At 71.5% G+C, this 86,063-nt stretch carries 73 protein-coding genes and 3 pseudogenes (1 of these 76 running past the window's edge); 40 read left to right on the top strand and 36 right to left on the bottom strand.

Annotated features, from left to right (window positions below; all coding sequences use genetic code 11):
* The 5 genes and pseudogenes from IO36_RS10025 to tkt form a co-directional block, all read right to left on the bottom strand.
* Positions 1-807: pseudogene (locus IO36_RS10025) on the bottom strand (glucose-6-phosphate isomerase); the annotation flags it as partial.
* Entirely contained in the window at positions 800-1,732 is a 933-nt protein-coding gene (opcA, locus tag IO36_RS10020; RefSeq protein ID WP_037618242.1) for a glucose-6-phosphate dehydrogenase assembly protein OpcA, read from the bottom strand. The gene opcA and the pseudogene IO36_RS10025, both read right to left, overlap by 8 nt.
* Entirely contained in the window at positions 1,729-3,495 is a 1,767-nt protein-coding gene (gene zwf, locus IO36_RS10015) for a glucose-6-phosphate dehydrogenase (protein WP_245173182.1), read from the bottom strand. Before zwf ends, opcA begins: the two co-directional genes overlap by 4 nt.
* Positions 3,492-4,661, bottom strand: a complete 1,170-nt coding sequence (gene tal, locus IO36_RS10010; RefSeq protein ID WP_037618240.1) for a transaldolase — start codon at positions 4,659-4,661, stop codon at positions 3,492-3,494. Before tal ends, zwf begins: the two co-directional genes overlap by 4 nt.
* Before the next feature lie 19 nt (positions 4,662-4,680).
* The gene (gene tkt, locus IO36_RS10005; protein WP_037618238.1) at positions 4,681-6,756 is read right to left on the bottom strand and encodes a transketolase; all 2,076 of its coding nucleotides are present in this window, start codon (positions 6,754-6,756) and stop codon (positions 4,681-4,683) included.
* Between the two features lie 146 nt (positions 6,757-6,902).
* Here tkt and IO36_RS10000 point away from each other — a divergent pair, with 146 nt between their 5' ends.
* Positions 6,903-7,811 (top strand): helix-turn-helix domain-containing protein, encoded by a 909-nt coding sequence (locus IO36_RS10000; protein WP_037618236.1) that lies wholly within the window; start codon positions 6,903-6,905, stop codon positions 7,809-7,811.
* Positions 7,812-7,882: 71 nt separating this feature from the next.
* Here the strand turns inward: IO36_RS10000 and IO36_RS09995 are convergent, their stop codons facing one another.
* Both IO36_RS09995 and IO36_RS09990 read right to left on the bottom strand, forming a co-directional pair.
* Positions 7,883-9,292 carry a glycoside hydrolase family 16 protein gene (locus IO36_RS09995; RefSeq protein ID WP_037618233.1) on the bottom strand — a complete coding sequence of 470 codons (1,410 nt, stop codon included), beginning with the start codon at positions 9,290-9,292 and terminating at the stop codon, positions 7,883-7,885.
* Between the two features lie 240 nt (positions 9,293-9,532).
* On the bottom strand, positions 9,533-10,828 hold the full coding sequence (locus IO36_RS09990) for a L,D-transpeptidase (protein WP_425535514.1): 1,296 nt from the start codon (positions 10,826-10,828) through the stop codon (positions 9,533-9,535).
* Between the two features lie 341 nt (positions 10,829-11,169).
* On the opposite strand from IO36_RS09990, the gene IO36_RS09985 reads away from it, so the two are divergent.
* Positions 11,170-14,079 (top strand): FAD/NAD(P)-binding protein, encoded by a 2,910-nt coding sequence (locus IO36_RS09985; protein WP_245173181.1) that lies wholly within the window; start codon positions 11,170-11,172, stop codon positions 14,077-14,079.
* Between the two features lie 272 nt (positions 14,080-14,351).
* On the opposite strand, the gene IO36_RS09980 is transcribed toward IO36_RS09985, so the two are convergent.
* Positions 14,352-15,131 (bottom strand): IclR family transcriptional regulator, encoded by a 780-nt coding sequence (locus tag IO36_RS09980; protein WP_037618230.1) that lies wholly within the window; start codon positions 15,129-15,131, stop codon positions 14,352-14,354.
* 254 nt (positions 15,132-15,385) lie between these two features.
* Between IO36_RS09980 and IO36_RS09975 the strand changes: the two genes are divergently transcribed.
* The 4 genes from IO36_RS09975 (at position 15,386) to IO36_RS09960 (ending at position 22,005) form a co-directional block, all read left to right on the top strand.
* Complete coding sequence (locus IO36_RS09975) at positions 15,386-16,723, top strand: 6-phospho-beta-glucosidase (RefSeq protein WP_037618228.1); 1,338 nt, start codon at positions 15,386-15,388, stop codon at positions 16,721-16,723.
* Positions 16,724-16,920: 197 nt separating this feature from the next.
* Positions 16,921-17,862, top strand: a complete 942-nt coding sequence (locus IO36_RS09970) for an ABC transporter ATP-binding protein (protein WP_037618225.1) — start codon at positions 16,921-16,923, stop codon at positions 17,860-17,862.
* Entirely contained in the window at positions 17,859-19,244 is a 1,386-nt protein-coding gene (locus tag IO36_RS09965) for an ABC transporter permease (protein ID WP_037618223.1), read from the top strand. The genes IO36_RS09970 and IO36_RS09965 overlap by 4 nt, the downstream gene beginning before the upstream one ends.
* A 4-nt stretch (positions 19,245-19,248) precedes the next feature.
* Positions 19,249-22,005 carry a bifunctional YncE family protein/alkaline phosphatase family protein gene (locus tag IO36_RS09960; protein WP_037618220.1) on the top strand — a complete coding sequence of 919 codons (2,757 nt, stop codon included), beginning with the start codon at positions 19,249-19,251 and terminating at the stop codon, positions 22,003-22,005.
* 130 nt (positions 22,006-22,135) lie between these two features.
* On the opposite strand, the gene IO36_RS09955 is transcribed toward IO36_RS09960, so the two are convergent.
* Positions 22,136-23,821, bottom strand: coding sequence for a carbohydrate binding domain-containing protein (locus IO36_RS09955; RefSeq protein WP_245173180.1), 1,686 nt, complete (start codon positions 23,819-23,821; stop codon positions 22,136-22,138).
* A 423-nt stretch (positions 23,822-24,244) separates the two neighbouring features.
* On the opposite strand from IO36_RS09955, the gene IO36_RS09950 reads away from it, so the two are divergent.
* Positions 24,245-24,802 carry a hypothetical protein gene (locus IO36_RS09950; protein ID WP_158997276.1) on the top strand — a complete coding sequence of 186 codons (558 nt, stop codon included), beginning with the start codon at positions 24,245-24,247 and terminating at the stop codon, positions 24,800-24,802.
* Positions 24,799-27,747 carry a M48 family metalloprotease gene (locus IO36_RS09945; RefSeq protein WP_037618213.1) on the top strand — a complete coding sequence of 983 codons (2,949 nt, stop codon included), beginning with the start codon at positions 24,799-24,801 and terminating at the stop codon, positions 27,745-27,747. The genes IO36_RS09950 and IO36_RS09945 overlap by 4 nt, the downstream gene beginning before the upstream one ends.
* A 74-nt stretch (positions 27,748-27,821) precedes the next feature.
* On the opposite strand, the gene IO36_RS09940 is transcribed toward IO36_RS09945, so the two are convergent.
* The gene (locus IO36_RS09940) at positions 27,822-29,009 is read right to left on the bottom strand and encodes an ATP-grasp domain-containing protein (protein WP_037618212.1); all 1,188 of its coding nucleotides are present in this window, start codon (positions 29,007-29,009) and stop codon (positions 27,822-27,824) included.
* 250 nt (positions 29,010-29,259) lie between these two features.
* On the opposite strand from IO36_RS09940, the gene IO36_RS09935 reads away from it, so the two are divergent.
* Positions 29,260-30,168, top strand: a complete 909-nt coding sequence (locus IO36_RS09935; RefSeq protein ID WP_037618210.1) for a metallophosphoesterase family protein — start codon at positions 29,260-29,262, stop codon at positions 30,166-30,168.
* Positions 30,116-30,826: a 4'-phosphopantetheinyl transferase family protein gene (locus tag IO36_RS09930; protein WP_037618208.1), complete on the top strand. Its 711-nt coding sequence runs from the start codon at positions 30,116-30,118 to the stop codon at positions 30,824-30,826. Before IO36_RS09935 ends, IO36_RS09930 begins: the two co-directional genes overlap by 53 nt.
* A gap of 169 nt (positions 30,827-30,995) precedes the next feature.
* Here the strand turns inward: IO36_RS09930 and IO36_RS09925 are convergent, their stop codons facing one another.
* Positions 30,996-31,232: a hypothetical protein gene (locus IO36_RS09925; RefSeq protein WP_037618206.1), complete on the bottom strand. Its 237-nt coding sequence runs from the start codon at positions 31,230-31,232 to the stop codon at positions 30,996-30,998.
* A gap of 253 nt (positions 31,233-31,485) precedes the next feature.
* On the opposite strand from IO36_RS09925, the gene IO36_RS09920 reads away from it, so the two are divergent.
* Positions 31,486-32,526 (top strand): alpha/beta fold hydrolase, encoded by a 1,041-nt coding sequence (locus tag IO36_RS09920; protein ID WP_078943085.1) that lies wholly within the window; start codon positions 31,486-31,488, stop codon positions 32,524-32,526.
* Between the two features lie 28 nt (positions 32,527-32,554).
* Here the strand turns inward: IO36_RS09920 and IO36_RS09915 are convergent, their stop codons facing one another.
* Genes IO36_RS09915 through IO36_RS09905 form a run of 3 tightly spaced genes read right to left on the bottom strand, consistent with a single transcriptional unit; the run spans position 32,555 to position 35,017 of the window.
* Positions 32,555-33,784: an MAB_1171c family putative transporter gene (locus IO36_RS09915; RefSeq protein ID WP_037618202.1), complete on the bottom strand. Its 1,230-nt coding sequence runs from the start codon at positions 33,782-33,784 to the stop codon at positions 32,555-32,557.
* A gap of 13 nt (positions 33,785-33,797) precedes the next feature.
* Positions 33,798-34,328 carry a hypothetical protein gene (locus IO36_RS09910; RefSeq protein ID WP_037618200.1) on the bottom strand — a complete coding sequence of 177 codons (531 nt, stop codon included), beginning with the start codon at positions 34,326-34,328 and terminating at the stop codon, positions 33,798-33,800.
* Positions 34,329-34,360: 32 nt separating this feature from the next.
* The gene (locus tag IO36_RS09905; RefSeq protein ID WP_037618192.1) at positions 34,361-35,017 is read right to left on the bottom strand and encodes a helix-turn-helix domain-containing protein; all 657 of its coding nucleotides are present in this window, start codon (positions 35,015-35,017) and stop codon (positions 34,361-34,363) included.
* Positions 35,018-35,286: 269 nt separating this feature from the next.
* Between IO36_RS09905 and IO36_RS09900 the strand changes: the two genes are divergently transcribed.
* Positions 35,287-35,946 (top strand): MmyB family transcriptional regulator, encoded by a 660-nt coding sequence (locus IO36_RS09900; protein ID WP_037618190.1) that lies wholly within the window; start codon positions 35,287-35,289, stop codon positions 35,944-35,946.
* 43 nt (positions 35,947-35,989) lie between these two features.
* Here IO36_RS09900 and IO36_RS09895 read toward each other — a convergent pair whose 3' ends face one another.
* Together IO36_RS09895 and IO36_RS09890 are read right to left on the bottom strand one after the other, a co-directional pair.
* Complete coding sequence (locus IO36_RS09895; protein WP_037618188.1) at positions 35,990-36,769, bottom strand: cache domain-containing protein; 780 nt, start codon at positions 36,767-36,769, stop codon at positions 35,990-35,992.
* Complete coding sequence (locus tag IO36_RS09890; protein ID WP_037618633.1) at positions 36,726-37,544, bottom strand: FadR/GntR family transcriptional regulator; 819 nt, start codon at positions 37,542-37,544, stop codon at positions 36,726-36,728. The genes IO36_RS09895 and IO36_RS09890 overlap by 44 nt, the downstream gene beginning before the upstream one ends.
* A 121-nt stretch (positions 37,545-37,665) precedes the next feature.
* Here IO36_RS09890 and IO36_RS09885 point away from each other — a divergent pair, with 121 nt between their 5' ends.
* From IO36_RS09885 to IO36_RS09870, 4 genes are read left to right on the top strand one after another with little or no spacing between them, the layout of a single operon-like run.
* The gene (locus tag IO36_RS09885; protein ID WP_037618186.1) at positions 37,666-38,796 is read left to right on the top strand and encodes an ABC transporter ATP-binding protein; all 1,131 of its coding nucleotides are present in this window, start codon (positions 37,666-37,668) and stop codon (positions 38,794-38,796) included.
* A 26-nt stretch (positions 38,797-38,822) separates the two neighbouring features.
* Positions 38,823-40,031: an ABC transporter substrate-binding protein gene (locus tag IO36_RS09880; RefSeq protein WP_209441166.1), complete on the top strand. Its 1,209-nt coding sequence runs from the start codon at positions 38,823-38,825 to the stop codon at positions 40,029-40,031.
* A gap of 7 nt (positions 40,032-40,038) precedes the next feature.
* On the top strand, positions 40,039-40,929 hold the full coding sequence (locus IO36_RS09875) for an ABC transporter permease (RefSeq protein ID WP_037618184.1): 891 nt from the start codon (positions 40,039-40,041) through the stop codon (positions 40,927-40,929).
* A gap of 10 nt (positions 40,930-40,939) precedes the next feature.
* Positions 40,940-41,755, top strand: coding sequence for an ABC transporter permease (locus tag IO36_RS09870; RefSeq protein ID WP_037618182.1), 816 nt, complete (start codon positions 40,940-40,942; stop codon positions 41,753-41,755).
* Between the two features lie 132 nt (positions 41,756-41,887).
* On the opposite strand, the gene IO36_RS09865 is transcribed toward IO36_RS09870, so the two are convergent.
* The 4 genes from IO36_RS09865 to IO36_RS09850 all read right to left on the bottom strand — a co-directional run bounded on the left by IO36_RS09865 (position 41,888) and on the right by IO36_RS09850 (position 45,378).
* The gene (locus IO36_RS09865; protein ID WP_037618180.1) at positions 41,888-42,670 is read right to left on the bottom strand and encodes an ABC transporter permease; all 783 of its coding nucleotides are present in this window, start codon (positions 42,668-42,670) and stop codon (positions 41,888-41,890) included.
* A complete protein-coding gene (locus IO36_RS09860) occupies positions 42,667-43,671 on the bottom strand; it encodes an ATP-binding cassette domain-containing protein (protein WP_051900216.1) in 1,005 nt (334 codons plus the stop codon). Before IO36_RS09860 ends, IO36_RS09865 begins: the two co-directional genes overlap by 4 nt.
* Positions 43,672-43,884: 213 nt before the next feature.
* Positions 43,885-44,727 carry a DUF4097 family beta strand repeat-containing protein gene (locus IO36_RS09855; RefSeq protein ID WP_037618177.1) on the bottom strand — a complete coding sequence of 281 codons (843 nt, stop codon included), beginning with the start codon at positions 44,725-44,727 and terminating at the stop codon, positions 43,885-43,887.
* A 132-nt stretch (positions 44,728-44,859) separates the two neighbouring features.
* Complete coding sequence (locus IO36_RS09850; RefSeq protein ID WP_037618176.1) at positions 44,860-45,378, bottom strand: toxin-antitoxin system HicB family antitoxin; 519 nt, start codon at positions 45,376-45,378, stop codon at positions 44,860-44,862.
* Positions 45,379-45,907: 529 nt separating this feature from the next.
* On the opposite strand from IO36_RS09850, the gene IO36_RS09845 reads away from it, so the two are divergent.
* From IO36_RS09845 to IO36_RS09795, 11 genes are all read left to right on the top strand, one after another.
* On the top strand, positions 45,908-47,059 hold the full coding sequence (locus tag IO36_RS09845; RefSeq protein WP_037618174.1) for an NAD(P)/FAD-dependent oxidoreductase: 1,152 nt from the start codon (positions 45,908-45,910) through the stop codon (positions 47,057-47,059).
* Positions 47,056-47,355, top strand: coding sequence for a (2Fe-2S)-binding protein (locus IO36_RS09840; protein WP_037618171.1), 300 nt, complete (start codon positions 47,056-47,058; stop codon positions 47,353-47,355). Before IO36_RS09845 ends, IO36_RS09840 begins: the two co-directional genes overlap by 4 nt.
* Entirely contained in the window at positions 47,348-48,823 is a 1,476-nt protein-coding gene (locus IO36_RS09835) for an NAD(P)/FAD-dependent oxidoreductase (RefSeq protein WP_051900215.1), read from the top strand. The genes IO36_RS09840 and IO36_RS09835 overlap by 8 nt, the downstream gene beginning before the upstream one ends.
* A gap of 78 nt (positions 48,824-48,901) precedes the next feature.
* The gene (locus tag IO36_RS09830) at positions 48,902-49,804 is read left to right on the top strand and encodes a dihydrodipicolinate synthase family protein (RefSeq protein ID WP_037618170.1); all 903 of its coding nucleotides are present in this window, start codon (positions 48,902-48,904) and stop codon (positions 49,802-49,804) included.
* 407 nt (positions 49,805-50,211) lie between these two features.
* Entirely contained in the window at positions 50,212-51,165 is a 954-nt protein-coding gene (locus IO36_RS09825; RefSeq protein WP_051900213.1) for a proline racemase family protein, read from the top strand.
* A gap of 119 nt (positions 51,166-51,284) precedes the next feature.
* On the top strand, positions 51,285-51,974 hold the full coding sequence (locus IO36_RS09820) for a GntR family transcriptional regulator (protein WP_037618168.1): 690 nt from the start codon (positions 51,285-51,287) through the stop codon (positions 51,972-51,974).
* 220 nt (positions 51,975-52,194) lie between these two features.
* A complete protein-coding gene (locus tag IO36_RS09815; protein WP_078943084.1) occupies positions 52,195-53,193 on the top strand; it encodes a LacI family DNA-binding transcriptional regulator in 999 nt (332 codons plus the stop codon).
* Positions 53,194-53,643: 450 nt separating this feature from the next.
* Positions 53,644-54,996, top strand: coding sequence for an ABC transporter substrate-binding protein (locus IO36_RS09810; protein WP_037618163.1), 1,353 nt, complete (start codon positions 53,644-53,646; stop codon positions 54,994-54,996).
* 8 nt (positions 54,997-55,004) lie between these two features.
* A complete protein-coding gene (locus tag IO36_RS09805; protein WP_037618160.1) occupies positions 55,005-55,976 on the top strand; it encodes a carbohydrate ABC transporter permease in 972 nt (323 codons plus the stop codon).
* A complete protein-coding gene (locus IO36_RS09800; RefSeq protein ID WP_037618158.1) occupies positions 55,973-56,848 on the top strand; it encodes a carbohydrate ABC transporter permease in 876 nt (291 codons plus the stop codon). The genes IO36_RS09805 and IO36_RS09800 overlap by 4 nt, the downstream gene beginning before the upstream one ends.
* A 39-nt stretch (positions 56,849-56,887) precedes the next feature.
* Entirely contained in the window at positions 56,888-58,489 is a 1,602-nt protein-coding gene (locus tag IO36_RS09795; RefSeq protein WP_037618155.1) for a glycoside hydrolase family 13 protein, read from the top strand.
* A gap of 34 nt (positions 58,490-58,523) precedes the next feature.
* On the opposite strand, the gene IO36_RS09790 is transcribed toward IO36_RS09795, so the two are convergent.
* Genes IO36_RS09790 through IO36_RS09775 form a run of 4 tightly spaced genes read right to left on the bottom strand, consistent with a single transcriptional unit; the run spans position 58,524 to position 61,946 of the window.
* Positions 58,524-59,333 carry an ABC transporter ATP-binding protein gene (locus IO36_RS09790; RefSeq protein WP_051900211.1) on the bottom strand — a complete coding sequence of 270 codons (810 nt, stop codon included), beginning with the start codon at positions 59,331-59,333 and terminating at the stop codon, positions 58,524-58,526.
* Between the two features lie 20 nt (positions 59,334-59,353).
* A complete protein-coding gene (locus IO36_RS09785; protein WP_051900209.1) occupies positions 59,354-60,172 on the bottom strand; it encodes an ABC transporter permease in 819 nt (272 codons plus the stop codon).
* A complete protein-coding gene (locus IO36_RS09780; protein ID WP_245173179.1) occupies positions 60,169-60,978 on the bottom strand; it encodes an ABC transporter permease in 810 nt (269 codons plus the stop codon). The genes IO36_RS09785 and IO36_RS09780 overlap by 4 nt, the downstream gene beginning before the upstream one ends.
* The gene (locus tag IO36_RS09775; protein WP_037618146.1) at positions 60,975-61,946 is read right to left on the bottom strand and encodes an ABC transporter substrate-binding protein; all 972 of its coding nucleotides are present in this window, start codon (positions 61,944-61,946) and stop codon (positions 60,975-60,977) included. Before IO36_RS09775 ends, IO36_RS09780 begins: the two co-directional genes overlap by 4 nt.
* A 185-nt stretch (positions 61,947-62,131) precedes the next feature.
* Here IO36_RS09775 and IO36_RS09770 point away from each other — a divergent pair, with 185 nt between their 5' ends.
* Positions 62,132-62,947, top strand: a complete 816-nt coding sequence (locus IO36_RS09770) for an IclR family transcriptional regulator domain-containing protein (RefSeq protein WP_037618143.1) — start codon at positions 62,132-62,134, stop codon at positions 62,945-62,947.
* Between the two features lie 73 nt (positions 62,948-63,020).
* Here IO36_RS09770 and IO36_RS09765 read toward each other — a convergent pair whose 3' ends face one another.
* The 4 genes from IO36_RS09765 to IO36_RS09755 form a co-directional block, all read right to left on the bottom strand.
* Positions 63,021-64,085 carry an aromatic ring-hydroxylating oxygenase subunit alpha gene (locus tag IO36_RS09765; protein WP_037618140.1) on the bottom strand — a complete coding sequence of 355 codons (1,065 nt, stop codon included), beginning with the start codon at positions 64,083-64,085 and terminating at the stop codon, positions 63,021-63,023.
* A gap of 448 nt (positions 64,086-64,533) precedes the next feature.
* Complete coding sequence (locus IO36_RS46765) at positions 64,534-65,859, bottom strand: hypothetical protein (protein WP_063764838.1); 1,326 nt, start codon at positions 65,857-65,859, stop codon at positions 64,534-64,536.
* Between the two features lie 163 nt (positions 65,860-66,022).
* Complete coding sequence (locus IO36_RS47345) at positions 66,023-66,193, bottom strand: hypothetical protein (protein ID WP_167347387.1); 171 nt, start codon at positions 66,191-66,193, stop codon at positions 66,023-66,025.
* 512 nt (positions 66,194-66,705) lie between these two features.
* Positions 66,706-67,416: a DUF5994 family protein gene (locus IO36_RS09755; RefSeq protein ID WP_037618627.1), complete on the bottom strand. Its 711-nt coding sequence runs from the start codon at positions 67,414-67,416 to the stop codon at positions 66,706-66,708.
* 292 nt (positions 67,417-67,708) lie between these two features.
* Between IO36_RS09755 and IO36_RS48020 the strand changes: the two are divergent.
* The 4 genes and pseudogenes from IO36_RS48020 to IO36_RS09740 all read left to right on the top strand — a co-directional run.
* Positions 67,709-67,965, top strand: a pseudogene (locus tag IO36_RS48020) (acyl-CoA desaturase); the annotation flags it as partial.
* Positions 67,966-67,998: 33 nt separating this feature from the next.
* Positions 67,999-68,448: a DUF5994 family protein gene (locus IO36_RS09750; RefSeq protein WP_037618136.1), complete on the top strand. Its 450-nt coding sequence runs from the start codon at positions 67,999-68,001 to the stop codon at positions 68,446-68,448.
* A gap of 591 nt (positions 68,449-69,039) precedes the next feature.
* Positions 69,040-69,234, top strand: a complete 195-nt coding sequence (locus IO36_RS48015) for a hypothetical protein (RefSeq protein WP_245173196.1) — start codon at positions 69,040-69,042, stop codon at positions 69,232-69,234.
* Between the two features lie 411 nt (positions 69,235-69,645).
* Positions 69,646-70,647, top strand: coding sequence for a slipin family protein (locus tag IO36_RS09740; RefSeq protein ID WP_078943082.1), 1,002 nt, complete (start codon positions 69,646-69,648; stop codon positions 70,645-70,647).
* A gap of 162 nt (positions 70,648-70,809) precedes the next feature.
* Here the strand turns inward: IO36_RS09740 and IO36_RS09735 are convergent, their stop codons facing one another.
* The 3 genes from IO36_RS09735 to IO36_RS09720 all read right to left on the bottom strand — a co-directional run bounded on the left by IO36_RS09735 (position 70,810) and on the right by IO36_RS09720 (position 73,313).
* Positions 70,810-71,535, bottom strand: coding sequence for a GAF and ANTAR domain-containing protein (locus IO36_RS09735; RefSeq protein ID WP_037618133.1), 726 nt, complete (start codon positions 71,533-71,535; stop codon positions 70,810-70,812).
* A gap of 31 nt (positions 71,536-71,566) precedes the next feature.
* A complete protein-coding gene (locus IO36_RS09730; protein WP_245173178.1) occupies positions 71,567-72,331 on the bottom strand; it encodes a GAF and ANTAR domain-containing protein in 765 nt (254 codons plus the stop codon).
* Between the two features lie 769 nt (positions 72,332-73,100).
* Positions 73,101-73,313, bottom strand: a complete 213-nt coding sequence (locus IO36_RS09720) for a hypothetical protein (RefSeq protein ID WP_037618129.1) — start codon at positions 73,311-73,313, stop codon at positions 73,101-73,103.
* A 389-nt stretch (positions 73,314-73,702) separates the two neighbouring features.
* Here IO36_RS09720 and IO36_RS09715 point away from each other — a divergent pair, with 389 nt between their 5' ends.
* From IO36_RS09715 to IO36_RS09700, 4 genes and pseudogenes are all read left to right on the top strand, one after another.
* Positions 73,703-73,981, top strand: a complete 279-nt coding sequence (locus tag IO36_RS09715; protein WP_037618128.1) for a hypothetical protein — start codon at positions 73,703-73,705, stop codon at positions 73,979-73,981.
* A 225-nt stretch (positions 73,982-74,206) separates the two neighbouring features.
* Positions 74,207-74,371: pseudogene (locus IO36_RS09710) on the top strand (MerR family transcriptional regulator); the annotation flags it as partial.
* A gap of 35 nt (positions 74,372-74,406) precedes the next feature.
* Positions 74,407-75,204 (top strand): PAQR family membrane homeostasis protein TrhA, encoded by a 798-nt coding sequence (gene trhA / locus IO36_RS09705; RefSeq protein WP_425535513.1) that lies wholly within the window; start codon positions 74,407-74,409, stop codon positions 75,202-75,204.
* A 263-nt stretch (positions 75,205-75,467) separates the two neighbouring features.
* The gene (locus IO36_RS09700; RefSeq protein ID WP_037618126.1) at positions 75,468-76,706 is read left to right on the top strand and encodes a PP2C family protein-serine/threonine phosphatase; all 1,239 of its coding nucleotides are present in this window, start codon (positions 75,468-75,470) and stop codon (positions 76,704-76,706) included.
* Between the two features lie 326 nt (positions 76,707-77,032).
* Here the strand turns inward: IO36_RS09700 and IO36_RS47670 are convergent, their stop codons facing one another.
* The gene (locus IO36_RS47670; protein WP_245173177.1) at positions 77,033-77,527 is read right to left on the bottom strand and encodes a hypothetical protein; all 495 of its coding nucleotides are present in this window, start codon (positions 77,525-77,527) and stop codon (positions 77,033-77,035) included.
* Positions 77,528-77,658: 131 nt separating this feature from the next.
* Complete coding sequence (locus IO36_RS09690; protein WP_037618125.1) at positions 77,659-78,081, bottom strand: STAS domain-containing protein; 423 nt, start codon at positions 78,079-78,081, stop codon at positions 77,659-77,661.
* 919 nt (positions 78,082-79,000) lie between these two features.
* Between IO36_RS09690 and IO36_RS09685 the strand changes: the two genes are divergently transcribed.
* The 3 genes from IO36_RS09685 (at position 79,001) to IO36_RS09675 (ending at position 82,602) form a co-directional block, all read left to right on the top strand.
* A complete protein-coding gene (locus IO36_RS09685) occupies positions 79,001-79,465 on the top strand; it encodes a DUF3592 domain-containing protein (protein ID WP_051900200.1) in 465 nt (154 codons plus the stop codon).
* 193 nt (positions 79,466-79,658) lie between these two features.
* The gene (locus IO36_RS09680) at positions 79,659-81,710 is read left to right on the top strand and encodes a phosphocholine-specific phospholipase C (RefSeq protein WP_037618123.1); all 2,052 of its coding nucleotides are present in this window, start codon (positions 79,659-79,661) and stop codon (positions 81,708-81,710) included.
* Positions 81,711-81,762: 52 nt separating this feature from the next.
* Positions 81,763-82,602: an LURP-one-related family protein gene (locus tag IO36_RS09675; RefSeq protein WP_037618121.1), complete on the top strand. Its 840-nt coding sequence runs from the start codon at positions 81,763-81,765 to the stop codon at positions 82,600-82,602.
* A gap of 62 nt (positions 82,603-82,664) precedes the next feature.
* Here IO36_RS09675 and IO36_RS09670 read toward each other — a convergent pair whose 3' ends face one another.
* Entirely contained in the window at positions 82,665-83,699 is a 1,035-nt protein-coding gene (locus IO36_RS09670) for a DMT family protein (RefSeq protein WP_037618119.1), read from the bottom strand.
* Positions 83,696-84,628 (bottom strand): phosphatase PAP2 family protein, encoded by a 933-nt coding sequence (locus IO36_RS09665; RefSeq protein WP_078943081.1) that lies wholly within the window; start codon positions 84,626-84,628, stop codon positions 83,696-83,698. The genes IO36_RS09670 and IO36_RS09665 overlap by 4 nt, the downstream gene beginning before the upstream one ends.
* 248 nt (positions 84,629-84,876) lie before the next feature.
* On the opposite strand from IO36_RS09665, the gene IO36_RS09660 reads away from it, so the two are divergent.
* Complete coding sequence (locus tag IO36_RS09660) at positions 84,877-85,494, top strand: TetR/AcrR family transcriptional regulator (protein WP_037618117.1); 618 nt, start codon at positions 84,877-84,879, stop codon at positions 85,492-85,494.
* 384 nt (positions 85,495-85,878) lie between these two features.
* On the opposite strand, the gene IO36_RS09650 is transcribed toward IO36_RS09660, so the two are convergent.
* Positions 85,879-86,063 carry the 3' portion of a DUF2510 domain-containing protein gene (locus IO36_RS09650; protein WP_037618113.1) on the bottom strand. 850 nt of this gene lie beyond the right edge of the window, so the window shows 185 of its 1,035 coding nt (coding positions 851-1,035); its start codon lies off the right edge, out of view; its stop codon occupies positions 85,879-85,881.

Raw genomic sequence — 86,063 nt, 5'->3', positions numbered from 1 at the left:
GACCCAGTCCCAGAACTCGAACATGTTCGCCGTGTCGATACCGAAGTCCGCGACCTTCTCCGCGTTCGTCGACAGCGCCACGAAGTGCTTCGCGACCGCCTTCTCCTCACCGAGTCCGGCGAGCAGCCAGGACCGCGCGGAGGTGGCGTTGGTGATGGTCTCGATGGTGGTGAAGGTCTTGGAGGCGACGATGAACAGCGTCTCGGCCGGGTCCAGGTCGCGGACGGCCTCGTGCAGGTCGGCGCCGTCCACGTTGGAGACGAACCGCACGGTCAGCGAGCGGTCGGTGAAGGAGCGCAGCACCTCGTACGCCATCGCCGGGCCGAGGTCCGAGCCGCCGATACCGATGTTGACGATGTTCCTGATGCGCTTGCCGGTGTGCCCGGTCCACTCACCCGAACGCACCCGGCCCGCGAAGTCCGTCATCTTGTCCAGGACCGCGTGCACGGCCGGCACGACGTTCTCCCCGTCGACCTCGACGACCGCGTCCCGCGGCGCCCGCAGCGCGGTGTGCAGCACCGCCCGGTCCTCGGTCGTGTTGATCCTCTCGCCCCGGAACATCGCGTCCCGCAGCCCGAACACATCCGTCGCCACGGCGAGTTCCTGGAGCAGGGCCAGGGTCTCGTCGGTGATCAGGTGCTTGGAGTAGTCGATCCGCAGGTCGCCGACCTGGACGACGTAGCGTTCGGCGCGCGCGGGATCGGTGGCGAACAGGTCGCGCAGCCGCGGGTGGAGCAGCACGGTGGCGCGGTGGTCCTCCAGCGCCACCCACTCCGGACGCCGCACGGGCTTGGGGTACTCAGACACGGGGGGTCTCCTTGGGGGCCTCGCCGCGCAGGGCGACGGCGTACATCTCGTCCGCGTCGAGGCGGCGCAGTTCCTCGGCGATCAGCTGGGAGGTGGAGCGCACCTTCAGGGCGAGGGTGCGGGAGGGCTGACCGGGCAGCGACAGCGTGGCCAGCGGGCCTTCGGGGCGGTCGATGACGATCTCGCCGTTCTCGGTGCCGAGCCGGACGGCGGTGACCACGGGACCGGCGGTGACGACCCGTTCGGTCCTGACCCGGAGGCGGGCCTCCAGCCAGCGGGCGAGCAGTTCGGCGCTCGGGTTCTGGGCCTCGCTCTCGACGGTCGCCGAGATCACCTTCGTACGGGCCTGGTCGAGCGCGGCGGCCAGCATGGAGCGCCAGGGCGTGAGCCGGGTCCAGGCCAGGTCGGTGTCGCCCGGGGCGTAGGAGGCGGCGCGGGCGTCCAGCGCGACGAGCGGTTCCTCGACGGCGTACATGTCGGTGATCCGGCGCTGGGCGAGGGCGCCCAGCGGGTCCTTGACCGGGTTCGCGGGCGCGTCCACCGGCCACCAGACGACGACGGGGGCGTCGGGCAGCAGCAGCGGCAGGACCACCGAGTCGGCGTGGTCGGACACCTCGCCGTACGTCCGCAGGACGACCGTCTCACCGGTGCCCGCGTCGGAGCCGACGCGCACCTCGGCGTCCAGGCGCGAGTTGGTGCGGTCGCGCGGGGTGCGGGCGACGCGCTTGATGACGACCAGGGTCCGCGAGGGGTGCTCGCGGGAGGCCTCCTCGGCCGCCTTGATCGAGTCGTACGCGTTCTCCTCGTCGGTGACGATGACCATCGTCAGGACCATGCCCACGGCGGGGGTGCCGATGGCCCGGCGCCCCCGTACGAGCGCCTTGTTGATCTTGCTTGCCGTGGTGTCGGTCAGGTCGATCTTCATGGCCTGCGCCAGCTCCGTCCGTCTCGTGCGAGCATCTCGTCGGCTTCCTCGGGACCCCAGCTGCCCGAGGGGTACTGCGCGGGCGTGCCGTGGCTCTCCCAGTACCCCTCGATCGGGTCGAGGATCTTCCAGGACTCTTCCACCTCCTGGTGGCGGGGGAAGAGATTGGCGTCGCCGAGCAGGACATCCAGGATCAGCCGTTCGTACGCCTCCGGGCTGGACTCGGTGAACGACTCGCCGTACGCGAAGTCCATGGTGACGTCCCGGATCTCCATGGAGGTACCCGGCACCTTGGATCCGAAGCGCACGGTCATGCCCTCGTCGGGCTGGACGCGGATGACGATCGCGTTGGCGCCGAGCTCCTCGGTGGCCGTGGAGTCGAACGGGGAGTGCGGGGCGCGCTGGAAGACGACCGCGATCTCGGTGACACGGCGGCCCAGACGCTTGCCGGTGCGCAGGTAGAACGGGACACCGGCCCAACGGCGGTTGTCCACCTGGAGCTTGACGGCCGCGTAGGTGTCGGTCGTCGAGCCCGGGTCGATGCCGTCCTCCTGGAGGTAGCCGCGCACCCGCTCGCCGCCCTGCCAGCTCTCGGCGTACTGGCCGCGCACGGTGTGCTCGCCCAGGTTCTCCGGCAGCTTGACGGCCCTGAGGACCTTGAGCTTCTCGGCGAGCAGGGACTCGGCGTCGAAGGCCGCCGGTTCCTCCATGGCGGTGAGCGCCATCAGCTGGAGCAGATGGTTCTGGATGACGTCCCGGGCGGAGCCGATGCCGTCGTAGTAGCCGGCCCGCCCGCCGATGCCGATGTCCTCGGCCATCGTGATCTGGACGTGGTCGACGTACGACCGGTTCCAGACGGGTTCGTACATCTGGTTGGCGAAGCGGAGCGCCAGGATGTTCTGGACGGTCTCCTTGCCGAGGTAGTGGTCGATCCGGAACACCTGGTCCGGGTCGAACACGTCGTGGACGATCCGGTTCAGCTCGCGGGCGCTCGCCAGGTCGTGGCCGAACGGCTTCTCGATGACCGCGCGCCGCCAGGACCCCTCGGGGGCGGTCGCCAGCCCGTGCTTCTTGAGCTGCCGCACCACCTTGGGGAAGAACTTCGGCGGTACCGAGAGGTAGAACGCGTAGTTGCCGCTGGTGCCCCTGGAGGCGTCCAGCTCGTCGACGGCGGAGCGCAGTTGCTTGAACGCGGTGTCGTCGTCGAAGTCGCCGGGGATGAACCGCATGCCCTCGGCGAGCTGCTGCCAGACCTCCTCGCGGAACTCGGTCCGCGCGTGCTCGCGCACCGAGTCGTGCACCACCTGCGCGAAGTCCTGGTCCTCCCACTCGCGGCGGGCGAACCCGAGCAGCGAGAAGCCCGGCGGCAGCAGACCCCGGTTGGCGAGGTCGTACACGGCCGGCATCAGCTTCTTGCGGGACAGGTCGCCGGTGACGCCGAAGATGACGAGCCCGGAGGGGCCCGCGATCCGGGGGAGCCGGCGGTCGCGCGGGTCGCGCAACGGGTTGTCCCAGTCGGCCGCGACGCCGAGCGCCTCGGCCAGAGCCTTCGACGCCGCGTCGCCGAGCGCCTCGGCCGCCTCCCCGGCGAGGCCGCCGGACGCAGGGGCCGCGGGGGATCCGGGTTCCCCGGCCGGGGCACCGGACGTCAGACCGTCCGGTTCCACGGCCGGGTCACCGGATCCCTGCGGCGCGGCGGCCGCGTCCTGCGCGGCACCGCCGGAAAGGGGCTCACCGTCGGATCGCGCCTCACCCTTGCTCATTCCCCGTCAACTCCCTTGCCGCGGAGGGAGGCCGTCACCGCTTCGAGCAGGTCCTCCCAGGCCGCCTCGAACTTCGCGACGCCCTCGTCCTCCAGCTGTCCCACGACCTCGTCGTAGGAGATCCCGAGCGCCTCGACCGCGGCCAGGTCGGCGCGGGCCAGGTCGTAGCGGCCGGTGACCGTGTCGCCCTGGATGTCGCCGTGGTCGGCGGTGGCGTTCAGCGTGCCCTCGGGCATGGTGTTGACCGTGCCCGGCGCCACCAGCTCGTCGACGTACAGGGTGTCCTTGTACGCGGGGTCCTTGACGCCGGTGGAGGCCCACAGCGGGCGCTGCTTCTGCGCGCCGTCGGCGGCGAGCGACGTCCAGCGGGCGTCGCCGTCCGCCGTGCCGTCGGCGGTGCCGAACACGCCCTCGTACGCCTCGTAGGCGAGCCGGGCGTTGGCGAGCGCCGCCCTGCCCTTGAGCGCGAGGGCCTCGTCCGAGCCGTCCTTCGTGAGCCGCTTGTCGATCTCGCTGTCGACGCGGGAGACGAAGAAGGAGGCGACGGAGTGGATGCCGGCCAGGTCGACGCCCGCCTCCCGGGCCCGCTCCAGGCCGGCGAGGTAGGCGTCCACGACCTCGCGGTAGCGCTCCAGCGAGAAGATCAGCGTGACGTTGACGCTGATGCCGAGGCCGATGACCTCGGTGATCGCCGGGAGACCGGCCTTCGTCGCCGGGATCTTGATCATGACGTTCGGGCGGTCGACCAGCCAGGCGAGCTGGCGGGCCTCGGCGACGGTCGCGGCCGTGTCGTGCGCGAGGCGGGGGTCCACCTCGATGGAGACCCGGCCGTCCTGGCCGCCGGTCGCGTCGAAGACGGGCCGCAGGACGTCGGCGGCGGCGCGCACGTCCGCGGTCGTCATCATGCGGACGGCCTCGTCGACCGTCACCCCGCGCACGGCGAGGTCGGCCAGCTGCTGCTCGTATCCCTCGCCGGAACCGATGGCGGCCTGGAAGATGGACGGGTTGGTGGTCACGCCCACCACGTTCCGCGTGGCGACGAGTTCGGCCAGGTTGCCGGACTCGATCCGCTTGCGGGAGAGGTCGTCGAGCCAGATGGAGACGCCTTCGCCGGAGAGGCGCTCAAGGGGTACCGCGGTCGCGGTTGCTTCGGTCACAGTGATCATCTTCCTTCGTGCGAACGGATCAACCGCGCAGGGCGGCGATGGATTCCCGCGCGGCGGCGGCGACGTTCTCGGCGGTGAAGCCGAACTCGGCGAACAGCGTCCCGGCGTCGGCCGAGGCGCCGAAGTGCTCCAGCGAGACGATCCGTCCCGCGTCACCGACGTACCGGTACCAGGTCAGGGCGATACCGGCCTCGACCGCCACGCGGGCCTTCACGGACGGCGGCAGGACGGCGGCCCGGTACTCGGGGGACTGCTCCTCGAACCACTCGACGGACGGCATCGACACCACGCGGGTGCCGACCCCCTCGGCCTCCAGCAGTTCGCGCGCCGCGACGGCGAGCTGCACCTCGGAGCCGGTCGCGATCAGGACGACGTCCGGAGTTCCGGTGGAGGCGTCGCGCAGGACGTAACCGCCGCGCGCCGCGTCGGGGTTGGCCTCGTACGTCGGTACGCCCTGACGGGTGAGGGCCAGTCCGTGCGGGGCCGGGTTCGTGGTGTGGCGCCTGAGGATCTCGGCCCAGGCGACGGCCGTCTCGTTGGCGTCGGCCGGACGGACGACGTTCAGACCGGGGATGGCGCGCAGCGAGGCGAGGTGCTCGACCGGCTGGTGGGTCGGGCCGTCCTCGCCGAGGCCGATCGAGTCGTGCGTCCACACGTACGTCACCGGGAGCTGCATCAGCGCGGAGAGGCGGACGGCGTTGCGCATGTAGTCGGAGAACACCAGGAAGGTGCCGCCGTAGACGCGGGTGTTGCCGTGCAGCGCGATGCCGTTCATCTCCGCGGCCATGGAGTGCTCGCGGATGCCGAAGTGGATCGTGCGGCCGTACGGGTCGGCCTCGGGCAGCGGATTGTCCGCCGGCAGGAAGGAGCTGGCCGCGTCGATCGTGGTGTTGTTCGAGCCGGCGAGGTCGGCGGAGCCGCCCCACAGCTCGGGCAGCACGGGACCGAGCGACTTCAGGACGCTGCCGGAGGCGGCACGGGTGGCGACCGCCTTGCCCTCCTCGAACACCGGCAGCGCGCTCTCCCAGCCCTCGGGGAGCCGGCCGGCGACGATCCGGTCGAACAGCCGCGCGTTCTCGGGCCGCTCGGTGCGCCAGACGCCGATGCGCTTGTCCCAGTCCGCGTGCGCCTCGGCGCCCCGGTCCAGGGCCCGGCGGGCGTGGGCCAGCACCTCGTCGTCGACCTGGAAGGTGCGCTCCGGGTCGAAGCCCAGGATCCGCTTGGTGGCGGCGATCTCCTCGTCGCCGAGCGCCGAGCCGTGCGAGGCCTCGGTGTTCCGCGCGTTCGGCGCGGGCCAGGCGATGACCGTGCGCATCGCGATGATGGAGGGGCGGGCCGTCTCGGCCTGCGCCGACTTGAGCGCCGTGTACAGGGCGTGCACGTCGATGTCGCCGTCGGCCGAGGGCTCGATGCGCTGCACGTGCCAGCCGTACGACTCGTAGCGCCCCAGCACGTCCTCGGAGAAGGCGGTCGCGGTGTCGCCCTCGATGGAGATGTGGTTGTCGTCGTAGACGAAGACGAGGTTACCGAGCTTCTGGTGGCCGGCGAGCGAGGAGGCCTCCGCCGAGATGCCCTCCTCCAGGTCGCCGTCGGAGACGATCGCCCAGATGGTGTGGTCGAAGGGGGAGGTGCCCTCGGGGGCCTCCGGGTCGAACAGACCGCGCTCGTAGCGGGCGGCCATCGCCATGCCCACCGCGTTGGCGGCTCCCTGGCCGAGCGGACCGGTCGTGGTCTCCACGCCCGCGGTGTGCCCGTACTCGGGGTGGCCCGGAGTCTTGGACCCTTGGGTGCGGAACGCCTTCAGATCGTCGAGGCCGAGTTCATAACCTGACAGGAAGAGCTGGGTGTACAGGGTCAGCGAGGTGTGGCCGGGAGAGAGGACGAAGCGGTCCCGGCCGGTCCACTCCGGGTCGGCGGGGTCGTGCCGCATCACCTTCTGAAAGAGCGTGTACGCCGCCGGGGCCAGGCTCATCGCGGTTCCGGGGTGACCGTTGCCGACCTTCTGCACGGCGTCGGCGGCCAGAAGCCGGGCGGTGTCGACGGCGCGGCGGTCGAGCTCGGTCCAGGTGAATCCATCGGAGCTCTGCGTACTCATCTTCAAGAAGTCCTTACGAGACGTGCTTCGGCTGGGTCTTTGCGTTCAAACCTAAAAGTCAGACTTTTGCTGGGGAAGGTGCCCGTGTGTCAGCCTTCGGTGAAAGTGGGACACATGGAGCCGTGGCGAGGCGACGCGAGAAGGACATGAACGACAGAACCACCCAAGGCGGCCCCGGCCGGCAGGGCGACGAGGACGGGATCCGGACCTTTCCCTTCCCGGCCGATCTGAGCCTGTCCGGCGTGGGCATGCAGGTCGGCGCGATGGGGACCGGGCGCACCTGGCACGCGGACGCACCGCTCGAACGGGTGCACCGCATCGACTTCCACGTCGTGATGCTCTTCCACGAAGGCCCCGTCAGGCACATGGTCGACTTCGCCGAGTACGAGGCGGACGCGGGCGACGTCCTGTGGATCCGGCCCGGCCAGGTGCACCGCTTCTCCAGCGACGACCCCTACCGCGGAACCGTCCTGACGATGCAGCCCGGATTCCTGCCCCGCGCGACCGTCGAGGCCACCGGCCTCTACCGCTACGACCTGCCCCCGCTGCTGCGGCCCGACGCCGCCCGGCTGGCCGCCCTCGAACACGCGCTGACCCAGCTGGAACGCGAGTACGTGGACACGACCACGCTGCCGCTCAGCCTGCACACGGCGGTGCTGCGGCACTCCCTCACCGCGTTCCTGCTGCGCCTGGCCCATCTCGCGGCCAGCTCCGCCGACGCGGCCCGAGGGCACACGGACACCACGTTCACCCGTTTCCGGGACGCGGTCGAGCGGGACTTCGCCGTCAACCACAGCGTCAGCGCCTACGCCGACACCCTCGGCTACTCGCGCCGCACCCTGGTGCGGGCGGTGCGGGCCGCGACCGGCGAGACGCCCAAGGGGTTCATCGCCAAGCGCGTCGTCCTGGAGGCGAAACGGCTCCTCGCCCACACGGACCTGCCGATCGGGCGGGTCGGCGCCGCCGTCGGCTTCCCGGACTCGGCCAACTTCTCGAAGTTCTTCCACCAGCACACGGGCTCCACCCCGGTGGCCTTCCGGGCCGAACTGCGCTGAGCGGGGCGGACCTCGTGGGTCCGCCCCGCCCGGTGGAGCCTGCCGCCGACGACCGCGCGCCGGCCGATGTCTCAGTGACCGAAGTCGAACCAGTTGACGTTCACGAAGTCGGCCGGCTGGCCGCTGGTGAAGGTCAGATACACATCATGGGTCCCGGTCACGGAGCTCATGTTCGCGGGCACGGTCCTCCAGGACTGCCAGCCGCCGGTGTTGGCGAGGGCGAAGCTGGCGACCGGTGTGCTCGTCCGGCTGTCGAGGCGCACCTCGACCAGACCGCTGACCCCGCCGGCCGCGCCGCTCGCGACCCGGCCGTAGAACTGGGTGGCCGCCGAGGAGCCGAAGTTGACGCCCTTGTACACGGCGTAGTCGCCGTTCGCGATCGTGCCGATGTCCTGGCCGCCGCCGGTGTCCGTGGTGGTCTCGGTGACGACACCGCTCTGGCTGTCGTAGGACTCGGCCTGGATGGCGCTGTAGGCGTCACGGTTGCCGGTGGGCGGGGGAGTGGTGCCGCCGCCACCGTCGCCGCTGCCCGCCGCCGAGAGCACCTGGACGTAGTCGACGACCATCGGGTGGCCCGGCTCCGTACCGCTGTCGGGGCCGCCGCCGAAGGCGCCGGGGAAGCCGCCGCCCATCGCCACGTTCAGGATCATGAAGTAGCCGTGGTTGGTGGCGTTCGCCCAGGTCGTCGCGTCGACCTGGTTCGCCTTCACCGTGTGGAAGTTGACGCCGTCGAGGTAGAAGCGGATCTCCTCGGGGCTCGTCGAGCGGTCCCACTCCATCGCGTAGGTGTGGAAGCCCGCCTGGCAGGTCGTCCCGGTACAGGGCGTGTTGTTGCCGATGCCGCTGGTCTCGTTGCACGGGCCGCCCGGGTTGGTGCCGCAGTGCATCGTGGCCCACTCGGTGTTGAGGCCCTGGACGTTCTCCATGATGTCCAGCTCGCCGACGCCCGGCCAGTTCTGGTAGTTGCCGCGGTACGGAGCGCCCAGCGCCCAGAAGGCGGGCCAGTAGCCCTTGGCGGCGGCGCCGGTCACGTTCGGCATCTGGATCCGCGCCTCCATGCGCAGCTTGCCGCCGGCCGGGGGCTCGAAGTCGGTGCGCTTGGTCTCGATGCGGCCCGAGGTCCAGTTGCCCGAGGCGTCACGGCGCGGGGTGATCAGCAGGTTGCCGTTGCCGTCCAGGGCCACGTTGCTGGTGGAGGAGGTCATCGTCTCGACCTCGCCGGTACCGAAGTTGGCCGGCCCGCCCGGGTAGCTGGTGCCCGTCGTGTACTGCCAGTTGGTGGTGTTCACGCCGCTTCCGGCGGCTCCGCTGAAGTCGTCGGCGAAGACCTGTGACCAGCCGGTGGGGGGCGTGGGCGCGGACGCGCTGGCGGGGAGGGTCGCCGCGGTCGCGGCGGCGGCCGCCAGACTCAGCGTGCCGAGCACGGCGACGCAGACGCGCCGGACGGAGCCGCGTCTGGGTGTGCCGGAACTTTCACTCATGGATGCCTCTTCGCGTACGGAGTGGGGGTGCGCGGGTGGGGTGTGAGAGCGCTCCCACGGACATTTGAGAGCGCTCTCAACAGTGGTGCGCGGCCAATGTGCTCTCTGTCACTCCGGTCGTCAAGAGGTGAAGCCGAGAAAGTCCTTTCGCTGTAAGGGAGTTCACGCCGTGAAGGAAGCGAGAAGTCCCGATGAGCGTGCTGCGGCGGGCAGTTGAAGTTCGTTCGCCGTGCACGGCCCTCAAAGGGCGCTGCCGGCCTTCCAGTCGGCCCACGACAGGTTCCAGCCGTTGAGTCCGTTCGACGCTTCGACGGTCCGCTCGCCCGAGTTCTCGACGACCACGACGTCTCCGAGCGTCGAGCTCTCGTAGAACCGGTAGCCGGGCACGGAGCCGTCGTCCGCGCCCTTCGCGTCGCGCAGGCCGACACAGCCGTGGCTGGTGTTGCTGCTTCCGAACACCGAGGGCGAGGCCCAGTAGTTGCCGTGGATGAAGGTGCCCGAGGTGGTCAGACGCTGCGCGTGCGGCACGTCCGCGATGTCGTACTCGTCGCCGAGCCCGACCGTCGAGGACTCCATCCGGGTCTCCTTGAACCGCTCGCTGATCACCATGATCCCGGACCAGGTGGTGTGGGCCGGGGCGCCGCCGCTGACCGGGTAGGTGGCGAGGGTGGTCCCGTCCCGCTCGACCGTCATGGTCTTCTTCGCGAGATCGACGGTGCTCACCTGGCGGCGGCCGATGTGGAACGTGACGTCCTTGGACTGGACGCCGTAGACGCCGTTCCCGCCCTCGACGTCCTTGAGCCGCAGGCTCAGCGTGATCTTCGTGCCGGCCGCCCAGTACTCGGCGGGACGGAAGTCGAGCCGGGAGTTCCCGAACCAGTGGCCGACGACGTCGACCGCCGGCTCCGCCGTCACCGTGATGGCCTTTTCCACCGCGGCCCGGTCGGTCACGGGGTGGGTGAAGTTGATCGAGACCGGCATGCCGACACCGGAGGTCGAATTCGCCTCGGGCGTGAAATAGCCGGCGAACGTCGCACCCGGCGACTTCGTGACGAACACCGCGGTGTGCTCCGCGGCGCCCGCCGCTTTCGCGGTGACCGTGTATTTGGTGCCCGAGTGGGGATTCCCGGACGAGGTCCAGCGCGTACGGTCCTCGTCGAAGGATCCGGCCAGCGTCGAGCCGTCGTTGCCGGACACCTCGACCGCCGACAGCGTGCCGTCGGTCACGGAGACCACGACCGGGGCGGTGAAGTCGGCCCGCTTGGTGCCGTCGGCGGGGGAGACCGTCACCTTCGGCGTCCTCACCTGCGCCTTCGTCTTCGCCCCGGGCGCGGCGGACCCCGTCGCCGCGGCGCCCTTCCCGTCGGCGGCGTCCGCGGAGTCACCGCATCCGCTCAGCGCGAGGGCCGGCACGGCGGCCCCGAAGGCGGTGAGGACCCCCCGCCGTGACCAGGCCCGACGCCCGGCCCGGCGCCGTTCCCCGCCCGGCTCCGCCGCCGTCGGTCCGGGCCGGTTCGCTATCTCAGGGACGCCCACGGAACGCCTTTCCTCGGTTCTTTCGTTCACCATCGCTCGGGGTGCATCCTGCGGGACTTCCCTGGGTTGATTCTTTGAATACGGCCGCACCAGCCTGAGATTCCGGTGAAGACCTCCGCGCGGACGGCCGGAATCCACGGTTGCCCGGGCGCCCGGAATTGTGGAGAGAGTATGAATCGTCTGTCCGAGCCCTGAGTTCGTCCGTGAGATCCACGAGAACTCGACGAGAACCCGCTTCCGGGAGTCCCATCCGGCCCCCGGTCGCGGCAACGAAGGAGTCGCGGGAACGAAGGAGCCCTCCCGCTCGCCGGAACCCGAGCCCACCCCCGCCGGAGGCATCCGTGAATCCAGTTCGTGAACGGCACACCGTGGCCATCGTCGGCGCGGGCGCCGCCGGGGCGCTGACCGCCGTGCAGCTCTGCGAGACGGCCGTCCGCCGCCGCGTCCCGCTCGCCCTCGTCCTGATCGACCCCGCCCCCGAGGCCGGGCGCGGCACCGCGTACGCCACCACGGACCCCCGGCACCGCCTGAACGTGCCCGCCGCCGGCATGAGTTGCTATCCCGACGACCCCGGCCACTTCACCCGCTGGCTCTGCCGGCACGGCGAACCCACCGTCCGGGGAGACGACTTCGCCACCCGCTACCGCTACGGCGCCTATCTCGCCGACACCCTGGCCCGGGCGATCGTCCGGGCTCACGGCACGGTCGCCGTCCAGCGGCTGCGGACCAGGGCCGAGGCCTGCCGTCCCGCGGCGGCCGGTCGGCTGGAGCTCCGCCTCGCCGACGGGAGCGGTCTCCTGGCCGACAGCGTGGTCCTCGCCACCGGACCGGCGGCCACGACGGGAGCCTGGGCACCGCCCCGGCTCCGTACGTCTTCCCGGTTCATCGGTTCGCCCTGGGCGCCGGGCGCTCTCGACGGACCGCTCGGGCGATCGCTCGACGGACGGCTCGACGGACCGGTTGGCGGACCGGTTGGCGGACCGTTCGACGCACCGGCCGGTCGCGGTGCGGGCGGGTACGGACCGGCCGGTCGTGGTTCGGGCGGCAACGGACCGGTCGGTCGTGGCGCGGGCGGTCCCCGTGTGGGCGGCCACGGTGCAGGCGGTCCTGGTGCGGGCGGTCACGGACAGGTCGGCCGTGATGCGGGCGGTCACGGGGTGGGTGACGACGTCCTCCTGGTGGGTACGGGCCTCACCGCGGTCGACCTCGCGCTCACCCTCGACCGACCCGGACGCACCGTGCACGCCCTCTCCCGCACCGGTCTGCTGCCGCAGCCGCACGCCCTGGTCGCCGCTCCCGCGATGGCCGCACCCGAAGGGCTCGACGCACCGACCCTGTCCGCCCTGCGCAGGGCCGTGTACCGCCACATCGGGCGGGCCGTGCGCGCCCACGGGGACTGGCGTCCCGCGCTCGACAGCCTCCGCCCGCACACCGCCCGTCTCTGGCACAGCCTCACCCCCGAGGAGCGCGCCGTCTTCCTGCGCGAGGCCGGCGCGCTGTGGAACACCCACCGCCACCGGACGGCTCCGGCCACCGCCGAGTCGCTGGACCGCGTCCGCACGGCCCGGCGTCTGCGCGTGCACACCGGGACCGTCACCGACGCCGTCCCGCGGTCCGACGACTCGCTTCTGCTCACACTCTCCGACGGGTCCCGCATCGGGGCGAGTTGGGTCATCGACTGCACCGGACCGGGCCCGCGTCCCCAAGACCCCCTGTGGCGCTCGCTGTTCGAGACGGGCGCGGCCGTGCCCGGTCCCCTCGGCCTCGGCGTCGCGACCCGCGACGGCCGGCTCCTCGACGCCCAAGGCCGCACCGGGCTCGCGCTGTTCACCCTCGGCGCCCCGCGCCGCGGTGAACTGTGGGAGACCACCGCCGTCCCCGAGATCCGCGTCCAGGCCGCCGAGTTGGCCGAGGGGCTGCTGGCGCCCCTGGCTCCCTCCCGGCGCCCGGCCCGCCGCCGTCCCCTCGACGCGCACGGGCTCCCGCTGTCCACCCACGCCGAGGCGGCCGCCGCCCACCGCACCGGGCTCGAACGGGTCCTCAAGGTCAGGGCCGGTGCCGAGGACGCCTTCGCGCGCGCCGTCGCCCTCGACCCCGGTTTCGCGCTCGGGCACGCGGCCCTCGCCCTGCTCGGCCACGAGTGCGGCGCCGACGTCGACGTACCGCGGGCCCTGGCCGACGCCCGGCGCTGCGCCCGGGAACGGGCCGACGAACGCGAGCGCTCCTTCGTCGAGGTGGTGACCCGGCGCGTACGCGGCGAGGGCTCGGACGGCGGGGCCGGCGCGCTGCTCGGACATCTGGCCGCGTACCCCGCCGACGCGCTGGCGCTCGCCGCGGCCGTGCCCACCATCGCCTTCTCCGGCGTCGGCGGCCTCGATCCGGCCTGCGCGCTCGACCTGGTCGAACGAGCCGCGCCCGCCTACGGCGGCCACTGGTTCCCGGACTCGCTCCTCGCGTTCCTGCGCCAGGACCAGGGCCGTCACGACGAGGCCGCCGAGCTGGCCGGGCGCGCGCTGGCCGCCGAGCCCGCCTCCGGACACGCCGCGCACGCCCTCGCCCACGTCCACTACGAGTCCGGGGACCACGCCAGGGGCCGCGACTGGCTGGACGCCTGGGTGTCGGGACACGGACGGGGCGCCGTCCACCGCGCCCACTTCTCCTGGCACGTCGCCCTGCACGAACTGGCCCTGGACGATCCGGCCGCCGTCCGCCGGCGCTGGTTCGCACAGCTCGCGCCCGGACGGGTGAGCGGCGTGCGCGCGCTGGTCGACTCGGGGTCGCTGCTGTGGCGGGCCCGGCTCAGCGACAGCTGGCGGGGGCCGGTGCCCGCGGCGGACGTGCTCGACAGCGTCGCCCGGGAGATCGTGGAGCGGCCCGCGACCGCCTTCACCGCGCTGCACGCCGCCGTCGCGCTGACCGCCGCCGGCGATCTCGCGGCCCTGCGCAGGCTGCGCGACCACGCGGCGGGTGCGGACCCGGTGCAGCGCGAGGTCGTCGTGCCCCTGTGCGAGGCGCTGGCCGCCCTCCTCGAGGAGCGTTTCCAGGACGCAGCGCGCGGTCTGGACGCGCTGCTGCCGGTCCTCGGCCGGGTCGGCGGCAGCGCGGCCCAGCGCGAGGTCGTCGAGGAGACCCTGCTGTACGCCCTGGTCGCGGCGGGCCGTTGCGAGGCGGCCCGCCGCCTCCTGGACACCCGCCTCGACCGCGGCCACGCCCCCCGGGACCGCCGCCTGCTGGCGGCCCTGCCCGGCTGAGCGACCCGACCGGGGCGGCCCAGGCCCGGGACCCGGGTCCACCGCGGGCGACGGCGTCGGCCGAGGGCGCTGGGGGGTTCCCAGCGGCAGACGCACCGCGGGGTTCGACGCAGGTGCCCCGGCGAGGTGGTGGGCGGCGTGCCTGGGTGCTGGGGTCCCCGGTGCCGCCCGCACGCACGGGACGATTCGAAGCGGGTGCCCAGCCGGGCGTCGGACGCGGGCACAGGCACCGGAGATGCGCGGCGCCGCGCCCACCGCAGCGTTCCACGCGCCTACCCCGCCCGGTCCGTAGGCGGTGGGCGCCAGCCCAGGGCTCTGGAGATTCCCCGGGCCGCCACCCGCACCGCCGGGATCAGCGCCGGTACCCGGGCCCCGGCCCACGGCACCACGAGCGACACCGCCGCGACCACCGAGCCGTCCGCGGCCCGCACCGGGGCGGCGACCGACAGGGCGTCCTCGGTCACCTGACGGCTGCTCACCGCCACGCCCGTGCGCCGTACTTCGGCGAGTGTCCGGCGCAGCAGGGCCGGGTCGGTGATCGTGTACGGCGTGAACGCGGCCAACGGGCCGTCGCAGCAGGCGTCCTGGACGCCGGGCGCCGCGTGCGCGAGCAGCGCGAGGCCCACCCCCGTGGCGTGCAGGGGCCAGCGGGCGCCCACCTGGATGCGTACGCCGACCGCCGAACGTCCCGAGATCCACTCGGTGTAGACGACCTCGGCGCCGTCGCGGACCGCCAACTGCACGTTCTCGTGCGTCGCTTCGTACAGGTCCTCCAGGAACGGCAGGGCGGCCTGGCGCAGGGCGAGGCCGCGCGGGGCGAGCGCCGCAAGCTCCCACAGCCGCAGTCCCACGTGATAGACGCCCCCGGGGTCCCGTTCCAGCGCGCCCCACGCGGTGAGCGCGGCCACCAGCCGGTGGGCGGTGCTGAGGCTGAGCCCGGCCCGGCGCGCGATGTCCGTCAGGGACAGCGCCGGGTGTTCGTGGTCGAAGGCGGCGAGCACGGCGAGGAGACGGCCGGAGGCGGACCCGGCGGCGCTCTCTCGACCTGTCATGACCGGTTCCCCGCGGCCGGGCCCCGGGCGGGGCGGTTCGGGCGTGGGGAGCCACCCTGCCGCACGGGCCCGAGGACCACAATCACCCGCGCCCCCCGGAGGGTTCCCGGCGGGGCTCCTTCGTGGTGGTGCCGGACCGGCCCGGCGCACGATGGCACGCTGCATCCTGGAAGACAGGGGCGACCAGGCGGTCCCGGCGTGCTCCCGCGCCGCGCGGCCCGCGCCCCCGCACCAACGGCGAAGGTGGTACGTGCGTGAGGCTGACCATTCTGGGCGGCGGCGGTTTCCGTGTCCCGCTCGTGTACGGGGCGCTCCTCGGGGATCGGGCCGAGGGCCGGGTGACCCGGGTCGTGCTGCACGACCTGGACGCGGACCGGCTCTCGGCCGTGGCCCGGGTCCTCGCCGAACAGGCCGCGGGGGACCCCGGCGCACCGGAGGTGACCGTCACCACCGACCTCGACGAGGCCCTGCGCGGCGCCGACTTCGTCTTCTCCGCGATCCGCGTCGGGGGCCTGGAGGGCCGCGCGGCGGACGAGCGGGTCGCCCTGGCCGAGGACGTCCTCGGCCAGGAGACGGTCGGCGCCGGCGGCATCGCGTACGGTCTGCGCACCGTGCCCGTCGCCGTGGACATCGCCCGGCGGGTCGCCCGGCTCGCCCCGGACGCCTGGGTCATCAACTTCACCAACCCCGCCGGACTGGTCACCGAGGCCATGTCCCGCCACCTCGGCGACCGGGTCATCGGCATCTGCGACTCCCCGGTCGGTCTCGGCCGCCGCATCGCCAGGGTCCTCGGCGCGGACCCGCGCGAGGCGTGGATCGACTACGTCGGGCTGAACCACCTGGGCTGGGTGCGCGGCCTGAAGGTCGCCGGACGCGACGAACTCCCGCGGCTGCTCGCCGATCCCGCGCTGCTCGGCTCCTTCGAGGAGGGCCGGCTCTTCGGCCCCGACTGGCTCCGCTCCCTGGGCGCCGTCCCCAACGAGTACCTGCACTACTACTACTTCAACCGCGAGACCGTACGCGCCTACCAGCGGGCCGAGAAGACGCGCGGTGCCTTCCTCCTCGACCAACAGGCCGGTTTCTACGAGGAGATGAAGCGCCCGGACGCGCCGGCGCTGGCGGCCTGGGAGCGCACCCGGGCCGAGCGCGAGGCCACCTACATGGCGGAGAACCGGGACGCCGCCGGTGCCGGGGACCGCGAGGAGGACGACCTCGCCGGCGGCTACGAGAAGGTCGCGCTCGCCCTGATGCGCGCCATCGCCCGCGACGAACGCACCACCCTGATCCTCAACGTCCGCAACCGGGGCACGCTCGCCGCCCTCGACGCCGACGCGGTCATCGAGGTGCCGTGTCTGGTGGACGCCAACGGCGCGCACCCCGTCGCCGTCGACCCGCTGCCGGGCCACGCCACCGGTCTCGTGTGCTCGGTCAAGGCGGTGGAGCGCGAGGTGCTTCGCGCCGCCGAGTCCGGCTCCCGCGCGACGGCGGTGAAGGCCTTCGCCCTGCACCCGCTGGTCGACTCGGTCACGGTGGCGCGCGCCCTCGTCGACGGCTACACGGCCGTGCACCCGGGCCTTCGCTATCTGACCTGACGCCCGGTCGGATGGGACCCGGCGCGCATGGCCGCTGCCCGGGTCCCTCCCGGTGCCGCCCGCTTTGCGCCCCGGACTTGCCGACGCCTTGACGATCCGTTCCCTGCGTGTTCAACCGGCCGTCCGTGCCCGCGTTGTGTACCGTCCCTAAGGTCCCTGAGTGCTTCGAGTGCCCAGTGCTTCGAAGAAAGGGACTCATGGACAGACCTCTCGCCGTCCGGGCTCGCGGGATCACGAAGTGCTTCGGGGACGTCGTGGCACTCGACGGCGTCGATCTGGAGGTGGCACGGGGCCGGATCCACGGCCTCGTCGGTCCGAACGGCGCCGGCAAGACGACCCTGCTCGGTCTGCTGCTGGGCCTGGCCGTCGCCGACGAGGGCCGCCTGGACATCCTCGGCGTCCCGATCGGCCGGGCCCTCACCGCCCCGGCCGGAGTGGCCGGTTTCGTCGACGGACCCGGCCTCTACCCCTCCCTGACCGCCCGGCAGAACCTCGCCGCCCTGGCGGCGCTCGGCGGCCGCAGCGCCCGCGAGGCCGGCGTCGACGACGTGCTCCACGAGGTCGGGCTCACCGACGTCGCCGACGACCCGGCCCGCGGCTACTCCCTCGGCATGCGCCAGCGCCTCGGTCTCGCCGCCGCCCTGCTCACCGAACCCCGGCTGCTCGTCCTCGACGAGCCGTCCAACGGCCTCGACCCCGCGGGCAAACGCCAGGTGCACGGCGTTCTCGGCCGGCTCGCCGCGAACGGCACGGCCGTCGTCCTCTCCAGCCACCGCATGGACGACCTCCAGGCCCTGTGCTCCGAGGTCACCGTCCTCGCGACCGGACGGGTCGCCTTCTCCGGCCCGCCGCCCAAGCTGGCCGCCGAGAACGGCGAACTCGACTACCGGCTGATCACCTCCGACCCGGAGGCCGCCCGCGCGCTGGCCCTCGGCACGGCCGGGGTCCGGGTCGTCGACGGGGCCGCGCCACGGCACGACGACGCCGCGCTCGTCGTACGGGCGCACGTGCCCGCCGTCGACGAACTCGTCGTGCGGCTGGTCGGCGCGGGCGTCGCCCTGCGTGAACTCGCCCCCGTCGTGTCCCCCCTCGAAGCCGCGTTCCTCGCCCTCACCGAGCAGAAGGAGACCGGCGGATGACCGCGACGACGGCCGAGGACACCGGTCTCGAGGAATCCGGGCCGGACGAGGAAACCGCCGCGGCCCCCGTCGTCCCGGTCACCCGTGTCTACCGCTTCGAGCTGGTCAAGCTCGTCTCGCAATGGCGGATCCGCCTGCTGGTCCTCGCCTGCTGGACCGCGCCGGGACTGTTCGTCGCCGCGGTCGGGCAGCAGAGCACGCTTCCCGTCGACACCCTCTTTGGACGCTGGATGCACGCCACCGGGTGGGCGGGACCGCTGGTCGTGCTCAGCTTCGCGGGCACCTGGGCGCTCCCGTTGCTGACCTCGGTCGTCGCCGGTGACGTGTTCGCCTCCGAGGACCGGCTCGGCACCTGGCGCCATCTGCTCGTCGCCGTCCGCTCGCCGCGCCGCGTGTTCGCCGCCAAGGCACTGGCCGGGCTCACCGTCCTGCTGCTGCTCGTGGCCGGACTCGTCGCCTCCAGTACCGCGGGCGGGGTCCTCGCGATCGGCGACCAGCCCCTCGTCGGCCTGGACGGTCACTCGCTGACCCCGGCGGAGGCGGCCGGCGGGGTGCTGCTCGCCTGGGTCTGCGTCCTCGCCCCGACCCTGGCCCTGGCGGCCGTGGGACTGCTCGGTTCCGTCACGCTCGGACGCTCCCCGATGGGTCTGCTGCTGCCGGCGATCGTCGCGCTCGGGATGCAGCTCGCGCAGATGATGCCGGTGCCCGTGGCCGTGCGGCTCGCCCTGCCCGGGTACGCCTTCATCGCCTGGAACGGGCTGTTCACCAGCCCCGTGCAGCTCGGCCCGCTCCTCATCGGCATCGCGGCCGGCCTGCTGTGGGCGCTGACCGCGACCGTCTCGGCCTATCTGCTGTTCATGCGGCGGGACTTCACCGACACCGCCCACGACGGGCCGGGCCGCGGCGCGGTCACCGCGGGCGTCCTGCCGCTCGTCGCCCTCGCCGCCGCGACGGCCGTGGCCGTCGGCGCCACCACCGGGGCCACCGGCTCCGGGATCGAACAGGACAAGGTGCAGCGCGCGGCCGCGACGGCGTTCGCCCACCTCTACCGGCTCCAGACCCGCCAGCTGGGCCGCCCCGCCGTCACGGAGGCGCAGTTGAGGGTCACCGCGGACTGCGACAAGGGCAGCGTCAGGGTCGCGGCCGAGGGGCCGGGCAACGACTGGCGCTGTGTCGTCTCCTGGCACCTCCCGGGCGTGGACGCCGTGGGGACGGCCGTCTACCAGCTCGACATCGGCCCGGACGGCCGATTCATGGCCGACGGCGACGGACCGAAGGAGGTGAACGGCTACTTCCTGGTCCGCACCCCGGCCGGGGACGCACCGAACCCGCTGTGGCAGTTCGACGGAGACGTCGACCTGCTCGCCACCTCGAAGGGATGACTCCATGCAGGTAACGCGTCGCCGACGGAACGCCGGCCAGGGCCGGTCGAGTCCTCTCGGCAGACACGCCGGACGACGGATACCTCTGCTGACGGCGGGCACCGCCGTGCTCGCCCTCGTCGCCACCGGGGCCGCGTTCGCCGGGACCGGCCAGTTCGGCAGCGACCAGGTCGGCCAGGTCACCGACCGCGGCCAGGTCGTCTCCAGCGACCAGTACATCGCCCCGTACGGCGACCGGCTCGTCCTCCAGAACGGCAAGATCATGTCGTCCTCGGTCAGCCCCGACGGCACCCACGTCGCGGCCTCGGTCACCGACGGCGGCAGCGCCCTCGCGATCGTCGACCTCAAGAGCTGGAAGGTGCAGCAGCTCGTCGGCAGCTCCGCGTCCTCCGTCCCGCGCATCGGCGGCAACAGCGTGGGCCAGGAAGGCCCTACGTACTCGCCCGACGGCTCACAGCTCTGGCTCGGCCAGACCGACGGCTACACCCGCTTCACCGTGACCGCCGACGGCAGTGTCACCGACCCGGTGTCCGTCCCGATCGCCGCCGACGGCACCAAGCACGCGCTCGTGGGCGCCGCGGTGTTCTCGCCCGACGGCTCCACCGTCTACTCCGCGGTCAACGGGCAGAACCGGGTGGTCGCCATCGACGCCGCCACCGGGACCGTCCGGCAGAGCTGGAACGTGGGCAACGCCCCGCGCGACCTGGCCGAGGCGGGCGGCAGACTCTACGTCAGCAACGAGGGCGGACGCCCGGCGCGGCCCGGCGACACCACCATCAACTCGTACGACACCCAGGTCCCGGCCGACCCCGTCACGGCCGCCACGACCACCGGCACCGTCAGTGTCATCGACCCGTCGGACCCGTCGGCCGCCGTCACGAGCATCCCCGTCGGACTGCATCCGACCGCCCTGTACGCCAAGGGCAGGGCGCTGTTCGTCACCAACACCGCCACCAACGACGTGTCGGTGATCGACACCACCCGGAACAAGGTCGTCCAGACCATCGCGACCCAGCCGTGGCCGGAGGCGTCGGTGGGCTACGAGCCCGACGCGGTGACGCTCACCGACGACGGCCGGCTGCTGGTCACGCTCGGCCGCGCCAACGCGGTGGCCGTGTACCGCTACCGGTCCCCGCAGGACCCGGTCCGCTACGTCGGACTGCTCCCGACGGACTACTTTCCCGCGGAGATCGCCACCGTCGGCGACGAGGTCGTCGTCTCCAACACCCGTGGTGTCGACGCCCGCCGGATCACCACCGCCGCCGGGCACGCCACCCACGACACGACGTCCAGCGTTCAGCGGTTCACGCTGCCCGACGACAGCGTCATCCGGGCCGAGACGGCCAAGGTCTTCCGGCAGAACGGCTGGACCGCCGGGTCGGTGGCGCGGGCCAAGGGGAAGAGCCACGCGAAGCCGGTGCCCGTCCCGGTGCGCCTCGGCGACCCGTCGACGATCAAGCACGTCTTCCTGATCGTCAAGGAGAACCGCACCTACGACCAGGTCTTCGGCGACGTCCCCGAGGGCAACGGCGACCCGTCGCTGGCCCAGTTCGGCGAGAACGTCACCCCCAACCAGCATGCCCTGGCCAGGCAGTTCGGGCTGTACGACAACACGTACGACATCGGCACCAACTCGGCCGAGGGGCACAACTGGCTGATGCAGGCGGACGATCCGGAGTACACCGAGTCCTCCGCCGGTGAGTACGGCCGCAGTTACGACACCGAGGACGACGCCCTCGGCCACCAGCGGACCGGCTTCCTGTGGACCGGAGCGCAGGCGGCGGGCAACTCCGCCCGGGACTACGGGGAGTTCCAGCAGTTCCTCACCAAACCGGCCGACGCCAGCTGGCAGAACCTGTACTGCGACGCCAGGAACATGAGGTCGACGGGACAGGACACCGCGTACACGCTGAACTCCTCCTCGCCGATCCCCTCGCTCAACGACGTCTCGGTGCACGGCTTCGCGAAGTTCGACACCAGCGTCCCGGACATCTACCGGGAGGAGATCTGGAAGCGCGACTTCGAGAAGAACGGTCCCGCGAACCTGAACATGTTCTGGCTCTCCAGCGACCACACCGGCGGTCCGGCGAACGCGGCCGCGCAGGTGGCGGACAACGACCTCGCGACCGGCAGGATCGTCGACGAGATCTCGCACAGCACGTACTGGAAGGACTCGGCGGTCTTCGTCGTCGAGGACGACTCCCAGGCCGGTCTCGACCACGTCGACGGCCACCGGGCCCCGATCCAGATCATCAGCCCCTGGGCCCGCCACGGCCTCGTCGACAGCCACTACTACTCGCAGATCACGCTGATCCGCACCATCGAGCAGATCCTCGGCATGCACCCCATGAACCAGAAGGACAGCGCGGCCACGCCCATGCGCGCCGCGTTCACCGGGAAGCCGGACCTCACCCCGTTCACGGCACTGCCCAACCGGACCTCGCTGACCGACGGCCTCAAGACCGCCCCCTCCTGCGGCCTGGACACCCCGGCGCCGCAGGACCCGGCGGCCGCGCCGGTGCCGTCGGCGAAGGTGCCGGCGGACAAGAAGGCCCTCGCGGCGAAGTGGGACACCTGGAGGACGCACCAGCGGCTGACCGGGCCGAACGCCGTTCCCGACTTCGCCAACCCCGCGCAGATGAACCACTTCACCTGGTACCAGACGCACGGGTGGACCAAGCCGTACCCCGGTGAGCACACGGTCTACGCGCCCGAGGACGTGCCCGGTGCCTATCTGCCGGGGTCGGAGTCCGACGGCTGACGCCCCTCTGGGCCGCCGGCACCCGGCGCCCCAGGGCCGTCGGGTGTCGGCGGGCGGCCCACGAGCACGACGCGACGGGCCGCCCGGGAGTCTCCGGGCGGCCCGTCGCGTTCTCCGATCCCGCCGTTCGTCAGCCCGTGAAGCCGGCCGTGATCGACGTGAACTGCCAGGTGCTCTGGCTGATGCCGGAGCAGTTGCTCACCACGCCGCCCCCGGGGCAGGAGCGGTCGCGGTTGACCGACCAGTAGGCGAGCCGGGCGATGTGATGGGAGTTGGCCCAGTCACGGATCGAGGTCCAGATCGCCGGGGTGGTGTTCTCCTGCTGGTCGGACAGTCCGTTCATGCCGGAGATGCCGATGTGGGAGTAGGCCGTGGCGTCGTCCCAGCCGAACGTGGACTTCAGCTTGGTCTTCAGTCCCTCGGTGGCGTTGACGGTGTTGCCGTACATGTCGGAGCCGCCGCCGAAGTCGAACGGCATGATGGTGAAGACGTCGATGTTGGCGTTCAGGGACTGAGCCTGCTCGATGAGCCGGTTGCCGTAGTAGGTCGGGCCCGTCGTCGAGGTGCCGAAGGTGACGATCGTCTTGAGGCCGGGGTTGTTGGCCTTGACGGTCTTCAGCGCGGTCAGGATCTTGGCCTGGACGGCCTCGTTCTCGAACTCGTCGGTGTTCTCGATGTCCATGTCGATCGCCTTGAGGCCGTAGGCGTCGATCACCTTCTGCAGCGCACCGGCGAGCGCGCTCGCCGAGGAGCAGTTGGCGCCGAGCTTGCTGCCCTGCCAGCCGCCGAACGACGGGACGATGTCACCGCCCGCGGACCTGATCTGGTTGATGGCCGTCTGGTCGACGCCGCCGGTCAGCGCCCTGCTGCCGTCCCAGGCCGGGGTGCAGCCGCCGGAGTCGAGCACGAACGCCATCGTGAACCACTTGATCCCGGTCGCGCTCATCACCGTGGTCGGGTTCGGGGGGTCGCCCCAGCCCTCGTACAGATAGGGAGCGGCCTGCTTGAAGCCGGTGCCGCCCCCGCCGCCCGCGTCCGTGGTGACGCTCACGGCGTTGGAGGCCGCCGAGCGGTTCCCGGCCGCGTCCCGCGCCTTGACCGTGAACGAGTACGCGGTGCTCGAGGACAGTCCGCTGACCGTGGCACTCGTGCCGGACACGCTGAGCACGTTGTTCGAGCCGCTGTAGATGTCGTACGCGGTGACGCCGACGTTGTCGCTCGACGCGCTCCACGAAAGGGACACGCTGGAGGACGTCTTGCCGGTGGACTTCAGGTTCGTGGGCGCGGTCGGCGCCTGGGTGTCGCCGCCCCCGCCCCCGCCGCCGGGACCGTCGAGGCTGATGTCGTCGGCGTAGTAGGTGCCCTGCGCGTACCAGCCGTGGACGTAGATCTTGGCGCTGGTCTGCGAGGCGCCGGTCGTGAAGGACACGGTGAGCTGGCTGTACGCCGACGGGGACGTCGTCCAGGTCGAGGCACCGCCGTCCACGCCGAGGTAGACGTAACTGCCGCGCACCCAGCCGGAGAGGCTGTACGTGGTGTTCGGCTGGACCGAGACGGTCTGGGTGCACTGCGCGTTGTCACTCGAACTCGCCGCCCCCGCAAGGGCTTTGGAGCCTCCGTGCACGGGGCTGGAGACGATCGAGCCCAGGTTGCCGGAACAGGACCAGGGGGAGAGGCCCCCGGTCTCGAAGCCGGGATTGGTGAGGATGTTGGCCGCCTGGGCCGTGCCCGGCAGGGCGACCGCGCCGGCGAGGGCCAGCGCGGCCGTGCCCAGCAGGGCGAGGAGACGATGTCTTGAACGTCTGAGCATGGTCATGCGCACGCGATCTCCCTGGAGATATGGGGGTGTTCGGGAGTGCTGAGAGGTGCGCAACCAAGTTGGTATGGACCAATCCCGCTGTCAAGACACTGCGCGGGAATTGGTCCAGACCGGTAAAGGGGCCACGGCTCGTGGGGTGCCCGCCGGAGCGTCTCTGTCCACCTTCGCCGCCCTGGCCCGCACCGCTCTCGACCTCGCCCCGGCTGCGGACGTCTGGCGGCTCGGCGCCCGACGATGCGCGCCGGCCCTGCCCTGATCCCGCGGTCGCATACATCACCCCGGTGCACAGGATTACCGATTTACCGATATTCATGGCTCTTTGTCGCACCGCATTTAGCGTCGAGCACCGTAGGAGACCTTCGGGCTGCCCGTGTCAGGAACGTCTGCGAGGTCTCACGGTGACTCTGGTCAGGGGGTGGCGTGAAGGCGTCGCGTCATGTGTACGACACGGCAACGGCGGACGTGGCGGAAGCCGCACGGGGAATGCTGGACCGGGCCGCGGCCGTGGCACCGGAACAGGTCGCCGCCGAACGCCGGGCGTTCGACATGCTGTGCATGGCCTACTTCACTGATCCGGAGCGGGCGCTCGCGCCCGGCACCGGGCCGGGCGGGGACGGGCCGCTGGGGTTCGGCATGCCGGGCGCCCAGGAATTGCTGACGCCCGTGTTGCTGGCCGCGGCGACCGCCGTGGGGGCGTATCTGGGCGACAAGGCGGTCGGCGCCTCACGGGGTCTGGTCCGTAGGATGTTCGCCCGCTCGCCCGCCGCCCCCTCCGCCGACGAGGAGGCGGCAACGCGCGCCGCCGGCCCGGCGGGCGAACCGGCCGAGGCGGTGCGGCTCGACCCCGAACAGTGGCGCGAGGTACGGCGGATCGTGCTGCACACCCTGATGCGCCATGGCGGCATGCCACGGGACCGAGCGGAGCTCATGGCCTCGGCGGTGGTGGGCGACGGGCTGGCCGAAGAGACTCCGCGGTGACCGCAGGCACCGGAACCGCCACCGGCATCGATCCCGGCCCGCCCCCGCCCGCTCCCGACGACGTGACCGGGCCGTCGCTGCGGGCCAGGACCGACCTGCGGTTCGCCGTCCTGGTCGCCGCGGTGCTGGCGTCCAGTGTGGTGGCGTTCAGTGTGGTGTGGGCCGCGCTGCCGTCCGCCGAACGTCTGTCGCAGCGTCAGGTCAGCCCCTGCCTCGCCCGCATCGATCCGGCGACCGCCTGGATCACGGATGCGCTCGACCGTGCGAACACGCGGACGGCGATGGCCAACGCCTGCGAACGGCCGTACATCCGGCACGAGATCGGATGGATCGCGGCCGGGATCGCGGCGGAGGTGGCCGTGGCCCTCCTTCTGTACGCACTCCATCCCTGGTGGCCACGGACCGGTCGGCGACCGGCCGGGCGTCTCCGGCTGCCGCGGTGGTCCGGGAAGGTCCGGCTGAGCGGGGACGAGAACGCCGACGTACTGAAGGAACTGGACGCGCTGGCCGACAGGGCCGGACTCTCCCGCTCTCCGCTCTGGCTGGTCGACCCCTACGCCACCACGGCGGGGGGCCGGGCGTACGGCCTGCCGGGGCGCCCCCGGGTCTGTCTCGACGTGGGGCTGCTGATCCGCTACGACCTGGACCTTGCCGGCTTCCGCGCCGTCGTCAGGCATGAACTGGCCCACCATCACCATCGCGACGTCGGGCGCACCTATCTGACCATCGCGCTCTGGCGGTCGTTCGTCGCGACGGCACTCGCGCCCTGCGTGCTGCTGTCGCTGTATCCCGGGGAGAAACCGGCGTACCGGATGGTCGCGTTGGCGGTGCTCAGTGCGACCGCCTACCTCGCCAGGAACACGATCCTGCGCACGCGCGAACTGCACGCCGACGCGCTCGCGCACACCTGGGACGCCGACCGGAGCGCCCTCCCCCGGGTGGTCTCCGGCCTGCCGTGGCCGCCCGTGCGCACGGCGTGGCGGTGGCTGCCGGCCGCGTGGCTGCGCCGGGTGGCGCGGATCGGAACCCATCCCAGTCCCGAGCGCAGGCTGGAGGCGATGACCGACCCCGCGCAACGGCTGCGCACCGGGGTGTGGGAGACGGCCGGCCTCGGCCTCCTCGCCGGGCTGGCCCTCGACAACCTCTCCTTGCTGACGGGGAACGCCACGGAGCGCTTCGCCACCGTCGGACTGACACTACTGGCGCTGCCCTACGGCGTCGTCCTGGCCGTGGCGCTGGCCTCCGCACCGAACGCGTCGAACCCGTCGCGTCGGTCGAACGCGGCACGCGATGTCCTCCTCCTGCCTGCTGCGCTGACTGCCGGTGTGGTGGGCAGCCGGGCGTTTTCACTGGTGGCGGCCGATGTGACGGTGATGGCACCGACCCTCGGACAATATGCCGTGTTCGGGATCGTCAACCTGGCGCTTCTGGTCCAACTCGCGCTGTGGGTACGGTCGGTGCGGCGTCGGCGGACGCCGACGGGACCCGGCGCGGCACGAGGGCCGCGCACCGGCACGCTCGTCGTCACCGCCGCGGTCGTCTGGGGACCGCTCCTGGCCCTGTGGCACGCCCGTGCGTGGGACCCGTCCACACTCACCACGAGCCCCCTGCACGCCGTGCCGGCCGTCGGTCGGACGATCGGCTGGTACGCCGCTCTCACCGGCCGGCTCGCCGACGCTGCCTTTTACCTACCGCTGGCTTTCGCCCGCGCCACTCCCCTCCTTCCGACCGGGCTCGTCCTCGTCTGGGCGGTCCCCCTGATGTCGGCGGGCCGACGGCGTGGGTTCCTCGCTCCGTCCCAGGGCGTCGGACGGGCCCTGGCGGTCGGCGCGGCCGCAGGTCTCGCGGCGGTCGTGGCCGGAATCGCCCTGCCCTACGCCGCGCGGGGTGCGCTGCCACCGGAGGTCCGCAGGGCCTCCGGGCCGTCGGCCGTCTCCGAGGCCCTGTCCTTCCCCGTCGTGCACGCGCAGACGTACCTCGCGGTTGCCGCCCTGTTCCAGGCGGCCGCGGCCGCGGGGACCGTCCTCGTCTGCCGCAGGCAGCGCCCCGTGCTGGTACCGCTGGCCGTGACCGTCACCGCGGTCCTCGGCACTCTGGGCTTCTACGTCAGCCGGGGAACGTCCCGGTGCGTCGCCGTCACCGACCTCGCTGCGGGCGTCTGCGGCCCCCGGGCGTTTCTGCCCGACGCCGACACGGCCGTCCATCTGCACGAGGTCGTCGCCTGGGGAGTGGTCGCGGCGGTGCCCGCCGGGCTGCTCGGCGCAGCGGTGGCGGCGCTGTCCGGATCGCGTCGACGACGGCCGGGCAGTATGGCGGAGACCGCTCACGTGGACACTCCCCGGCGCCGCTCCGTGCTCCTGGCACCGGCGCTGGGGCTGCCGGCCGTGCTTCTCCTCGCGGGCGCGGCAGCGGGAATCCCGGACGACTACCCCGTCTGGCGGGCCACCCCCGTGGCGGCCTCGCCCCCGCCGCTGAACGGCCGGGGCGCCTCGGCTTCGTCCGACCGGAAGAACGACCCCTGCCTGCTCGGAACCTGGCGCGTATCCGCGGCGAGGCAACGCCTGCGTGTCGAGGGGAGCCCGCTGTGGCTGACGGGCGGGGGCGGCACGTGGACGTTCCGGCCCGACGGCACCCTGGTCGTCGACCATGGTGAGAACTTCTCGGAGGCGGCGACGCTCAACGGCCGCCCGGTGGTTCTTCACGCGACCGGCAGCGTCAGCGTCCACTTCCTCACCGCCGACGGCGTGATCGGCTACTACGGCGAGACCGTGCGCAGGCCTGGTGAACTCACCGTCCGCCTGGGCGGCACCTACCTCGTCCGCCAGGAACTCACGGCGGGCTTCACCCCCGATCACTACACCTGCACGGAAAGGGCCGTACGCCTGTCGCCCCCGTCGTCGGCGACCGGCTCGTCGTACGAAATGACCCTCACCCGGCTGCCCTAGGGTGCGTCGTCAAATGATCTCGGCCGGCTGAGGTACTCACGGGCCGTGGTCGGTGGCCCGTTCGACGACAGGTTCTAGGCCGGGGCGATCGCCGCGGTGGCGGGCGCGCCGGCCTGGGCCGGCACGGACGCGGCGGCGGCGTCGGTGGGCGCGGACTGCGCGGACCCGTGCTCCGTGGCCTGCGCGGGCAGCGCGGGCAGGATGGGCACCCCCGGCTCGGTGCGCTGCGCCGGGAGCGTCACCGCGCGCACCGGACGCGGTCCCGCGACCACCGTGTAGTCCGGTCCGAGGAACGGCGGAACCACCTCGCCGGTCTCCTCGCCGAGCGCCAACCGCACAGCCGCCCAAGGGGCGTTGACGCCGCACTGGGCGATCTGGTGCAGCCCGCCCGCCGGACGCGTGTTCACGTCCATCAGCACCGGCTCGTCGCCGTACATACGGAACTGGATGTTGGACAGGTACTGCAGACCGAACGCCTCGGCGAGCAGCCGGGCGGGAGCGATCCACTTCTCGTCGAGGGTGAATCCGCGCCGCCGCCCGTTCTTGGTGCGGCCGATGGCCATGCGCACCCGGCCGTCGGGCCCGGTGAGGCAGTCCACCGACACCTCCGGCTGTCCGAGGTGCGGCATGACCAGCCAGTCGACGGGCTCCGCCGCCGTGCGCAGCGCCTCCACCACCAGATCCAGCGGCACGTACGCGCTCGGGAAGCCGTTCAGGTGCATCAGGGAGAAGGGCGCCCGGGTGATCACCCGGAAGCCCACACCGCCCGCGCCCGCCGCCGGCTTGAAGCAGGCACGCTGTCCCGCGGCCTCCAACTCCTCGACGGCGACCAGCAGTTCCTCGACCGTGCGCACCCGGTACCACGGCGGAACCGGGATGCCCACGGCCTCCACGGCCTGGTAGGCGACCGCCTTGTCGTGGAAGACGGCGACCGCCTCGGCCGGCGGCGCCAGCAGCGCCGTCCCGAGCGCCGCGAACTCGGCGCGCTGCGCCACGATCGCGTCCTGGTGCAGGACCGGCACGAACACGTCGACGGAACGGCGTGCGCACAGGTCGAGCGCGTACTCGACGTACCCGCGCGGCGACAGGCCCTCGGGCTCCATCTCGGCGGTGTCGGCGGCCGCCAGCACAGGGGAGTCGGCGTCGCCGTGGGTGGCGTGGATCTCGACCGCGCGGTGCTGCGGGTTGTTCCGCAGCTGATCCATGAAGAACACGTTCTCCGCGTACGTGCGGTTGAGCCAGACGCGTACGCGGGAGCCCATGCAAGCCACCATTCACGGTTCGCGGGCACGGCGGAGCGGGCCGGGCCCGGCCAGGGGTAGGGGAGGTACACCGAGCCGTCGCACGCCAGAGCAGATTCGAGCGGTGGTGTCGGGGCGATCATAAGGCTCGCGGGACCCCGATGCTGCTACGGGGATGTTACGGATTCACGTCCCGTCCGCCGAGGCGCGCTTGTACGGCGGCGGGGGCGTGTGTTGTTGTGTCGGTACCGGCTTTCTACGGGGGTGGCGTGTGCGGCCGACAGACAGCGGTGCCGGAAACCTGCTGGCCATCAGCGACCTGCACATCGGTTACGCCGAGAACCGCGCCCTGGTCGAGAACATGCGCCCCGAGACGGACCGGGACTGGCTCCTGGTCGCCGGGGACGTCTCCGAGACCGTCGACGACGTCCGGTGGGCCCTCGAGACGCTCCGCGACCGCTTCGAGAAGGTCGTCTGGGTGCCGGGCAACCACGAACTGTGGACCCATCCCAAGGACCCGGTCCAGCTGCGCGGTGTCGCCCGCTACGAGCATCTGGTCTCCCTGTGCCGGGAGTTGGGCGTCCTGACGCCCGAGGACCCCTACCCCGTGTGGGAGGGTCCGGGCGGCCCCGCCGTGATCGCGCCGCTCTTCCTGCTCTACGACTACACCTTCCTGCCGCAGGGCTGTGCCACCAAGGAGGAGGGGCTGGCCTACGCCCACGGCACCGGCATCGTGTGCACGGACGAGCACCTGCTGCACCCCGATCCGTATCCGAGCCGCGAGGCCTGGTGCCGGGCCCGGGTGGCCGAGACCGAGCGCAGACTCGCCGAGGTTCCCGAGGGCCTGCCGGTCATCCCGGTGAACCACTACCCGCTGGACCGCCACCCGATGGACGTCCTGTGGCACCCCGAGTTCGCCATGTGGTGCGGCACCGCGGCGACCGCCGACTGGCACCGCAGGTTCCGCGTCGAGACGATGGTCTACGGGCATCTGCACATCCCCCGGACCACCTGGCACGAGGGTGTCCGGTTCGAGGAGGTGTCGGTGGGCTATCCGCGAGAATGGCGCAAGCGTCCGGGACCGCCGGGCACATTGCGCCGCATCCTGCCGATGGAGGTCGAAGCCGGTGATGGAGGAGCTGCTTCCGGAGTCGGTGGTGGCCGTGGAGAGCCACGGTGACGACGGGGCCGGGGACGCGAGTCTGTACCCCGAGGAACTGGCGGTCCTCAGCCGCGCCGTGGGCAAGCGGCGCCGCGAGTTCGCCTCCGTGCGCGTCTGCGCCCGACAAGCCATGGACAAGCTGGGGGTGACCCCGGGACCGGTACTGCCGGGCGAACGCGGAGCCCCGCGGTGGCCCGCCGGTGTCATCGGCAGCATGACGCACTGCGAGGGCTACGCCGCCGCCGCGCTCGCCCGCGCCGGAGAACTCGCCTCCCTCGGCATCGACGCCGAACCCCATCTGAGGCTCCCCGACGACGTCCTGGAGGCCGTCGCCCTGCCCGGTGAGTCGGCCCGTCTGGAGCTCCTCGGCGCCCGGATGCCGGCCGTGCACTGGGACCGGCTGCTGTTCAGCGCCAAGGAGTCGGTCTACAAGGCGTGGTTCCCGCTGACCGGCAAGTGGCTCGACTTCTCCGAGGCGGACATCGACATCACCCTCGATCCCGTCCCCTCGGGCGGGGCTCCCACCGGCGGCCTGCACGCCCGGCTCCTGGTCCCGGGGCCCGTGGTGGACGGCGTCACCGTTCAGAGCTTCACGGGCCGCTGGACCGTCCGGCACGAGCTGCTCGCCACGGCGATCACGGTGGACCGGCACCCGGCCGCGCAGCCCGCGGCCTGACCGGGCGGGAGCCGCGTGCACCGTCCCGGCGACGGTGCACGAGCGCCGTCCCGGCGAGGTGGCAGGAGCGCCGTCCCGGCGAGGTGGCGGAACGTCGTCCCGGCGAGGGCGGCACGAGCGCCCTCCCGGCGGTCGTGGTGAAGTCGCGGGCGTCGCCCCGCGGCTTCGCTCACGGCCGGTCCGGCTCCGGGCACCAGGAGTGCAGCAGTTCGAAGAACGCGTCCTCGTTGCCCGTGAGACCCGCCGCCTTCAGGGCCCGCTCCGTCTCGGCGATGACGGCCGGCGGGACCACGGGTGGTCGGCCCCCGTCCGGGGGACCGTCGAACGCCGCTCGTACGGTCTGGAGGAGGCGGAGGTAGGCCTGCACGGCGGCGCGTTCACGGTCGGTCAGTACGGCGGTCGGCATCGGAGCGCTCTTTCCGGTCGGCTGGTCGTGACACTGGTCCTGACCCCAGCTTGCCGCCCGCCACTGACAATCCGGTTTCGGGCCACGGAGGTTCGCCCGCTTAGCGGAGGCGAAACCTCACGGAAACCCCAGGTGGAACAAGGGCCCTAGGCTGGAAGGGAGAGCCGGGGCCGCCTGTCGGACGGCCCCGCGGCCGCCCTCACGGCGGCTCGGGAGCCGTCTTCGCGGCGGCCTGGGAACGGGAGGTCGGCCCGTGGTCGACGCACAGCCTCGCCAGCGGCGCACCCCGCGGCTGCGTTCGGTGGGAGACGGAGAACTGCGCCTGCGCCACCGTGTCGTGCACGGGTACCGGCGCGCCTACCGCATGGCGGGGGAGGGCCCCGCGCTCGTCCTGATCCACGGTATCGGGGACTCCTCCGCGACCTGGGCGGAGCTGATCCCGGACCTCGCCCGCACCCATACGGTGATCGCGCCCGACCTGCTGGGCCACGGCGACTCGGACAAGCCCCGCGCCGACTACTCGGTGGCCGCGTACGCCAACGGAGTGCGCGACCTGCTGGCCACGCTCGACATCGAGTCCGCCACCCTGGTCGGGCACTCGCTGGGCGGGGGAGTGGCGATGCAGTTCGCCTACCAGTTCCCCGAACGGACCGAGCGGCTGATCCTGGTCAGCGCGGGCGGGGTCGGCGGCGAGGTCACCCCCGCGCTGCGGGCCGTGTCGCTGCCGGGCGCCCACCTGCTGCTGTCCGCGCTGCGCCTGCCGGGGATGAGCCTCCACGTGGGCCTGTTCCTGCGGCTGATGCGTCTGGTCGACGCCGATCTGGCGCGGGACGCGCCGGAGTTGCTGAACCTCGTGGACGCACTGCCCGACGCGACCTCGCGCAGCGCGTTCATCCGCACCCTGCGGGGGGTCGTCGACTGGCGCGGCCAGGCGGTCACCATGCTCGACCGCTGCTATCTCACCGAGGGCATGCCCACCATGCTGCTCTGGGGCGACCGGGACGGCGTGGTGCCGGTGCGGCACGCCCACGGCGCTCACGAGGCGATGCCGGGCAGTCGGCTGGAGATCTTCGAGGGGGCGGGTCACTTCCCCTTCCACAGCGATCCGGCGCGTTTCCTCGCCCTGGTGCAGGAGTTCACCTCCACCACCGGTGCGGCCGACTGGAGCCGGGAGACCTGGCGGCAGCTGCTGCGGGCCGGTCGTCCGGGCACGGCGGCGGGCCGGCCGGACACCGTCCACAGCCGCGCGGTCGAGCGGGAACTGCGCGAGGCGAGCGAGCGGAGCGCGACCTGAGGCATCCCGCACGGGGCCGCCGCCGGGGTCAGCGCGCGCGTTCCCGGGCGCCGTGGCCCGGTCCGGCCGGTGAACGGCCGACCCGGGCCGCCGCCACGACGGGCGAACGGCGCAGCGCGATGGACATGCGCACCAGGTCGCGCTGCCCGTCGGTGTACGCGAAGCCCGATCCGGCCGTGGCCGGTGCGCCGGCCGTCTCCGCCGAGTCGATGACCCGGCCCTCCGGGTCGGCGGCCCTGGCCCGGACGGCGACCGTCACCATCGCGGCGTCGGCCTCGGCGCTGGCCTCGGCGGCGGAGGAACCCGCGGCCACGGCGGCCCCGTACGCGCGTGAGCGCACCTCGGAGTCGAAGTAGGGGTAGAGGCTCAGCATGCCGTCGTGGATGTCCGACTCCCGCTGGGTGACCTGGAGTTCGGCGGGCGACCACCAGGACATCCGCACCGCGCGGTCCTCCGGCACGGACACCGGCTTCAGTTCGCGCCAGAGCGGTCCCAGCCGGCGATAGGTCGACCAGGTGTTCCAGCTGTCCTCGACGCGCCGCCAGGCGAGCGGGAGGCAGAAGCCGACGGCGGTGATCTGGGCCCCGGCCGAGGCGAGCAGCGGGGCCACGTTGGTGCTGAGCCCGTCCAGGTCCGTATGGTTCCAGCGAGCCACCACGGCGGTGAACTTGGCCGCGGAGTAAGGGATGTTGCAGAGCGACCCGAAGGCGATGATCACCAGTCCGGCCCGCAGCCGCCCGCGCACCTGGACCGCCCAGCGCCAGCACATGACGTTCATCGCGACACCGGCGACGGTGAGCGACCCGAGGTACAGGACGATCATCTCGCGGATGAAGGGGGTGTTCGCGTAGTACGTGTCGAGGTCGCGCAGCCGTTCCTCGGAGGCGTCCCCGAGGCAGAACAGGACGATCAGCGCCACGCCGACCACGGTGTATCCGAGGGTCCAGCGCCGGGAGAGCCGCCGGGTCACCTCGGGCGGTCCGCCGCGCCAGTTGATGATCAGCACCAGACACGAGGCGCTGTAGGCGCTCAGCAGGCAGTAGACGAGCGGGGCCGAGACGTTGGGTATCCCGGTGAGGTCGTTGACCGCGGCGATGGTCGGCGGGGCCGCGAAGAGGAACACCAGCCCGGCGAGTGCGAGGAGGACCCCGACGGAACGCAGCAGCGGGTCGCGCCAGCCGCGCAGCAGCGAGGGGCCCTTGAACGCGATGGCCGCGCCCATGGCGACGGCCGGGATGTAGTAGCTGGATCCGTCCATGGCCGCGGGACCTTCAGCCCCGCGGCCCGCGACAGCCCAGGGAGGCCTCGATGCGGCCGGCCAGACCGTGCCGCTGCACCGGGCCGCGCAGGGAGGAACCGGCCAGCCAGGTACGGCATTTGCTGGCGAGCAGCAGACCGAAGCTCTCGGCCTCCTGCTCGTCGGCGAGGTCGAAGCGGGTGCGCGCCGCCACTTTCAGGACGGTGGCCTGGAGGTCCGCCCCGTCGCCGAGTAAGCGTGCCGCGACGGCCGTGCCGTCGACGTGATGGCTGCAGTGCCCGGCCTTCATGTGCCACAGTTCGTGACCGAGAATCACCAACTGGTGGTCGGGCGCGGTGCGTTCCTCGATGACGACCAGGTCCTGTTCGGCCATGTCGAGCCACAGACCGCTGGCGGTTCCGGGCGGGAAGGCGGCCGTACGGAACTGGACGGGACGGCCACGGCGCCTGCTCATCGCGCCGCACAGCGCGGTGTAGAGGTCGTCGGGTGCCGCAGGTGCCGGGAGCGAGAGCTCCGAGACCAGTTCGCCGCACAGGCGGCGCATTTCCCTTCCGATGCCCACTGATCTCCCCCGGCTCACGACTCGGGCCGTTTGACGCTCTCCAGGAGCATGTCCAGCCATTCCGCGACCTTGTCCCGGTGCTGGTCGGTGGGCAACTGCGCGGCCCGCCAGGCGATCCCGCGGACCCCGTGGTCGAGGAGCAGCCGGTCGAGCGGATCGTGGGCGGCCGAGGCGGCGGCGCGCTCGCGGTCGGCGAGCCGCTGCAGGAGTTCCTGCTCGGACCGCTGGAGGGCCCCGACGAGCGCCTCGGAGTCCTCGGCCGTGAGGAATCCGGCGTGCACCCGGAAGAAGCGCTGGATGGCGTCGCAGTGCTCCATGGTGGGGCGCCGGTCGCCGTTGATCAGGGCGCCCGCCTGCTGGCGGGACATGCCGGCGCCGTCCGCGATCTCCTGCTGCGTGTAGCGGCGTCCGTTGGGCTTGAGCCGGGTGCGGCGCAGCAGGTCCAGGCGTTGCAGGAAGCGTGCCTGCAGGTCGGGTTCACCCGCGGGGCGGCCGCTCAGCAGGGCCTTCACCACCGGTTCGGGGACACCGGACTCGGTCGACAGCCGCCGGACGTCGAAGACCTCGGCGTTCGGCACGCCGAGCCGGTCGGCGAGTGCGGTGACCCTGGCCACGACGGCCTGCAGCAGAACCGTCGCCGTGGCGCACGGAACCTCGTAGCCATCCGTCACCGACAGATCTCCTACGTCTCTCTCAGGTGGCTCTCACGAAGTTCGGGAACCATGTGGACACGAGGGTCAGGAACCATCCCGGCGGCAAGACCGGGGACCAACCGGAGCGTAACCCGTCGCTCGAACTCACATCCAGGTCTCGCCACAACTGTGGCGAGAATCAGCCGTCAACGGCCGCCAAATGCCACGATAGTTGACACGCCAGTCCTCGGGGCAGCAGGATCGGGGCGCCGCGTGAAGGCCGCAGAGGCAAGAGGGGTGACCTCCCGATGGCGTACCAGGCAGGAAGGCAGCGGTCCCAGCCGCGACCTGTCCCCGACAGTCCCGAAGCACAGGCGTACCTCCGGGACTACGCCATGCTGCTCGAGGCCGTCCCCTTCCCCTCCGTGGTGTTCGACCACCGCTGGGACGTCGTCCTGTCCAACGCCGCGTTCGAGACACTTTTCGACGGCGTCGGCACGCACCCGACCGCCATGCCCGGCGACAACTTCCTGCGGTTCGTCCTGTTCCACCCGGACGCCGGTTCGGTCCTCGGTGAGCACGAGTCGCGCTGGTGCCTGCCGATGCTCGCGCACTTCGCCGCGGCGGTGGAGCGCAACGGCCAGGACCGCGGACTCCAGGCGATCCGCCGGGACATCGCCCAGGACCCGATCATGGACGCCGCCTACCGGCACGGTCTGCCGCTCTGGATCGAGGCGGTCGGACCGAGCGGGGTGGAACACGACGGTGCCGTGCGCCCGTTGCTCCACCCCGATCCCAGCTGGGGCCGCACGGACTGCCGGATCGTGGACGAGACCCCCAAGTCCTTGAAGGACATGGGCTATTCACGGATGACACTGGTGCTGCGCGAGGCGGCCCGGACGACGCCGGGCGGACCGCACCGGGCACGCAGGACGCGCAACGGAGCGGCGGAGCTTCGCGCCGTGTGACGCGCGTCGACCCGGGCCGTCCGCACCCCGGGAAGCGGGCCGTTCAGCCCGCCGGCGTCACCAGGACGAGGGGTACGCCGTCGCAGGGGACGAGCCGCATGGCGCCGTGGACGGTGCTCCGGGCCGCGGCCAGCACACCCGCGAAGTCCGGTCCCCTGGTGAGTGATCCGGCCAGATGCGCGGGGTCGGCCGACGCGGCCACCCGGCCCCGGGCGTTCACCAGGTACGAGGCTCCGGGCAGCCGTTGCAGCAGCGGCACGACCGCGCCCTCGAAGTGCCGCAGATACACGTCCGCAGCGGCCACGCCCACGAACCGGCCGTCCATCTGGACCGGTGCCGACAGCGTCAGGCTGTACTCGTCCGAGCAGAGGTAGTCGACGTAGGGACCGGCGACCGCGCGCTGCCCGGTGTCCCGGGGGAGGGCGAACCAGTCCCAGTGCGTGTAGTCCGAGTACGCGGAGTGCTCCGGATCGAGGTCGAGCAGCAGCGGCCGTACACCGCCGTCGGAGCCCTGCTGCCACCATTCCAGCCACGCCGGTACGTCACCGAGCAGGCCGGGCGCGGCCACGAACCCGGCGCCCGAGACCAACTCCTGCCGGGTGAGCCGCAGATGGAGCCCCGGGCGCAGCGCCGCCAGGTCCACGCTCGCGGGGCGGCGGCCCTCGGCCGCGACGCGGGTGAGCAGCGCGGCGGTCTCGGCCCGGGTCTCCGCGACCGCCTCGAACACGGCCTCCAGCGTCCGGCGGACCTGAGCGGCGACGGCCGCCTCGGCGGAGACGTCAAGCGTCGCCGTCGCGCCGGCGGGTCCGGGGCTCCTGCGCATGGGTGCCCTCCAGAGGACGCGGACCTGACGCGGCACGCGGCATCGACAGGCGCAGGGTGATGAGCCGCGCCGTCGAGTCCAGTACGCACCGCTCGGCCAGTGCCCTGGCCGAATCGTGGGCCCCATCTTGCACGGCCGAGATTACGGAGCGGTGACGGTCTGCGACTTCTTCACGATATTCGTCGTCCCCGAGCACCAGGCACATCAGCGCCCCCACCTCGGTCTGGAGCACGACCTGTTCGCGCGTCAGCCGGGCGGACTGCGCCGCCGCGGCGAGTTCGACGTGGAAGCGGCCGTAGACGCGGCTGCGGGCGGGGGCGTCCTCTGCGGCGGACAGGTCGTCGAGGCTGCGCCGCAGCGCCTTGAGGTCGTCCGGTTCGGTCCGCTGGGCCGCGAGCCGGGCCGCCGCTCCGGACAGGGCCGCCCAGTGGTCGCCCAGGTCCCGCAGCTCCTCGGTGCTCCAGCCGGCCAGCCGGGCCAACAGCCGCTCCTCGCCCGGCACTTCGGGCAGGGACACGAAGCTGCCGCCGCCGCGCCCGCGGCGCGTGGTGACCAGCCCCTGCTGCCTGAGGGCCATGAGGGCCTCGCGCAGGGTGACCGTGGACACGCCGAGCTGTCCGGCCAGCTCCATCTCGCCCGGCAGCTGCTCGCCGTCGGCGAGCAGCCCGAGCTCGATGGCGTCCCCGATCCGGTGCACGACCGTCTCGACGCGGGCGCGGTTGTCCACGGGAGTGAAGACGGCTCTGCGGACGCCGTCGCCCCGGTGTTGCTTCACGGTCACCACCTTGTGCGTTGACTCAACCTTTACTCTAAAGGGGTCTTGAGGTTTGAACTATGGCTTCATATCTTTCCGGTCAGTGTTGCAACGCACCCCGCACCAGAAAGGTTCCCCGCCCATGGAGGCAAAGGCGATCCGGCTCCAGGGCCTGCGCAAGGCGTTCGGAGAGACGACCGCCGTGGCCGGAGCCGATCTGGAGATAGCCGACGGCGAGTTCTTCTCGATGCTCGGCCCGTCCGGCTCGGGCAAGACGACCGTGCTGCGGATGATCGCCGGATTCGAGAGCCCGACCGAGGGCCGGATCGAACTGGCCGGCCAGGAGGTCACCGGTCTCGCCCCCTTCGAACGGGACGTGCACACGGTCTTCCAGGACTACGCCCTGTTCCCGCACATGACCGTCGAGGAGAACGTCGCCTACGGTCTCAAGGTCCGCAAGGTGCCCAAGGCGGAGCGGCTGGTCCGGGCCCGCAAGGCGCTCGCCGACGTACGCCTCGAGGGGTTCGGCCGGCGTCGTCCGGCCCAGCTCTCCGGCGGCCAGCGCCAGCGCGTCGCCCTCGCCCGGGCCCTCGTCGGCCGCCCCCGCGTCCTGCTGCTCGACGAGCCCCTCGGCGCCCTCGACCTCAAGCTGCGCGAGCAGATGCAGGTCGAACTCAAGGCGATCCAGCGCGAGGTCGGCATCACCTTCGTGTTCGTGACCCACGACCAGGAGGAGGCCCTGACGATGAGCGACCGCGTCGCCGTCTTCAACCAGGGCCGCATCGAACAGGTCGGCACGCCGGCCGAGATCTACGAACGTCCCGCCACCGCCTTCGTCGCGGGCTTCGTCGGCACGTCCAACCTGCTCGACGGGCCCTCGGCGCAGCAGGTCGTCGGCGCCCCGGGCACGTACAGCATCCGGCCCGAGAAGATCCGCGTGCTCCAGGAGTCCGCGCGACCGACCGAGCCCGCAGCCACCGAGCCCGCCGACGCCGGGGCCGCCGATGCCGGGTCGACCGAGGACGACGAGGCGACCGCCAGGGCGACCGACTCCGCCGAGCCAGAGTTCTCCACCGCCGCCGGCACCGTCGCCGAGGTCGTCTATCTCGGCGACGCCACCCGCTTCCTGGTGGACCTCGACGCCGGCGGCCGCCTCACCGCGCTCCAGCAGAACCTGGAGACCTCCTCCGAGGACGTCGCCGCCCTGCGCGGCACCCGGGTCCGGCTCCGGTGGCACCGCCGCCACGCCGTCCGGGTCCCCGACCCCCGCTGACCTCCCCGCTCAGTCCCCCGTCACGTATGGAGTACGCCGTGCGCCTCACCCCAACCCTCAAGGCCGCCGCCGCCGTCGCGGTGCTCCTCGCGGCCACCGCCTGCGGATCGTCCGACACGGGCTCCTCCGCGTCCACCGGCCTCAACCCGCCCGACCTCAAGGCGCAGTCCAAGCTCGGCAAGACCGAGGGGCAGGTCAACCTGATCGCCTGGGCCGGCTATGTCGAGGACGGCTCCAACGATCCGAAGGTCGACTGGGTCTCCGACTTCGAGAAGCAGACCGGCTGCCAGGTCAACTCCAAGGTCGCCGCCAGCTCGGACGAGATGGTCAAGCTGATGAAGACCGGCCAGTACGACGCGGTCTCGGCCTCCGGGGACGCCTCCCTGCGCCTCATCGCCTCCGGTGACGCGGCCCCGGTCAACACCGCCCTCGTACCCAACTACAAGAACGTCTTCAGCGGTCTGAAGAAGGGCGCCTGGAACTCCGTCGACGGGCAGATGTACGGCATCCCGCACGGCCGGGGCGCCAACCTCCTGATGTACAACACCGAGAAGGTCAGCCCCGCCCCGACGTCCTGGTCCGCGGTCTTCGACGACGCCTCCGCCCACAAGGGCCACGTCACCGCGTACGACTCGCCCATCTACATCGCCGACGCGGCGCTCTACCTGAAGTCCGCCCGGCCCGAGCTGAAGATCAAGGACCCCTACGCCCTCGACCAGAAGCAGTTCGACGCCGCCGTCGCGCTGCTGAAGAAGCAGAGCGCGAACGTGGGCGAGTACTGGAGCGACTACCTCAAGGAGATCTCCGCCTTCAAGAGCGGCGACTCCGTGGTCGGCACCACCTGGCAGGTCATCGCCAACCTCACCGCCGACGAGGGAGCCAAGGTCAAGGCCTTCGTTCCCGAGGAGGGTTCCACCGGCTGGTCCGACACCTGGATGATCTCCGCCAAGGCCAAGCACCCCAACTGTGCCTACAAGTGGATGGACTGGATCATCTCGCCGAAGGTCAACGCCCAGGTGGCCGAGTACTTCGGTGAGGCGCCCGCCAACTCCGAGGCCTGCGCGTACACGAGCGACAAGTCCTTCTGCGACACCTTCCACGCCACCGACGAGAGCTACTGGAAGAACGTCGCCTTCTGGAACACGCCGATCGAGCAGTGCCTCGACGGCCGCACCGACGTCAAGTGCGTCCCGTACGCGAAGTGGGTCCAGGCCTGGACCGAGATCAAGGGCTGACCGGACGATGACCTCCCTCCCGCAGGCCGTCGGACGCTCTCCCGTCCGGCGGCTCGCGGGGACACTGCACCGGCGCCCCCGGCTGCGGCTGTCCCTGCTGCTGACCGCACCCCTGCTCTGGCTGGCGGTCCTCTATCTCGGCTCGCTGGCCGTGCTGTTCGTGTCGGCGTTCTGGACGACGAACTCCTTCACCTCCGAGGTGGTGAAGGTCTGGTCGACCGACAACTTCCACCAGCTGCTGACCACGCCCGTCTACCGGCAGGTGATCCTGCGCAGCGTCGGCGTCGCCCTCGCGGTCACCCTCCTGTGCGCGGTGATCGCCTTCCCCGTCGCGTTCTACACCGCCCGCATCGCCCGGCCCGAGCGCCGGCCGCTGCTCGTCGTCGCCATCCTCACGCCCCTGTGGGCGAGTTACCTCGTCAAGGTGTACGCCTGGCGGCTGATCCTCTCCCAAGGCGGCCTGGCCGACTGGGCGTTGAAGCCCCTCGGGCTGAGCGGACCCGGCTATGGACTGGTGGCTGCCATCATCGCGCTGACCTACCTCTGGCTGCCGTACATGATCCTGCCGATCCACACCGCACTGGAGCAGCTGCCCGCCAACCTGCTGGACGCCTCGGCGGACCTGGGGGCCCGCGCGGGCCGTACCTTCCGCTCGGTGGTGCTGCCCATGGTGCTGCCGTCCGTGGCCGCCGGCTCGGTCTTCACCTTCTCGCTCAGCCTCGGCGACTACATCACCGTGCAGATCGTCGGCGGCAAGACCCAGCTCATCGGCAACGTCGTCTACTCCAACATCGAACTGAACCTGCCCATGGCCGCCGCGCTCGGCACGGTCCCCGTCGTGGTCATCGTGGTGTACCTCCTCGCGATGCGCCGCACGGGCGCCCTGAGCAGTCTCTGAGGAGCCCGCTGTGCAACTCTCCCGTCCCGCGCGCATCGCGCTGCGCGCCGCCGCCGGGCTCGGCTTCGCGTTCATCTACGTGCCGCTGGCGCTCGTCCTGGTCAACTCCTTCAACCGGGACCGCAGCGCGAGCTGGCCGCCGTCCGGGCTCACCCTGCACTGGTGGTCCGCCGCCTGGGAGAACGAGGGGGCCCGCGCGGCGCTGTGGGTGTCGGTCAAGGCCGGACTCGGCGCCACGGCGATCGCGCTCGTGCTCGGCACGCTGATCGCCTTCGCCGTCGCCCGGCACCGGTTCTTCGGCCGGGACACGGTCTCCTTCGTGGTCGTCCTGCCCATCGCGCTGCCCGGAATCGTGACGGGCATCGCGCTCAACTCGGCCTTCAGCACGGTGCTCGAACCGCTCGGGGTCGGCCTCGGCATGTTCACCGTGATCGTCGGCCACGCGACCTTCTGCATCGTCGTCGTCTTCAACAACGTGGTGGCGCGACTGCGCCGGACGTCGGGGACGTACGAGGAGGCGGCGATGGACCTGGGCGCGGACACCTTCCGGGCCTTCGTCGACGTCACCTTCCCGCTGGTGCGCTCGGCCCTGCTGGCCGGCGGGCTGCTCGCGTTCGCGCTGTCCTTCGACGAGATCGTCGTGACGACGTTCACCGCCGGCCCCGGCATCGAGACCCTGCCGATCTGGATCTTCGACAACATGACCCGGCCCCGGCAGGCCCCGGTCGTGAACGTGGTGGCCGCCGTGCTCGTGCTGCTCTCGGTGATCCCGATCTACGCGGCGCAGAGGCTGTCAGCGGACACGGCCACGTCGAGCCGGATCTGACGTCCCCGAACCGCCCCGAGGGGGTGCTCGGCCTACGCCCATGAGGGGCGGCCGGAGTCCGTGACGCACGGACTCCAGCCGCCCCTGGGGCAGTTGACCGAACCGAACCGAAGGCGGACGGGCGGCCCCCGGTCAGCGCTTCGTCGTACTGTTGAACAGCGACCGTGACCACAGGTAGCCGCCCAGGCTGATGCCGGCGCACCAGGCGAGCGAGATCCAGCCGTTGTCGCCGATCGCGGAGCCGGAGAGCAGACCGCGCAGCGTCTCGGTCATCGGGGTGAACGGCTGGTTCTCGGCGAACCAGCGGAGCCCCGGGGACATCGAGCCGGCCGGCACGAACGCGGAGCCGAGAAACGGCAGGAACTGCACCAGCAGCGGCTTGTTGCTCGCGGACTCGACGGTCTTGGAGATCAGGCCCAGTGCCGCCGAGAGCCAGGTGACCGCGAACGCGATGGCCGTGAGGAGCCCGGCGGCGGCGAGCCATTCGAGCGGCGTCGCATCCGACCGGAAGCCGAGGGCGAGCGCGAAGGCGACGACCAGGACCATGCTCACCATCGTCTGGACGACGCTGCCGACGACATGGCCCGTCATGAACGAGGAGCGGGTGATGTTCATCGTCCGGAAGCGGTTGACGATGCCCTGCGTCATGTCCGAGCAGACCGCGATCGAGGTGGACATCGCCCCGGCCGCCACCCCCATGACGATGACGCCGGGCGTCAGATACTCCAGGTAGGCGTCCCGGCCGCCGCCCATCCCCGCGCCGATGGAGTCCCCGAAGGCGTACACGAACAGCAGCAGCATCAGGATGGGCATCATCGCGGCGCCGAGCGACACGCTCGGATAGCGGAGCGCGTGCCGGAGGTTGCGCCGCAGCATCGTCATCGAGTCGTGCACGGCGTACGTGAGGGTGCTCATCGCTGGTTCTCCTTGGTCCGGGAAGTGTCGTGGTCGCCGGTCGCGGTGGCGCCGTCGCCGGTCAGGGTGAGGAAGACGTCGTCGAGGTCGGGGGTGTGCACGGAGAGGTCGGCGGCGCGGATGCCGGCGGTGTCGAGCCGGTCCAGCAGGCCGCGCAGCGCGTCGAGGCCGGCATCGCTTGCCACCCGCAGGGCCAGGTCCTCCTCGTCGCGGGTCGCGCCGGGGAAGACGGCGATCGCCCGCTCGTAGTCGGCGGCCTCGGTGAACCGCAGGCGGACGTGGCCGCCGGGGATCTGCGCCTTGAGCTGCTCCGCCGTGCCCTCGGCCACGATCCGGCCCTTGTCGAGCACGGCGATGCTGTCGGCCAGCTGGTCGGCCTCTTCGAGGTACTGGGTGGTGAGGAACACGGTGGTGCCGCCCGCGACCAGGGACCGCACCGTGTCCCACATGGTCCGGCGGCTGCGCGGGTCGAGCCCGGTCGTCGGCTCGTCCAGGAAGATCACCTCGGGGTCGCCGACGAGCGTCATGGCGAGGTCCAGCCGACGCCGCATCCCGCCGGAGAAGGTCGCGGCCCGCTTGCCGGCGACATCGGCGATGTCGAACCGCCGGAGCAACTCCTGCGTACGGAGCCGCCCTTCACGCTTGCCGAGCCGCAGCAGGTCGGCCATCAGGATCAGGTTCTCCTCGGCCGTGAGCAGATCGTCGAGGGCGGAGAACTGCCCGGTGACCCCGATCGCGGCGCGCACCCCGTCGGGCGAGGAGGCGATGTCGTGCCCCGCGACCTGGGCGTGCCCGCCGTCGGCGGCGACGAGCGTGGACAGGATCTGCACGGTGGTGGTCTTGCCGGCCCCGTTCGGCCCGAGCAGTGCGAAGACGGAGCCGGCCGGGATGCGCAGATCGATGCCGTCGAGCACGGTCTTGTCGCCGTACGCCTTGCGCAGACCGACGGCGGAGACGGCGACGGGGACCTGCGGACCGTCACCCTTCCTGGGCGTGGGCATGACAGATGAAGACATGGGCTCTCCCGTTCGGAGGCTGGGTGATGGAGGTGCTGGAAGAAGGGGGGAGGGGGCGGCGGCTCGGGGAGGAAGGAACGGCTGCGCGGAGAAGGAGGAGGGGGCCGGTGACGAAGTGGCGTCGGCGTCGTCGGCGACGGCGGCCGGGAGGGGCCTGGACGAGCTGGCGTCGGAGTCGTGCCCTCGTCGGCGGGAAGGTCAGGACTTGGCGCGGACGATGTCGATGTTGCCCCAGTTGGTGCGAGCCCGGACCGAGACGGTGCCCTCGGCCCGCTCCGGCGCCTCGGACTCGGTGAGCAGGTTGCGCACCTGTCCGCGGTTGGAGCTGACGTCGAGCCAGGCGGCGACGCCCGAGCGGACGCCGACCTCGATGGAGCCGTTGGACGTCTCCAACAGGATCTGTCCGCCGACGACTTCACCGACGCGGACGTGTCCGTTGGTCGTGGTGCCGGTGACCGAGGACTCGGCCCGCGTGATGTCGATGCCCCCGTTCGTGCTGCTCGTCCGTGTCTCGCCGGTGACCGTGCCCACGGTCGTGGTGCCGTGCGCGTTCTTCAGGACGGCGGGGCCGTCGATGGTGCCGACGCGCACGTTGCCGGTGCTGCTGGTGATCTCGGCCGGGCCCTCGACCCGGTCCACGGTGACGAGGCCGTGCGACACGGTCAGGGTCAGCGGGCCGGTGGTGTCGAGGCGGACGTCCCCGGCCGAGGTCTTCACGCGGACCTCGCCGAGCCGTCCTTCGCCGAACATCTGGGCCCAGGAGCCCGACATGTCGACCTGGGAGCCGATAGGCAGGCCGACCGTCACGTCGACGAGACCGCTGGGGCCGACGAGGGGCCGGTGCTTGGTCCTGATCGTCAGGACGCCGCCCGCGTACACGACCTCGGTCTGCTCGGCGGCGCGCACGTCCTTGTCCCGCTTCGGGTCGCGCGGCAGTACCTCGACGACCGTGTCGGCGCGGTCCCCGGCGGTGAGACGGATGGAACCGGCGGCCACCTCGGCCGTGACCGAGATGGGCTGGGGAGTGTCGAAAGAAGGCATGGCTGTCCCGTCCTCTTGAGTCTGTGAACCGTCCCCGCAGGTGGGGACGGTGTGGGTGAAGTGGTGCGGGTGCGGGTGCGGGTGCGGAAGATGCGGTGCCGGTGATGAGGTGTTGATGCGATGCCGGTGCCGCTAGCGCACCCAGCCCGTGAAGCTCTGTCCGACCGTGCGGGTCCTGCCAGTCGGGCGAGGCCGCGCTCCGCCGTCGACCGCGGCCGACACGGCCCGCACCAGCCACGCGTTGACCGACAGTCCCTCCTGGTTCGCGGCCTCTTCGGCACGAGCCTTGAGGTGGGCCGGCAGACGCAGGTTGACGCGCGCGGTGCCACCCTCGTCGCCGTCGGCGGGCGGCTGCGCCCTGACCGGTTCGACAGGTGCCTCCACAGCTTCCGTGGTGCCTGCGTAGGAGGGAGGCGGTGTCACGACGAAATCGGGGTCCAGTCCCCGCAGCCGTACGTCGACCGAGCCGGGGGCGAGCTCGCGGGTGATCTCGTCCATCGCGGCGGAGAGCACGTTGAGCATGGTCAGACGAGTCGCCGACTCCAGCGGAGCGGTGAGCCGCTCGGCCAGCTGCCGGGCTTCGTCCCCGCCGGCTTCGGCGGCCACCGCGAGTTCGTGGCGCAGGCTGTCGACATACGGAGTGAGGTCCATGACGACATCGTGGCACCACAGTGGTGCCATGTGCAAGCCTGAATGGCACCGCTTGGTGGCGTACGCGCGCCGGAATGGCCCTGGCCTGTGGAAATGGGCGGCTGGATTTCTGGCGCAGGATGGCCCCATGAGCGGCACGGCACTCTGAACGGGTGTCTGATGGCGCCGGATGGCACCACGTGGCACCGGGTGATGCCATTAGGTGCCACGTGATGCCACGTGATGCCATGTGGTGCCGCGGGCGGGCGTAATGGGTGCCCGGGGTGCGCACCTGCAGCCGAAGGCCCGCAGCCTGCCTCGGATGCGCGGGAGTCTCGCCCCTGACGGTCGACTCCCCACCGACCGACTCCCGACCGGCACCTGCCTCCCGGCAGCCCCCGACAGGCACCCGCCTCCCGACTGGGACCCGCTTCCCGACGGCCCCGACCGGAACCCGCCTCCTGACGGCCCTCGACCGACACCACCAGCCCGCCGCAAATCCCGGCCCCAACTCATGTGCAGGCACAGCGGTATGTGACATAGTACTGATGTGAGTCAGCCTGTTACCTGCGATGTCGTGGTCGTCGGAGCCGGAATGGTGGGCGCGGCCTGCGCCCTGTACGCGGCTCGCGAGGGCTTCGACGTCACCGTGGTGGACCGGGGCCCGGTGGCCGGAGGGACGACCGGCGCGGGCGAGGGGAATCTGCTCGTCTCCGACAAGGCGCCAGGACCAGAACTCGACCTCGCCCTGCTCTCCGGGCGCCTGTGGGCCGACCTCGCCGAGGAGTACGCGCAGGCGGTCGAGTACGAGGCCAAGGGCGGAGTCGTCGTGGCGTCCACCCCCGAGGGCCTGAGCGCGCTGGAGACGTTCGCGGAGGGCCAGCGGGCGGCCGGCGTACTGGCGGAACCGGTCGCCGCCGACCGACTGCACAATCTGGAGCCGTACTTGGCGCCTGGACTGGCGGGCGCCGTCCGCTACCCGCAGGACACCCAGGTGATGCCGGCCCTCGCCGCCGCGCACCTCCTGCGGGCGTCGGGCGCGCGGCTGCTGACCGGGCACACCGTGACCGAGGTGCTACGCGGGAAGGACGGCTCGGTGCGCGGGGTGCGCACCGACCGGGGCGAGCTGCACGCGCCCGCCGTCGTGAACGCGGCCGGAACCTGGGGCGGCGCGGTGGCCTCGCTCGCCGGCGTCACCCTTCCGGTGCTGCCCCGCAGGGGGTTCGTCCTGGTCACCGAGCCCCTGCCGCGCCGGGTGCGGCACAAGGTGTACGCGGCGGACTATGTGGCCGACGTCGCGAGCGACTCGGCGGCTCTCCAGACGTCGCCGGTGGTGGAGGGGACCGCCGCCGGTCCCGTACTGATCGGCGCGAGCCGGGAACGGGTCGGCTTCGACCGGTCCTTCTCCCTGCCCGTGGTCCGGGAGCTGGCAGCCGGAGCCACCCGGCTCTTCCCGTTCCTCGCGCGGGTACGCGCCCTGCGGACCTACCTCGGCTTCCGGCCCTACCTGCCCGACCATCTGCCCGCGATCGGCCCCGACCCCCGGGCGCCCGGTCTCTTCCACGCCTGCGGGCACGAGGGAGCCGGTATCGGACTGTCCACCGGCACAGGGCGGTTGATCGCCCAGGTCCTGGCGGGCGGGAGACCGGGCCTCGACCTCACGCCGTTCCGGCCCGACCGCTTCTCCGAGGAGGCCGTGTGAACCCCCTGGACCTCGTACGGGCCGAACCCGGCCCCGCCTTCACCGTCACCCTCGACGGCCGGACGATCGATGTGCTGCCCGGCCGGACCGTCGCCGCCGCGCTGTGGGCCGAGGGCGTGACCTCGTGGCGCACCACCCGCGGGACCGGGCGCCCCCGCGGGGTCTTCTGCGGCATCGGCGTCTGCTTCGACTGCCTCGTCACGGTCAACGACCGCCCGAACCAGCGGGCCTGCCTGGTCAGGCTCGCCCCCGGCGACGCGATCCGCACGCAGGAGGGCACCGGTCACGATGACTGACGGACCCCACCGGCTCGCGGTGATCGGCGCGGGGCCGGCCGGTCTCGCCGCCTGTCTGGCCGCGGCGGCGCGCGGTGTCCAAGTGACGCTGATCGACGCGGCCCCGGAGGCGGGCGGACAGTTCTACCGCCGCCCCGCGAGCGGCCTCGGCGCCAGGCGCCCCTCGGCCCTGCACCATCGGTGGAGCACGTGGAGCCGCCTGGAACAGGGGCTCGCGGCACACCTGGAGGCGGGCACGGTCGAGCACCTGCCGGACCACCACGTCTGGACGGTCGAGCGGACGGGTCAGGCACCAGGTGCCGGACCGGGATTCACCGTCCACGCGCTCATCGGCCCGCTTCAGGAGCGCTCCGTCGCCGTGCGCGCCGACGCCGTGCTCCTGGCCACCGGGGGATACGAGAAGGTGCTGCCCTTCCCGGGCTGGACCCTGCCCGGGGTGGTGACCGCGGGCGGGGCCCAGGCCATGCTCAAGGGCGGTCTCGTCGTGCCCGGCCGCAGGGCCGTCGTCGCGGGGAGCGGGCCGCTGCTGCTGCCCGTCGCCACCGGACTGTCGGCCGCCGGGGTCGAAGTGGCGGCGCTCGTGGAATCCCTCGACCCCCGAAGGCTGTCGCGCGCGGCGGTGGCGCTGGCGTCCGCCCCGGGCAAGGCCGTCGAGGGAGCCTTGTACGCGTTCCAACTGCTGCGCCACCGCATCCCGTTCCTTCCACGGCACACCGTCGTCGAGGCACAGGGGGAGGGGCACCTCGAAGCCGTCACCGTCGCCGCACTCGGCCCCGACGGGCGGGTACGGCCCGGCACCGCGCGCAGCATCCCGTGCGAGGCGTTCGCCGTCGGGCACGGGATGATCCCGCACACCGACCTCGCCGAGGCGCTCGGCTGCCGCGTCGACGGGGTGAACGTCTCCGTGGACGACGAACAGCGCACCGACGTACCCGGCGTCTGGGCCGCGGGTGAGACCACGGGCATCGGTGGCGCCGAACTGGCCCTGGCCGAGGGCCATATCGCGGGCCGGTCGGCGGCCGCCCGACTGCACGGCACCGCACCCGACCCCAGCCCGGCCGCACGAGTCCGGACGCGAACGCGCCGTTTCGCGGCAGCGCTCGACACGGTGTACCGACCGCCCCTTCACTGGGCCGACCAGGTCACCGACGACACCGTCGTGTGCCGCTGCGAGGAGGTCACGGCCGGCCGCGTCCGCGAGGCCGTCACCGACCTCGGCGCAGGCGACCTGCGGACGGTCAAACTGCTCACCCGAGCCGGAATGGGATGGTGCCAGGGCCGGATCTGCGAGCCCGCCGTCGCCGGCCTGACCGGCTGCGAACAGACGCCCGCACGAAGGATGCCGGCCCGCCCGGTGCCACTAGGCGAACTCGCCCGAGCGGGTGCGGACGACGACGAGAGCCATGACGACGGCAACGACCACGCCCCCGGCCGCGACACCCAGCCGCCCAAGCCGACGCACCCATGACCCAGCCCGCCGGCCCGCAAGCCCACACCTTCACACAGTGCAATGTCACACCCCACGACCACTTGGAAGGAACACCTCATGACGGTCACCCCCGACAGTCACCGTCCCTGGCACGGAGTCCTCGTGGCCACCGCCCTCCCGCTGAACGACGACCTCTCGATCGACCACGGCCGCTACGCCGAACACTGCACCTGGCTCGTCGAGAACGGCTGCGACGGGGTCGTGCCCAACGGTTCCCTCGGCGAGTACCAGGTACTCACCCCCGAGGAGCGTGCCTCGGTCGTCGAGACCGCCGTCGCCGCGATCGGCGGGTCCCGGGTGATGCCGGGCGTCGCCGCCTACGGCTCGGCCGAGGCACGCCGCTGGGCCGAGCAGGCCAGGGACGCGGGCTGCGGGGCCGTGATGCTGCTGCCGCCCAACGCCTACCGTGCCGACGAGCGTTCCGTCCTCGCGCACTACGAGGAGGTCTCCCAGGTCGGCGTCCCGGTCGTCGCGTACAACAACCCCATCGACACCAAGGTCGACCTGGTGCCCGAACTCCTCGCGCGACTGCACGCGGGCGGCTTCATCCAGGCCGTCAAGGAGTTCTCCGGGGACGTACGCCGGGCCTACCGGATCGCCGAACTCGCTCCAGATTTGGACCTGTTGATCGGGGCTGACGACGTCCTGCTCGAACTGGCCGTCGCGGGCGCCAAAGGCTGGGTGGCCGGGTATCCGAACGCGTTGCCCCGGGCGAGCGTCGAGCTGTACCGCGCCGCCGTCGCGGGCGACCTCGACACGGCGGGCAAGCTGTATCGGCAGTTGCACCCGTTGCTGCGCTGGGACTCGCGGGTCGAGTTCGTCCAGGCCATCAAGCTGTCCATGGACGTCGTCGGCCGCCACGGGGGCCCGGTGCGTCCGCCGCGCGTTCCGTTGCTGCCCGAGCAGGAGGCGGCGGTGCGCCTGGCCACGGAACGTGCGGTCGCCGCGGGACTTGCCTGAGCGGCCACCGCCCCTCCCCTCAGCCCACCAAGCCTTCTTTCGCCCCCTCCGCCCCTACCCGACCCGTACCTGGGGCTCCGCCCCCGGACCCCCGCTCCTCAAACGCCGGAGGGGCTGAGATTTCCCCGGCCGGGGCTGGAAGGTTCCCGGGCCGGGAGTGGAACGTTGCTGGGCCGGGGGTGGAGGGTTCCCGGGTCGGGAGTGGAACGTTGCTGGGCCGGGGGTGGGACATTGCGGGGCCAGGGCTGGATCTCGCGCAAGCCACCACGCACCCGCAGTCGGCATACGGCGGGAGGGGACGTGCCGGTACATCGATGCCCGTCGCCACTAACGCTCACATCTCTGTCCGACGGCGACGGGCTGATGCACCGGCACGGCCCCGACCCACCCACCGGACCACCGAGGGCATGCCGACCCGGGTGATCACCGGCGGCATCGGCACCATCCCCGGCGCGACCATGAACGAGCGGCGGCTCTACTTCCGCGAGCACCGCGACGACATCAAGCAACTCCTCATGAACGAGCCGCGCGGCCACGCGGCAATGAGCGGGGCGATCCTCCAGCCGCCCACCCGGCCCGACTGCGACTACGGCGTGATCTACATCGAGGTCTCGGGCTATCTCCCGATGTGCGGACACGGCACGATCGGCGTGGCGACCGTGCTGGTGGAGACCGGCATGGTCGAGGTCGTCGAACCCGTCACCACGATCCGGCTCGACACCCCGGCCGGCCTCGTCGTGGCCGAGGTCGCCGTGGAGGACGGCGCGGCCAAGGAGGTCACGCTCAAGAACGTGCCCTCGTTCGCCGTCGCCCTCGACCGCAAGGCGACACTCGCCGACGGCCGTACCGTGACCTACGACCTGGCCTACGGCGGGAACTTCTACGCGATCCTGCCGCTGGAGCAGTTCGGCCTGCCCTTCGACCGCTCCCGCAAGGACGAGATCCTGGCGGCCGGGCTCGCGCTCATGGACGCGGTCAACGCCGACGGCGGCCCCGTGCACCCCGAGGACCCGTCCATCCAGGGCTGCCACCACGTCCACCTGTACGCGCCCGGAGCGACGGCCCGCTACTCGCGGCACGCGATGGCGATCCACCCCGGCTGGTTCGACCGCTCGCCCTGCGGCACGGGCACCAGCGCGCGCATGGCCCAGCTGCACGCCCGCGGTGAACTCCCGCTGGACACCGAGTTCGTGAACGAGTCGTTCATCGGCACACGGTTCACGGGACGACTGCTCGGCACCACAGAGGTCGCCGGGCTCCCGGCGGTGCTGCCCAGCTTCACGGGACGCGCATGGATCACGGGAACCGCCCAGTACCTGCTCGACCCGACGGACCCGTTCCCGGCGGGGTTCGTCCTGTGAGCGGCCCCGCGCCGGTCCGTGGATACTGGGAACCCCGATAAGACGTGACATGGCACAGTGCCGCAGGGCAGGAGAACGAGGCCCCTGAGCGGCACCGAGGCCCGTACGAGGAGACCCCGATGGCCGCCCAGCGCAGCAGCGCACCCTCAGCCGCTCCCGACCTGCCCACGCTGGGCGGCAGGCGGAGCAGCTACCGCGAGCGCGTGGCCGACGCGCTGCGCGCCGCGCTGATCGCGGGAGAGCTGCGGCCCGGCGAGGTCTACTCGGCGCCGACGCTAGCGGCCCGGTTCGGCGTCTCGGCGACGCCGGTCCGCGAGGCGATGCTCGACCTGGCCAAGGAGGGACTGGTCGACACGGTCCCGAACAAGGGTTTCCGGGTGACGGCCGTCTCGGAGAAGCAGCTCGACGAATACACCCACATCCGCTCGCTCATCGAGGTTCCCACGGTCGTGGGTCTGGCGGCGACGGCGGACCCCGTGTCGCTGGAGGCGCTGCGCCCGGCGGCCCGGGAGATCGTGACCGCGGCGGCGGCCGGCGACCTGATCGCCTATGTGGAGGCGGACATCCGCTTCCACCTGGGTCTGCTGGCGCTGGCGGGCAACTCCCACCTGGTCGAGGTCGTGGGCGACCTGCGCAAGCGCTCGCGCCTGTACGGGCTCGATGCGCTGGTCCGGGCGGGCCGTCTGGAGGAATCGGCGCGGGAGCACCTCGAGCTCCTCGACGCGCTCCTGGAGCGGGACGAACGCGCCGTGCGCGCGGTGATGACCCGCCACCTCGGCCATGTCCGCGGCCTGTGGGCGGCGCCCTGAGGAACCCCTTGTTGCAGACTATGGCCCGCACCCGAAGGAACCACCGCACCTACGAAACCAAGCGCAGCCGCCCAAGAAGCCACAACACAGGCAAGCCGACAGCGGCCAAGAGCAGTAGCCGCCACCACGACGACCCGCCCCCCACCCACGCTTCCTGTGAACACGAACGAGCCGACCCCTTACGCAAGCAGTTTGCAATTCTTGCGCTATTCTTGCGCGCATGACGCGACGACTTGCTCAGGTGGCGAAGAAGGTCGGGGTCAGCGAGGCCACGGTCAGCCGGGTGCTCAACGGCAAGCCCGGTGTCTCGGACTCCACCCGGCAGGCGGTCCTCTCCGCCCTGGACGTCCTCGGCTACGAACGGCCCACCCAGCTGCGCGGTGAACGCGCGCGGCTCGTCGGCCTCGTCCTGCCCGAGCTGCAGAACCCGATCTTCCCCGCCTTCGCCGAGGTGATCGGCGGGGCGCTCGCCCAGCTCGGCCTCACCCCGGTGCTGTGCACCCAGACCAAGGGCGGGGTCTCCGAGGCGGACTACGTGGACCTGCTGCTCCAGCAGCAGGTCTCCGGGGTGGTGTTCGCCGGCGGCCTGTACGCGCAGGCCGACGCCCCGCACGACCACTACCGCGAACTGGCGGACCGCAACATCCCGGTGGTGCTGGTCAACGCCGCCATCGAGCACCTCGGTTTCCCGTGCGTGTCCTGCGACGACGCCGTGGCCGTCGAGCAGGCATGGCGTCATCTGGCCTCGCTCGGCCACGAGCGGATCGGCCTGGTCCTGGGCCCCGGCGACCACATGCCGTCCGGCCGCAAGCTCGCGGCCGCCCGCGCCCTCGCGCCCGACCTCCCGGACGAGCACGTGGCGCGGGCGATGTTCTCGCTGGAGGGCGGCCAGGCCGCGGCCGCGCGGCTGCTGGACCGGGGTGTCACCGGCATCATCTGCGCCAGCGACCCGCTCGCGCTCGGCGCCGTACGGGCCGCGCGCCGCAAGGGGCTCAGCGTCCCCGGCGACATCTCCGTGGTCGGCTACGACGACTCGGCGTTCATGAACTGCACCGAGCCCCCGCTGACCACCGTCCGCCAGCCGATCGAGGCCATGGGACGCGCCGCGGTGGAACTGCTGAACGCGCAGATCGGGGGCGGCAGCGTGACCCCCGAGGAGCTTCTGTTCGAGCCGGAACTGGTGGTGCGCGGCTCGACCGCGCAGGCCCCCCGCAGCTGAGCCCCAGAACCAGGCCCCAGAACCGAGCCCCATAGCCGACCCACAGGGCTGAGCCACAGAACCGAGCCCCAGCGCCAACCCCCAGCGCCAACCCCCAGGGCTGGCCCAAGGACCTCAGCCGCGCGGCTAGGCGCAGGACTGAGCGCAGGACTGAGCGCACGACTGAGCGCACGACTGAGCGCACGACTGAGCGCACGACTGAGCGCAGGGCGAAGCGCGAGGCCGCGCAGCCCTGACCGCGCCCCCACCCCCCGTCCCGCCCACGGAACCGGGACCCATGACTCCGCTACGCAACCCCCTGCCACGGACACCCCCATCCGCTGTCAAATAATTACAGATTCTGCGCGACATCTTGCGGACCGATGTCGACGGTGCTTGAGTGTGCGGCGCCAGAACACGGCGGCAAGCCCGCCGTGGGCCTTCCTCGCTCCAGCCCGAAGGGGTCCACCAATGAGAAGTACCGGGTTCCGCCGTAGCTTCGTCATGCTCATGGCGTCCTCCGTCGCGTTCACCGCCGCCGCGTGCGGTTCGAGCGGCGACGACGATGCGGCCAACGGAAAGACCCGCATCACCGTCAACTGCGAGCCGCCGAAGAGCGCGAAGACCGACCGCTCGTTCTTCGACGCCGACGTCGCGGCCTTCGAGAAGGCCAACCCGGCCATCGACGTCGTCACCCACGACGCGTTCCCGTGCCAGGACCCCAAGACCTTCGACGCCAAGCTCGCCGGAGGCCAGATGGAGGACGTGTTCTACACGTACTTCACCGACGTCAAGCACGTCGTCGACGTCAACCAGGCCGCCGACATCACGCCGTACGTCAAGGACCTGAAGAGCTACGGCACGATCCAGCAGCAGCTGCGCGACATCTACACCGTGGACGGCAAGATCTACGGCGTCCCGCGCACCGGCTACTCGATGGGCCTGATCTACAACAAGGCCCTGTTCAAGAAGGCCGGCCTCGACCCGGACAAGCCGCCGGCCACCTGGGAGGAGCTGCGCGCGGACGCCAAGAAGATCGCCGCGCTCGGCAAGGGGACCGTCGGCTACGCCGACTACAGCGCCCAGAACCAGGGCGGCTGGCACTTCACCGCCGAGGTCTACTCCCAGGGCGGGAACGTCGTCTCCGAGGACGGCAAGAAGGCCACGGTCGACACCCCCGAGGGCAAGGCGGTCCTGCAGAACCTGAAGGACATGCGCTGGGCCGACAACTCCATGGGCAGCAAGCAGCTGCTGGTCATCAACGACGTCCAGCAGATGATGGGCGCCGGCAAGCTCGGCATGTACCTCTCCGCGCCCGACAACATCCCGATCCTCGTCAAGGAGAAGGGCGGGAACTACAACGACCTGGCCCTGGCCCCGATGCCCGGCGGCAAGGGGACGCTCATCGGCGGTGACGGCTACATGTTCAACAAGAAGGACACCCCGGCTCAGATCAAGGCCGGCCTCAAGTGGCTCGACCACATGTTCCTGACCCCCGGAAAGGGCTTCCTCGGCGACTACGCCCGCGCCAAGCAGAACAACGCGCCCGTCGGCCTGCCCGAGCCGCGCCTGTTCACCGGAGCGGCCGACGCCAAGGACCAGCAGGTCAAGAAGGCCAACGCCAACGTTCCCGTGGAGAACTACCAGGCCTTCCTCGACGGCAACCAGAGCCTGCAGATGAAGATCGAGCCGCCGCAGGCCCAGCAGATCTACTCCGTCCTGGACGCCGCCGTGTCCGCCGTCCTGACCAAGAAGGACGCCGACGTCGACCAGCTCCTCAAGGACGCCTCCGGCAAGATCGACGCCATCCTGGCCCGAGGCTGACACCGTTCATGAAGACCGCATCGAAGCCCCCCGCAGTGCTCCCTCCGGCCGCCGTCGGCGCGCCGGAGGCGCCGCGGTCGGCCGGGCGCCGGACCGGGGGATCATCGCACCGGCGCCTGGCCGACCAGTTCCGCGCCTACGCCTTCCTGGCCGGCGGCCTGATCTGTTTCGCCCTGTTCTCCTGGTACCCGGCGATCCGCGCCGTCGTGATCGCCTTCCAGAAGTACACGCCCGGCAGTGGCGGCGAGTGGGTCGGCACCGCCAACTTCACCCGGGTCTTCCACGACCCCGAGTTCACCGCAGCCTGGCGCAACACCCTCACCTTCACCGTCCTCGCCCTGCTCATCGGCTTCGCCGTCCCGTTCGTGACGGCGCTGGTCCTGAACGAACTGCGGCACGCCAAGGCGTTCTTCCGGGTCGTGGTCTATCTGCCGGTGATGATCCCGCCGGTGGTCAGCGCCCTGCTGTGGAAGTGGTTCTACGATCCCGGGGCCGGCCTCGCCAACGAGGCGCTGCGCGCACTGCACCTGCCGACCTCGAACTGGTCCAACGGCGCCGACACCGCCCTCGTGTCGCTGGTGATCGTCGCCACCTGGGCCAACCTCGGCGGCACCGTCCTCATCTACCTCGCCGCGCTCCAGAGCATCCCCGGCGAGCTGTACGAGGCCGCCGAGCTGGACGGGGCGAGCCTGCTCCAGCGCATCCGCCATGTGACGATCCCTCAGACGCGCTTCATCATCCTCATGCTGATGCTGCTTCAGATCATCGCCACCATGCAGGTGTTCACCGAACCGTTCGTGATCACCGGCGGCGGTCCCGAGGACCGGACCGTCACCGTGCTCTACCTGATCTACAAGTACGCCTTCCTCTACAACGACTTCGGCGGAGCCTGCGCCCTGAGCGTCATGCTGCTCGTCCTGCTCAGCGCCTTCTCCGCCCTCTACCTGCGGCTGACCCGCTCCGAAGGGGAGGACGCGTGAGCACCCGCACCCTGATCTCTCCGCTCACCCTGGGCCGCCCGCGCGGCCGGGCGATCTACTGGACCGTCTTCGGCGGAGTGGTCCTGCTCTTCGCGCTGGCCTTCCTCTTCCCCGTCTACTGGATGGTCACCGGCGCCATGAAGTCGCCGGACGAGGTCACGCGCACGCCGCCGACCCTCCTGCCCGAGCACTGGCACGTGGGCGGTTACACCGACGCCTGGGACCTGATGGACCTGCCCACCCATCTGTGGAACACCGTCGTCCAGGCGACCGGCGCCTGGCTGCTCCAGCTGGTGTTCTGCACGGCCGCCGCCTACGCCCTGTCCAAGCTGAAGCCGGTGTTCGGCAAGGTGATCCTCGGCGGCATCCTCGCCACCCTGATGGTCCCCGCGCAGGCCCTGGTGGTCCCCAAGTATCTGACCGTCGCCGACCTGCCCGTCCTGCACACCAGCCTGCTCAACTCGCCCCTCGGCATCTGGCTGCCGGCCGTCGCCAACGCCTTCAACCTCTACCTCCTCAAGCGCTTCTTCGACCAGATCCCGCGCGACGTCCTGGAGGCCGCCGAGATCGACGGCGCCGGGAAGCTGCGCACCCTGTGGTCGATCGTGCTGCCGATGTCCCGGCCCGTCCTCGGAGTCGTGTCGATCTTCGCCCTGGTCGCCGTCTGGCAGGACTTCCTCTGGCCGCTGATGGTCTTCTCCGACACCGACAAGCAGCCCATCAGCGTGGCGCTCGTCCAGCTGTCGCAGAACATCCAGCTGACCGTGCTCATCGCCGCGATGGTGATCGCCAGCATCCCCATGGTCGTGATGTTCCTGGTCTTCCAGCGGCACATCATCGCCGGGATCAGCGCGGGCAGCACCAAGGGCTGACGCCCGTACCCGACCTCCTCGAACGAAAGGCAACGCACCGTGGGACAGCCCCGCCCTGCCCGAAATCAGTCCGCGTGGTGGCGTTCCGCCGTCATCTACCAGGTGTACGTCCGCAGCTTCGCGGACGGCGACGGCGACGGCACCGGCGACCTCGCGGGCGTCCGCGCCAGACTCCCGTACCTCGCCGAACTCGGCGTGGACGCGCTCTGGTTCAACCCCTGGTACCTCTCGCCCCTGGCCGACGGCGGCTACGACGTCGCCGACTACCGCACGATCGACCCGGCCTTCGGCACGCTCGCCGAGGCCGAGAAGCTCATCGCCGAGGCCCGCGAACTGGGCATCCGCACCCTGGTCGACATCGTCCCGAACCATGTCTCCGACCAGCACCCCTGGTTCCGGGCGGCGCTGGCCGGCGGCCCCGAGCGGGAGCTGTTCCACTTCCGGCCCGGACGCGGCGAGCACGGCGAACTCCCGCCCAACGACTGGCCGTCCCAGTTCGCCGGCTCCACCGAGCCGGTGTGGACCCGGCTGCCCGACGGCGACTGGTACCTCCACCTCTTCACCCCCCAGCAGCCCGACCTCAACTGGGACCATCCCGCCGTCCGCCGCGAGCACGAGGAGATCCTGCGCTTCTGGTTCGAGCGCGGGGTCGCCGGCGTGCGCATCGACTCGGCCGCCCTGCTCGCCAAGGACCCGGACCTGCCCGACTACGTCGAGGGCCGCGACCCCAACCCCTACGTCGACCGCGACGAGCTCCACGACATCTACCGCTCCTGGCGCGAGGTCGCCGACGCCTACGACGGCATCTTCGTCGGCGAGGTCTGGCTCCCCGACTCCGAGCGCTTCGCCCGCTATCTGCGCCCCGACGAACTGCACACCGCCTTCAACTTCTCCTTCCTGTCCTGCCCCTGGGACGCGGACCGGCTGCGGACCTCCATCGACGAGACCCTCGCCGAACACGCCCCGGTCGGCGCGCCCGCCACCTGGGTGTTGTGCAACCACGACGTGACCCGCACGGTCACCCGTTACGGCCGCGCGGAGACCGGCTTCGACTTCACCGCCAAGGCCTTCGGCACGCCTACCGACCTGGCGCTCGGCACCCGCCGGGCCCGCGCCGCGGCACTGCTCTCGCTCGCGCTCCCCGGCGCCGTCTACGTCTACCAGGGCGAGGAACTCGGCCTCCCCGAGGTGGAGTTGCCGCGCGAGAGCATCCAGGACCCGATGTATCTGCGCTCGGGCGGCACGGACCCGGGCCGCGACGGCTGCCGGGTCCCGCTGCCCTGGACGGCCGCCGAGGAACACGCCGGGTTCGGCGGCGAGCCCTGGCTTCCGCAGCCCGCCGACTGGCACGTGTACGCGGCCGACCGCCAGGCGGACGACCCCGACTCGATGCTGCGTCTCTACCGGACCGCACTGCGTCTGCGCCGCGACGAGGCGGGCTTCGGCGACGGCCCGCTCGACTGGCTGCCCGCGCCGGGGGGCGTCCTCGCCTTCGCCCGCGGGGACGGGCTGCTGTGCGCCGTCAACCTGAGCGACGGCCCGGTCCCGCTGCCCGAACACACTCAACTGCTCCTGAGCAGCGGCTCGTTGACCGACGACGGGCTCCTTCCGCCGGACACCGCCATCTGGCTGCGCGCCTGAGGGACCGCTCTCACCGTGTCCCCGGCCCCGGGAATCACCGGGGCGGGGGCACGTCCTCGACGGCCGGCTCCCCGCGTTTCGCCGCCTGGATCTGCTCGTACACTCGGGTCCGCAACTCGGCGAAGCGCGGGGACACCCGGGTGTGCAACTGGTCCCGCTCCGCCGGAAGATCGACCTTCAGCTGCTCCTGTACGACGGTGGGCGAGGCCGAGAGCACCAGCACCCGCTCGCCCAGATAGACGGCCTCGTCGATGTCATGGGTCACGAACAGGACCGTGATCCCGCGCTCCCGCCACAGCCGGCGCACCAGATCCTCCAGATCGGCTCGGGTCTGCGCGTCGACCGCCGCGAACGGCTCGTCCATGAGCAGGACTTCGGGCTCGTAGGCCAGGGCCCGCGCGATCGCGACCCGTTGCTGCATCCCGCCGGACAGCTGCCACGGATAGGCTCCCGCGGCATCGGCCAGACCGACGGACTCCAGTGCGTCGGCGACGAGTTCCCCGCGTCGCGCCCTGCCCAGCTTCTTCTGCCGCAGCGGGAGTTCGACGTTCTCGCCGACCCTCATCCAGGGGAACAGACTGCGGCCGTACTCCTGGAACACGAACGCCATGCCGGGCGGCGGCCCGCTCACCCGCCGGCCCCCGAGCAGCACCTCGCCCGAGGTCGGCGCCAGCAGACCGGCCATGCACTTCAGCAGCGTGGTCTTGCCGCAGCCCGACGGGCCGACCAGACACACGAGTTCACCCGCGTCCACCGTGAAGGTGAGGTCGCGGACCGCCTCCACCCGGCGCCCCGACCCCTCGTAGACCTTCCGCAGTCCGGATACGACCAAAGACGCGTGCATGGACCGCCCTTTCGGATGCGTCACGGGGACCGCCTGGAGGAGTCGCGCAGACCGTGGTACCAGCCGAGCACCCGGCGCTCGACCAGCCGGAAGACCACCGACAGGACGAAGCCGAGCAGGCCGAGGACGAGGATCCCGGTCCACATGTCGGGGATCGCGAAGCCGCGCTGGAACTGCACGATCGTGAAGCCGAGTCCGTTGCTGGCCGCGAACATCTCGCTGATGACCATCAGGATGATGCCGACGGACAGCGCCTGGCGCAGCCCCGCGAAGATCTGCGGGCTCGCCGACGGCAGCACGACGGACCGGATCCGGGCCGCTCCCGTGACACCGTACGAGCGCGCCGTCTCGGACATCACGGAGTCCACGGCGCGCACGCCCTCGATCGTGTTGAGCAGGACCGGCCACACACAGCCGCTCGCGATCACGACGATCTTCATCGTGTCCCCGATGCCCGCGAACAGCATGATGACCGGAACGAGGACGGGCGGCGGCACCGCCCGCAGGAACTCCAGGACCGGTTCGCACACCGCTCGCACCCTCCGGTACGAGCCGACGACCGTACCGAGTCCGACGCCGGCCACGGCGGCTAGCGCGTAGCCGGCGAGCAGCCGCAGCACACTGGGCAGCAGGTCGGCGCGGAGCCGGGCGCGCGTCCAGACGTCGGGGAAGGTCCGCAGGATCGTGCGCAGCGGCGGCCAGTAGACGTCGGTGCTGTCGTCCGAGGCGAGCCACCACAGCGTGAACAGCAGGGCGGGGAGCGCCACGACGAACAGCGCGCGCAGCAGGAGGCCGCCCCACGCGCCCGGCCGGGTCCGCCCGGCGGGGACGCCGGTCACACCGTCACCTCCCCGCGCACCGACTGGTGCCAGGCCAGCGCGTACCGCTCCACCGACCGCGCGCCCACGTTGATGAGCAGCCCGAGCAGACCCGTGACGACGATCAGCGCGTACAGCTCGGGCACCGCCTGCGAGGTCTGGGCGACCGCGATCCGCGCGCCCAGCCCCGGAGCGCCGATGACGAGTTCGGCGGTGACGGTGAGGATGAGCGCGACGGCAGCGGCGAGCCGGACCCCGGTCATCACGTAGGGGAGGGCGGTGGGCCACAGCACGTGCCGGATCCGGGCCCAGGTGCCGAGCCCGTACGAGCGTGCCGTCTCCTCGGCCACCGGGTCGACGTCCCGCACCCCGTACATGACCTGGACCAGGACCTGCCAGAAGGAGGCGTACACGACCAGAAGCAGCACCGACCGCAGTTCGGTGCCGTAGAGCAGGACGGCCAGCGGGATCAGGGCCACGGAGGGGATGGGCCGCAGGAACTCGATCGTCGAGGCGGTCGCCTCGCGCAGATACGGGACGACCGAGACGACCACCCCCGCCACGATGCCCGCGCCGACGGCGATCGCCAGGCCCAGCGCCCAGCCCGTGAGGGTGTCGCCGAGATCGGTCCAGAAGGCGCGGTCGGCGAACTCGTCGACCAGGGCCCGTGCGATGCGGCTGGTCGGAGGGAAGAAGCGCTCCTCGACGAGGCCGAGCCGCGGCACCGCCTCGCCGAGGGCGAGGAAGGCCGCGAGTCCGGCGGCGCCCAGTGCGGCGTTCACGGCCCGTCCGCAGGGGCCGCCGCCGCGCGGTGACGTGGGGTTCACGGCAGCAGTTTGTCCAGATCGGGCGCCGACTTGAAGAGGCCGTCCTGCTCGCCCAGCTTCTCCAGCGTCTCGATCGAGGCCCGGTCCGGCTCGGCCGGCCACTTCGGCAGGGTCACCTTCGCCAGGACCGCCGCGGGGATCGTGGTGTACGTGGTGACGATCGCCCGGACCTCCTCCGGGTGCGCGTCGGCGTAGGCGAGGGACTCCGCGGTCGCCTCCTGGAACTTCTTGACCACGTCCGGGTGTTGCTGCGCGTACTGGTTCGAGGTGAAGTACATGGCGACGGTGAGGTTCTTCGCCACGTCGACCAGGGAGGAGGCGATCTCGGTCGCGCCCTGGCTCTTGACGGTGGCGAGCGCGGGCTCGACCACCATCGCGGCGTCGATCTGGCCGCTGTCCAGGGCCGCGGGCATCTGGTCGAAGGCGAGCTCGACGAACTTCACCTTGGACGGGTCGCCGCCGGCCTTGCGCACCGACTCGCGCACGGCCGTCTCGTTGATGTTCTTCAGCGTGTTGACCGCGACCTTCTTGCCCTCCAGGTCCTTGGCCGACGTGATCGCGCTGCCCTTCTTGACCGTGATGGCGCCGAAGTCCGCGCCCGCCACGCCCGTCGAGGCGACGCCGTTCGCGACGGCCTTCACCGGAACGCCGTTGGACTGGGCGATCATCAGCGAGGTCATGTTGGAGAACCCGAACTGGGACTGGCCCGAGACGACGGCGGGGACGATCGCGGCGCCGCCCTGGGCGGTCGACATCGACAGCGTCAGCCCGTGCTTCTTGTAGAAGCCCTTCTTCTGGCCCAGATAGACCGGGGCGACGTCGACGATGGGGATGACCCCCAGTTTGACGGTGGTGGTGCCGCCGGACGAGGAGTTCTTGTCCGAGGCGCCACCGCCGTCCGAAGAACCGCAGGCCGACGCGGCGACCAGCACGGCTCCGACCGCGATCCCGGCGAGCAGACGACGCATGGCTCCTCCTGTGCAGACGAGAGTGTTCCGACAGGGTGTGCGCACACCGCACAATGGTGCTCAGCGCGAAGGTAGAACCCTGTCCCTGCCGGGTCAATGGGCTTGGCTGACAATATTGTTGACAGTTATCGAAGCGTGCTCCGCCCGGTGCGGAGAGCACTCCGTGCGTCCCTCTGGAGGCGACGATGCCTGCAGCAGACCGAGCACCCCACTTCGTCCGGTCCTTCGAACGCGGACTCGCCGTCATCCGCGTGTTCGGGCCGGACCGACCGGAACTGACCCTCAGTGAGGTCGCGCGCGGCTGCGACCTGACCCGCGCGGCGGCCCGCCGCTTCCTGCTGACCCTGGTCGACCTCGGATACGTCCACACGGACGGCCGCGTCTTCCGGCTCACCCCGCGCGTGCTGGAACTCGGCTACGCCTACCTCTCCGGCTTCGGCCTGCCGGACCTCGCCCTGCCCCATCTGAAGCAACTCGCCGAGCAGGTGGGGGAGTCGAGCTCGCTCTGCGTCCTCGACGGCGACGACATCGTGTACGTGGCGCGGGTCCCCACCCGGCGCATCATGACGGCGGCGATCACCGTCGGCACCCGCTTCCCGGCCCATGTCACCTCGGTCGGCCGGGTGATCCTCGCGCACCTGCCGGACGACGAGATCGGCGCCCGGCTGAAACGGGTCGATCAGCGCCCCCTGACCCCGCGCACGATCACCGCGCCGGACCGTCTGAGAGCGGAACTGGACCGGGCCCGGCGCCAGGGATTCGCCATCGTGGACCAGGAGTTGGAGGAGGGGCTGCGCTCCGTCGCGGCCCCGGTGCGCGACCGGGGCGGCGACGTCGTGGCGGCCGTGAACATCCCCGTCCACGCCAGCCGCAACAGCCTGGATTCGGTCCGCCGCGACCTCCTGCCCCCGCTGCTGGAGACGGTCGCGCGCATCGAACGGGACCTGGCCGTCACGGGTCCGGGCCGAGCGGTTCCCCGCGCCGGCGGGACCCACGGATGAGCACGGTGGCGCCCGCCTCCCGCTCCCTGCCCTCCTGCCGGAACCGTCCGACGAGCGGCAGGGGCGGGTCCGCTCAGCGCACCCCCTCGCCGGGCTTGTCGCCCTCCTCGACCAGACGGGCCAGGATCCGCCGGGCCGCGAGACCGCCGGCGTCGATGCCGACGCTCACTTCCCGGTAGCCGGCGGGCTCGGAGGCGAGGGTCCGCTGGAGGAGGTCGAGCGCCTCGACGTCCTGCATCACGACGGTGTGGTTCAGGTCCCGCATGAAGGCACTGACCCCGTCGTCCGAGCGGGCGAAGTCGCGGGAGACCGCCCAGAAGTCGTACACCCTGCCCTCGGCGGACGGTGTGATGGCGTACGTGATCTCGGTGTGGAAGGCCGCCGGGTCACTGCCGTCCGCCTCGGGCAGCACACCGGCCGGCGCGATCCTGCTGTGCAGCAGGTACAGGCAGGGTGCGTGGTACTCGATGTCCTGCCAGCGCGTGATGCGGCCCTCGATGCCGGTCGACCGGGCGTAGAAGGGCGGACACGCGGCGTCGGCCATGCGCCGGGAGACCCGGACGACGCCGGCCTCCTTGTCCACCTCGGTGGTGATCGGTGTCTCGGCGACCTCGGGCGTGCCGATGTAGCCGCCGTGCAGATAGGTCTCGTGCGAGAGGTCCAGCAGGTTGTCGACCAGCAGTCCGTAGTCCGCCTCGACGGGTTCCATGCCGCTGACGGTCGTCCAGTCCGGTGAGTCCATGTGCGCGGCGCGCGGAACGGAGGCGGGGTCGGCGATCGCGGGGTCGCCGATCCAGACCCAGACGAACAGGTCCTGCTCGACGACCGGGTACGAGGTGACGCGGGCGGAGCGCGGTATCCGTGTCTGCCCCGGCACCCCCACGCAGGCGCCGGTCGTGTCGTAGGTGAACCCGTGGTAGCCGCACACGATCCGGTCACCGTCGAGCCGGCTCGCGGAGAGCGGGAAGCGCCGGTGCACGCACCGGTCGGACAGCACCACGGCGGCCCCGTCCATCTCGGCCCGGTAGAGCACGAGCGGCTCACCGAGCACGGTCCGCCCGACGAGCTCACGCCCGACCTCGTAGGTGAAGGCGGCGACGTACCACTGGTTCCTGGCGAAGGCGGTGATGTGCGGCATGATGGTCGGCTCCCGTCTCCGGATGGTGGGGACATCGTCGGGACGGGCATGGCAAGGGCGCAACAGCGCTTCCGTCTCACGGAAGACGCCCGTGGTCGGGAGAGCGTGCCTGTGTGGACTACCCGCGACTGCGGCCGTATCGGCCGCCGCCGCGCCCGCTCATGGCGAAGCCGGCGTCAACACCTCGCGACTTCCCTTGTCACCGCAGTGTCGACACAGGGAAGTCCTGCGAGCTGGGCAGGGGCTGGCGGGGCAATGGGGTGCGCGCTGAGGGCCTCGGCCGGATCGGCCGGCGGCGTCGGCAGGATGTGGTCCTCCCACCAGGACGGGCCCAGCACGGTGGCGAGCAGGACGAAGGGGGCCGAATCCGGAACGTGCGGCCGCCGAGCACCCGGATCCTGTTCGGATGCCGCGGTCGGCTGTCTGCGACAGTGAGGAGCGCCCCGATCTACTCGGCGTTGCTCCGCTGCGCCGCAGCGGCAAGGACGCCCAGGATCGCCAGGGCAACCATGACGAGCAGGAGCACAAGGGCCACGGAGGCGGGTGTGGGGTAGTTCCAGAGGAGGAGGACCAGGATCCCGGCCCCGATGACGACACCCGTGGTCAGGGTCCTGTGCGTGCGCAGCCACTGTCCGGCGGCACCTGGCTTCAGTCCCGTCCGGGCGAGGGCGTGCCCGGCGGTTTCGACGTATCGGGCGGCGGCCGCGCGCACGGCGGCGGCACCGCGGCCGTGTCCGTACAGATACCCTGCGATCACGGTCAGCAGGGCGGTGAGGAGCACGGTGAAGATGGTCTGCCGGAGGAATCTCACCAGGGTGTCGTAGAGGGCTGCTGTGGCGTCCTGCGACTGGGCTGCCGGAGGCGCCGCATCCAGACAGATCTGGCGCATCACGGCAAGTGCGATGAGCAGCACGCACATCATGGCGGCGATGCCGATGCCTGCGGCCATCAGCGCAACCCGGCGTGAAGGTGCCGCCCAGATGCCCAGCCCGGCGAGCACGACCACCGCCAAGGGCAACCACGGGCCGACGGCGCCGAGCCAGCGGGCCGCATCACGGGCCTCACTCAGATGGTCGTTGTGCACCAGCACGATCGACTTGTCGGCCCCAGGAATGTCTTCTGCCCCGACAAGGGTCACGCCGATCAGCTGCTCCTGCACTTCCTCGATCACAGTGCCGACGTTCAGTGTGATGGTGTCGCCCTTGACCTCGAGTGCTCCGTCTCCCTCCCCGGTGAGGACGTTCGTCGCGGCGGTGTGCGTGCCGCGGTGGATGCTGTCCCACGCCTTGGCAAAGGCGTTGCTCGTCACCACCCTGGCGACCGTGTAGCGCACGCCGGTCCTCAGCCCGCCCTTGAGCTCTTCATCCAGTGACCTGGCCGCGTCGACAAGGACGCGGGGCGCGTCATGGTCGGCCAGGATGTCGGCGAGCGTGTCGGTGATCTTACGAACGTCGATCTTGTGGACCAGACCGTCAGTGACACGATCGATGATCAAACCCTGGACGGCGGGGTCTCTGGCGAGGGGCGAGACGGTCTGCTCATACCGATCGGTATCGGTGACCTCGGAATTCACCCAGGTGGCGACGACGGTGATGGGCGCCATGAGAACAGCCAGCAGGAGGAGCAGGGATGCTCCCCAAAGGCGCAGGCGACGGTTGCGCATGCCCAGAGTGCGCCGCAGTCGCTCGTACTCCGCCCGTTCGGCATGGTCCAAAGAACGGCTCGGCCTGTGCCGGCCATGTTCCTGCGGGCCGGAGGTGGCGGGTGGGTCCACGGCGACCTCCCTCCGCGCGCAGTCCTCGGCGCGCCACGGCGGAATGCGCCCTGCGGGGCGGACACCACCGAACCGCTGTCTCCATCGTCGTTCATCGGCTGCTGCCCCGCAGCTTGCCGAATGCCGCCATGCGGGGTGGTGGTATGCCGACTACCGCCACGCGTCAGCGAGCCGGGCGGGGGCGCGAGCGCGACACCGAGCGCACGAACAGATACAGCACGGCGGCGATGAGGAGCAGCACGCCGATGGAGAGCAGATGGAGCATGCCCTCCATGACGGCGCCGATGACGATCAGCGAGATGGCACTGGCGAGCAGCATCAGAAAGAGGACCATGGTGCCGCGCCTCCTGGGGTCGTGGCGGCCGGGTGGATCGGACGGTCTTCTGACCGGTGGACGCCGTACCACTTGTCGCCGCCGTACCGCACATCGCGGGCTCCATCCGTCCTGCGAGGAGTACGTGTGCGAGGCTCCTGGGTGGCGCCTGCCAGGCGTTGATCTTCCGCTGGGCCGAGGCGGCCTGGGCGTGAAACCCCGTGCGGCGCTCCCCGAGGGCGAGAGTGGCAGGCAGACCCAGGACGAGGCCCCCGGCGATGCCGTTCAGCCACATGGCCGCGGTCGCGGAGGTGGTGACAGTCCGGCAAGCCGTCTGCGAGCAGCTCAGGGCGTTTCATGCGGCGACCGCCTCCAGATCCGCGAGGAGTACGCCTGGCCAGGGTCCTGAGGAGCTGAGGAAACGGCCCCGACAGACCCCAGCGGTCGGCGACGGCAGTGGCCTGAAGCAAGGTCCGGAGGAGCTGTTGTGCCGTCAGCAAGGTCCGGAGGAAGCTGTCGTGCCGTCGCGCGTGTCACATGCCGATGATCAGTCGGCTGGCTTGCTTCGGGACAGCCGCCGTGACCTGCGGGGCGCCGCCCTCGGACTCCCATGCCGTCTCCGCGTCCCGCACCTGGTCGGGCACGGAGACGTCGTGCAGCGCCCGTTCGGCGGAGATGAGCGCGCTCGCGGTCAGAGGCGGGCCGCCGTGTTCGGATGCCGCCGCCATCAGGCGTGCGGCTGCTTCCGGGCCGGTCTCGGGCGGGATCACCAGCAGGTCCCAGCGGCCGGTGCCGTAGGACAACAACAGGAGCTTGTGCGGGTCGATCTCGGGAGTGAACCAGCCGACCTTCACGATGTGGCCGCTGACGGGCACCTTGTGCGGGATGACCGGCCAGTGCTCGGGGTTGACGGCGATATGAATGATGCGACCCCACAGGGGGTCCAAGACGTCAGTCAGCGCGGGCAGTTCGCGCAGCAGGTCGCGGGAGCGCGGCCACCAGGCGCCGTCCAGGAGTCCGCGGGAGGGGCCGTCGGCCTTCAGCGCGAGACGGGCGGGGGGAGCTGCGACGGGTGCGAGCCGCGGCAGGGTTGCTTCGATGGTCGCGGTCATGATGAGGACCCGTCTCCGGGCCGCCCGTGAAGTCGCGGCCCGGGTTTTGCCTATCGCCGGGAACGACCCGGCGTGGAAGCCGGTGTGCGAAATGCCCTCGGTACCTTCACGGTACTCCTTCTCCCGGTCCATCTGGTCCTGCCGCGGCTGTCGTACGGGCAGGAGTACGGTGAGGACGTCGAGGGCACGTCGTACGCCGGTGATCGCACAGGCCTCGTCCTCGTCGTAGGAGAGACGCGGGCCGCACAGGTCCGGGCAGGTTCCGCCCCGTGACATCCCAAGGCCGCGCACCGCCCACCCCGTTCCGAGGCCGCACACGAGCGCGCAGGGCCGGGTGGAGGCCTGCACGGTCGCCGCGGACTGTGAAGCGGCTCGGCGCGTCGCGGACGCGCTCCGGTCACCTTTCGCGGCGGAACGACGTGCGAGCGCACCTTCCCTCTGCCAGGTGATCGGCGAGCGTCCGTTGCGCACCCGCGCCACCAACCTGTGGCTTCTGGCCCTGCTCTCTTCGGAGAGAGCCGGCACAACCTCCGCCACGCCGACCCCACCAGTGCTCGGCACGGCGTCGACCGCGGCCGGCTCGACCCCTCCGCCGCCGTCATCCGCCCTTTCGAACGCCTCGGCCGGGTCAGGGACGTGCGCCGGCCCACCCCGGACCGAATCGCCGCCCGCCGCGCGTGAACCCGACGGACCGTGTCCCCCTCAGGAGTTCTCATGACACTCTCTCCCCCGCCCCTGTTCCCGCCCCCGCTCTCCTCGTCGTCCGGCGTCCGCCTGCGCCTGTCGGCCCAACCGGCACAGGGCCACATGCCCCGGCGCATCGACGGCGTCTGGTGGCCCCGCTCGACCGATCTGACGTCCGAACTGCCCTGGCTGCTGAGCGGACTGCCGCCCGCCTGTGGGCCGGTGAGCAGCGTCCTGGTGGACGAGGCTGTTTGGGCGCCGTTCCCCGGGCGGCTGCTCGTCGCGGACCAGGTGGTACGCCTGCGCCGGACGACCAGCCGGCACGCCCCGTCCACTGTCTGTCTGCTGGCGCCCGGCCGCGGCCGATGGGACCTGCTGGTCGTACCGCCCGCGGCCACGGAGGCGGAGGCCCGGTCGCTCATGGACAGCGTGGACACCGCCGCCAAGGACAGCCTGGGGTCGGGAACCGCTGCCCGTTGACGGTGCCCGGCGGACCGGACGCGGGCCCGTGACACCCGGGGGTGTGCGGCCCGGCGGTTTCGTCACAGGGCCGGTCCAGGGCAGTCGGTGCCTTCGGTCCGCTCTCGTGCGCCGCAGCCCGGAAAGGCCGCAGCCCGGAAAGGTGGAGGAGGAGGGTGCCAGGATGACCCGGCCGGGCGGGGCGGCCCTCTCGTGCCTGGTCCTGCAGCCACCGTGTTGCCCGGACGTGAAGTCCGTCCGGGCCCTCGGCGGAGTACGCTCGGTGCTACCGAGGGTATTTCGCGCACCGGCTCCCATGTCCGTGTCGCTTTCGGCGATTTGATCACCTCGGGCCGGTCGCAGTCGGTCCGGAGCCGGGTTCGTGCCATGAACGCGACCGTTTCCCCCACACCGATCTCCGGAAGCGCGCCCTCCTCCTCGCCCTTCCGGATGCCTTCCGCTTCCCTCGGCCCCTCGCCGACCGTCTGGCCCACGCCGTTGTGGTGTCGGGCCACCGGCGACCCGGCGGACCACCCGTACAGGCCCGCTGTCCCGGGCGCGGTGCCCGTACGCGGGCACGTACAGCCCATTCCCGCCTCGGCTCTTTCGCTGATGGCCGCCGGGAGAGACTGTCTGCGCACCTCGCACGCGGGCCGGCTGATGGTGGAGGCGGCGAGCCTGCGCACGGTCTCGGAGACCGACCGGGCCGTTGAGGCGGCCTGGGACTCAGAAGGGGACCAGGCGGTCCGGGAGCCGGCGGTACGCCCGCAGATCCCGGTCGTGTCCGCTCCGCCGACGGTGAGATGAGGACCGTGAAGGTGCCTTGACCACCACGGCCGCAGCCGGACCATGCCGGGCGGGCGCACCCGGAGGTCAGGGAAGAAGAGCCGCCGTGAGCACCGTCGGGCTTCTGGCGGACGGTGGCGGTGAGCCTGTCCTTCCCGGCGCCGTGGTCCTGCGGATGGAGACGACAGCCGAGCGCGCGGGACCTTCGACCGCGCACGGCGACGGTCGGCACGTGACCTCAAGACTCAGCCGGCACGCGACCTCAAAGGCCGGCGATGGCCACGGACACACGACCCCAGGAGCCGGCAGCGCCTCGGCAGCAGCCCGAGACCCCGGCCGCAGCGCGGACGCCGGGCCGGGTTCCTCCCGGGCCGGGTGCTTCCCCGACGGATCGGATCCGGGGCCGTCATCGACGTAAGGAATGTGAGAACCATGGGTGTTCTGATCACTGTGCTGGCGGTGTTCGCCGTGGCCGGGCTCGTTCTGCTCGCCCTGAGCGTACGCAACGTCCAGCAGTACGAGAAGGGCGTGGTGTTCCGCTTCGGGCGGCTGCTGCCGGACATCCGCGGGCCGGGCCTGCGGGTCATCCGGCCGATCGGGGACCGGATGCGGAAGGTGTCCGTACAGACCGAGGTCCTCGGTATCCCGCCGCAAGGGTCCATCACCGCCGACAACGTGACGCTCACCGTCGACGCGGTCGTCTACTTCAAGGTCATCGACCCCGTCAAAGCCCTGGTGAACGTGCGCAACTACCCCGCCGCCGTTTCCCAGATCGCCCAGACGTCGCTCCGCTCGGTCATCGGCAGGGCCGACCTGGACACGCTGCTCTCCGACCGCGACCACATCAACGCGGAACTCAAGAAGGTGATGGACGCCCCCACTGAAGAGCCCTGGGGACTGCGCATCGAACGCGTGGAGATCAAGGACATCGCCCTTCCCGAGTCGATGATGCGCTCGATGTCCAAGCAGGCCGAGGCCGAGCGGGAACGCCGTGCCCGGGTCATCGCCGCCGACGGAGAGTTCCAGGCGTCCCAGCGGCTGAGTGACGCGGCCGCAACCATGGCCGACACCCCCGGAGCCCTCCAATTGCGCCTGCTGCAGACCGTGGTGGATGTCTCAGCCGAGAAGAACAGCACCCTCGTGATGCCGTTCCCCGTGGAGATGCTCCGCTTCTTCGAGCACCAGAGCAGGGAATCCGACGGCGCGTCCGACGGACGGGTCACACACCGGAGCGCCAGGCGTCCTGCTGCACCCGCGGGCGTCGTGATCCCCGAACCCGCCATCCCGGCACCGGCCATCACGCCCGCCCTCTCGCTGAGCGGAGAACGGGTCGGTTCCGGAGGCAAGCGGATCGGCAGCCGTGCGGAGGTGGCCCGGGAGCGACGGGACAACTGGCCGACGCGGAAAGACGCCGAGGAGTCATTGAACGGCTGACCGCTCAACCGCCGGAGTGACGCGGATTGTCTCGGTGCTGCACGTCCAAGTCCCTGGCTTTCACGACCCTGCCGAGGTGTGTGCGGACCAGGATCAGTCCTGGTGAGGTGTCCCAGTGCCCCAGGGTCAAGTGGCATGACGAACCTTCTGGAAGAGGGCTGCTCAGGAACTTCGGGAACTGAGGCCGGGGAGGTACTCGGTTTCGTCGATGAAGGCGCGGGCGACATCCGAGAGGCGGCGGTTGTGGGAGCGGGCGTAGGCCCTCAGGGTGGTGAAGGCCCGTTCCATGTCCGTGTGGCGGCGTTCGGCGAGTTTCCCCTTGGCCTGTTCGATCAGGACGCGGCTGCTGAGGGCTGTCTGCAACTGCTCGTTGAGGAGCGCGTTGCGCTCGGTGGTGCGTTGTTGCAGCAGGCTGATGGTGGCGACGTCGGCGAGGGCCTGGGCGAAGGGTGCGGCGGTGGGGCTGATGGGTGCCGGGGTGGTGTGGAAGAGGTTGAGGGCGCCCACGACCTCGTCGCGCAGGCGCATGGGCAGGGCCTGGACGGCGGTGAAACCGCTGCGCTGGGCCTGGGCGGTGAACAGGGGCCAGCGGGCCGCCTCGTCGCGCAGGTCGTGGACGGAGACCGCGATTCCGGTGTGGAAGCAGTCCAGGCAGGGGCCTTCGTGGTTCTGGAGCTGGAAGAGTTCCAGAAGGCGCACCCGTTCGTCGGAGGCGGCCATGACGCGTAGTACGCCGTCACGGTCGGCCAGCAGGACGCCCGCCGCGCTCGCGTCGAGCAGGTCGACGCAGCGATCGGTGAGCAGGCGCAGGAAGTCCATGAGGTCGAAGTCGGCGACGAGACTGTCGGCGAGCTCGACGAACGTCCGGGCCATCAACTGCTCCTTCATCGTGCACACCTCCGTGCGTGGGACGTGAGCATCAGGACTCCTCGTCGGGGGGACGTGTCTCCGGCGGTCGGATGTCGGACGGAGCCGTGTCCGGGGGGAGGCGGAGCCGGTGGGCGACCACGTCGGCGGCGACCACCGAGAGCCGTGTCCCTCGGGCGTAGGCGTGGGCGCGCAGCCGGATGAAGGCCTCCTCGAAGCCGACGCCGAGCTGGACCATGAGGATGCCGGTGGCCTGGTCGATCTCGGCGCGGTATCCGCCCAGGTCGTCGAAGGGTGCGGCGTCCGGCCGGCCGGTGCCGGGCGCGTGGGTGTCGAAGGGGACACCCGTCTCACTGATCCGGGCATCGAGCAGAAGCAACGTGGCAGCGTCCGCGAAGGCCATCGCATCGGCGACCTCTTCCGCGTCCAGCTCGACCGAACTGCTGGAGTACAGGTCGAGTACGCCGGGGCTGATGGCCCCGATCTGCAAGGGGAAGGCGAAGACCGCTCTGGCACCCGCCTCCAGGGCCGCGTCGGCGAACACCGTCCAATGCCGCTGGAGTTCACCGGCCAGCAGGTCGGGGCAGAGGATCGTCGAGCCGAGGGCGTAGGCGTCCACGCAGGGGCCCTCGCCCAGGGTGAGCTGGAGTTCTTCCAGATGCTGACTGACGGAGTCGGTGCTGCACAGCGGATGACTCGCCCGGTCGCGGGACATCGCGGACATCCCGGCCCCGCCGACCGGCAGCGCCGCCACCGCCGCCGTACACACGTCGAGGACGCCGACCCGGGCGTCGCGCAGGGCCGCCTGCTCAGCCACGAGAGCCTGGATCCGTGCCGACCGGCTGCCGGGAATCATGACGACCACCGGGTCCAGGAGCGGTGGTCAAGTCCCGCCAGCCTCGCCGCCGTTCGCATCCCCAAGGGGAGAACCGGCGTCGGGAGCACGGCCCCGTCGGCCGCCCTGCGCCCGTCTGCGACGTCCGTCCGGTCCCAGCGGCGGGGAGCGGCTAGGACCGGCTCGTCAGGCCGGTCCGCCGAGACATGGATGATGCGGCCGCCGTCGTGCGGGTACGGCTCCGTCGGCGGGTGTGTCAAGGGCACTGATTCCAGGTCGATCTCGCCGGTCGGGGTGACCGGCGCCCGGTTGTTCGTGTCGTGCCGGCAGACGTTCAGGGTCGGTGGGATACCCATGGGGCAGGGTGCCTCGGTTCACGAGACCGTACCGGGTACGCGGTACGGCCGTCCGGTCGTGCAGGCAGGTGAATGACCGATCCAGCAGCCGATGTTCCGGAGCCTAGGACCCAGCCGGTTACCTCGGGATGCGCGGGGCGGGCGGACGGGTGGTCCGCTCTCCACGGGCATATGGGCCGAGCCGTGGTGGCCCGCCGGGGTCTGGGACGTCCGTACGCAGCATAGTCCCGAGGCCGGTCTCCTGGTTGGTCCGGAGAGGGGCACCACGATGTCCGGACGGCGGTGATCGGCGGCTCCCGTGCTGGCCGGGGCGCTGGTCGCAGGCGGAACACCGCCGGCCAGGCAGTCGTCCTGTTGTACCGCTCGCTCCGGAGTGGCATGGCCCACGCCGCAGGTCAACGCCCGGCCGTCTCCCTTGTCGACGCGGGCTCGGCATCCGGGAGTTCCGCGAGCTGGGCAGGGGCCGCTGGGGCGAACGGAGTCTCGGCGGGAGCGTTCACCGGCTCGGCCGGTGGCGTCGGCAGGATGCGGTCCTCCCACCAGGACAGGCCCATCACGGCGGCGAGCAGGACGAAGGGAGTCGAAGCGGGAACGATCAGCGCGTACATGTGTACCGCCTGCCGGGTTAAGGGTGCCACGCGGCGGACAGCGCAGGGGTGTCCGTCTGAGACGCATCGATGCCGCGCCGGGGTCCAGTGGCGACGGCGGGTGCGGGAGCGGCCCCTTGGCTACGGGACGGAATCCGGCACTGATGCGTGAGGTGCGCCCCGAAGGAGCGCGAGAGGTGGTCGACGCTGCCGGGGGCTCGGGCCGTACCACGCACGTCAGCCCTCGCCGTACTCTCCGGACGGACGGCAAGTGGCCATCCGCCACCGACCACTTCCGTCGGACGCCGCGGACACGGGGCGCTATCCGCGACCTCTTGAAAGGGCTACGCTGTGCGAACAGGCCCTGGTCCCCGGCAGTGATGGTTCGTTCCGCTCCGGGAAGGCCCGCCGTGTTCGTTCTGCTTCTCCTCCTGATCGTCGTCCTGTTCGGCCTCGGCTTCCTCAATTCCCTCTGGTGGGTGGCCGCTGCCGTGTTGATCTTCTGCGCCACCCGCTACGGCCGCGATCGCGGGGGAGGCTGGATCCGTGGCGACGGGTCCGATCTCAAGGGCTACCGGGACTACGAACAGCGCCGGGACCGTCAGGACCGCTGGGACCGCCGCTACAGCCGTCAGAACCGGGCACGCTGGAGGCGTGAGGACCGCAGGGACCACGAACACCGTGGGTGAGCGGTGAACCGGCTCGGCGTCAAGGGATCTCCGGAAGGTCGCGGCCTGGCCGGGACCGCCCGTACGGCCGTAACAACGACTCCGGCGCAAACACGCCGGAGTCGCCCTTCCGGGCGGCTGCACGTGAGAGTGAGCCAACCCACCATCCATGGTACTGCGGGCAGCGGTGTCGCAGTCGCTTCGGGGCCCTGGGCGCCAGAGCCCCTCGACACGTTCCTCGGAGAGGTGCAACCGACAGCAGACGACTCGTTCGGCCGTCTCTATGACGACGACTCTCCCGTCTGCACCACGGGCCGGGCCGCCGACATGTCCGGCACCACCCAGGGCTTCCTCCGTGCCATCGGTGAAGCCCGCCGCAGCAGCCCGCTGCGCTCCGCGGCGGTGCGCCGGGCGGTACTCTCCCGCCTGCTTCAGAATATGAGTGCATGATCGCCGAAGACGCTCAGCCGCCTGCACACGGACGGAAGTCCCAGAGCGGCCCCACACCCGACGCCCCGCGCCCCCCTGCCGTTGACGCATTTGCGGGCGCGACCGGTCGGCCGGCTGCCGGACGGGCGGCGGGCGGCCTGGAAGGCGGGGCGGAACGGGCGGCGACTGCGCTGAAGCCGAGGATGCGAGGCTGGCTGCACGCCGGGGTGTTCCCGCTCTCGCTGGTCGGCGGCGTCGTCCTGATCGCCCATTCGCGCTCGGCTGCGGCAGCGGCGGCCTGCTCGGTGTACGCGGTGTCGGCCTGCCTGCTGTTCGGTACCAGCGCGGTCTACCACCGCGGAACGTGGGGGCCGCGCGGGGAGGCGGTCCTGCGGCGGCTGGACCACGCGAACATCTTCCTGATCATCGCCGGCACCTGCACCCCCCTGGCCGTGCTCCTCATCCCGTCGGACCGGCGGTCCGTGCTGCTGTGGATCGTGTGGACAGGCGCGCTGGCCGGCATCGCGTTCCGGGTCCTTTGGGTCGCAGCTCCGCGCTGGCTGTACACCCCCTGCTACCTGGCCCTGGGATGGGCACCGGTGTGTTACCTGCCCGACTTCCTGCACACCGGTGGAGCAGCCGTACTCGCCCTGATCGTGGCCGGCGGGCTGCTCTACAGCGCGGGCGCGGTCGTCTACGCCCTCAAGCGTCCCGATCCTTCACCGGCCTGGTTCGGCTTCCACGAGGTTTTCCACGCCCTGACCATCACCGCCTTCACCGCGCACTACACGGCCATCGTCGTGGCAGCCACGTGAGCGCATTCGGGGGATGCCGAAACGCAGGACTCGGGGGGCAACCCTGGCCGCGCACGGTCCGGGAGAGGCTGCTGGGGGGCGGCTCCCGGGTCCCGGGGTGCAGTGTGACCTGTCCGGTGCTGGGCTTGGCACAGGTCCTTCGCACATCCGGGGCGGAGTCCTGAGCGTCATCGAGCAGTGAAGGAGCCGCTGTGACCGCAAGAGGGCAGGGCGGCGGGCGGGCCCCTCGTCACACCGGGGGCGACAGCCGCCGGGACGGTGTGATGACGTTGGCGGGGGCGTTGGAGGCGGCGGAGTCCGCGGCGCCCGTGGAGTCGCTCGACGTGGTCGCGCGCATGCTCAAGGAGCATCTCGGGGCCGTGTCGGTGTCGTTCCTCATCGCCGACTTCACCGGCAGCTCCGTCGTACGGCTGGGGGCGGCGGGCAGCGTCGACACCGATGAACCCGCCCGGCGCATCACGCTGCGGGGCACCCTGTACGACGACGTGATCCGCACCCAGCGGCCCGGCGTGGAGGACAAGGGCGAGGGCGCGCTGGTGCGGATCGTCGCCCCGGTGACCAACCGCGGGGACGCCATCGGGCTCCTCGAACTGTTCCTGCCCGCGGCGCCGGACGAGGAGGTGATGCGGGAGATCGGCGAGACCGCGCACGCGCTGGCGTACATCGTCATCGCGAACCGGTCCTTCACCGACGTGTACCAGTGGGGCCGGCGCACCACCCCGCTGAGCCTGGCCGCCGAGATCCAGCACCGGCTGCTTCCGGCGTCGCTGGCGTGCGAGGCGGCGCAGTTCGCGGTGGCCGGGGCACTGGAGCCCGCCGACCACGTCGGGGGCGACACCTTCGACTACGTGATCGACCGGGACACCGTCCAGCTCTCCGTCACCGACGCCATGGGCCACGACGTCGACGCCGCACTCCTGGCCACCCTCGTGGTCGGGGCCCTGCGCCGGGCACGGCGGGCCGGCGCGAGCCTCGGGGAACAGGCCCAAGAAGCCGACCGCGCCGTGCGGGAACACGGCCGCGAGGGTTATGTCACCGGTCAGCTGCTGCGGATCAGTCTGCTCGACGGCGGTACCGAGTTCGTCAACGCCGGCCACCCCTGGCCGCTGCGGATGCGGGACGGTCAGGTACAGGAGATCGTTCCGAAGGTCGACAGGCCGTTCGGCTTCCACACCCCGCACACCTACCGGGTGCAGTCGCTGGACCTGCGGCCGGACGACCGGCTGGTGATGCTGACCGACGGCATGCTGGAGCGCAACGCCAAGAGCCTGGACCTGTCGGACCTGATCGTCCGCACCCGCGCACTGCATCCCCGCGAAGCCGCGCACGTCCTCATCGGGGCGATCGTCGACGCCGGCCATGGTCACCTGGAAGACGACGCGACCGTCATGTGCCTGGACTGGCACGGCGGCAGCCGCTCTCGGCGGGACGCCGCCACCGGCGCCGACCTCACCGACGCCTCACAACCGTCAGGGACGGGACGGACCGGTCCCGGGCGATGACTTTGGGCGGGTGGGGAGGAAGGCGGCGACGCGGTTGCTGTGTTGCCGATTGAGCAGGTGGACGAGAAAGCACCGTGGGGCCGACCATCGACAGGAGCACGACCATGGTCGCAAATGTGCGTGTCGTCCCCACCTCCCCATCGGCTGATACGGCAGCGTGGTGGTGACGAGGGGGATCCGTGGACGCGCGGGAGGTGCGACCGGACCGCGGACCTCATGTCCTCTTTCGCAGTCCCAGACCGCTTTTACGGCCCGGTCGCTCTCGTACTCCGTCCGCAGGCGTGCCGCCTCCTCCATCAGCCGGCCCTCCAGGCATGGCACGCAAGTCACCCCGGCCTCAGGGAGGTTGGTTCGCCGGCGGGAAGGACCAGCACGCGGAGCAGCGTGGCGCTGGTCGGCTGCCTGAACTCTCCCACGTCCAGCCATCCCCAGGAACGGAGTGTGGTGAGGGTGGGGCGATCGGTCCGGTCCACGAGGGTGACGCCGAGTGACACCTGGTGATCGGCCAGCAGCCGCTCCTGCAACCGGCGGGCCACATACGCGTCCTGCGGGTGCGGAGGGACGAGGACGGCGGTGATCGCGAAGACGCCCCCGGTCGCTGCGAGTTGCTCGATGCCGCGCGGGAGGGACCAGTCGAACCCGATGGACCAGAAGCTGTCGCCGCGCACCGGGAATCCGAAAGCGCATCCCACCAGGCCGTCCGTCTCCGCGATCACCATGCCGAAGCCCGGCCGCCGGATGTCGGCGGCGAGACGGTTCAGAAAGTGCCGGCGGCTGGGACGGCAGTACGCATCTGGACGCGATGTCTCGTGGGAGTCCACGTAAAGATCCGTCAGCCTTCCGCTCAGGCCCTGTGCCAGCTCGCGGTTCACCCGACGTAACCGGACCGCTTCCATAGTGGACGATTCGCTGTCACGGGGCTCTCGTGGCTGTCCCCGCCCCGTCCGGGCCGTCACCGCGCATCACCCGAGACGGATGAGAGCGGCACGGTCCGGCGCCGCACGGTCTGGGCGGTCGAGGCCGGGACATCCCCCAGCGGAGGTGACAGAGGCCCGAACGGAACGTCGAGGAGCAGAAACCCGGAGCCGGTGAGATCGAGAATCAGGCCCAGCACCGGTGGTGGGTGGTGCAGTCGCAGGGTCCCGCCGGCCTCGGTGGTCTGCTGTGCGGCGTGGAGGAAGACGTTGAGGCCTGTGCAGTCGCAGAAGGTGACAGGAGTGAGGTCGATGTCGATGGCGCGGATGTCGTCGCTCAGGCATCGGGCCAGCGCCGTGCTTACCAGCGGGGCCGATTCCAGGTCGATCTCACCGGCCAGGGTGATCAGTACCCGCTTCCCTCGGTCATGGCGGTGGACGGCGAGCTGCGGTCGGGGCATGACGCCTCGATTCGGTGGACCATCCGGCAGCGGATGAGGTGACGCCGGGGATCCCGGCCCTCTGGCGCGCCGTCGGCAGGGGCGTACGTTCGGCGGAGGCGGAGCAACGCTCGGTCCGACAGCACACCGGACGCGCCCGGTTTCCTCCAGGGATGTGCCGGGTCACGGACGAAGAGTCCGCTCCCTGCAGCCATCTGTGTCGAGCAGCGACAAGCCGCCAGGGTCTGGGACGTCCGTACGGCAGCATAGTCCTCGAACCGGTCCGGCGGACGGCCGGAAGCCGTCCGTTCCTCGTACCCGGGCCACGCCCGGACATGATGCCGCGCGCGTGCATCCGTGCCCTGCATGCTTCTGCTGGAGCTCGCGGCCGCCTGCGCAGCCTGCACGCGGCTGCGCGGTCCCGCCAGTGTTGTCCACTCGTGATCTACGCCGTCCAACTCGGCTACCTCGAAGGCCAGTTGCAGAGGGCATTCCCTCTGGCCGCCTCTGAGTGACCCGGGCCGAACCGGGGTCGGTCCTGGCGAAGGCGGTGATGTGCGGCATGGCGATCCCGTCCCTGAGAGCGGGGCGCGGCCGCCCCGCGTGCCGTGGTCGCCCCCAGGGTCGTGACCTCCGGGGCGCACGGGCAAGCCGACTTCCGCCAGGCGGAAGGGCATCGCGGTGACCGCCCAGTGCCCGGCGGTTCCGATGGAACGCGTGCGGCCCGATGTCCGTCTTGGCGTGCGGGGCGCCGTGCGGCCTGTTCTCGCGGTCGAGGCGGGCCGGCGCCCCGGGGCCGGTCGGGGAGCGTCCGGTGTCCGCGTCCTGACCGGGTGAACTCTTCCTGAGCCGTGCGGTGTTCCGGCGTCCGCGTCGCGCCGCATCGGCTTCACGCGTCCTGACGCACCTTCAGCAATGTCATTCGGAAAGGGAACTTGCCATGATCTTCGTCGCCGTCGTCTTCGCCCTCCTCGTGTCCGCCATCGTCATCGCGCCGATCGCCCTCGGTGTGACAGCGGTCAAGAAAGTCCGCTGGCGGACACAGGCGCAGCGGCACGGCCTGCGCACCGAGGGCAGATGCATACGCGTCGAGACGGTGCGGCGTTCGGGAGGCGGGTACGGCACCTCGACACGGCGCTACTTCCTCTTCGAGTTCATCACCCGTGAGGGCCGCCAGGTCCGCTTCGAGGACGCCGCCCCGAACACCACCGTCCCGGGCGACATCCTCATCGTCTCCTACCTCCCCGAGTACCCCGAGCGGGCCACGGTCGCCCTGCCCGACGACCGCACGGCCCAGCGGGAGCTCGGCTGTCTGCTGGTCTTCCTCGGCGTCGTGGTGGCCATCGCGCTGGTCGTCGCCGTCGTGGGGGTCGGCCTGTTCTCCCTGTTCGCGACCGGCATCTAGGCCCCGACGGGACATTCCGGGCCGGCTCGCCGCGACGCGCGGCCGGTCCGGAATCGTTCGTCTGACGTACCGCCGCCCTTCACACAAGGGACAGGGGGGCCTTTCCTGACGTTCGGTGCGCTTGGAAAACTCCCTTCGCGCACGTTCCATCATCCGGCCGCAGGGCCCGTCAGGACGAGAGGTCACCCCAGTCATGCCTCAAGTGAATCGGCGCCGCTTCTTCCAACTCGCCGGTGGAACAGCGGCGTTCACCGCCCTGTCCGGCAGCGTCCAGCGTGCGGCGGCACTGCCCGCGCACCGCCGCTCGGGCTCGATCCAGGACGTCGAGCACATCGTCGTGCTGATGCAGGAGAACCGCTCGTTCGACCACTACTTCGGATCGATGAGAGGCGTCCGCGGATTCGGCGACCCGCGTCCGGCCACCACGACCGGCACCAAGCCGGTCTGGTACCAGTCGGACGGCACCAGGGACATCCTCCCCTTCCACCCGGAGGCGGACGACCTCGGTCTCGCGTTCCTCAAGGACCTGCCGCACGGCTGGAGCGACGGGCACGCCGCGTTCGACAAGGGCAGGTACGGCAAGTGGGTGCCCGCCAAGTCGGCGACGACGATGGCCTATCTGACACGTGAGGACATCCCGTTCCACTACGCGCTGGCCGACGCGTTCACCGTCTGCGACGCCTACCACTGCTCCTTCATCGGCTCCACGGACCCCAACCGCTACTACATGTGGACGGGTCACACGGGCAACGACGGCAAGGGCGGCGGACCGGTCCTCGGCAACGACGAGGCCGGGTACGGCTGGACGACGTACCCGGAGCGCCTGGAGGCGGCCGGGATCTCCTGGAAGATCTACCAGGACGTCGGCGACGGGCTGGACGCGAACGGCTCCTGGGGCTGGATCCCCGACGCCTACCGGGGCAACTACGGCGACAACTCGCTGCTGTACTTCAACCAGTACCGCAACGCCAAGCCGGGCGACCCGCTCTACGACAAGGCCCGAACCGGCACCGACGCCCGCAAGGGCGAGGGGTTCTTCGATCAGCTCCGGGCCGACGTGCAGGGCGGCAAGCTGCCGCAGATCTCCTGGATAGCCGCCCCCGAGGCCTTCACCGAACACCCCAACTGGCCCGCCAACTACGGCGCCTGGTACATCTCCCAGGTCCTCGAGGCGCTCACCTCGGACCCCGAGGTGTGGAGCAGGACGGCCCTGTTCGTGACCTACGACGAGAACGACGGCTTCTTCGACCACCTGGTGCCGCCCTTCCCGCCGCAGTCCGCGGCCCAGGGCCGGTCCACGGTCGACGTCGGCCCGGACCTCTTCGCGGGCGACGCGAGCCACGCCGCCGGACCCTACGGACTGGGCCAGCGGGTGCCGATGCTCGTCGTCTCGCCCTGGAGCAAGGGCGGTTACGTCTGCTCCGAGACGCTCGACCACACCTCGATCATCCGGTTCATGGAAGCCCGGTTCGGGGTGCACGAGCCCAACATCTCGCCCTGGCGACGGGCCGTCTGCGGCGACCTCACCGCCGCCTTCGACTTCTCCCGCAAGGACAGCGGGCCGGTCGCGCTGCCCGCCACCGACGGCTACCGTCCGCCGGACGGCGACCGCCACCCCGACTACGTGCCGGCCCCGCCCGCGAACGGCGCTCTGCCCCGGCAGGAGCGCGGCTCGCGTCCGACCCGGCCGCTCAAGTACGCGCCGCTCGTGGACGGTTCGGCGGACACCGCGGCCGGAAAGTTCACCCTGACGTTCGCCTCCGGCGCCCAGGCGGGCGCGGCCTTCCTCGTCACCTCCGGCAACCGCACCGACGGCCCCTGGACGTACACCACCGAGGCGGGCAAGACCATCGCGGACACCTGGAACTCGGCCTACTCGGGCGGCTCGTACGACCTCACGGTGCACGGTCCGAACGGCTTCCTGCGCACCTTCAAGGGCGCGGGCAGGACGGCCGGCCCCGAGGTCACCGCCCGTCACACCGGGTGCGACATCGAGCTCACCGTCGTCAACAAGGGGAGCGCCACAGCGACGCTCAGGCTCACCGACGGCTACGGCGGACCGGCCCGTGTGCTGCGGGTCAAAGCGGGCGCGACGGTCAAGCACACGGTCGACCTGCGGGCGAGCGCGTGCTGGTACGACCTGAGCGTGGTCTGCGACGGCCGGGCGGACTTCTTGCGCCGATTCGCCGGACATGTCGAGAACGGCCGGCCCGGTGTCAGCGATCCGGCCCTCATCACGGTCTGATGGGTCCGCAACTGACCGTGGTTTTCCGGCCATGTCGGGGTAGGGTGCGCCGGTGACCACGCATTCGAACACTCCTGCTGGCTGGTACCCGGACCCGAACGGGAAGCCTCAGACGCAGCGTTACTGGGACGGCTCGCAGTGGACCGACCAGGAGGCCCCGGCCTCACAGCAGGTGCCGCACCAGGGCCCGCCTCCGCAGCAGCCGTTCCCGCAGCAGGCCGGCGCAGCCGACCCGCGCGTCCAGCGCCAGGTGCAGGAGCAGGCCGGGGTGGCCCCGAGCGGTGTCGGCGGCGGCACCCTGTTCACCGAGCCGGTCCTGGTGGTGAACCAGAAGGCCAAGCTGATCGAGCTGACCAACGAGTACAAGGTCATGGACCAGCAGGGCAACCCGGTCGGCTCGGTCGTCGAGGTCGGCCAGGGCGTGTTCCGGAAGATCCTGCGCTTCGTCTCCAGCCTCGACCAGTACCTGACGCACCGGCTGGAGATCCGGGACGCGCACGGCGTGCCCCAACTGCTGCTCACGCGCCCCGCGAAGATATTCAAGTCGCGGGTGGTCGTGACGCGTCCTGACGGTTCGCCCGTCGGCGAGATCGTGCAGCAGAACATGATCGGCAAGATCAACTTCGCGATCAACGTCGACGGCCAGAAGGTCGGCGCGATCAAGGCGGAGAACTGGCGCGCCTGGAACTTCGCGATCGTCGACCACTCGGACAAGGAGGTGGCCCGGATCACGAAGACCTGGGAAGGCCTCGCCAAGACGCTGTTCACCTCGGCGGACAACTACGTCCTCCAGATCCACTTCCAGCTCCCCGAGCCCCTGTTGAGCCTCGTCGTCGCCACCGCGCTGACCGTCGACACGGCGCTCAAGCAGGACGCCCGCGGTCTGGGCTGACCGGCCCCCGCCATGCGGAAGGGCGGCCGCGGAACTCTCCGCGGCCGCCCTTCCGGCTTGTCCTACAGCGATGTCAGATGGCCCGAGCCGGGCCGGCGGGGCACCAGCGACGGCTCGTACGCCGGCGGTCCCGACTCCAGCGCGAGCACCGCGGCTACCGGGTGGTCGTCGTCCGCCGAGCCGTCCCGCAAGTCGTCCGTCAGGCCGTCCGTCAGGCCGTCCGTCAGGCCGTCCGGCAGGCCGGTCGGACGGGAGTCCGCGGGGGCCTCGGCCGGTTCGGGCGCCGAGCGGGACAGCGTCACCACACCCCACGCGGCGGTCGAGGCGCCCGCGAACCCGAGCAGCAGCCCCGCCGCGCCGCCCTGAAGGCGCTCGCCGAGCAGGGACAGCCCGATCACCGCGGCGGCCAGCGGGTTGGCGAGCGTCACGACGGCCAGCGGGGCGCCGAGCCCGCCCTGGTAGGCGGTCTGCGACAGCAGCAGTCCGCCCGCCGCGAAGGCCGCCACGAGCAGGGCCACCACGACGACCTGCGGGCTGAACGGCGAGTCCGAACGGTTCGTCGCCGCGACGGTCACGGTCTGGGTGAGCGCCGACGCCACACCCGAGGCGAACCCGGAGGCCGTCGCGTGCCGCAGCCCCGGCCGGGCACCGCGGGTCAGAACACCGATGACGGCGGCGGTCGTTCCCGCGACGGCGAGCGCCTGCGGCAGGCTCAGCACCTCGTCGGGCGCGGCCCCGGACGCCGTGACGAGCAGCGCGGCCAAGCCGGTCAGGGTGAGCGCGGTGCCGCGCCACTCGACCGCGCTGACCCGCCGTCCGGCGAGCCGCGCGCCCAGCGGCACGGCCGCCACGAGGGTGAGCGCCCCGAGCGGCTGGACCAGCGTGAGGGTTCCGTACTTGAGGGCCGCCACGTGCAGGAGGGCCGCCGAGGCGTTCAGCGTCACCGACCACCACCAGGCGCCCCGGGTCAGCAGGCGCAGCGTGCCCGTGCCCGAGCCGGCGGTCCGGGCGGCGAGCCGCTCCTGCGCGACGGCCGCGGAGGCGTAGGCGACGGCGGAGAAGAGGGAGAGGACGACGGCGACGAGCGTGGGGTTCATCGCCCCGCTCCCACGAGACCGGGCAGCTCCCGTACGGGCGTCCCCGCGGACTCCGCGGCCCGCGGCCGCGCCGGGACCGCCTTCGTCCGGTGCGGCGGGTGGACCACGGCGAGGGCGACGCAGAGCAGCGCTGTCGCGGCGATCGCGTCGAGCCAGTAGTGGTTCGCCGTGCCGACGATCACCAGCAGGGTGAGCAGGGGATGCAGCAGCCACAGCACGCGCAGCCGCGACCTGGTCGCGGCCATCATGCCGACGGCGACCATCAGCGCCCAGCCGAAGTGCAGCGACGGCATCGCCGCGAACTGGTTCGCCAGGGCGTCGGCCGCCGGGTGCGCCCCGTACACCGAGGGCCCGTACACCCGGGCGGTGTCGACCAGGCCCGTCTCGGCGAGCAGCCGCGGCGGCGCGAGCGGGAACAGCAGGTGCCCGACCAGGGCGGCGGCCGTGACCAGGGCGAGGACCCTGCGGGCCCACACGTAGTGCGCGGGGCGCCGCAGATAGAGCCAGACCAGGAAGGCCGCGGTGACCGGGAAGTGCACGGTCGCGTAGTAGGTGTTGGCGAGGTGCACGAGCGTGTCGCCATGCAGCAGTGCGGTCTGCACGGTGCCCTCGCCCGGCAGGTGGAGCGACCGCTCCCAGCCCCAGACGCGGTGCGCGTCGGCGTAGGCCTCGTCGGTGCGGCCGCCGGCCAGCAGACGCCCGGCCTTGTAGACGACGAAGAGCCCGACGACGAGCAGCAGCTCCCGCAGCAGCGGCGGGCGCGCGACGGCGTTGTCGGGGCGTGTCGTCGGCCGCGCGCCCGCGTGGGAGCGCGGCCGCGCGGCTGTCGCCGTGCCGGGTGCGGGTGTGCCGGGCGTCGCCGCGTCGGGCGGCTCCGGTTCCGGCGCGGAATCGGATGCGGAATCTGCAGGCTCGGTGAGGAAATCCATCCCCGGCCCCCTTGCTGACGGTCTGATCTCGTGGGAAGCGCGGTGAGCCCAGGACAGGATCCACTCGGCGTTCCCGGTGCGGGAGGAGTGGATCCTGTCCGAGGCTCATCGATACGGCAGTGTACCGATACGACTAAGTACCGATACGCGAGTGTACCGATACGGAGGCGTACCGGTACCCTTGCGTATCGATTACACTTCGGACAAGACCGCACCGGCACAGCCCGGATCGAGCGAGGAGAAGCGCCATGACGTCGCAGGCCGCGGACGGACCGGAGACGGTCGTCGCCTCGCGCCGCTCCAAGATCACGCCCGAGCGTGAGCAGGAGTTCTACGACGCCGTGCTCGAACAGATCCGGGAGTGCGGGTACGAGGCCCTCACCATGGAGGGCGTCGCCGCCAGCACCCGGTGCAGCAAGTCCACGCTCTACCGGCAGTGGCGGACGAAGCCGCAGTTCGTCGCCGCCGCGCTGCGCAACAACCGCTGTCCGCGGTTCACCGGCATCGACACCGGCACGCTCGCCGGCGACCTGCGCGAGGCGGCGCGGGCGGCGGGGGAGTGGTCGGCCCGGGACAGCACGCAGCTGCTCCAGGGGCTCGGCAACGCCGTGATGCAGGACAAGGAGCTCCAGCAGGCGCTGCGCGAGGCGCTCGTCGAACCAGAGGTCGCCGAGCTGCGGCAGATGATCGGCCGGGGCGTCGAACGCAGGGAGGTCACCGCGGACCACCCGGCGCTGGAGTTCATCCCGGCGCAGATGCTGGGCGTCCTGAGGGTGCGCCCTCTTCTGGACGGCCAGTACGCGGACGCCGCGTATCTGACCCGCTTCGTGGAGGCCGTCGTCCTGCCGACACTGGGCCTCACCTGATGCTCAGGCCACCGTCCGTGGGATGACCGGACGTCGGCCTGTACCGCGCCGCACCGTGGGGACGGGGGCGGCGCGCACCCCCCGGCCGGGTGGGGTTCCCCTTGAGCGGAGGGGCGCTCCACCCGGCCGATCAATTTCCGGAGGAGCGCCGGGAGTGCCCGAAAGTGCCGGGGCCCGGGCCGCGGCTGGGCCCGCCGGGGACCGCGGGTGCGGAGCGGAACAGAGCCCCGTACCGTCGGAGCCGGAGCCGGAGCCGGAGCCGGAGCCGGAGCCGGAGCCGGAGCCGGAGCCGGAGCCGGAGCCGGAGCCGAACCCGGGCCCGGACCGGTCACAGCCGGGGCGGGGCCCCGCCCCGGCGGAGCAGGACCCCCGCACGGGCGGCCGCTAGACGTTCTGGCCGTTGCCGCCGGCCCCCGACGCCACCTTGATGCCCTTGGTGATCGTGTCGATGACCGACTGCTCGGGGGCCTTGGAGCTGATGTCGACGCCGAAGCGGACGACGACCAGTGAGCCGTGGTCGGCCGGGGACGGGAACACCAGTGACTCGACGTAACCGTCGTCGCCCTTGC

The organism is Streptomyces aureus (genome assembly GCF_000725495.1).
Taxonomy (GTDB): domain Bacteria; phylum Actinomycetota; class Actinomycetes; order Streptomycetales; family Streptomycetaceae; genus Streptomyces; species Streptomyces aureus_B.
Note: the sequence above shows the minus strand (reverse complement) of the source record. Positions and strands in the feature narration are given on the sequence as shown.

What these genes read in the sequence shown, in the direction of transcription:
- IO36_RS47345 (WP_167347387.1), bottom strand. Translation starts at nt 66,193, where the DNA reads ATGGTCCTCTTTCTGATGCTGCTCGCCAGTGCCATCTCGCTGATCGTC.
- IO36_RS48015 (WP_245173196.1), top strand. Translation starts at nt 69,040, where the DNA reads ATGGCCGCCGGGAGAGACTGTCTGCGCACCTCGCACGCGGGCCGGCTG.
- IO36_RS09670 (WP_037618119.1), bottom strand. Translation starts at nt 83,699, where the DNA reads ATGAACCCCACGCTCGTCGCCGTCGTCCTCTCCCTCTTCTCCGCCGTC.
- IO36_RS09885 (WP_037618186.1), top strand. Translation starts at nt 37,666, where the DNA reads ATGGAGGCAAAGGCGATCCGGCTCCAGGGCCTGCGCAAGGCGTTCGGA.
- IO36_RS09815 (WP_078943084.1), top strand. Translation starts at nt 52,195, where the DNA reads ATGACGCGACGACTTGCTCAGGTGGCGAAGAAGGTCGGGGTCAGCGAG.
- IO36_RS09900 (WP_037618190.1), top strand. Translation starts at nt 35,287, where the DNA reads ATGGCGTACCAGGCAGGAAGGCAGCGGTCCCAGCCGCGACCTGTCCCC.
- IO36_RS10000 (WP_037618236.1), top strand. Translation starts at nt 6,903, where the DNA reads ATGAACGACAGAACCACCCAAGGCGGCCCCGGCCGGCAGGGCGACGAG.
- IO36_RS09790 (WP_051900211.1), bottom strand. Translation starts at nt 59,333, where the DNA reads ATGCACGCGTCTTTGGTCGTATCCGGACTGCGGAAGGTCTACGAGGGG.
- IO36_RS09775 (WP_037618146.1), bottom strand. Translation starts at nt 61,946, where the DNA reads ATGCGTCGTCTGCTCGCCGGGATCGCGGTCGGAGCCGTGCTGGTCGCC.
- IO36_RS09770 (WP_037618143.1), top strand. Translation starts at nt 62,132, where the DNA reads ATGCCTGCAGCAGACCGAGCACCCCACTTCGTCCGGTCCTTCGAACGC.
- IO36_RS09850 (WP_037618176.1), bottom strand. Translation starts at nt 45,378, where the DNA reads ATGGACCTCACTCCGTATGTCGACAGCCTGCGCCACGAACTCGCGGTG.
- IO36_RS09810 (WP_037618163.1), top strand. Translation starts at nt 53,644, where the DNA reads ATGAGAAGTACCGGGTTCCGCCGTAGCTTCGTCATGCTCATGGCGTCC.
- IO36_RS09830 (WP_037618170.1), top strand. Translation starts at nt 48,902, where the DNA reads ATGACGGTCACCCCCGACAGTCACCGTCCCTGGCACGGAGTCCTCGTG.
- IO36_RS09925 (WP_037618206.1), bottom strand. Translation starts at nt 31,232, where the DNA reads ATGCCGACCGCCGTACTGACCGACCGTGAACGCGCCGCCGTGCAGGCC.
- IO36_RS09880 (WP_209441166.1), top strand. Translation starts at nt 38,823, where the DNA reads ATGGAGTACGCCGTGCGCCTCACCCCAACCCTCAAGGCCGCCGCCGCC.
- tal (WP_037618240.1), bottom strand. Translation starts at nt 4,661, where the DNA reads ATGATCACTGTGACCGAAGCAACCGCGACCGCGGTACCCCTTGAGCGC.
- IO36_RS09940 (WP_037618212.1), bottom strand. Translation starts at nt 29,009, where the DNA reads ATGGGCTCCCGCGTACGCGTCTGGCTCAACCGCACGTACGCGGAGAAC.
- IO36_RS09895 (WP_037618188.1), bottom strand. Translation starts at nt 36,769, where the DNA reads ATGCGCAGGAGCCCCGGACCCGCCGGCGCGACGGCGACGCTTGACGTC.
- IO36_RS09970 (WP_037618225.1), top strand. Translation starts at nt 16,921, where the DNA reads ATGGACAGACCTCTCGCCGTCCGGGCTCGCGGGATCACGAAGTGCTTC.
- IO36_RS09740 (WP_078943082.1), top strand. Translation starts at nt 69,646, where the DNA reads ATGGGTGTTCTGATCACTGTGCTGGCGGTGTTCGCCGTGGCCGGGCTC.
- IO36_RS09660 (WP_037618117.1), top strand. Translation starts at nt 84,877, where the DNA reads ATGACGTCGCAGGCCGCGGACGGACCGGAGACGGTCGTCGCCTCGCGC.
- tkt (WP_037618238.1), bottom strand. Translation starts at nt 6,756, where the DNA reads ATGAGTACGCAGAGCTCCGATGGATTCACCTGGACCGAGCTCGACCGC.
- IO36_RS09690 (WP_037618125.1), bottom strand. Translation starts at nt 78,081, where the DNA reads ATGCCCCGACCGCAGCTCGCCGTCCACCGCCATGACCGAGGGAAGCGG.
- trhA (WP_425535513.1), top strand. Translation starts at nt 74,407, where the DNA reads ATGATCGCCGAAGACGCTCAGCCGCCTGCACACGGACGGAAGTCCCAG.
- IO36_RS09735 (WP_037618133.1), bottom strand. Translation starts at nt 71,535, where the DNA reads ATGAAGGAGCAGTTGATGGCCCGGACGTTCGTCGAGCTCGCCGACAGT.
- IO36_RS09765 (WP_037618140.1), bottom strand. Translation starts at nt 64,085, where the DNA reads ATGCCGCACATCACCGCCTTCGCCAGGAACCAGTGGTACGTCGCCGCC.
- IO36_RS09750 (WP_037618136.1), top strand. Translation starts at nt 67,999, where the DNA reads ATGACACTCTCTCCCCCGCCCCTGTTCCCGCCCCCGCTCTCCTCGTCG.
- IO36_RS09825 (WP_051900213.1), top strand. Translation starts at nt 50,212, where the DNA reads ATGCCGACCCGGGTGATCACCGGCGGCATCGGCACCATCCCCGGCGCG.
- IO36_RS09865 (WP_037618180.1), bottom strand. Translation starts at nt 42,670, where the DNA reads ATGAGCACCCTCACGTACGCCGTGCACGACTCGATGACGATGCTGCGG.
- IO36_RS09980 (WP_037618230.1), bottom strand. Translation starts at nt 15,131, where the DNA reads ATGACAGGTCGAGAGAGCGCCGCCGGGTCCGCCTCCGGCCGTCTCCTC.
- IO36_RS09855 (WP_037618177.1), bottom strand. Translation starts at nt 44,727, where the DNA reads ATGCCTTCTTTCGACACTCCCCAGCCCATCTCGGTCACGGCCGAGGTG.
- IO36_RS09835 (WP_051900215.1), top strand. Translation starts at nt 47,348, where the DNA reads ATGACTGACGGACCCCACCGGCTCGCGGTGATCGGCGCGGGGCCGGCC.
- opcA (WP_037618242.1), bottom strand. Translation starts at nt 1,732, where the DNA reads ATGAAGATCGACCTGACCGACACCACGGCAAGCAAGATCAACAAGGCG.
- IO36_RS09910 (WP_037618200.1), bottom strand. Translation starts at nt 34,328, where the DNA reads ATGCGCCGCCTGTGCGGCGAACTGGTCTCGGAGCTCTCGCTCCCGGCA.
- IO36_RS09960 (WP_037618220.1), top strand. Translation starts at nt 19,249, where the DNA reads ATGCAGGTAACGCGTCGCCGACGGAACGCCGGCCAGGGCCGGTCGAGT.
- IO36_RS09820 (WP_037618168.1), top strand. Translation starts at nt 51,285, where the DNA reads ATGGCCGCCCAGCGCAGCAGCGCACCCTCAGCCGCTCCCGACCTGCCC.
- IO36_RS09665 (WP_078943081.1), bottom strand. Translation starts at nt 84,628, where the DNA reads ATGGATTTCCTCACCGAGCCTGCAGATTCCGCATCCGATTCCGCGCCG.
- IO36_RS09720 (WP_037618129.1), bottom strand. Translation starts at nt 73,313, where the DNA reads ATGTACGCGCTGATCGTTCCCGCTTCGACTCCCTTCGTCCTGCTCGCC.
- IO36_RS09700 (WP_037618126.1), top strand. Translation starts at nt 75,468, where the DNA reads ATGACGTTGGCGGGGGCGTTGGAGGCGGCGGAGTCCGCGGCGCCCGTG.
- IO36_RS09955 (WP_245173180.1), bottom strand. Translation starts at nt 23,821, where the DNA reads ATGACCATGCTCAGACGTTCAAGACATCGTCTCCTCGCCCTGCTGGGC.
- IO36_RS09685 (WP_051900200.1), top strand. Translation starts at nt 79,001, where the DNA reads ATGATCTTCGTCGCCGTCGTCTTCGCCCTCCTCGTGTCCGCCATCGTC.
- IO36_RS09965 (WP_037618223.1), top strand. Translation starts at nt 17,859, where the DNA reads ATGACCGCGACGACGGCCGAGGACACCGGTCTCGAGGAATCCGGGCCG.
- IO36_RS09875 (WP_037618184.1), top strand. Translation starts at nt 40,039, where the DNA reads ATGACCTCCCTCCCGCAGGCCGTCGGACGCTCTCCCGTCCGGCGGCTC.
- IO36_RS09755 (WP_037618627.1), bottom strand. Translation starts at nt 67,416, where the DNA reads ATGGACCGGGAGAAGGAGTACCGTGAAGGTACCGAGGGCATTTCGCAC.
- IO36_RS09860 (WP_051900216.1), bottom strand. Translation starts at nt 43,671, where the DNA reads ATGCCCACGCCCAGGAAGGGTGACGGTCCGCAGGTCCCCGTCGCCGTC.
- zwf (WP_245173182.1), bottom strand. Translation starts at nt 3,495, where the DNA reads ATGAGCAAGGGTGAGGCGCGATCCGACGGTGAGCCCCTTTCCGGCGGT.
- IO36_RS09680 (WP_037618123.1), top strand. Translation starts at nt 79,659, where the DNA reads ATGCCTCAAGTGAATCGGCGCCGCTTCTTCCAACTCGCCGGTGGAACA.
- IO36_RS09805 (WP_037618160.1), top strand. Translation starts at nt 55,005, where the DNA reads ATGAAGACCGCATCGAAGCCCCCCGCAGTGCTCCCTCCGGCCGCCGTC.
- IO36_RS09995 (WP_037618233.1), bottom strand. Translation starts at nt 9,292, where the DNA reads ATGAGTGAAAGTTCCGGCACACCCAGACGCGGCTCCGTCCGGCGCGTC.
- IO36_RS09915 (WP_037618202.1), bottom strand. Translation starts at nt 33,784, where the DNA reads ATGGACGGATCCAGCTACTACATCCCGGCCGTCGCCATGGGCGCGGCC.